The organism is Thioclava electrotropha, from assembly GCF_002085925.2.
GTDB lineage: Bacteria > Pseudomonadota > Alphaproteobacteria > Rhodobacterales > Rhodobacteraceae > Thioclava > Thioclava electrotropha.
Genome location: NZ_CP053562.1, coordinates 907,255 through 1,021,353, shown reverse-complemented (window position 1 = coordinate 1,021,353; position 114,099 = coordinate 907,255). Strand labels below are relative to the sequence as shown.

The 114,099-nt window shown below is 65.5% G+C and carries 103 protein-coding genes and 1 pseudogene (1 of these 104 only partly in view); 54 read left to right on the top strand and 50 right to left on the bottom strand.

All coding sequences use genetic code 11. The annotated features are described in order from the left end of the window. Window positions 1-73 precede the first annotated feature (73 nt). The 6 genes and pseudogenes from AKL02_RS05040 to AKL02_RS05015 all read right to left on the bottom strand — a co-directional run bounded on the left by AKL02_RS05040 (window position 74) and on the right by AKL02_RS05015 (window position 7,713). A complete protein-coding gene (locus AKL02_RS05040) occupies window positions 74-2,041 on the bottom strand; it encodes a bifunctional 2',3'-cyclic-nucleotide 2'-phosphodiesterase/3'-nucleotidase (RefSeq protein WP_083079650.1) in 1,968 nt (655 codons plus the stop codon). A 150-nt stretch (window positions 2,042-2,191) separates the two neighbouring features. Further along, entirely contained in the window at window positions 2,192-3,205 is a 1,014-nt protein-coding gene (locus AKL02_RS05035; protein WP_078539849.1) for an oligopeptide/dipeptide ABC transporter ATP-binding protein, read from the bottom strand. Next, window positions 3,202-4,178: pseudogene (locus AKL02_RS05030) on the bottom strand (oligopeptide/dipeptide ABC transporter ATP-binding protein). The gene AKL02_RS05035 and the pseudogene AKL02_RS05030 overlap by 4 nt, the downstream one beginning before the upstream one ends. A 1-nt stretch (window position 4,179) precedes the next feature. Beyond that, window positions 4,180-5,103, bottom strand: a complete 924-nt coding sequence (locus AKL02_RS05025; protein WP_078539851.1) for an ABC transporter permease — start codon at window positions 5,101-5,103, stop codon at window positions 4,180-4,182. Window position 5,104: 1 nt separating this feature from the next. Next, window positions 5,105-6,028 (bottom strand): oligopeptide ABC transporter permease OppB, encoded by a 924-nt coding sequence (oppB, locus tag AKL02_RS05020; RefSeq protein WP_083079647.1) that lies wholly within the window; start codon window positions 6,026-6,028, stop codon window positions 5,105-5,107. A gap of 65 nt (window positions 6,029-6,093) precedes the next feature. Beyond that, window positions 6,094-7,713 (bottom strand): peptide ABC transporter substrate-binding protein, encoded by a 1,620-nt coding sequence (locus AKL02_RS05015; protein ID WP_332836463.1) that lies wholly within the window; start codon window positions 7,711-7,713, stop codon window positions 6,094-6,096. Between the two features lie 424 nt (window positions 7,714-8,137). Between AKL02_RS05015 and AKL02_RS05010 the strand changes: the two genes are divergently transcribed. From AKL02_RS05010 to AKL02_RS04960, 11 genes are all read left to right on the top strand, one after another. Further along, on the top strand, window positions 8,138-9,580 hold the full coding sequence (locus AKL02_RS05010) for an MFS transporter (RefSeq protein ID WP_083079645.1): 1,443 nt from the start codon (window positions 8,138-8,140) through the stop codon (window positions 9,578-9,580). Window positions 9,581-9,744: 164 nt separating this feature from the next. After that, on the top strand, window positions 9,745-10,764 hold the full coding sequence (locus AKL02_RS05005) for an aldo/keto reductase (protein WP_083079643.1): 1,020 nt from the start codon (window positions 9,745-9,747) through the stop codon (window positions 10,762-10,764). 183 nt (window positions 10,765-10,947) lie between these two features. After that, complete coding sequence (locus tag AKL02_RS05000) at window positions 10,948-11,319, top strand: hypothetical protein (protein WP_083079641.1); 372 nt, start codon at window positions 10,948-10,950, stop codon at window positions 11,317-11,319. Continuing rightward, window positions 11,316-13,526, top strand: a complete 2,211-nt coding sequence (locus AKL02_RS04995) for a pyrroloquinoline quinone-dependent dehydrogenase (RefSeq protein ID WP_083079639.1) — start codon at window positions 11,316-11,318, stop codon at window positions 13,524-13,526. Before AKL02_RS05000 ends, AKL02_RS04995 begins: the two co-directional genes overlap by 4 nt. A 205-nt stretch (window positions 13,527-13,731) precedes the next feature. Next, a complete protein-coding gene (locus AKL02_RS04990) occupies window positions 13,732-14,241 on the top strand; it encodes a 2Fe-2S iron-sulfur cluster-binding protein (protein ID WP_083079636.1) in 510 nt (169 codons plus the stop codon). Further along, a complete protein-coding gene (locus AKL02_RS04985; RefSeq protein WP_083079634.1) occupies window positions 14,241-15,263 on the top strand; it encodes an FAD binding domain-containing protein in 1,023 nt (340 codons plus the stop codon). The genes AKL02_RS04990 and AKL02_RS04985 overlap by 1 nt, the downstream gene beginning before the upstream one ends. Beyond that, window positions 15,260-17,455 carry a xanthine dehydrogenase family protein molybdopterin-binding subunit gene (locus AKL02_RS04980; protein WP_083079632.1) on the top strand — a complete coding sequence of 732 codons (2,196 nt, stop codon included), beginning with the start codon at window positions 15,260-15,262 and terminating at the stop codon, window positions 17,453-17,455. The genes AKL02_RS04985 and AKL02_RS04980 overlap by 4 nt, the downstream gene beginning before the upstream one ends. A gap of 40 nt (window positions 17,456-17,495) precedes the next feature. Beyond that, window positions 17,496-18,362 (top strand): XdhC family protein, encoded by an 867-nt coding sequence (locus AKL02_RS04975; RefSeq protein WP_198453260.1) that lies wholly within the window; start codon window positions 17,496-17,498, stop codon window positions 18,360-18,362. 3 nt (window positions 18,363-18,365) lie between these two features. Next, window positions 18,366-18,938, top strand: coding sequence for a nucleotidyltransferase family protein (locus AKL02_RS04970; RefSeq protein WP_083079628.1), 573 nt, complete (start codon window positions 18,366-18,368; stop codon window positions 18,936-18,938). Window positions 18,939-18,984: 46 nt separating this feature from the next. After that, window positions 18,985-19,989, top strand: coding sequence for a DNA topoisomerase IB (locus tag AKL02_RS04965; protein WP_083079625.1), 1,005 nt, complete (start codon window positions 18,985-18,987; stop codon window positions 19,987-19,989). Window positions 19,990-20,122: 133 nt separating this feature from the next. Then, window positions 20,123-20,611: a fasciclin domain-containing protein gene (locus AKL02_RS04960; RefSeq protein WP_083079623.1), complete on the top strand. Its 489-nt coding sequence runs from the start codon at window positions 20,123-20,125 to the stop codon at window positions 20,609-20,611. Window positions 20,612-20,756: 145 nt separating this feature from the next. Here the strand turns inward: AKL02_RS04960 and AKL02_RS04955 are convergent, their stop codons facing one another. Together AKL02_RS04955 and AKL02_RS04950 are read right to left on the bottom strand one after the other, a co-directional pair. Next, window positions 20,757-21,263, bottom strand: coding sequence for a hypothetical protein (locus AKL02_RS04955; RefSeq protein WP_083079621.1), 507 nt, complete (start codon window positions 21,261-21,263; stop codon window positions 20,757-20,759). Window position 21,264: 1 nt separating this feature from the next. Continuing rightward, window positions 21,265-22,713: an alpha,alpha-trehalose-phosphate synthase (UDP-forming) gene (locus tag AKL02_RS04950; protein ID WP_083079619.1), complete on the bottom strand. Its 1,449-nt coding sequence runs from the start codon at window positions 22,711-22,713 to the stop codon at window positions 21,265-21,267. Between the two features lie 359 nt (window positions 22,714-23,072). Between AKL02_RS04950 and AKL02_RS04945 the strand changes: the two genes are divergently transcribed. Together AKL02_RS04945 and AKL02_RS04940 are read left to right on the top strand one after the other, a co-directional pair. Then, window positions 23,073-24,128, top strand: coding sequence for an AI-2E family transporter (locus AKL02_RS04945; RefSeq protein WP_083079617.1), 1,056 nt, complete (start codon window positions 23,073-23,075; stop codon window positions 24,126-24,128). 33 nt (window positions 24,129-24,161) lie between these two features. After that, the gene (locus AKL02_RS04940) at window positions 24,162-24,971 is read left to right on the top strand and encodes a hypothetical protein (RefSeq protein WP_083079615.1); all 810 of its coding nucleotides are present in this window, start codon (window positions 24,162-24,164) and stop codon (window positions 24,969-24,971) included. Window positions 24,972-25,007: 36 nt separating this feature from the next. Here AKL02_RS04940 and AKL02_RS04935 read toward each other — a convergent pair whose 3' ends face one another. Genes AKL02_RS04935 through AKL02_RS04925 form a run of 3 tightly spaced genes read right to left on the bottom strand, consistent with a single transcriptional unit; the run spans window position 25,008 to window position 27,557 of the window. Then, window positions 25,008-25,766 (bottom strand): LamB/YcsF family protein, encoded by a 759-nt coding sequence (locus AKL02_RS04935; protein ID WP_083079613.1) that lies wholly within the window; start codon window positions 25,764-25,766, stop codon window positions 25,008-25,010. Continuing rightward, the gene (locus AKL02_RS04930; RefSeq protein ID WP_083079611.1) at window positions 25,759-26,790 is read right to left on the bottom strand and encodes a 5-oxoprolinase subunit C family protein; all 1,032 of its coding nucleotides are present in this window, start codon (window positions 26,788-26,790) and stop codon (window positions 25,759-25,761) included. Before AKL02_RS04930 ends, AKL02_RS04935 begins: the two co-directional genes overlap by 8 nt. Further along, window positions 26,787-27,557, bottom strand: coding sequence for a 5-oxoprolinase subunit B family protein (locus AKL02_RS04925; RefSeq protein WP_108722441.1), 771 nt, complete (start codon window positions 27,555-27,557; stop codon window positions 26,787-26,789). The genes AKL02_RS04930 and AKL02_RS04925 overlap by 4 nt, the downstream gene beginning before the upstream one ends. A 135-nt stretch (window positions 27,558-27,692) precedes the next feature. Between AKL02_RS04925 and AKL02_RS04920 the strand changes: the two genes are divergently transcribed. From AKL02_RS04920 to AKL02_RS04910, 3 genes are all read left to right on the top strand, one after another. After that, window positions 27,693-28,658: a TRAP transporter substrate-binding protein gene (locus tag AKL02_RS04920; RefSeq protein ID WP_083079609.1), complete on the top strand. Its 966-nt coding sequence runs from the start codon at window positions 27,693-27,695 to the stop codon at window positions 28,656-28,658. A gap of 86 nt (window positions 28,659-28,744) precedes the next feature. Further along, window positions 28,745-29,269 (top strand): TRAP transporter small permease, encoded by a 525-nt coding sequence (locus AKL02_RS04915; RefSeq protein WP_083079607.1) that lies wholly within the window; start codon window positions 28,745-28,747, stop codon window positions 29,267-29,269. 3 nt (window positions 29,270-29,272) lie between these two features. Next, complete coding sequence (locus AKL02_RS04910; protein WP_083079605.1) at window positions 29,273-30,574, top strand: TRAP transporter large permease; 1,302 nt, start codon at window positions 29,273-29,275, stop codon at window positions 30,572-30,574. An 18-nt stretch (window positions 30,575-30,592) separates the two neighbouring features. On the opposite strand, the gene AKL02_RS04905 is transcribed toward AKL02_RS04910, so the two are convergent. Further along, window positions 30,593-31,102 carry a winged helix DNA-binding protein gene (locus tag AKL02_RS04905; RefSeq protein WP_075776310.1) on the bottom strand — a complete coding sequence of 170 codons (510 nt, stop codon included), beginning with the start codon at window positions 31,100-31,102 and terminating at the stop codon, window positions 30,593-30,595. Between the two features lie 59 nt (window positions 31,103-31,161). Then, window positions 31,162-31,965 carry a crotonase/enoyl-CoA hydratase family protein gene (locus tag AKL02_RS04900; protein ID WP_083079603.1) on the bottom strand — a complete coding sequence of 268 codons (804 nt, stop codon included), beginning with the start codon at window positions 31,963-31,965 and terminating at the stop codon, window positions 31,162-31,164. A 149-nt stretch (window positions 31,966-32,114) separates the two neighbouring features. Here AKL02_RS04900 and AKL02_RS04895 point away from each other — a divergent pair, with 149 nt between their 5' ends. Beyond that, window positions 32,115-33,119: an LLM class flavin-dependent oxidoreductase gene (locus AKL02_RS04895; RefSeq protein ID WP_083079601.1), complete on the top strand. Its 1,005-nt coding sequence runs from the start codon at window positions 32,115-32,117 to the stop codon at window positions 33,117-33,119. A gap of 75 nt (window positions 33,120-33,194) precedes the next feature. On the opposite strand, the gene AKL02_RS04890 is transcribed toward AKL02_RS04895, so the two are convergent. From AKL02_RS04890 to AKL02_RS04875, 4 genes are all read right to left on the bottom strand, one after another. Then, complete coding sequence (locus AKL02_RS04890; RefSeq protein ID WP_078539874.1) at window positions 33,195-34,520, bottom strand: TRAP transporter large permease; 1,326 nt, start codon at window positions 34,518-34,520, stop codon at window positions 33,195-33,197. Further along, a complete protein-coding gene (locus AKL02_RS04885; protein WP_083079599.1) occupies window positions 34,517-35,128 on the bottom strand; it encodes a TRAP transporter small permease subunit in 612 nt (203 codons plus the stop codon). The genes AKL02_RS04890 and AKL02_RS04885 overlap by 4 nt, the downstream gene beginning before the upstream one ends. Before the next feature lie 72 nt (window positions 35,129-35,200). Next, complete coding sequence (locus tag AKL02_RS04880) at window positions 35,201-36,220, bottom strand: TRAP transporter substrate-binding protein (RefSeq protein WP_083079597.1); 1,020 nt, start codon at window positions 36,218-36,220, stop codon at window positions 35,201-35,203. Window positions 36,221-36,244: 24 nt separating this feature from the next. Then, window positions 36,245-36,781 (bottom strand): gluconokinase, encoded by a 537-nt coding sequence (locus tag AKL02_RS04875; RefSeq protein ID WP_198453259.1) that lies wholly within the window; start codon window positions 36,779-36,781, stop codon window positions 36,245-36,247. Between the two features lie 108 nt (window positions 36,782-36,889). On the opposite strand from AKL02_RS04875, the gene AKL02_RS04870 reads away from it, so the two are divergent. The 3 genes from AKL02_RS04870 (at window position 36,890) to AKL02_RS04860 (ending at window position 39,870) form a co-directional block, all read left to right on the top strand. Further along, the gene (locus tag AKL02_RS04870) at window positions 36,890-37,912 is read left to right on the top strand and encodes a LacI family DNA-binding transcriptional regulator (RefSeq protein WP_083079595.1); all 1,023 of its coding nucleotides are present in this window, start codon (window positions 36,890-36,892) and stop codon (window positions 37,910-37,912) included. Between the two features lie 176 nt (window positions 37,913-38,088). After that, entirely contained in the window at window positions 38,089-39,129 is a 1,041-nt protein-coding gene (locus tag AKL02_RS04865) for a glycosyltransferase family 4 protein (protein WP_083079593.1), read from the top strand. Window positions 39,130-39,294: 165 nt separating this feature from the next. Beyond that, complete coding sequence (locus tag AKL02_RS04860) at window positions 39,295-39,870, top strand: YSC84-related protein (RefSeq protein WP_078519830.1); 576 nt, start codon at window positions 39,295-39,297, stop codon at window positions 39,868-39,870. A 103-nt stretch (window positions 39,871-39,973) separates the two neighbouring features. Here the strand turns inward: AKL02_RS04860 and AKL02_RS04855 are convergent, their stop codons facing one another. Genes AKL02_RS04855 through dsbD form a run of 3 tightly spaced genes read right to left on the bottom strand, consistent with a single transcriptional unit; the run spans window position 39,974 to window position 43,262 of the window. After that, window positions 39,974-40,588 (bottom strand): DsbA family protein, encoded by a 615-nt coding sequence (locus tag AKL02_RS04855; RefSeq protein WP_078545933.1) that lies wholly within the window; start codon window positions 40,586-40,588, stop codon window positions 39,974-39,976. Then, a complete protein-coding gene (locus tag AKL02_RS04850) occupies window positions 40,585-41,337 on the bottom strand; it encodes a L,D-transpeptidase (RefSeq protein ID WP_083079591.1) in 753 nt (250 codons plus the stop codon). Before AKL02_RS04850 ends, AKL02_RS04855 begins: the two co-directional genes overlap by 4 nt. Beyond that, complete coding sequence (gene dsbD / locus AKL02_RS04845) at window positions 41,334-43,262, bottom strand: protein-disulfide reductase DsbD (RefSeq protein WP_083079589.1); 1,929 nt, start codon at window positions 43,260-43,262, stop codon at window positions 41,334-41,336. Before dsbD ends, AKL02_RS04850 begins: the two co-directional genes overlap by 4 nt. 73 nt (window positions 43,263-43,335) lie before the next feature. On the opposite strand from dsbD, the gene AKL02_RS04840 reads away from it, so the two are divergent. Next, on the top strand, window positions 43,336-44,031 hold the full coding sequence (locus AKL02_RS04840) for a response regulator (protein ID WP_083079587.1): 696 nt from the start codon (window positions 43,336-43,338) through the stop codon (window positions 44,029-44,031). A gap of 38 nt (window positions 44,032-44,069) precedes the next feature. Further along, window positions 44,070-45,341 carry an ATP-binding protein gene (locus AKL02_RS04835; RefSeq protein WP_083079585.1) on the top strand — a complete coding sequence of 424 codons (1,272 nt, stop codon included), beginning with the start codon at window positions 44,070-44,072 and terminating at the stop codon, window positions 45,339-45,341. A gap of 9 nt (window positions 45,342-45,350) precedes the next feature. On the opposite strand, the gene AKL02_RS04830 is transcribed toward AKL02_RS04835, so the two are convergent. Genes AKL02_RS04830 through AKL02_RS04820 form a run of 3 tightly spaced genes read right to left on the bottom strand, consistent with a single transcriptional unit; the run spans window position 45,351 to window position 49,037 of the window. Continuing rightward, window positions 45,351-46,724, bottom strand: coding sequence for a cytochrome c (locus AKL02_RS04830; protein WP_083079584.1), 1,374 nt, complete (start codon window positions 46,722-46,724; stop codon window positions 45,351-45,353). 1 nt (window position 46,725) lies between these two features. Continuing rightward, window positions 46,726-48,321 (bottom strand): GMC family oxidoreductase, encoded by a 1,596-nt coding sequence (locus tag AKL02_RS04825; protein ID WP_083079583.1) that lies wholly within the window; start codon window positions 48,319-48,321, stop codon window positions 46,726-46,728. Next, window positions 48,321-49,037 (bottom strand): sugar dehydrogenase complex small subunit, encoded by a 717-nt coding sequence (locus tag AKL02_RS04820; RefSeq protein ID WP_083079581.1) that lies wholly within the window; start codon window positions 49,035-49,037, stop codon window positions 48,321-48,323. Before AKL02_RS04820 ends, AKL02_RS04825 begins: the two co-directional genes overlap by 1 nt. A gap of 376 nt (window positions 49,038-49,413) precedes the next feature. On the opposite strand from AKL02_RS04820, the gene AKL02_RS04815 reads away from it, so the two are divergent. Continuing rightward, window positions 49,414-50,274, top strand: a complete 861-nt coding sequence (locus AKL02_RS04815; RefSeq protein WP_083079578.1) for an NAD(P)-dependent oxidoreductase — start codon at window positions 49,414-49,416, stop codon at window positions 50,272-50,274. A 7-nt stretch (window positions 50,275-50,281) separates the two neighbouring features. On the opposite strand, the gene AKL02_RS04810 is transcribed toward AKL02_RS04815, so the two are convergent. Next, the gene (locus tag AKL02_RS04810; RefSeq protein WP_083079576.1) at window positions 50,282-52,165 is read right to left on the bottom strand and encodes an FAD-dependent monooxygenase; all 1,884 of its coding nucleotides are present in this window, start codon (window positions 52,163-52,165) and stop codon (window positions 50,282-50,284) included. Between the two features lie 109 nt (window positions 52,166-52,274). Here AKL02_RS04810 and AKL02_RS04805 point away from each other — a divergent pair, with 109 nt between their 5' ends. After that, window positions 52,275-52,706, top strand: a complete 432-nt coding sequence (locus AKL02_RS04805) for a MarR family winged helix-turn-helix transcriptional regulator (RefSeq protein WP_083079574.1) — start codon at window positions 52,275-52,277, stop codon at window positions 52,704-52,706. Window positions 52,707-52,757: 51 nt separating this feature from the next. On the opposite strand, the gene AKL02_RS04800 is transcribed toward AKL02_RS04805, so the two are convergent. The 3 genes from AKL02_RS04800 to AKL02_RS04790 form a co-directional block, all read right to left on the bottom strand. Next, window positions 52,758-55,025: a xanthine dehydrogenase family protein molybdopterin-binding subunit gene (locus AKL02_RS04800; protein WP_198453258.1), complete on the bottom strand. Its 2,268-nt coding sequence runs from the start codon at window positions 55,023-55,025 to the stop codon at window positions 52,758-52,760. Continuing rightward, window positions 55,022-55,495 (bottom strand): (2Fe-2S)-binding protein, encoded by a 474-nt coding sequence (locus AKL02_RS04795; protein WP_075776330.1) that lies wholly within the window; start codon window positions 55,493-55,495, stop codon window positions 55,022-55,024. The genes AKL02_RS04800 and AKL02_RS04795 overlap by 4 nt, the downstream gene beginning before the upstream one ends. A 229-nt stretch (window positions 55,496-55,724) precedes the next feature. Further along, window positions 55,725-56,261: a YcbK family protein gene (locus tag AKL02_RS04790; RefSeq protein WP_078519844.1), complete on the bottom strand. Its 537-nt coding sequence runs from the start codon at window positions 56,259-56,261 to the stop codon at window positions 55,725-55,727. Window positions 56,262-56,790: 529 nt separating this feature from the next. Here AKL02_RS04790 and AKL02_RS04785 point away from each other — a divergent pair. Further along, window positions 56,791-57,258, top strand: a complete 468-nt coding sequence (locus AKL02_RS04785; protein WP_165757042.1) for a nucleoside deaminase — start codon at window positions 56,791-56,793, stop codon at window positions 57,256-57,258. Window positions 57,259-57,339: 81 nt separating this feature from the next. Here the strand turns inward: AKL02_RS04785 and AKL02_RS04780 are convergent, their stop codons facing one another. Continuing rightward, window positions 57,340-58,854: a catalase gene (locus AKL02_RS04780; RefSeq protein ID WP_083079570.1), complete on the bottom strand. Its 1,515-nt coding sequence runs from the start codon at window positions 58,852-58,854 to the stop codon at window positions 57,340-57,342. A gap of 211 nt (window positions 58,855-59,065) precedes the next feature. Here AKL02_RS04780 and glgX point away from each other — a divergent pair, with 211 nt between their 5' ends. The 4 genes from glgX to AKL02_RS04760 all read left to right on the top strand — a co-directional run bounded on the left by glgX (window position 59,066) and on the right by AKL02_RS04760 (window position 66,493). Then, the gene (gene glgX, locus AKL02_RS04775) at window positions 59,066-61,156 is read left to right on the top strand and encodes a glycogen debranching protein GlgX (RefSeq protein ID WP_083079568.1); all 2,091 of its coding nucleotides are present in this window, start codon (window positions 59,066-59,068) and stop codon (window positions 61,154-61,156) included. After that, window positions 61,153-62,880, top strand: coding sequence for a malto-oligosyltrehalose trehalohydrolase (gene treZ, locus AKL02_RS04770; protein WP_083079566.1), 1,728 nt, complete (start codon window positions 61,153-61,155; stop codon window positions 62,878-62,880). Before glgX ends, treZ begins: the two co-directional genes overlap by 4 nt. Further along, complete coding sequence (gene treY / locus AKL02_RS04765) at window positions 62,880-65,159, top strand: malto-oligosyltrehalose synthase (RefSeq protein ID WP_083079564.1); 2,280 nt, start codon at window positions 62,880-62,882, stop codon at window positions 65,157-65,159. The genes treZ and treY overlap by 1 nt, the downstream gene beginning before the upstream one ends. A gap of 221 nt (window positions 65,160-65,380) precedes the next feature. After that, window positions 65,381-66,493 carry a sugar phosphate nucleotidyltransferase gene (locus AKL02_RS04760; RefSeq protein WP_165757041.1) on the top strand — a complete coding sequence of 371 codons (1,113 nt, stop codon included), beginning with the start codon at window positions 65,381-65,383 and terminating at the stop codon, window positions 66,491-66,493. A gap of 64 nt (window positions 66,494-66,557) precedes the next feature. Here the strand turns inward: AKL02_RS04760 and AKL02_RS04755 are convergent, their stop codons facing one another. The 5 genes from AKL02_RS04755 to efeU form a co-directional block, all read right to left on the bottom strand. After that, window positions 66,558-67,640, bottom strand: coding sequence for a glycosyltransferase (locus AKL02_RS04755; RefSeq protein WP_232621774.1), 1,083 nt, complete (start codon window positions 67,638-67,640; stop codon window positions 66,558-66,560). Window positions 67,641-67,878: 238 nt separating this feature from the next. Further along, on the bottom strand, window positions 67,879-68,823 hold the full coding sequence (locus tag AKL02_RS04750) for a sensor histidine kinase (RefSeq protein WP_083079558.1): 945 nt from the start codon (window positions 68,821-68,823) through the stop codon (window positions 67,879-67,881). Between the two features lie 233 nt (window positions 68,824-69,056). Beyond that, a complete protein-coding gene (locus AKL02_RS04745; protein WP_083079556.1) occupies window positions 69,057-70,313 on the bottom strand; it encodes a Dyp-type peroxidase in 1,257 nt (418 codons plus the stop codon). A gap of 17 nt (window positions 70,314-70,330) precedes the next feature. After that, window positions 70,331-71,530 (bottom strand): iron uptake system protein EfeO, encoded by a 1,200-nt coding sequence (efeO, locus tag AKL02_RS04740; RefSeq protein ID WP_198453257.1) that lies wholly within the window; start codon window positions 71,528-71,530, stop codon window positions 70,331-70,333. A 38-nt stretch (window positions 71,531-71,568) separates the two neighbouring features. Then, complete coding sequence (gene efeU / locus AKL02_RS04735; RefSeq protein ID WP_083079554.1) at window positions 71,569-73,113, bottom strand: iron uptake transporter permease EfeU; 1,545 nt, start codon at window positions 73,111-73,113, stop codon at window positions 71,569-71,571. 278 nt (window positions 73,114-73,391) lie between these two features. Here efeU and gndA point away from each other — a divergent pair, with 278 nt between their 5' ends. From gndA to AKL02_RS04635, 20 genes are all read left to right on the top strand, one after another. Next, window positions 73,392-74,801, top strand: coding sequence for an NADP-dependent phosphogluconate dehydrogenase (gndA, locus tag AKL02_RS04730; protein WP_083079552.1), 1,410 nt, complete (start codon window positions 73,392-73,394; stop codon window positions 74,799-74,801). A 212-nt stretch (window positions 74,802-75,013) separates the two neighbouring features. Further along, window positions 75,014-75,766 (top strand): SDR family NAD(P)-dependent oxidoreductase, encoded by a 753-nt coding sequence (locus AKL02_RS04725; RefSeq protein WP_083079550.1) that lies wholly within the window; start codon window positions 75,014-75,016, stop codon window positions 75,764-75,766. Further along, on the top strand, window positions 75,763-77,154 hold the full coding sequence (gene atpD / locus AKL02_RS04720) for a F0F1 ATP synthase subunit beta (RefSeq protein ID WP_083079549.1): 1,392 nt from the start codon (window positions 75,763-75,765) through the stop codon (window positions 77,152-77,154). The genes AKL02_RS04725 and atpD overlap by 4 nt, the downstream gene beginning before the upstream one ends. After that, window positions 77,151-77,561 (top strand): F0F1 ATP synthase subunit epsilon, encoded by a 411-nt coding sequence (locus AKL02_RS04715; protein ID WP_083079547.1) that lies wholly within the window; start codon window positions 77,151-77,153, stop codon window positions 77,559-77,561. Before atpD ends, AKL02_RS04715 begins: the two co-directional genes overlap by 4 nt. Continuing rightward, window positions 77,558-77,854 (top strand): AtpZ/AtpI family protein, encoded by a 297-nt coding sequence (locus AKL02_RS04710; protein ID WP_083079545.1) that lies wholly within the window; start codon window positions 77,558-77,560, stop codon window positions 77,852-77,854. Before AKL02_RS04715 ends, AKL02_RS04710 begins: the two co-directional genes overlap by 4 nt. After that, window positions 77,851-78,123: an N-ATPase subunit AtpR gene (locus tag AKL02_RS04705; protein WP_083079543.1), complete on the top strand. Its 273-nt coding sequence runs from the start codon at window positions 77,851-77,853 to the stop codon at window positions 78,121-78,123. Before AKL02_RS04710 ends, AKL02_RS04705 begins: the two co-directional genes overlap by 4 nt. Then, window positions 78,120-78,806, top strand: coding sequence for a F0F1 ATP synthase subunit A (locus AKL02_RS04700; protein ID WP_083079541.1), 687 nt, complete (start codon window positions 78,120-78,122; stop codon window positions 78,804-78,806). Before AKL02_RS04705 ends, AKL02_RS04700 begins: the two co-directional genes overlap by 4 nt. A gap of 2 nt (window positions 78,807-78,808) precedes the next feature. Continuing rightward, entirely contained in the window at window positions 78,809-79,054 is a 246-nt protein-coding gene (locus AKL02_RS04695) for a F0F1 ATP synthase subunit C (protein ID WP_078519861.1), read from the top strand. Window positions 79,055-79,056: 2 nt separating this feature from the next. Further along, window positions 79,057-79,791, top strand: a complete 735-nt coding sequence (locus AKL02_RS04690; protein ID WP_083079540.1) for a F0F1 ATP synthase subunit B — start codon at window positions 79,057-79,059, stop codon at window positions 79,789-79,791. Beyond that, on the top strand, window positions 79,778-81,280 hold the full coding sequence (locus AKL02_RS04685; RefSeq protein ID WP_083079538.1) for a F0F1 ATP synthase subunit alpha: 1,503 nt from the start codon (window positions 79,778-79,780) through the stop codon (window positions 81,278-81,280). The genes AKL02_RS04690 and AKL02_RS04685 overlap by 14 nt, the downstream gene beginning before the upstream one ends. After that, window positions 81,277-81,840, top strand: coding sequence for a F0F1 ATP synthase subunit gamma (locus AKL02_RS04680; protein ID WP_198453256.1), 564 nt, complete (start codon window positions 81,277-81,279; stop codon window positions 81,838-81,840). Before AKL02_RS04685 ends, AKL02_RS04680 begins: the two co-directional genes overlap by 4 nt. 65 nt (window positions 81,841-81,905) lie before the next feature. Beyond that, a complete protein-coding gene (locus AKL02_RS21045) occupies window positions 81,906-82,079 on the top strand; it encodes a hypothetical protein (protein ID WP_232621716.1) in 174 nt (57 codons plus the stop codon). 54 nt (window positions 82,080-82,133) lie between these two features. Further along, complete coding sequence (locus tag AKL02_RS04670; protein WP_083078834.1) at window positions 82,134-83,096, top strand: MurR/RpiR family transcriptional regulator; 963 nt, start codon at window positions 82,134-82,136, stop codon at window positions 83,094-83,096. Between the two features lie 115 nt (window positions 83,097-83,211). Further along, window positions 83,212-84,279: a substrate-binding domain-containing protein gene (locus AKL02_RS04665; protein ID WP_083078833.1), complete on the top strand. Its 1,068-nt coding sequence runs from the start codon at window positions 83,212-83,214 to the stop codon at window positions 84,277-84,279. 47 nt (window positions 84,280-84,326) lie between these two features. Then, the gene (locus tag AKL02_RS04660; RefSeq protein WP_083078844.1) at window positions 84,327-85,412 is read left to right on the top strand and encodes an ABC transporter ATP-binding protein; all 1,086 of its coding nucleotides are present in this window, start codon (window positions 84,327-84,329) and stop codon (window positions 85,410-85,412) included. Continuing rightward, window positions 85,409-86,260 carry an ABC transporter permease gene (locus AKL02_RS04655; protein WP_078539912.1) on the top strand — a complete coding sequence of 284 codons (852 nt, stop codon included), beginning with the start codon at window positions 85,409-85,411 and terminating at the stop codon, window positions 86,258-86,260. Before AKL02_RS04660 ends, AKL02_RS04655 begins: the two co-directional genes overlap by 4 nt. 1 nt (window position 86,261) lies before the next feature. Next, a complete protein-coding gene (locus AKL02_RS04650) occupies window positions 86,262-87,038 on the top strand; it encodes an ABC transporter permease (protein ID WP_075777097.1) in 777 nt (258 codons plus the stop codon). Between the two features lie 29 nt (window positions 87,039-87,067). After that, on the top strand, window positions 87,068-88,303 hold the full coding sequence (locus tag AKL02_RS04645; protein WP_083078843.1) for a diaminopropionate ammonia-lyase: 1,236 nt from the start codon (window positions 87,068-87,070) through the stop codon (window positions 88,301-88,303). Further along, entirely contained in the window at window positions 88,300-89,571 is a 1,272-nt protein-coding gene (locus AKL02_RS04640) for a Zn-dependent hydrolase (RefSeq protein ID WP_083078831.1), read from the top strand. Before AKL02_RS04645 ends, AKL02_RS04640 begins: the two co-directional genes overlap by 4 nt. Further along, window positions 89,568-90,482 (top strand): N-carbamoyl-D-amino-acid hydrolase, encoded by a 915-nt coding sequence (locus AKL02_RS04635; RefSeq protein ID WP_083078829.1) that lies wholly within the window; start codon window positions 89,568-89,570, stop codon window positions 90,480-90,482. The genes AKL02_RS04640 and AKL02_RS04635 overlap by 4 nt, the downstream gene beginning before the upstream one ends. A 28-nt stretch (window positions 90,483-90,510) precedes the next feature. On the opposite strand, the gene AKL02_RS04630 is transcribed toward AKL02_RS04635, so the two are convergent. After that, window positions 90,511-90,927 (bottom strand): hypothetical protein, encoded by a 417-nt coding sequence (locus tag AKL02_RS04630; protein WP_083078826.1) that lies wholly within the window; start codon window positions 90,925-90,927, stop codon window positions 90,511-90,513. A 372-nt stretch (window positions 90,928-91,299) separates the two neighbouring features. On the opposite strand from AKL02_RS04630, the gene AKL02_RS04625 reads away from it, so the two are divergent. Next, window positions 91,300-91,446, top strand: a complete 147-nt coding sequence (locus tag AKL02_RS04625) for a hypothetical protein (protein ID WP_165757007.1) — start codon at window positions 91,300-91,302, stop codon at window positions 91,444-91,446. Between the two features lie 37 nt (window positions 91,447-91,483). Here AKL02_RS04625 and AKL02_RS04620 read toward each other — a convergent pair whose 3' ends face one another. The 16 genes from AKL02_RS04620 to AKL02_RS04545 form a co-directional block, all read right to left on the bottom strand. Beyond that, complete coding sequence (locus AKL02_RS04620; RefSeq protein ID WP_083078823.1) at window positions 91,484-94,000, bottom strand: cation:proton antiporter; 2,517 nt, start codon at window positions 93,998-94,000, stop codon at window positions 91,484-91,486. Between the two features lie 125 nt (window positions 94,001-94,125). Next, window positions 94,126-94,719, bottom strand: a complete 594-nt coding sequence (gene wrbA / locus AKL02_RS04615; RefSeq protein ID WP_078599618.1) for an NAD(P)H:quinone oxidoreductase — start codon at window positions 94,717-94,719, stop codon at window positions 94,126-94,128. Between the two features lie 44 nt (window positions 94,720-94,763). Next, window positions 94,764-95,672 carry a pirin family protein gene (locus AKL02_RS04610; protein ID WP_083078821.1) on the bottom strand — a complete coding sequence of 303 codons (909 nt, stop codon included), beginning with the start codon at window positions 95,670-95,672 and terminating at the stop codon, window positions 94,764-94,766. Window positions 95,673-95,845: 173 nt separating this feature from the next. Beyond that, window positions 95,846-97,417: a GMC family oxidoreductase gene (locus tag AKL02_RS04605; protein WP_083078819.1), complete on the bottom strand. Its 1,572-nt coding sequence runs from the start codon at window positions 97,415-97,417 to the stop codon at window positions 95,846-95,848. 11 nt (window positions 97,418-97,428) lie between these two features. Further along, window positions 97,429-97,953 (bottom strand): Twin-arginine translocation pathway signal, encoded by a 525-nt coding sequence (locus tag AKL02_RS04600; protein WP_078599620.1) that lies wholly within the window; start codon window positions 97,951-97,953, stop codon window positions 97,429-97,431. A 36-nt stretch (window positions 97,954-97,989) separates the two neighbouring features. After that, a complete protein-coding gene (locus AKL02_RS04595) occupies window positions 97,990-98,385 on the bottom strand; it encodes a VOC family protein (protein WP_078545828.1) in 396 nt (131 codons plus the stop codon). Between the two features lie 114 nt (window positions 98,386-98,499). Then, entirely contained in the window at window positions 98,500-98,793 is a 294-nt protein-coding gene (locus AKL02_RS04590; protein ID WP_078530393.1) for a ribbon-helix-helix domain-containing protein, read from the bottom strand. Between the two features lie 120 nt (window positions 98,794-98,913). Continuing rightward, complete coding sequence (locus AKL02_RS04585) at window positions 98,914-99,978, bottom strand: flavin monoamine oxidase family protein (RefSeq protein WP_083078816.1); 1,065 nt, start codon at window positions 99,976-99,978, stop codon at window positions 98,914-98,916. A 33-nt stretch (window positions 99,979-100,011) separates the two neighbouring features. Continuing rightward, window positions 100,012-100,680 carry a cupin domain-containing protein gene (locus AKL02_RS04580; protein WP_083078815.1) on the bottom strand — a complete coding sequence of 223 codons (669 nt, stop codon included), beginning with the start codon at window positions 100,678-100,680 and terminating at the stop codon, window positions 100,012-100,014. 123 nt (window positions 100,681-100,803) lie between these two features. Further along, on the bottom strand, window positions 100,804-101,577 hold the full coding sequence (locus tag AKL02_RS04575; protein WP_083078814.1) for a carbon-nitrogen hydrolase family protein: 774 nt from the start codon (window positions 101,575-101,577) through the stop codon (window positions 100,804-100,806). Between the two features lie 145 nt (window positions 101,578-101,722). Beyond that, a complete protein-coding gene (locus AKL02_RS04570) occupies window positions 101,723-101,938 on the bottom strand; it encodes a hypothetical protein (protein ID WP_078539927.1) in 216 nt (71 codons plus the stop codon). A 379-nt stretch (window positions 101,939-102,317) separates the two neighbouring features. Next, the gene (locus AKL02_RS04565) at window positions 102,318-102,560 is read right to left on the bottom strand and encodes an acyl carrier protein (RefSeq protein WP_078539928.1); all 243 of its coding nucleotides are present in this window, start codon (window positions 102,558-102,560) and stop codon (window positions 102,318-102,320) included. After that, complete coding sequence (locus AKL02_RS04560; RefSeq protein WP_083078811.1) at window positions 102,557-103,738, bottom strand: dihydrolipoamide acetyltransferase family protein; 1,182 nt, start codon at window positions 103,736-103,738, stop codon at window positions 102,557-102,559. Before AKL02_RS04560 ends, AKL02_RS04565 begins: the two co-directional genes overlap by 4 nt. 4 nt (window positions 103,739-103,742) lie before the next feature. Further along, on the bottom strand, window positions 103,743-105,740 hold the full coding sequence (gene pdhA, locus AKL02_RS04555) for a pyruvate dehydrogenase (acetyl-transferring) E1 component subunit alpha (RefSeq protein WP_083078808.1): 1,998 nt from the start codon (window positions 105,738-105,740) through the stop codon (window positions 103,743-103,745). Then, window positions 105,737-107,476, bottom strand: a complete 1,740-nt coding sequence (acsA, locus tag AKL02_RS04550; protein WP_083078806.1) for an acetate--CoA ligase — start codon at window positions 107,474-107,476, stop codon at window positions 105,737-105,739. The genes pdhA and acsA overlap by 4 nt, the downstream gene beginning before the upstream one ends. 119 nt (window positions 107,477-107,595) lie before the next feature. Then, window positions 107,596-110,232, bottom strand: a complete 2,637-nt coding sequence (locus AKL02_RS04545) for a cation-translocating P-type ATPase (RefSeq protein WP_232621715.1) — start codon at window positions 110,230-110,232, stop codon at window positions 107,596-107,598. Between the two features lie 234 nt (window positions 110,233-110,466). Here AKL02_RS04545 and AKL02_RS04540 point away from each other — a divergent pair, with 234 nt between their 5' ends. The 4 genes in view from AKL02_RS04540 to AKL02_RS04525 are tightly spaced (at most 29 nt apart) and all read left to right on the top strand, a layout consistent with a single transcriptional unit that may run on beyond the window. Next, on the top strand, window positions 110,467-111,726 hold the full coding sequence (locus AKL02_RS04540) for an ABC transporter substrate-binding protein (protein WP_083078842.1): 1,260 nt from the start codon (window positions 110,467-110,469) through the stop codon (window positions 111,724-111,726). Window positions 111,727-111,755: 29 nt separating this feature from the next. After that, on the top strand, window positions 111,756-112,637 hold the full coding sequence (locus AKL02_RS04535; protein WP_083078800.1) for a carbohydrate ABC transporter permease: 882 nt from the start codon (window positions 111,756-111,758) through the stop codon (window positions 112,635-112,637). Then, window positions 112,634-113,527, top strand: a complete 894-nt coding sequence (locus AKL02_RS04530) for a carbohydrate ABC transporter permease (protein WP_083078797.1) — start codon at window positions 112,634-112,636, stop codon at window positions 113,525-113,527. The genes AKL02_RS04535 and AKL02_RS04530 overlap by 4 nt, the downstream gene beginning before the upstream one ends. Window positions 113,528-113,529: 2 nt before the next feature. Further along, a protein-coding gene (locus AKL02_RS04525; protein ID WP_083078795.1) for an ABC transporter ATP-binding protein crosses the window boundary here: on the top strand, window positions 113,530-114,099 show its 5' portion. 552 nt of this gene lie beyond the right edge of the window; only the first 570 of its 1,122 coding nucleotides appear in the window; it begins with the start codon at window positions 113,530-113,532; its stop codon lies off the right edge, out of view.

The window sequence follows — 114,099 nt, the reverse complement described above, 5'->3', positions numbered from 1 at the left end:
GAGAGCCTGTGTCATATGTTGAAAAGGGACGCCGAAGCGCCCCTTTTCCATCTCGGCCGGTCCGATCAGAACCTCACAGCGTGATGCGGTAGAGCGCGAAGCCCCCCTCGCCGTCGCCTGCGGGCTCGATATCCAGCCCGCGCGATTTGACGTCTTCGAGATAGTCCTGCGCTTTCGGCCCGGTCTCGAACAACACCGTGGCGCCCCCCGCAGGCGCGAAGGACCAGTTGGCGTCGGCCTTCGGGTTGATCGTGCCCTTGTCGTGGATGTAGCGCACGATCACGTCGCGGTTGGTGTCGGGCGCACGGTAGATCACCGTCGAGCCATCCGCACCGGGGAAGCTGCCGCCACCCGACGCGCGGTAGTTGTTCGTGGCGATCACGAACTCGGCCTTCGGGTCGATCGGCTTGCCGTCATATTTCAGTTCGACGATGCGGTTCGTATCGGCATTTACCACCGCGCCGTCCTTGTCGAACTTGGCGGGCTGGGTGATGTCGATCTGGTAGGTTACCCCGTCGATTACGTCGAAATTGTAGGACGGGAAATCGGGGTTCAGTAGCGTCGCATCCTTCGCGCCGGGCTCGACCTGATTGAACATGCCCGCCGAGCGCTCCAGCCAGTCCTTCACCTGCGCCCCGGTGACCTTCACCGCCTGCAGCGTGTTCGGATAGAGGTAGAGGTCGGAGACGTTCTTGATCGCCACCGGGCCTTTGGGAACATCGGTGAAGTAATCCGGGCCGCCGCGACCGCCCGCCTTGAACGGTGCCGCTGCCGAGAGAAGCGGCAGTTTGCCTTCGGGCGTGCCCTCCAGCAGCTTCTTCACATACCAAAGCTGCGCATTCGAGACGATCTGCACCGACGGATCGTCAGCCACCAGCGCGAAGTAGGAATAGAGCGGCGCCTCGGTCTCGCCCACCTTCGCGCGGACATATTTCAGCGTCTCTTCATGCACCTGATCGGTGGCGGCGAGGATCGGCTTGTAATCGGTGGTCAGCGGCGTGATCGAGCGATCCTCGCCGCGTGCGAAGATCGGGCGAATTTCCGAGGTATGAGTGTCGATCTTCCACTTGCCGCCGTCGCGGCTCAGCATCAGGTCGATCAGGCCCATATGGTTGCCCCAGAAGCCCGCCTGCACTGCCGGTTTGCCCTGCAGCGTGCCCTTGTCGTTATCGATGCCGGGGCCGGAGAAATCCTTGCCGGGGAAGTTCAGGTGCTGGTGCCCGGTGATCACCGCGTCGATCCCGTCCACTCCTGCGAGGTAGAAGGCCGCGTTCTCCATCCCGTCGCTTTGCGGGCCATTGTCGATGCCGGTATGGGCGAGCGCCACGATGAGGTCGGCGCCCTCTTCCTTGATCTGCGGCACCCAGGCTTTCGCGGCCTCGACGATGTCGCGGGTCTGGTAGTTGCCCTCGAGATGCGCGCGGTCCCATTGCATGATCTGCGGCGGGACGAAGCCGATCACGCCGATCCGGATCGGCATCTTGTTTCCCGCGCCGTCGGTCAGGTCGCGATCGAGGATCAGGTAGGGCGGCAGGTAGAGGTCATCCTCACGCGCGGACGCCCCGAGCTTATGGGCGAAGTTCGCGCAGACCATCGGGAAATTCGCGCGGTCGTTCACCTTCTTCAGGAAGTCCATCCCGTAGTTGAATTCGTGATTGCCCAGCGTGCCGCAATCATAGTCCAGCAGGTTCATACCCGCGATGACCGGGTGGGTGTCGCCCTCCTTCATCCCCTTGGAATAGGCGATGTAATCGGCCATCGGGTTGCCCTGCATGTAGTCTCCATTGTCGAACATCATCGTGTTGGCGGCCTCCGCGCGCACCCCTTGGATGAGCGTCGCGGTGCGCGACAGGCCGACCGTGTCGACGGGCTTGTCGGCGTAATAGTCATAGGGCCGGATGTGGCAGTGAATATCGGTGGTGCACAGAAGGCGCAGGTGGGCCTGCCCTTCGGCGGCGCGCGCGGTGAAGGGGTGGACCAGCGTGAGACCGCCCGCAGCGGTGGTGGTGATCAGGAATTGGCGACGCGAAATAAGCGACATAAGGGGGATCCTCCGAGACAATTGGCTCCTTGCCGGAGCGCTCTATCCGAGGATCGTAACAGTGCTTTGACCGTCCGGATAAATACCTTGACGTAAGCTCGCACAAATTGGCGTGAGCGGGCGAGGAAACCTCGCCCGCCGCACAAGAATTCAGCTCTCCGAAAGCACCGCCTGCACTTCCGCGGCAGGGCCGGGATGGTGGCAGAAGACCTGCCGCCCGGCGACCTCCTCGGTGGGCGGGGTCGTGGCGCAGATCTCGCTCGCACGCGGGCAGCGGGTGCGCAGCGGGCAGCCCGATGGCGGGTTGAGCGGGCTCGGCAGGTCACCTTCCAGCGCGATCAGCACCTTGTTGCGCTCGATCTCCGGATCGGGGATCGGCACCGCCGACAGAAGCGCCTGCGTATAGGGGTGCTGCGGCTCGGCAAAGAGCTTCTCGGTCGCGCCCGCCTCCATCATCTGCCCCAGATAGAGCACCATCACCTCGTCGCAGACATGGCGCACGACGCTCAGGTCATGGGCGATGAAGATGATCGTGAGACCGAGATCGCGGCGCAGGTCTTCGAGAAGCGCGATCACCTGCGCCTGAATCGAGACGTCGAGCGCCGAGACCGGCTCGTCGCAGATCAGCAGCTTCGGCTCCACCACCAGCGCGCGGGCGATGCCGATACGCTGACACTGGCCGCCCGAGAACTCATGCGGGTAGCGGTTGATCTGGTTCGGCAACAGGCCGACCTTCTCCATCACCTCGCGGACCTTCTCCTTGCGCTCCTTGCGGCCCATCTTCGGGCGGTGGGTGCGCAGCGGCTCGGCGATGATCTCGCCCACGGTCATGCGCGGGTCGAGCGAGGCCAGCGGGTCCTGAAAGATCATCTGGATGTCGGAGCGGTATTTCAGCATCTGGCGCGGCGAGAGCGGCAGAAGGTCCGTCTTGCCCTGCCAGATGATCTCGCCCTCGGCGGGCAGCATCTGGATCAGCGCGCGGGCCAGCGTGGACTTGCCACAGCCGGATTCGCCCACGATGCCGAGCGTCTTGCCCTGCTCCAGCTTGAAGCTCACGCCATTCACCGCGCGCAGCTTCGGCGGCTCGGTCCAAGGCAGGTCCGAGGCGCGGCGGATGTCGAAAGTGACCCGAACGTCGCGGGCCTCGATCAGCGGGGTCGTCATGCGGCGGCCTCCTCGATCGTTTCAATGGAACGGTGACAGGCGCGGGCGCGGCCCGGCGCAAACTCCGCCAGCGGCGGCATCACGTCGGCACAGGCCTCTTCAACGAAATCGCAGCGCGGGCAGAACGGACAGCCCTTCGGCGCGCCGGTCATGTTCGGCGGATTGCCCCGGATCGGGGTCATCGCGCGATCCGCATCCAGACGCGGCAACGCGGCCAGCAAGCCCTTGGTGTAGGGATGGGTCGGGTTGGCGAACAAGGGATCGACGGGCGACTGCTCCATCACCTGACCGCCATACATGACGATCGCGCGCTCGCAGAAGCCCGCGACCACGCCGAGGTCGTGGGTGATCAGCACGGTCGCCATCCCCAACTCGCGGCGCAGCTCGCCCAGCAGGTCCATGATCTGCGCCTGCACGGTTACGTCGAGCGCGGTGGTCGGCTCGTCCGCGATCAGCACGTCGGGTTTGCACAGAAGCGCCATCGCGATCATCACGCGCTGGCGCATCCCGCCCGAGAATTCATGCGGAAAGAGGCGCACGCGGTTTTTCGCGTCCGGGATCTTCACCAGTTCGAGCATTTGCGCAGCTTCGGCCACGGCGGCGCGCTTGCTCAGCCCCTTATGCAGCATCAGCACTTCGGCCATCTGGTCCGAGATGCGCATATAGGGGTTGAGCGCGGTCATCGGGTCCTGAAAGACCATCGAGATCCGGTCGGCGCGCAGCTTGTTCAGCTCGGGTTCGGGCAGGTTCAAAATCTCCCTCCCTCGAATTTCACCGAGCCCGAGGCTTTCCCATTCGCGGCCAGCAGCCCGAGGATCGAGAAGCTCAGCTGCGATTTGCCCGAACCGGACTCGCCCACGATGCCGAGCGCCTCGCCGCGTTCCAATGCGAAGCTGACGCCGTTGACGGCGTGGACCTCGCCCTCCTGCGTTGCGAACCGGACGTTGAGGTCGTTGACTTCCAACAATGGCATATCAGCGCTCCTTCGGGTCGAGTGCGTCACGCAGCCCGTCCCCTACGAAATAGAAACCGAACAGGGTGGTGACGAAGAAGAACAGCGGGAAGGCCAGCTGCCACAGCGTGCCGTAGCTCATCGTCCCCGCCCCTTCCGAGATCAGAGCCCCCAGAGAGGTCTGCGGCTCTTGCACGCCTAGCCCGAGGAAGGAGATGAAGCTCTCCGTCAGGATCATCAGCGGCACCAGCAGCGTCGCGAAGACCACCACCACGCCCACGAGGTTGGGCAGGATGTGACGGCGGATGATCGTCGGTGCAGGCACACCAATGGCACGCGCGGCTTCCACGTAATCGCGATTCTTCAGGGTCAATGTCTGCCCCCGCACGATCCGCGCCATCTCCAGCCACGAGATCAGCCCGACACCCACAAAGAGCATCCCGATGGAGCGGCCATACATGACCAGCAGCAGGATCAGCACGAACATGTAAGGGATCGCCAGAAGGATATCGACGAGGCGCATCATGAAGCCATCGACGCGGCCCCCGAAATAGCCCGAGATCGCGCCGTAGACCGTGCCCACGGAAACCGCGATCAGCGTGCCGATCACGCCCACCAGCAGCGAGATCTGCGTGCCCTGCACGGTGCGCGCGAACAGGTCGCGGCCCAGATCGTCGGCACCGAAATAGTGACCGTTGGCGAAGGACGGCGCAGAGGCCGTGGCATCGCCCATCACGTTGTAGTCGATGTCGGAATTGTTCCACGCTGCGATCAGGTTGCCGAACAGCGCGAACGCCACGACGAAGGCCAGCAGCCCAAGCCCGAAGATCGCGGCCTTGTTGTTGAAGAACCGCCGGCGCGCATCCGCCCAGAGCGAGCGGCCCGCCACGTCTTCGCGGCTCGTTGCCTCGGCGAGCGAGGTCATCTTGGATTCATCTATGACCATGTCAGTACCGGATTTTCGGGTCGATCCATCCGTAGACGATATCGACGACAAGGTTGAACAGGATGGTCAGCGTGCCCAGCAGGATGGTGATCCCCATCATCACCGCGTAGTCGCGGTTGAGCGCGCTATCCACGAAGCTTTTGCCGATCCCACCGGTGGTGAAATACACGTCCACGATCACCGAGCCAGTGATCATCGAAACGAACGCCGGACCGAGATAGGAGATCACCGGCAGCAGTGCAGGTTTCAGGGCGTGGCGCATGATGATCTTGCGCTTCGGCAGGCCCTTGGCGCGGGCGGTGCGGATGTGGTTCGAGCTCAGCGTCTCCAGCATCGACGAGCGCGTGATCCGCGCGATCGAGGCCATGTAGGAGGTCGAGAGCGCGATCACCGGCATGATCCAGAAGCGCGGATCGTCGAAGCTCCAGCCACCGCCGGGCAGCCAGTGCAGCGACAGCGTGAAGATCAATACGAGGATCGGCGCCATCACGAAGTTCGGCAGCACCTGCGCGCCGATGGAGATACCCACGGCGAGATAGTCGAGCCACGAGTTGCGCTTGATCGCGGCGGTGACGCCAAGGGTCACACCCACGACGACCGCGGCGATGAAGCTGAGGAAGCCATAGGTCAGCGTGACCGGGAAGCCCTGCGCGATGATGTCGTTCACCGAGCGGTCCTTATACGAGAACGAAGGCCCGAAATCGAAATGGGCGACCACGTTCCACAGATAGGTGGCGATCTGCTTCCATAGCGGCTGGTCGAGCCCGTATTTCGCGTTGAGATTGGCGAGCACCTCGGGCGGCACGGCCCGTTCCGACGAGAACGGCCCGCCAGGCGCCGTGTGCATCAAGAGGAAGCTCGCGATGATGAGCACCAGAAGCGTCGGGATCGCGATGGCGAGACGCTTGAGAATGTAGACGATCATAAGAATGTCCCGAAATAGGTCGGGCGGGCCGATTGCGCGGCCCGCCCGTTATCGTTTCAGCCGGCTTACTTCGCGACCTTGTACATGTTCTTCGCGTACCAGTTCAGCTGGACGTTATCGAACGGGTAGCCCTTGATCTGCGGGTTCAGCAGCATCGGCAGCGAGTAGGCGTAGATCGGCGCCAGCGGCATGTCCTCGGCGAGGATCTTCTCCGCCTTGGTGTAGTCCTCCTGCGGATCGGCCGCCGTCTTCGAGTCCTTCATCAGCTTGTCGTAGTCAGCGTTCTTCCACTGACCCGAGTTCTGATCCGACCACGAGGTGTTCACGTCGAGATAGGTCGAGGCCTCGTTGTAGTCGGCACACCATGCGGTGCGCGCCACGTCGAAGTCATGCTGACCGTTGAGCTTGTCGAGATAGACCTTCCACTCGAAGTTCTCGAGGGTCGATTGCACGCCGATCTGCTTCCAGAACTGCTGCACCGCGATCGCGATTTTCTTGTGGTCGGCCGAGGTGTTGTACATGATCCGCAGGTTCAGCGGATGATCGGGACCGTAGCCGGCTTCCTTCAGAAGCTCCTTGGCTTTGTCCATACGCTCCTGCTGCGTCATGTCGGCATACGCGACATCCGGCGCCTTGAAGTTCGCGGTCGCCCAGTGGGTCCAGGTATAGGCCGGTTTCTGGCCGCCCTTGAGGATCTTGTCGACGATGATGTCGCGGTTGATCGCATAGGAAAGCGCCTTGCGGACCTTCACGTCCTTGAGCGCCTCGGGGCCGTTCGGGCCGACGTTGAAGCGGTAGGCATAGACACAGGAGCGCGGCGGAGCGTGGGCCGCATCCGGGTATTCCTTCTTCAGGCGCGGATATTGACCGGCCGGGGTCTGCACGAAGTCCAGCTCGCCCGCCTCGTAGCGCGTCAGCGCCTGGTCGTTATCCTGCATCGGGATGAACTTCAGATCGGTCAGCGTGACGTTCGCGGCGTCGTAATAGGCGTCGTTCTTCGTCAGCTCGATCGAGTTGCCGATTTTCCAGCTTTTCAGCTTGTAGGGACCGTTGACGACCATGTTCTCGGGCTTGGTCCAGTCGGAACCGTATTCCTCGACGACCTTCTGCGGCACCGGGAAGGTCGAGGACAGCACCAGCATCTGGCGGAAATAGGGGATCGCGCTGTCGAGCGTCACCTGCAGCGTGTGGTCGTCGAGCGCCTTCACGCCCAGCTCGCTCGGCTTCTTGTCGCCCGCGATCACGTCATGGGCGTTCTTCACCTGCATCAGCTCGATATACCACGAGTATTGCGAGGCGGTCGCCGGATCGGCGAGACGGCGCCAGGCATAGACGAAGTCCTGCGCGGTGACGGGATCGCCGTTCGACCACTTCTCGTTGCGCAGGTGGAACGTGTAGGTCTTCTTGTCGTCGGACACCTCGTAGCTCGTCGCGAGCGCGGGCACGAGTTTACCGTGATCGTCCTGCTGGTAGAGACCTTCGAACATCTGCTGAAGAACGTCGTTGCCGTCCTTCGAGGTGCTCAGATCGGGATCGAGCGTCTTCAGATCGTCCTGCATCCAGTAGGTGAAGGTCTGGTCAGCGGCGAGCTTGGTGCCTTCGGGCACTTTGCTCGACTGAGCGAGAACGGGTGCGGCGCTGCCCAGCATCAGGGCAAAAGCGGAAATCGCGGCAATCGACTTCAAGGGATACCTCCAGTTTTCCGGGGTCCGGTCGCGCGCAACGCAGGGGTGAGCGCGGGGCCCCGATTTTTCGTTGATGGGGCATCAAGGGCAGGATCGGGGCGCGGCGCAAGTCTGACGTCACGGTGCTCACACCCATGTGAGAGCGCATTTCTCGGACCTCGGCGAAATCTTTCTGAAACTTGCGTGGCGCCCTTGAAATTTGCAACGAACGCCAAGCTCCGTCGCGTGAGCCAAAGCCCCATCCCGGCCCTCCGCGACCGAATCTCTGCGCCCGCGATACATCCGCTTGCGCGCCTTTCCCCCTATGTATTTTGACACATCCAGAAGTTGTTCCGCGCGGGCTCGCCTTCGGGCGTGCTATTGACCAGCCTCGCCCCCCTGCTAGCTACCCTTGGCGTTACAGCCCCGAGAGAACGGACCCCGAATGGCCGAGACCGACCAGAAGACCCCACTTTCGCCCGCACGCCGCTGGGCGGCTGCAGCCGTCCTGCTGCTGGCGAATTTCATGAACCTGATCGACATCACGATCGTCAATGTCGCCCTGCCTTCGATGAAGAACGAGCTGGCGGCCCCGCCGAACCTGATCGAATGGATCGTCGCGGGCTACACCTTCTCCTTCGCGATCTTGCTGCTGCCAGCGGGACGGATGGGCGACCTCTTGGGGCGGCGCAAGCTGTTCGTGTCGGGCATCGCGCTGTTCACCGCCGCCTCGCTGGTCTGCGGCATCGCGCCGGGGATCGGGACGCTGGTGACCGCGCGCATCGTGCAGGGCGTGGGCGCTGCGATCATGACGCCGCAGACGCTGGCGCTCGTGCCGCGGCTGTTCCCGCCGGAGCAACGCGGCGCGGCCTTCGGCCTGTTCGCACTGACCGCCGGGCTGGCCTCGGTCGCGGGGCCGATCGTGGGCGGGCTGCTGCTGACCGCCGATATCTACGGGTTGGGCTGGCGTCCGATCTTCCTCGTGAACATTCCGTTGGGCATCGCGGCCTTCATCGCGGCGCTGATGCTGGTGCCAAAGGGCGAGGGCAACCGCAAGCTGGGGATCGACAAGGTGGGCATCGCAATCGCCGCCGTGGCCACGCTGGCGCTTCTGTTCCCGCTGGTCGAAGCTCCGTCGATCGGCTGGCAGGGATGGATGTATCCGATGGTGATCGCCGCGCCGATCCTCGGCTGGGTCTTCATCCGCTGGCAGCGGCATCAGGAAGAACGCAACGCGCCCCAGCTTCTGCCAATGCGGCTGCTGCGCTCGGGCTCGTTCCTGTCGGGCAGCCTTCTGAACGCGGCGCTGTTCACCGCGGTGCCGAGTTATTTCTTCACCATGGCGCTTTATCTTCAGGCGGGCTACGGGCTCACGCCCCTGCAATCGGGGCTGACGACGACGCCCTTCCCGCTAGGCGTGCTGCTCGCCTCGGCCACGACCGGCTGGTTCGGGTCGCGCTGGGTCCGCTGGCGCGTGATGGGCGGCGGCATCCTCATCGCGACGGGCTTCGCAGGGCAGCTCTGGGCGATCTGGACGATGGGCGACACGATCAGCTGGTGGCGAATGGCACCTTGGTTCTTCTTTGGCGGCTTTGGTCTGGGCAACACCGTCTCGCCGCTGTTTCAGGTCTCGCTCTCGGCGGCCGATAGCAACGACAGCGGCTCGGCCTCGGGCGCGGTGCAGGCGATCCGGCAGGTCGGCATCTCCTTCGGCATCGCGATCATGGGCGGGATCTTTTTCGGCATGCTGGGCGGTGCGGAGCCGGGCGATCACGAGGCCTATCGCGGCGCGATGATGTCGGCCATCGGCTACGCAATGGTCATCGCGAGCGTGGTGATCCTCACACCGTGGTTCACGCCGATGAAGATCGAGCGCGCCAAAGACTGAGCGGGCGGCGCCCCTGCGCCGTCCCCTTCCTGCCTCGCACGCGATGACATGATCGTGCGCCACAACTGTCACGCGACCCTCGCCCCGAGCGCCGCGCGCCCCATCTACCCAACCCAGAGGGGCCGTCCGAACCTGGCCCCCGAAAGATGCGAAAGGAGCGATCCATGCGTTACAGACCTCTTGGCCCCAGCGGCCTCCTCGTCTCGGAACTTTGCCTCGGCACGATGACCTTCGGCGGCTCGGAGGGCATGTGGGGCCAGATCGGCCAGCTACGTCAGGATGATGCCGACGGCCTTGTGAAAACCGCGGTGGATGCGGGCATCAACTTCATCGACACCGCGAATGTCTATGCGGGCGGCGAGAGCGAGCGCATCCTCGGTCAGAGCTTGCGCAATCTCGGCATCGCGCGCGACGAGGTGGTCATCGCGACCAAGGTGCTCGGCCCGATGGGCGAGGGCATCAACCAGCGCGGCTCCTCGCGCTATCACATCATGGAGCAGTGCAAGCAGAGCCTCGAGCGGCTGCAGCTCGACCATATCGACCTCTATCAGATCCACGGCTTCGACCCGATGACGCCGATCTCGGAGACGCTCGAGGCGCTGACCACGCTCGTGCAGCACGGCCATGTCCGCTATATCGGCCTGTCGAACTGGGCCGCGTGGCAGGTGATGAAGGCGGTGGGTATCGCGGAAGCGCGCAAGCTCGCCCCGATCCTGTCGCTGCAGGCCTATTACACGATCGCCGGGCGCGATCTGGAGCGCGAAGTGGTGCCGATGCTGCGCGACACCGACATGGGCCTGATGGTCTGGAGCCCGCTGGCAGGTGGTCTGCTGTCCGGCAAATACGACCGTGACGGCAAGGGCTCCGACGGGCGGCGCGCCAATTTTGACTTCCCGCCCGTCGAGAAGGACCGCGCCCATGACGCGATCGACGCGATGCGCCCGATGGCCGAGAAGCGCGACGCGAGCGTGGCGCAGATCGCGCTGGCGTGGCTTCTGCATCAGGAAGTCGTCACCAGCGTCATCGTCGGTGCGAAGCGCAAGGACCAGCTGACCGACAATATCGCCGCGACCGAGATCACCCTCGACGCGGAAGAGCTGGAAACCCTCGACAAGGTCAGCGCCCTGCCCGCCGAATATCCGGGCTGGATGCTGGAGCGTCAGGGCGGCTACCGCCAGCGCTAAGCACGAAGCGAACCGATCGGCGCGCCCGGGCGGGTATGGCTATGCCTTACCGCTCGGGCGCGCCTTTTTTTGTGCCTGCAGCGTGCCCGCTTACGTCGCGGCCTCAAATCGGTTCACTTTTTCATGGACCTCAAAAGACATACCGCGCGTTGGGCGGGAAAGCACTTACCAAGGAGAGTTCCTTTGGCACATTCCCGCTCAGCATCACGGCCGCGCAGCATCCTGATTGTTCTGGGGGCGCTGGTCGGCTCCGCCATCGCGATCTGGAATTACATTACCCCCCTGACCGGCGTGACCGGCACATTCGGCGCGGGGCTGGTGATCGCCTCCTCCATTTTGATCGCCCTCGCAGGGATCGTGATCCAGCTGACCGAACCCGGAGCGATCCGCACGATTCTGCGCGTCCTCGTCGCGCTCGGCCTGCTCGGAACCGCAGCGGCCGCCTATTTCCTCCACGAATGGTGGCTGATCGCGGCGATGGGCGTCGTGCTGATCGGCCTCATCTACGACATCGCCTCGAGCCGGGGCGCGCGTTCGAAAGGAGCCTACGCATGAACCGCAAGACCGTCTCGCTCGCCTTCGCCCTCGCCTTCTTTGCTGCCGCCGGGTATGCGCAGGACACGACCGCGACCGACAGCACCGCAACCGACAACACGACCCAACCCGCAGCCGATAGCGGCACCGCGACCTCGACCGACAGCAGCTCGACCGATACCGGCAGCACCAGCGACACCGGCAACCAGTCGGACAGCCAGACCAGCACCGATCAGCAGACCGACAATCCGGCGGCCAACGAGGCCACGCCGCCCGGCCCCGACGCCAACGCCGAACAGCCCAAGCCCGTCGCCGATAGCGTCGCCCAGCCGATGATCGCCAGCGGCTCGCGCGAGCGCAACGGCACCCCGCTGGTGCCCGAGCAGCCCGTCTGGAACAGCTTCCACGGCCAGCTTTCCGCGCAGAAATATTCGCCGCTGACCCAGATCAATCCCGACAATGTGGGCGATCTGGAGAAGGTCTGGCAGGTCCATACCGGCGACGTCTCGGACGGTTCGGGCGACAAGCCCGCGACGGTCTGGTCAGCCACGCCGATCTTCGCCAATGACACGCTCTATATCGGCACGCCCTTCTACCGCGTGCTGGCGCTCGACCCGGCCACGGGCGAGCAGAAATGGGCCTTCGACACGAAATCCAAGCTGGAGGCGCTGACCCAGCCAGCGCTGAAGAACCGTGGCGTCGCCTATTGGCAGGCCGAGAACCCGGTCGCGGGCAAGGTGTGCCAGAAGATCGTCTATATCGGCACGATGGATGCGCAGCTCTTCGCGCTCGACGCCGATACCGGCAAGCCCTGCACCGATTTCGGCGATAATGGCGTGCTGAACGTGGACAAGTGGAACACGGTCAATGACAGCTTCCCGCTTTCCGTGCTGCAGCCGCCGACGGTTGCGGGCAATCACCTGATCCTCGGCTGGGCCGGTCAGGACTGGGAGTCGGCAGAGGCTCCTCCGGGCGCGGTCTTCTCGGTCGATGCGCAGACCGGGGAGCTGCAATGGTCCTTCGAGACCCTGCCCGAGAATATCCGCCGCAAGACCGGCACCGCGAACGTCTGGACCGCGATGTCCGTCGATCCGGGCCTGAACATGGTCTATCTGCCCGTGGCCTCGCCCTCGCCGAACTATTGGGGCGGCAACCGGACCGAGCAGATCCCCTACGCCACCTCGACCACCGCGCTCGATCTCGACACGGGCAAGGTCGTCTGGTCGCGCCAATGGGTGCATCACGACATCTGGGACTATGACATCAACTCCGCGCCGACGCTGATGGACATCACGGTCGACGGCAAGGAAATCCCGGCGCTGATGCAGGGCACGAAGATGGGCTTCCTGTTCGTCGTGAACCGCGAGACCGGCGAGGATGTCTGGCCGATCGAGGAACGCCCTGTTCCGCAGGGCGACGGCACGGTGAAAGGCGAGGTCTATGCCAAGACCCAACCCTTCCCGACCAAACCCGCGCCGCTTCTCGATCAGTCGAAGAAGCCAGAGGTCTGGGGCATCGCCGATCTCGTTTCGGGCGGCGCTTGCTCGGAGCTTTTCGACAACCTCACCTATGAGGGGATGTATACCCCGCCGACCACCAAGGGCGAAGGCACGCTGGCCTATCCCGACAGTGCGGGCGGCGTACAATGGGGCGGCGTGGCCTTCGATCCCAACGCGCAGATCGCGGTCGTGAACACGAGCCACATCGTTCAATACATCAAGCTCTGGGAGCGTCAGGACTACGAGAAGAACGCCGGTGGTTCGGGCAACGAGAACGGCTTCTACCCGCAGAAAGGCGCGCCCTACGGCATGAGCTTGGGCAACGCGCTGAACTCGCTCGGGATGCCGTGCTGGAAACCGCCGTTTGGCGAACTGGTCGCGATCGACATGCATACCGGCGACGTGAAATGGCGCAAGCCGCTCGGCAGCTCGCAGAAATACGGGTTCTTCATGCCCGAGAGCATGGGCTCGCCCACAATCGGCGGTCCGGCGGTGACCAAGTCGGGGCTGATCTTCATCGGCGCGACGATGGATGCCAAGGCGCGCGCCTATGACATCCAGACAGGCAAGGAGCTGTGGTCCTCGCAGCTTGAAGCCCCGGTCGTCGCGAACCCGGCGATCTACGAGTACAAAGGGCGCGAATACGTGGCCTTCATCTCGGGTGGCAACTCGATCCTGAAGCCCACCGTGGGCGATCTGGTGGCCGTCTACGCGCTGCCGGAGAACTGATCGCCGCGTAAACACATCGCGGGGGCGTGGCACGAACCACGCCCCCCTGCCCCGACGCAAGGAGCGTCCGCAAAGCCCTCACCGCAACGTGAGGGCTTTCTCGCAGGAACCGTTCCGCGCGCGCGGTGTTCCCCATTAAGCTGGTTTGAACGTCTGCCTCCCCAGACGGCTGCGCCAAACCTGAATTCCGGACAAGGGGGACCCCATGAAGGTTTCATTTCACGTCAATGGCGAGGCCCGCGCGCTTGACCTCGACCCGCGGGTGACGCTGCTCGACGCACTGCGCGACCATCTCCAACTCACCGGCTCGAAAAAGGGCTGCGATCATGGCCAATGCGGCGCCTGCACGGTGCTCGTCGACGGGCGGCGGGTGAACTCCTGCCTCAGCCTCGCGGTGATGCATGAAGGCTCCGAGATCACCACCATCGAAGGGCTCGGCACGCCCGAAAATCTCAACCCGCTGCAACAGCAATTCGTCTCCTGCGACGGCTACCAGTGCGGCTATTGCACGCCGGGGCAGATCATGTCGGCTACCGGGATGCTGGCAGAAGCCGCCGACGGGGCGCCCAGCCATGTCAGCGACAGCCTCACCGGCAAGCCCGAACTGAGCGACGCCGAAATCGCCGAGCGGATGAGCGGCAATCTCTGCCGCTGCTCCGCCTACCCGTTCATCCGCGAGGCCATCTCGCGCGTGGCCGAAGCGGAGGAGAAGTAATGAGACCTTTCGACTATCTTCGCGCAAACGCACTCGATGACGCGGCCTCCAAGGCGGGTGACGGCGCGCAGTTCATCGCGGGCGGGACCAACCTGCTGGACCTGATGAAACTGCAGGTGATGACCCCCGAGACGGTCATCGACATCAACAATATCGACGGGCTGGACAAGATCGAGCCGCATGAGGGCGGACTGAAGATCGGCACGCTGGTGCGCAATGCCGATCTGGCAGCAGATGCGCAGGTGCGCCGCGCCTATCCGGTTCTGTCGCGCGCCCTGCTGGCGGGCGCATCGGGCCAGATCCGCAACAAGGCGACCACGGGCGGCAACCTGCTGCAACGCACGCGCTGCCCCTATTTCTACGACCCGGCGATGGCCTGCAACAAGCGCGACCCCGGCGCGGGCTGTGCCGCCAAGGGCGGCGTAAGCCGCATGCTCGCGATCCTAGGCACTTCGGCTGCCTGCCGCGCCGCACATCCCTCCGATATGGCGGTGGCGATGCGCGCGCTCGATGCGCAGGTGAAAATCCGTGGCACCGATGGAGCAACCCGCACCGTGGCGATGGACGAACTCTATCAGCTGCCCGGCGAGACGCCCGAGATCGAGACGAGCCTGAAGCCGGGCGAGATCATCACCGCGGTGGTCCTCCCTGCCCCGCAACCGAACGCCACGCAGAGCTATCGCAAGATCCGCGACCGGGCGTCTTACGCCTTCGCGCTCGTCTCAGTCGCTACCGTGGTCGAGATGGAGGGCGAGACGATCAAGACCGCCTCGCTCGCCTTCGGTGGCATCGGCGCGCGCCCTTGGGCGGATGCGCAAGTCAATGCGATGCTCGAAGGCGAGACCCCGTCGGAGGAACTGTTCGGCAAGGCCGCCGATACGCTTCTGGCCGAAGCGGTCACCGATGAGGGCAACGATTTCAAACGCGAAATGACCCGCCGCGCACTGATCGCGGTGATGCGCGAGGCGACGGGCATGGCCCCGGCCTCGACCGGAACGGACAAGGTGGAGGCGCTGGCATGAGCGACACGTTCACGATGGATGAAGCGCAGCCGCGGCTGCTCGACGAAACCAAACAGGGGTTGGTGGGCGCTCCGCTCGACCGCCCCGAGGGCAAGCTGAAAGTGACCGGCACCGCGACCTATGCGGCCGAATTCAAGCCCGACGGCATGGTGCATGGCGTGATGCTGCGCGCCACGATCACGCGCGGCAAGGTCACCGGCTTTGATGAGACGGAGGCGAAGAAGCTCCCCGGCTATCTGGGCCTGTTCCACGGCCCGGAATTCGTGCGCAACCCGGCGCAGGGCATGGCAGGCGCCGCGCCGGTGCAGCCCGGTGACCGCGTCGATTATCACGGCCAGCCCATCGGTCTCGTGGTCGCGGAAAGCTTCGAGACCGCGCGCGACGCCGCCGCCCGGATCAAGATCAACTACGAGCAGAACCCCGGCGCGCCGGTCGATCCGGCGGGCGTGGAGCTCGAGCTGAACGAGAAGCGCGAAAGCATCCAGGGCGATCTCGACGCCGCGATGGAGAAGGCCGCGCAATCGGTCGATCTCGAATACACCACCGCCGGCCACGTCGCTGCCGCGATGGAGCCGCATGCGGGTATCGCCGAGTGGAAGGACGGTCGCCTCGTTCTACATGGCTCGCTGCAAATGGTCCGTTTCAACAAAGAGGAGTTGGCCGGTGCGGTTGGCATCGAGTCCGACAAGGTCCACATTCTCGCGCCCTATGTGGGCGGCGGGTTCGGCTCCAAGCTGGGCATCTCCTCCGAGCATGTCGCGGCGGCGCTTGCCGCGCGCGAACTCGACCGTCCGGTGCGTATCGTGCTGAGCCGTCAGACCGTCTTCGATGCCGTGCTGCGCCGCACCGAGACGTGGCAGCGCCTGCGCCTTTCGGCGGACGCGAGCGGCAAGCTGACCGGGATCGGGCACGAAGATCGTGTCTCCAATCTCGAAGAGGAAGCCTTCTCCGAACCGGTCAACGCCGCGAGCCGCTTCATGTATGGCGCGCCCAACCGGGTCATGCGTCAACATATCTCGCGCAATCACCGCACGCCTACGGGCTCGGTCCGCGCGCCGGGCGAGGCGGTTGGCACCTTCGCGCTGGAAACCGCGATGGATGAGCTGGCCGAGAAGCTGGGTCTCTGCCCGGTGGAACTGCGCCTTCGCAACATCCCCGAAAAACACCCCGACACCGGTCAGGCGTACTCGGCGCGCGCGCTGGAAGACAGCCTGCGCGAAGGCGCGAAGCGCTTCGGCTGGGATCAGCGCCCCGAGACCGGAACGCGTCGCGAAGGCGAATGGCTGATCGGCATGGGCGTCGCGGCTGCGGGGCGGGCAAACTTCCTCGTGCCCTCGGCGGCGCGCGTGACGCTCAGCGCAGACGGTGCGCTGGTCGAGACCGACATGACCGATATCGGCACCGGCAGCTACGCCATCCTCGGACAGATCGCGGGCGAGATGCTGGGCCTGCCGATCGACAAGGTCTCGGTCCATCTGGCCGATAGCGACCTTCCGGGGGCCTCCGGGTCGGGCGGCTCCTTCGGGGCGTCGTCGTCGGGCTCCTCGGTGTTCCTCGCCGCACGCAAAATCCGCGAGCAGCTTGCGGACAAGCTCGGCTGCAAGTTCGAAGAGTTGAGCCTTGGCAATGGCGAGGTTTCGGGCGGTGGCAAAACCGCGAAACTGGTCGATCTGCTAAGCGATCCGATCAGCGCCGAGGGCAAGATCGAAGGCGGCAAGACCGCCAAGAGCCACTTCTCGGCAGGCTTCGGCGCACATTTCGCCGAAGTCGCGGTGAACGAGGTCTCGGGCGAGGTGCGCGTGCGCCGGATGCTCGGCGTTCTCGGCATCGGTCGCGTGCTCAACGAGAAGACCGCGCGCAGTCAGGCCGTCGGCGGCATGGTCTGGGGCGTCGGTTCGGCTCTGCACGAGGAGCTTGGCCACGATCCGCGCACCGGCCATATCGTCACCCGCGATCTGGCGAATTATCACGTCCCGTCGCACGCGGATATCCCGCGCCAGATGGAGGTGGTGTTCCTGCCCGAGCGCGATGACGAGGCGAACCCGATCCAGTCCAAAGGCGTGGGGGAGCTTGGCATTTCGGGCGCAGGGGCCGCGGTGATCAACGCGATCCACAATGCGACGGGCGTGCGGCTGCGCCACTACCCGGCCACGCCCGACAAGGTACTCGAGGGGTTTGCCAATGGACGGTAGTCCGCTCCGCCAGCGTGCGCGCACAGAGACCCGGTTGGGCATGGCGGAAATGCCACTGCCCGCGCCGGGACGGCTCGCCGCGCTGGCTATTCTGACACGGATCGAGGGGGCGGGGTACCGCCCCCTCGGTGCTGCGATGAGCCTCGACGATCGGGGCGATATTCGCGGCCATCTCTCGGCGGGCTGCATCGATGCCGATATCGAACACCATCTGAACAAGGTCGCGCAGGACGGCTGTACGCGGCATCTGCGCTACGGCGAGGGCTCGCCCTTCATCGACCTCGTGCTGCCCTGTGGCGGGGCGCTCGACATCACGGTGATCCCGGCCCCGCCCGTAGCCGATCAGGAGCGCGTGGCCGAAGCGATCGACGCTCGGATGCCGCTGTCGCTGCACCTGTCGGGCACGCAGGGCACCCTGACACTCGAGCCCCAACCCGAGACCGATCTGAGCCTGCACCTCGTGCCCGAGCCGCGTTTCGTGATCTTCGGCACCGGCGTCGAGGCGGAAACCTTTGCGCAGCTCGCCGCGGGCGCAGGCTATCAGGCCGATCTCATAATGCCTGATCCCGTGAGCTTGCCCGGCGTGACGAGCCACGAATTCCGGCGCAGCAATCCGCTTGGGGACATCCAAACTGATCCGCGCATGGCGGCGCTTTTGTTCGTCCACGATCACGATCGGGAAATCCCGATCCTCGCCCAGCTTCTGGAGAGCGACGCCTTCTTCATCGGCGCGCAGGGCAGCCGCCGCACGGCGCGCCAGCGCGCGGTGGCGCTGCGTCGCAAGGGCCTCTCGGAGGCCGCGATTTCGCGGCTGCGCGGTCCGGTCGGCCTGATCGAACAGGCACGCGAGCCGCGGCTGTTGGCGGTGTCGGTGCTGGCCGAAGTGCTGCAACTGGCGCGGGTCTGAGACTTGACGCGCAAGATCATGGGCGTGGTCCTCGCGGCGGGCGCGTCGCGGCGCTTCGGTGCGCGGGATAAGCTGGCCACGCGCGCGGGCGGAGAGGCTGCGCTTGTGCTGCGGTCCGCGCGGAAGCTCCAAGGGCTTGGCCTCCATCGACGCGCTGCGATCACCCGCAGCCCCCGGCTGCCGAAAGAGCTACGCGGCGCGGAGCTCGACCTTCTCTGCATCGGACCGGGTCGCGTCCAGAGCGCGAGCCTGCACCGCGCGATCCGCGCCGCTCAAGCCAGTGGCGCGAGCCATCTGCTGATCGTCCTCGGCGATATGCCCGAGGTCTCTCGCGCGCATTTGCGCCAGCTTCTCAAGACACCCGGTCCCCACCCAGCGATGGCCACTTCGGACGGTCGCTTCGCGCCGCCAGCGCTGATCCCGCGCAGGCTGTTCGGCGCGGCTTTGCGGCTGACGGGCGACCGGGGCGCCGGGGCGTTGCTGCGCCGCGCCCCTGACCTGCGACGCGTTGCGCTACCGCCCGGCACGCTCCGCGATATCGACCGGCCTGAAGATCTTCGCAACGCCACAGAATAGGCGCGCGGAACGGGAACTGCGCCGCTGCGCCCGGCGTTTTCGCTCCATGAAAGACCTGCCCGATCTCGTCTATTATCCCGATGACCGGCCCGGCATAACGCGCAGGCGCTGCGGGCGCGGGTTTTCCTATATGGCCCCTGACGGGACGACCATCGCGCGCGGCACCGAGCGCAAACGGATCGAGGCACTGGCCGTGCCGCCCGCCTATGAAGATGTCTGGATTTGCCCGCGGCAGAACGGCCATCTGCAGGCGACGGGCCGCGACGCGCGGGCGCGCAAGCAATATCGCTATCACCCGGACTGGACCGAGTTTCGGTCGCAGAGGAAGTTCAACCGGCTCGCGGAATTCGGCACCGTCCTGCCGCGTCTGCGCCGGGCAATCCTGAGCGATCTGCGCGGCCATGACCCCGGGGATCGGGCCTTCGCGCTGGCCGCAGTTCTCGCTCTGCTGGACCGCGCCGCGATCCGCGTCGGAAATGCCGATTACGCGCGCGAGAACCGCAGCTTCGGCGCGACCACGCTGCGCGGCGCGCATATGACACTCGACGGCGGTACGCTGCGGCTGGCCTTCACCGGCAAGGGCGGCACGAAGATCGAAAGCGAGCTGCGCGACAGGACGTTGGAGCGCGCGCTGACGCAGCTCGACGATCTGCCCGGGGCCGAGCTGATCACCTGGATCGACGAGGATGGCGACCCCCATTCGGTGCGCTCGGACGAGGTGAACGCTTTCCTCGCCGACCGTACCGGGGCCGAGGGGCTGACCGCAAAGACCTTCCGTACGTGGAACGGCTCGGCGGCGGCGCTGGAGGCCGCACTGCGTCAGGCGGATGGCGGGCGGGTGACGATCAAGGCGATGGCAGAGGCCGCCTCTGAGCGACTGCACAACACGCCCACGATCGCGCGCAACTCCTACATCCATCCGAAGGTGATCGCGCTGACCGAGGCGGAGCCGGAGGCGCTTGTCGCTCTTGCGCAAACCGCGCCCGCGGTCGACGGGCTGCGCAAGGCCGAGGCGCAGCTACTGCATCTTCTCGACCGCGGCACGCGCTGAGCGCGCCGTTCACGCCACCTCACGCCTCAGTGCAAAATCGCGAGCGCCGCGTGATCCATATCACGGCATTCCCCGTATCCCCTGCACGATCCACCACCGGATCTGCCCACGATCCAACACAGGGAGAAAGAGAATGCTGAGAAGAACCTTCATGGCCGCAGTCCTCGCCGGTACCGCGCTCGTTTCCGCCCCCGCCCATGCCGACAATCATGGCGGAATGGATATCGTCGACACCGCCGTGAACGCTGGCAGCTTCGAGACGCTCGTGGCCGCGGTGCAGGCCGCCGGTCTGGTCGAGACGCTCAAGGGCGAAGGCCCCTTCACCGTCTTCGCACCCACGGACGAGGCCTTTGCAGCCCTGCCCGAAGGCACCGTCGACGACCTGCTCAAACCCGAGAACAAGGACAAGCTGACGTCGATCCTCACCTATCACGTCGTGCCCGGCAAAGTGATGTCCGGCGATCTGAGCGACGGGATGATGGCCGCGACCGTGCAGGGCTCGGAAGTCACGGTGAAAACCGACCCCGCCGTGATGGTCGATGAAGCCAGCGTGACCCAGGCCGATATCGAGGCCAGCAACGGCGTGATCCATGTGATCGACAAGGTGATCATGCCCAAGTGACGGGCTTGAGTAAAAGCCCCAAGTGACGGGGAGGTTTGCCGGAAGGTCCCCCTCACGGCAGACCGCTCCCGGGCCGTTCGCGCAGCTTCGGATGCGCGGGCGGTTTCTTTTTTGAGGTGCCCGCGAGGCCACAAATCTGGGCCGGTCAGGCGTAGGCGCTCAGAAGTGTGCCGCTCCCGCTCGGATCGCCGCCGCCGGGTACGATCTCGCTCTGGCTCGGCAGGTCCTCCTCGTGAATGACCGGTGCATCGGTCATCCGCGACAGGTTCTGCGCGATCGCCTCGATTGCGCTGTGGCACGCGTGATCTCCATTGTGCTTGGGCACGAAAATCCGCGTCAGATTATGCGCCTGCATGATGTAGGACAGCACATGCGCGATCGAACCATGCTCCTCAGGATCGGAAAGCGCCCCATCTTCATAGGTCAGGAAAGACGCACAGATCGGCGTCGCGCCACAGGCACCGAGCCGGGCGATCAGCGCGCCACGCCCGCCGCCCTCCTGAGACAGGCAAACGATATGGGCACGGTCGCCCTTAAGTGCTTCGATGAAGGCCCCGTGGCAATCGAGATCGCAATTTCCGGGGTGGAGCATCAGAACGAGCGCGCCCTCCTCCGACGCGGTCGGCTCCATATTTCGTGACATCATGGTCATATCAGACCTCCTCCTTTGAAATAGAGCGATGCGCGCCGGGGTCGAATTCCCGGCCCTCTTCTCCGCGCAGCCATTCGGCGGCGCGTCCGGTAATGCGCAAAGCGGGTGTGCAGGCGGCGAGCTGATCGAGGAAACTCCGCGCCCAGGCGCCGGTATCGGTCGCGTGGACCACTTCCATGCAGGCGGCATGGCGCGCCTGACGTTCCTTCAGCGGCATCGTCAGAGCGCGGCGGATCGCGGTGGCGGTCTCATCCACGTCATGCGGATTGACCAGCAGGGCCTCGGTCATGTCCTCGGCGGCGCCCGCGAAGCGCGACAGCACCAACACGCCCGGATCCTCCGGATCCTGCGCTGCGACATATTCCTTCGCTACGAGGTTCATCCCGTCGGCGAGCGGGGTCACAAGTGCCGCCCGTGCGCCGCGCAGCAGCCCCGCGATCTCGTCGCGCGGCACCGGGCGGTGCAGGAAGCGGATCGGCGCCCAATGGACCTCGCCGAAGCGCCCATTCACCTGCCCCGCGATCTGCTGAAGGTCGGCGGTGATCTCCTGATAGGCCCGCACGCTTTCGCGCGACGGCGGCGCGATCTGCACCAGCGAGGCGCGCGGCCCCGTGTCGTAGGTCTCCAGATAGCGCTCGAACGCGCGGAAGCGTTGCGGCAACCCCTTGGAGTAGTCGAGCCGGTCGACGCCGATGACATAGGCGTCTCCGAACAATTCGTGCGCGGGCGGCGGCGCGCAGTCCTGCGCCGCCCGGGCGAAGCTCTCAGCTGAAATGCCAATCGGGAAAGACCGGACGGACACCTCCTGCGCGCCGAATTTGATCGCGCCGTTGGGCAGCATTTCTGCCCGTGGGTCGGCGCGGAACATCTCGAGGCATCGCGCCACGTCAGCCCGCGTCTGCAGGCCGACCAGATCGTAATGCGCCAGCCAGCGCGCGAAGGCGGGCGGGTCGGGCAACACATCGAGATCGGTGATGTTGGGGAAAGGAATATGCAGGAAGAAGCCGATGCGGTTGGTCACACCCAACCTGCGCAGCTCCTCCGCCAGCGGGAAGAAATGGTAGTCGTGAATCCAGATGTGATCCTCGGGCGAGATCACCTCGGCCATCTGCTCCGCGATCCGGCGGTTCACGCGCAGGTAGCCTTCGTCGAAGCTGCGATTGATCTCGACCAGATCGGTGCGGTGATGCGCGATCGGCCAGAGCACGGAATTCGCGAAGCCCAGGTAATAGGCCGCGCGGTCTTCCTCGGTCAGACGGAAGGCGAGCTTGTCATATTGCGTCCCGCCCATATCGATGAGGGTGGGCTCTTCCGGGCCCGTTTCGGGATGCGCCCCGATCCAGATGCCGCCTTTCTCACGCAGCGCCTCATGCAGCGCCACCACGAGCCCGCCCGAGGGCGTGGCCTCGGAAGGGATACGGTTGGACACGACGATGAGGCGGGCGGACATGACGAAAGAGACCTCCGAAATTGGGCGGCTGAATGGGTTTGTCCCTGTTGGGATGTTTCGCCCGAGCAACTCCTCCTTACGCATGGCAGTTCCTCTCTCTGAGGGCGAAAACAGCCCCTCAGCCGAAAAAAGTTCATATCTTTAACATAAGACAATAAACCGACTCACCGGGATGCATTTTTTTACACATTTTCAATCCCTTCCGCGATGTTTTGTGACATCTTTCCCAGCTCGCGCGCATGCGGCGCCGGACACATGGCGGGTGACAATTTCTCCGCCGCGACGCGCTTTGGGTACGGAACCACGGCGCGGGCGACAGGTTGGCCTGTCACACGACACAAGCCGCGACGGAGAGCACCATGTCAGACCCCGGACCGCATCGCGCCGACCATGCGGACCCCAAGCCGGCCGGACTGCGCGCGCGAGCCTCGCGCGAGCGGGTTGCCTTCTGGCTGCCGATCGCGATCTTCGCGCTTCTGGTGCTGGTTGCGCCAGATATCTTGCTGCTGGTCTTCGCGGGACTTCTGGTCGCGGTCTTCCTGCGGATGGGCGGCAACGCCATCGCGCGCAGGCTGCACATCCGCGAAGGCTGGGGGCTCGCGCTCTATTCGATCATCTTGGTCTGCCTCGCGGTTCTGTTCTTTCTCTATGCCGCGCAGGGCCTGTCCGATCAGCTCGACCAACTTACGACCGCCCTGCCCAAAGCGATGAAACAGGTGCAGGACTTTATCGACTCGCATGGCTGGCTGCATTCGATCACGCGCTCGATCGACCTCGGCTCGATCGCGCCATCGAGCAAGGGGGCCGCCACGACCGTGATGATGTCCATCGGCGTGATCGGGAACGCGATGCTGATCCTGTTCATCGGCGTCTACGGCGCGGTGGAGCCGCAATTGTACCGGCGCGGGATCGCCGCGCTCTTCCCCTCCTCCAAGCGTGACTGGGTCGTCGCGAGCTTCGCGACCGGCTGGGCGGCGCTGTCGGGCTGGCTGTTTGCGCAGCTGATCTCGATGACGGTGATCGGCCTGCTGACCTTTGTCGGGCTGTGGCTGCTGAACGTGCCGCTGGCGGCGATCCTTGCGATCCTCGCGGGGCTTCTGACCTTCATCCCCAATATCGGCCCGGTCCTGTCGGCGATCCCCGCACTCGCGATGGCCCTGACGGTCAGCCCGATGACGATGCTTTGGGTCGTGGTCCTCTACCTCGCGGTACAGGCACTCGAGAGCAACCTGATCACGCCGCAGATTCAGGAAAAGGCGATGTCGCTGCCCCCGGCCCTGATTATCGCCTTCCAGCTTTTGATGGGGAGCTTCTTCGGCCTGCTCGGCCTTGCGCTGGCAACCCCGCTGCTGGCCGTTCTGATGATGATGACCCGGCGCCACTACCTGCCGCTGGTCAGGCCCGAGACCGCCTGACCTGACCCTCCTTTCAACCTTCCGGAGCCCGTTTTGACGACTTTCCTGATCCTCCTCGGCGCCGCCATCGTTGCGATCTCGCTTTGGGACATTCTGCTCTGCGCGCTTGGTGCGGGCCAGTCCGGCGCAATCTCGCTGGCCATCGCGCGGTTCGGCTTCAAGCGCATCCGCAGCTTCGGGCACACACGGCTCGCGCATCGCATCTGCGGCCCGGTGACGATGGCATGGCTCGGCGGCGTCTGGATCATCATGGTCGCCTTCGGCTGGAGCCTGATCTTCTTCGCCGCGACCCGGTCTCTGGAGACGACCAAGGGGCTGCCCGCGGCGAGCTTCGGTGACAGCCTCTCTTATGCGGGGCATCTGCTCTCGACGCTGGGTGGCGGCTACGCGACGCCCGCAGGCACCGGCTGGTCGCTGATCTCGGTCATCACAGGGGTGACAGGGATGCTGGTGCTAACGCTCGCGGTAAGCTTCGTCTTCTCCACGACGCAGGCGGCGGCGCAAGGGCGTGCGGTCATGGCGCTGGCCGAGGTCTTCCCGCCCGGCTCCGACGAATTCACCGGGCAGTTCCTGCCGCAATTATCAAGCTACGTGGCGCAGGTGAAATCTATCCCCTTCGCGCTGTTCTATAGCACCGCGAGACCCGAGCGCCGCCTGCCGCGCGGCATCTATCGGCTCTGGCACGACGACCGGCTCACCGAGGATCAGCGCCGCGCACTGCGGATCATTCTGCATGAATTTCCCGGGCTCGAAGGCGTCCCGCCCGAGCAGTTCGACGACACGCTCCTGCACTGGGCCAAGCGGCATGATCTCTGTCCGCAGGACATGACGGGCCGCGCGTGATGCGATGCGCGCGGATGATGTGACTGCAGACCAGCCTTAGCCGAAACGCGCGATCTCGAACCCGGCCCCGGTCAGATGCCCGCGCAGCGCGCGCGCCATCGCCAGCGCCTCCGCCCCGTCGCCATGCAGGCAGACCGTGTCGATCTTGCAGGGGATTTCCTTGCCGGACGCGGTCACGATCGCACCTTTGCGCAGCATCGTCTCGATCCGCGCACCGACCTCTTCGGCGTCGTGCAGAACCGCACCGGGTTTCGAGCGCGCCACGAGCGAGGCGTCGTCCTCATAGGCGCGGTCGGCGAAAATCTCGCCCGCCCAATTGGCCTGTAGGTCCCGCGCAACCGGTTCCATCGCGGTTTGCGGCAGCACGACGAGGATGATGTCGGGCTGCACCCTCAGCGCCGCGGCATAGCAGGCGCGGGCGATCTCGGCATTCTCCGAGGCCATGTTCGACAGCGCCCCGTGCAGCTTGAAATGCCGCACCGCGCCGCCCGCCGCGCGGGCCATCGCCTGCGCCGCGCCCAGCTGATAGGTCACCAGATTGGTCAGTTCCTCGGCGCTGAGGCTAAGCCGCCGACGGCCGAAGCCTTGCAGATCGGCAAAGCCCGGATGCGCGCCGATGCCGACATCATTGGCCACCGCCCTCCGCATCGTCTGCGCCATCACATCCGGATCGCCCGCGTGAAAGCCACAGGCGACATTGGCCGAGGAGATCACCTCCATCAGCGCCGCGTCGTTGCCCATCACCCACGGGCCGAAGCTCTCGCCGATATCGGCGTTCAGGTCGATCTTAGCCATTCTCTTCCTCCAACTCGCGCCCTGCCGTCACGCCGCTGATCAATTGGTAGCCGAGCAGGTCATGAATGTCGTGCGGATCGCGGATCAGTGGCCGCAGCTTGGCCCGTTGCGCCTGCAGCTGCGCCTCCCAGCGCGGCGCCAAGGCGTCGGCCTCGTCCAGCGTCACGGCCTTGAACCGCAGCTTCGTTCCCGGCGCGGCCTGGGCCACGCGCGGCAGATCGCAGGGCAGCACGGTGCCGATCCGAGGGTAGCCGCCGATGGTCTGGCATTCGGCGAGCAGCACATAGGGCGTGCCCGCGCCGGTCATCTGGATATCGCCCTCGAAGATCACGTCCGAGGCGAGCCCCTTGGCCTTGTCCGAGGTCAGCGCAGGCGCATCGCTCTCGAGAGCCACGCCCTGACGGTTGCCCTGCCGCGCGCGGGTGAATTCGGTCGTGGTGAGCCGCTCGTAAGTGGCCTCGTCGAACAGGCCCGTCTGCGGTCCCGGGATGATCCGCAGCGTGCCACCCGAGAAACGGTCGTCTTGCGTGAGAACCAGCGCGGGCGCATCGGGCTCGGGGTCCACGCCCAGCGGCAGGCGCGCGCCCGATTCCAGCGCCGAGCCGATCCCGGCGGCGAGATGGGCCGAGCGACTGCCCAGAACCTCGGGTGTCTCGATCCCGCCCGCGAAGGTGAGATAGCCGAACGTGCCTGCGCGCGCGGCACCGATCGACAGCACTTCGCCCGGTTCCATTTTGTGGCTCGCGCTCCAGCGCAGGGGGCGTCCGTCAAGCTCCGCCTGCATCGGTGCCCCGGTCAGCGCGATCCGCGTCGGGGCTGTGACCTCGAACCGCCCGCCACTCACCGCCATTTCCAGCGCGGGAAGCGGTTTGCGCGATCCCAGAAGCGCCGCCGCCTCGACCAGCGCGAGCGGATCGACCGCGCCCCCGCGCGAGATACCTTGCGCCATGCGGCCAGGGCGGCCCATGTCTTGCACGCTCACGCTTGGCCCGAGGGCGCGCAGGATCACCGATCCGCCGCTCATGACCGCACCTCGCAGCGCGCGCCGCCCATCGGATCGTCCGCTTTCAAAAGCGCGTCCATCTCGGTACCGGAGACTGGCGCGAGGCGAACCTCGTCGCCCGCATGCAGCGGCACGGGGTCGGATTGGTCGGGGCGGAAAACGTCGAAGGCGGTCCGCGCGATCTGATGCCAGCCGGTGGGCGAGGCATTCGCGAACAGGACCAGTTGGCGCACCGCCACGCAGAGCGCGCCTTTCGGAACGCGCGGGTTCAGCTCGGAGCGGCGCGCGAGATTCCAATGCTCGGGCAGCAGGCCGAGATAGGGCTGACCGGGCGCGAAGCCGATGGCGAGGACACTCAGCGGGGTCGCGGTAATCTCGTCGATGGCCGCTTGCGGAGAAAGCCCCGCGAGCTTCGCCGCTTCTTCCAGATCGGGACCGTGGTCTCCTCCGAACGCCACGGGCAAATGCCAGACGCGCTGCGCGGGATGCGGCGCCGCACTCTGCCAATCGGCCTCGGACAGCAGGGTCTCCAGCCGCTGGGCCATCTCGGCCCGCGTTACCGCCTCCGGATCGAAACGCAGAAGAACTGACACGAGGCTGGGGACGACCTCGCGCAAACCGGGCAGATCGCTTTCCGTCACGCGTTGATGAAAGCTCTGCGCCGCCGCGATCGCACGCGGCTCCGCAACCAGCGCGAACCGCACGAGCAGCCCGTTCCCGCCAGCCGGCAAAATCTGCGGCCGATGCGCTTGGGCCGTTCCGGGCCGCAATGCTTCTTCAAGCATCATGTCAGGGCATCTCCACTGGCTCAGACCGCGATTTTGAAACTTATCGTTGACTTTGATTTCATTTTACTGACAATTTGTCAACATTATGAAAAGGAGGCGGACACGAATTCCGCCGCGACCCGACAGGAGAGAGATATGATCAGATTTGCTGCAAGCTTCGCGGTTGCGCTGGGGCTGGGCACGGCCGTTCAGGCGCAGAGCTGGGACATGCCGACGCCGTATGGCGACACCACCTTCCACACCGTGAACATCCGCGACTTCGCCGAGGACGTGTCGAAAGCGACCGACGGCAAGCTGGAGATCAAGGTGCATTCGGCGGGCTCGCTGTTTCCGCATTCCGAGATCAAAAACGCCGTGCGCTCGGGTCAGGTGCCGCTCGGGGAGTTCTTCCTCTCGACGCTCTCGAACGAGGATCTGGCTTTCGGCGTCGACAGCCAGCCCTTCCTCGCCACCAGCTACGATCAGGCCGAAAAGCTGTGGGAGGCGCAAAAGCCCGTCATCACCAAGCTTCTCGACAAGCAGGGCCTGATGCCGCTGTTCTCGGTGCCGTGGCCGGCGCAGGGCCTCTATACCAATGGCGAGATCAAATCCGTGGACGACCTCGCGGGGCTGCGTTTCCGTGCCTATAACCCGGCGCTGGAAGAATTTGCGACGCTCGCCAAGGCCGCGCCTGTGCAGGTCGAAGCGGTCGACATCCCGCAAGCCTTCTCGACCGGTCAACTGCAGGCGATGATCACCTCGCCCTCGACTGGCGCGAATTCGAAGGCGTGGGACTTCGTCGACACCTACACCAAGATCGACGCCTGGCTGCCCAAGAACATCGTCGTGGTGAACAAGCGCGCCTTCGACCGTCTGAGCGAAGACGAGCAGAAGGCCGTGATGGATGCCGCCGCGACCGCGCAGACCCGCGGTTGGGAGATGTCTGAGAAAGAGGCCGCCGAGAAGACTGCCGTGATGAAGGAAAACGGTATGGCGATCGTCGATCCGAGCCCCGAGCTGGAAGCCGGGCTGAAGAAGATCGGCGACGAGATGCTGGCGAACTGGAAAGAGAAAGCCAGCCCCGACGCGCTTGAGGTGCTCAAGGCCTATCAGGGCAACTGAGCCCGCCCGATCCGGCCCTTCCGCGTCCCGCGCGGGAGGGCCTTTTTCGATGCTCATCCCCATTTCAAGCGTTCGGAGCTTTCGCCATGCGTCGCCTGCTCGATCAGGTATATCTTCTGTCCGGAGGGATCGCGGCCGTCTCGATCCTCGCGATCTGCCTGCTGGTCACGGCACAGGTCGGGCTGAACGTGCTCGCCCGTCTGGGCGGGCCCGCCCTCTCCTACACGATCCCGTCCTATGCCGATTTCGCGGGCTATTTCCTCGCGACGGCAAGCTTCATGGCGCTGGCCCATACGCTGCGCCACGGCAGCCATATCCGCGTCAATCTCGTGCTGACCCGCCTGCCCGCGCGCGGCCAATGGGTCGCCGAGATCGTGGCGCTCGCGCTTGGCTTCGTGGCCAGCGTCTACGCTGTGTGGTTCGCGACCTCGCTGATGCTCGAGAGCCTGCATTACGGCGATATGTCCACCGGCATCGTCGCGATCCCGATCTGGATCCCGCAATGCGCGATGGTGGTGGGGCTGGGTCTTCTGGCGCTCGCCTTCCTCGACACGCTGATCGAGAGCATCCGCGCCAAGCGCCCGGTGCTCGTCGACGATGTTTCGGAGTAAACCATGTCCGATCCAATGACCTTCGCAATTCTTCTGGGGCTGCTTCTGGTGCTGCTTGCGGGCGGCGTCTGGGTGGCGCTGTCGCTGCTGATCGTGGCGCTGGCGGGGCTGGCCTTCTTCTCCGGCGCGCCGACCGGGCTGGTGATGGCGACCACGCTTTGGGGCCACAGCCATAGCTGGCCGCTCGCGGCTCTGCCCCTGTTCATCCTGATGGGAGAAATCCTGCTGCGCTCACGGCTGTCCGAAGATATGTTCTCCGGCCTCGCCCCGTGGCTTGGGCGCGCGCCGGGCCGCTTGCTGCATGTGAACGTGCTGGGCTGCGCGATCTTCGCCGCCGTTTCGGGCTCGTCCGCGGCAACCGCGGCCACGATCGGGCGGATGTCGGTGCCCGAGCTCACCCGCCGCGGCTATCCCGAGAGCCTCATCCTCGGCACGCTGGCGGGCTCGGCCACGCTGGGCTTCCTGATCCCGCCCTCGGTGATCCTGATCGTCTATGGCGTCGCGACCGAGCAATCCATCGCGCGCCTCTTCATCGCGGGCATCCTGCCGGGGCTGATGCTGGTGAGCCTGTTCGGCGGCTATGTCGCGCTGCGCGCCTGGATGAACCCTGCGTCGATCCCGCGCGAGGACATCAGCCTGAACCTGCGCGAGAAGCTGCGGGCCTCGCGCCGCCTCATCCCGATCGTGATCCTGATCGGCGGCGTGATCGGTTCGATCTATACTGGCGTCGCCTCGCCCACCGATGCTGCGGCAGTGGGCGTGGTCTTCTCGGTGATCCTTGCGATGGCGACGGGCAGCTTCCGCTGGCGCGACTTCAAGGACGCGCTGTTCTCGGCCACCCGAACCAGCGCGATGATCGCCTTCATTCTGCTGGCGGCCTCGGTGCTGTCGGTCTCGATGGGCTTCACCGGCATCCCGCGCAACCTCGCGGCGTGGATCGGCACCTTTGGGCTGTCGCCCACCGCGCTCTTGGCGGTGCTGACGGTGTTCTTCATCCTGCTGGGCTGTTTTCTCGACGGGATTTCGGTCGTGGTGCTGACCACTTCGATCATTCTGCCGATGGTGGAGGCCGCGGGGATCGATCCGCTCTGGTTCGGCATCTACCTCGTGCTGGTCGTCGAGATGAGCCAGATCACCCCGCCCGTGGGCTTCAACCTCTTCGTGATACAGGGGCTGACCGGCTACAACATCCTCAAGGTCGCCCGCGCGGCATTGCCCTTCTTCGGGCTACTGTTGCTGGCGGTTCTGCTGATTACGCTGGTACCGGGGATCGTGACCTACCTGCCCTCACTGATGGGCAACTGACCGAACTAGCGCGCGGCCTCACAGCGAGGAGGCCGCGCGGCTCGCCTGATCGTAATAGCCCGACAGCACGCGCAGAGCCGAGGCGATCTCGCGCAGATCCTCGCCCGCCATCCCGCCTTTCTGGATCGGCTCGAGCAGGCATTCCTCGCGCACTTTGCGATAGCGTTCGCACAGCTCGCGCCCGCTTTCCGAGGTGCGGTAGAACACTTCCTTGCCGCGCTTCTCGGAATCCAGCAGCCCCAGCTTCAACAGCTTGCGCAGCGCATAATTGACCGTATGCGTGTCCTCGATATTCAGGAGAAAGGTGATGTCGTTGAGCCGCTTTTCGCGGTCGCGGTGATTGGTGTTGTGCAGCACGAGGATTTCGAGCGGCGACAGCTCCATCCCCGAAGCCGCCATGCAGCGCTGCATCCATCGCGCGAAGGAGTTGTAGGCGATGATCATCCCGTATTCGAATTCCGAGGCTTCCCAGCCCGGCCCTTCGGCCAGATGGCGGGACGAGACGATGCGGCGTTCTCCTGCGGGCATGAGCGGCACTCTCCTTTCGTGCGTTTACGCCCTCACCTTATAGACATTTCGCTGACATTCTATCCTTGAGAGAAATTCGGCGGGCGCTTTTGCAGGTTCGCCATCACCATTTCCATCTGCGCGGGACCGCCGATGATCTCGGCCTGCAACTCGGCCTCCAGCGCCAACCCGTCGCCGGGCGGCATCGTCCATGCCTGCTCCACCAGCGCCTTGCTCGCCGCCAGCGCCTCGGGGGAGCGCAGGGTGAATTCGGCGGCCATGTCGCGCGCCGCCTGCAGCGGGCTCTCGGTCACCCGCGTGATCAGCCCCAGCGCTTGCGCCTCCTCGGCCTCCAGCACCCGGCCGGTCATCATCAGCTCTTTCGCGACATCCGCGCGGGTCAGTTTCGGCAGGCTCTGCGAGATGCCCATATCGGGGATCAGCCCCCATTTCGCCTCCATGATCGACAGCCGCGCATCGGGCGCCGCGATCCGGAAGTCCGCGCCCAGAGCCAGCTGCATCCCCGCCCCGAAGGCCACGCCCTCGATCGCGGCGATCACCGGCACGGGCAGCCCCGCCCATCGCGTCACCGGGCGCTGAAAGCGGTTCGCGCCCTGCGCATCGCGTTCGGCCATCTGCGCCTTCACCCCCGCTAAATCAGCGGCGAAGCTCTGCATAACGGTCAGGTCGAGCCCGGCCGAGAAACAGCCGCCCGCGCCGCTCACGATCACCGCGCGCAGACCCTTTTGCTGCGACAGGCTCTGCGCCGCCTCGGCCAGCGCATCGAACATCTCCAAGGTCCAGGCGTTCTTCTTTTCGGGGCGATTGAGGGCCACCTCCGCCACGCCTTGCGCGCTCACCGAAATCTGCACCGGGTCGGCCATGTCCATCCTCCTCGCTTGGGTCTGCGCACTATGCAGACCCGCCGCCCCCTCGCAAAGCGGAACGCGGGGTCATAAGTCAGGGATCAACTGCCGCGCGGCGTTGGACAGCTCTGCGCGGCGCGCTAGCTCTGCCCCGACGGAGGTTCCCCATGCAGCAATTCTCACTTCTCGATCTGTCGCCAGTGCCCGAAGGCAAGACCGCAGCCGATGCGCTGGCGGGAACGGCCGATCTGGCCCGGATGGCCGAAGACGCGGGCTATCACCGCTTCTGGCTGGCCGAGCATCACAACATGCCCGGCATCGCCAGCGCCGCGACCTCGGTTCTCATTGGCCATGTCGCCTCGGTGACCAAGACGATGCGCGTCGGCGCGGGCGGCATCATGCTGCCCAACCACGCGCCGCTGGTGATCGCCGAGCAGTTCGGCACGCTCGCCACGCTCTATCCCGACCGGATCGACCTCGGTCTCGGCCGCGCGCCCGGCACCGATGGCGGCACTGCCCGCGCCCTGCGCCGCAACATGTCGCCCGAGGACACCTTCCCCGCGGACGTACAGGAGCTGCTCGCCTATTTCAGCGACGAGGCAGAGACTTTCCGGGTGCGCGCCATTCCGGGCGCGGGCACGCATGTGCCGATCTGGATCCTTGGCTCGAGCCTCTACGGCGCGCAGCTCGCCGCCTATCTCGGCCTGCCCTATGCCTTCGCGTCGCATTTCGCGCCCGACATGCTGGGCGACGCGCTCGACATCTATCGCCGGAGCTTCCGCCCCTCGGCCTATCTCGACAAACCCTATGCGATGATGGCCGCCGGGGTGTTTGCCGCCGACACGGATGAGGAGGCGCAATATCTGCGCTCGTCTCAGGTGCTGGCCTTCGCGCGGCTGCGTTCGGGCAAACCCGGCAAGCTGCCGCACCCGACCGACGATCTGTCCGAAGTACCGCCGCAGATGATGGTTCAGGTGCAGCGCGCGCTGTCCTGCTCGGCCACGGGATCCAAGGACAAGGTGCGCGATGATCTGGCGCGCCTGATCGCGCAATACGAGCCCGACGAGCTGATGGTGACCGGGATGATCCACGACGCGGATGCGCGTCAGAAGTCCTTCAAGATCGCCGCCGAGGTCCTGAGCGAGTTTCGCGAGCAACCCGCGGCGGCCTGAGGCACGGTTCGACACTTAGACATGCAAAGAGGCGGGCCCGAAAGCCCGCCTCTTTTCGTTTCAATCCTTTTCGCTTCAGTGCCCGGTGATCGCCGGGAAGGCCACCAACAGCCCCACTGCAAAGATCTGGATCGCGATGAAGGGCAGCAGCGAGCGGAAGATCTCGCCCAGAGAGATGTCCTTCGGTGCGACCGATTTCAGGTAGAACGCGGCTGGCCCGAAGGGCGGCGACAGGAAGCTCACCTGCATGTTCATCGCGAACACCACGCCGAACCAGACCGGATCGTAGCCGAGGTCTTTCACGATCGGCACGAAGATCGGCATCGTCAGCAGCGCGATCCCCACCCAGTCGAGGAACATGCCGAGGAAGAACAGGATCGCCATCATCGTCAGGATCACGATGATCGGGGTGTCCGAAACGCCTTTCAGCAGCGACGAGACAAAGTCGATCCCGCCCATCAGGTTGAACACGCCGACCAGAGCCGATGCCCCGATACCGATCCAGACGATCATCCCGCAGGTCGCGAGCGTCTGCAGCGCGGCCCCTTTGAGCATCGAGAGCGTCAGCTCGCCCCGGATGATCGTCGAGAGCATCACGCCCGCCACACCGAGCGCCGAGGCCTCGGTCACCGAGGCGATCCCGCCATAGATCGAGCCCAGCACGAAACCGATCACCAGCACAGGCAGGACGAGTCCCTTGAGCAGCTTGATCTTCTCGGACCACGGACGGTCGTCGGGCTCCGGCATAGGGGCCAGATCGGGGTTCAGCTTCACCCGGATGATCACGAAGATCACGTAGAAGGCCGCGAGCATGAAGCCCGGGATGAAGGCCGAGGTGAACAGATCCCCGATCGAGACATTCGCGGTCAGGCCGTAGATGATCAGAACGATCGACGGCGGCACCATCGTGCCCAGCGAGCCGCCCGCGCAGATCACACCGATGGCGAGCTTTCGGTCGTAGCCCTGGCGGATCATCTGCGGCAGAGCCAGAAGACCCAGCAGGACGATCTCGCCACCGATGATGCCCGACATCGCCGCGAGGATGACCGAGACGAAGATCGTCTGCACCGCCACCGCGCCGCGCATCCGGCCGCCAACGAGTTTCATCGCCTCGAACAGATCGCGCGCGATGCCCGATCGGTCCAGCAACGCCGCCATCATCACGAACATCGGCACCGAGACGAAGACGAAGCTTGAGACGAAGGAATAGACGCGGCTGGTGATCAGCGGCACCGCCATCGGCCCGAACCAGCCAAGCGCGAAGATCAGCGCGACGAGCAGCGTCACGAAGGCCAACGGCATGCCGGTTAGCAGAAGACCGATCAGCAGCGCGAAAAGAAGAACCGTGCCATAGCCGATGCCCAGCGCGGAGAGGTCGAAACTCAGAAGATGTTCGATCATTTACCCACCTCCGATGCGAAGGCGCCGCGCAGGTAGTTCACCGCCATGATGATGAATTGCACAACCATGAGACAGAGCACCACGAGAAGGAAAATCTTGAGATAGGCCGGGAATGGCGGATCCCAGGCGCTGCCCGAGGTCTCGAAATGGACATCGCCACCGGGGCGGAACGTCGCCTTCATCACCATGCCGTAGGCGGCCCAGGCGAAGAAGCCGGCCGCGAAAAGGCAGATCAGCGAGATGATCGCGTCGAGGATGCGCTTCGCCCGGCCGGTGACCATGTCGTAGATCAGCACGACGCGGATATGGCTGTTGCGCACGACGCAGTAGAGCCCGCCATAGACGAAGGCCATCGCGCAGAGGAAGATCGTCGTCTCATGCGCCCAGATCGTCGGGCTGTCGAAGCCGTAGCGCAGCACGACCTCGTTCAGGAGGATCAGCGCGGAGGCGATGATGCCGAGCGCGAAGACGATGCCCACCGCGTTGATCGCGCGGCCGAGGATGCCCGCCTCGGGGATGGTCGCCGCCTCGTCCTCGTTTTGCACCGGTTCCGGCGTGTGCGGATCATGTGCGGGGTGATCCACCCCGTTATTCTCGGGTTGTGACATTGCAAAAACCGCTGCTGTCAGGAAACTGGAAAAGATGCGGGGCCGCGATCGCAGCCCCGCACCGATAGGATATCAGAGAAGGTTGTTCTTCTTCAGGTAGGCGGTCAGGACGTCATAGACGTGCTGCGCCTTGTCCGACTTCTTGGCAACCTTTTCCCACTGGGTGATCGCGATGCGGCGGAACTTGGCGCGCTCTTCGGCCGACCAGTCGTGGACGTGGATCTTGCCGCCTTCTTCAGCCTTGGCCACGGCCTTCTTGTCGGCCTCTGCGAGGTCGCTGACTTCCTTGTCCGCGAATTGCTTCACCGACTCTTCGAAGGCTTTCTGCAGATCGGGCGAGAGCGACTCCCATTCCTTCTTGTTCATCGCGACGCCCACGAGCGGCATCGAGTGGAAGCCCGGATAGACCGGGTTCGGCGCGATGTCGTTGAGGCCCTGCGCCTGGTTGGTCGAGAACACGGTGTAGTCGGCCGCATCGATCACGCCCTTGTCGAGCGCGGTGTAGACTTCCGAACCCGGCAGGTTCACCGGAGCAGCACCCGCCGCTGCGAAGACGTCCTGCACGAGGCCTTCCGGCGCGCGCATCTTCAGACCCTTCAGGTCCGCCACGCCGTCGAGCGGCACTTTCGAGACGAGCGACTCGAGGCCCGTCGTGGTCGAGCCGACGTAGTGCAGGCCATAGGGCTGGAACAGGTCGTTCGCGAGTTGCTGTCCACCGCCATTGTTCATGAAGTCCAGCAGCTGATCAGTGCTCGACCATGCGCCGACCGGGTTACCCAGCAGCGAGAAGGCCGGGTCTTTCCCCGCGAAATAGGAGATGTCGGTGACGATGCCGTCGATGATGCCGGCGCCGGTGGCGTCCAGCGTTTCGTTATGCTCGACGACGGAGCCCACGGGCATCATCTCGATCTGAATCTGGTCGTCGGTGCGCTCTGCGAGGTCCTTCGCCCAGTTCTGCTGAAGTTCGAAGTTCGGGTTACCCGCCGGGTCCGAGCTCTGGAACTTGTACTTGTGGGTTTCGGCATTCGCAGCGCTGGCCAGCGCCACGACGGCGACGCTCGCGAGGGCGATTTTACGGATCGGTTTCGTCATGGTGTCCTCCCTTAAAAGACGAAATCAAACTTGAGGAGCCGTGAGGCCCCAGGCGTTCAATATCTGCGCACAAAGCGCCTCGGGCGCTTCGCGGATATCGCAGCTCAGCGGGGCCTCGTCGGGCCCCGGCATTTCCAGATCGGCCAGCTGACTGTCGAGCAGCGCGATCGGCATATAGTGGTTTTCCCGCGCGGCCATCCGCTCGGCGATCAGGTCGCGCGGCCCGGTGAGATGCGCAAGATGCATCACGCCGAGACTTTGGCGCAGGCGATCCCGGTATGAGTGCTTGAGCGCCGAACAGGCGAAAACGACCGTCCTGCCGTCGCACCCCGCCTCGATCACACCCTTCGCGACAAGGTCGAGCCAGTCCCAGCGCATCTCGTCGTTGAGCGGCAGACCGGCGGCCATATGCGCGACATTCTCAGGCGGGTGAAAATCGTCAGCATCGAGGAACACGCCGTCCACGGCCTCTGCCACGAGCCGCGCCACCGTCGTCTTGCCGGTGCCGCAAACGCCCATCACAAGGACCGGTGTCGCGTTCGCATTGCTGCTGTTTACCATCTTGCCTTACCGGGTTCGCAGGTGTTTCTTGGACACAGAGGCGTAATGTAAGCGGTTACATTCGTCAATCGCCCTTTCAAAAAAGGGGTGCGACCACGGGGAGGGGCAATGAATAAAAACAATGTAAACAAATCAGTTACGATGCGCGACGTCGCCGATCATGTCGGTGTAAGCGTTGCCACTGTTTCGCGCACCCTGCGCAATCCCGAGGTCGTCTCGCCGGCGGTGCGGGACAAAATCGCCGCCGCAATCGAATCGCTCGGCTACCTGCCGGACCCTGCGGCCCGCGCCCTCGCCTCGACGCGGTCGGACATTATCGGGGTGATCCTGCCCTCGGTGTCGAACAACGTCTTTGCCGATGTGATGGACGGGATCTATTCGGCGGTCGAGGGCACGCATCATTCGGTCCAGCTCGGCTATTCGCGCTACGCGCCGCTGTCGGAAGAGAACCTGATCCGCGTCTTCCTGCGCCAGCGCCCCGCCGGGCTGATCGTGGCCGGGATCGATCAGACCGAGGCCGCGCAGGCGCTGTTGCGCGAGGCGGGCTGTCCGGTGGTGCAGATCATGGAGACCGGCAGCAACCCCTATGACCGGATGATCGGGTTCTCGCATTACGATGCCGCCCGCGCCGCCACCGCGCATCTGATCGCGCAGGGCTATCGCCGCCCCGGTTTCTTGGGCGCGCGAATGGATCCGCGCACGCAGCGCCGCCTGCACGGGTTCCGCGACGAGCTGCGTGCCCATGGCATCGAAGAAGGCAAGCGCATCCAGACGACCACCCGCCCCTCCTCTGTGACGCTGGGCAGTCATCTGCTCGCGCAGCTGATGGATCTCGCCCCCGAGACCGACGCGATCTTCTGCATCAATGACGACCTCGCTCTGGGGGCGATGTTCGAAGCGCAGCGCCGCAATCTGCGGATCCCGGACGATCTGGGCATCTGCGGGTTCAACGACATGGAGATGATGGCCGCCGCGGAGCCCTCGATTTCCTCGGTGCGCACGTTCCGCCGCGAGATGGGCGAAGGCGCGGTGCAACTGATCCTCGATGCGCTATCGGGCAGCGCCACGCAGGAAAAGATCGTCGACCTCGGCTTTCAGATCATCCAGCGTCGATCCACGCGCGGGCACTGAGCGCGCTGAAGGCGCTGACCGCCGCGACCTCTGATTAAGGAATGCTCTGGAGTTCGGTTGTCCCCCTCGCCCTCGTGGCGGTCGCGGCCTATCTCGCAATTGAGCGGGTCGAACGCGCCGTGCTGCGCCGCTACGGGGCCGAGCAACGCGCCAGATAAGATCGGGAGAGACATGACATGACGCCAGCCGTTTTCGCCATTCCGGGGGATATCACGCAACTGACCGGCGGCTTCATCTACGAGCGCAAGCTGCTCGAAGCTCTGCGGGCCGAGGGTCGCCGCGTGGAGCATCTGGAACTGCCGCCCGGCTTCCCCGATGCAACGCCCGAGGAGACCAAGACCGCGCGACGTCAACTGACCGCCATTCCCGCGGAGGTGCCGGTGATCATCGACGGGCTGGCCTTTGGCTCGATCGACCCGGAGGTGCTCGACGCGATGTCCGCGCCCGTGGTGGCGATGCTGCACCATCCGCTGGGACTCGAGACCGGGCTGACCGAGGACCGCGCGCAGAACTTGCTGACACGGGAGGCAGAGAACCTGCGCCGCGCCGCCCATGTCGTCGTGCCGAGCCCGCATACCAGCGCCATTCTGCAAAAGGAGTTCGGCGTCGCCCCGGAGCGGATTTCGATCGCGCTGCCGGGCTTCGACCGTCCGCCGGTGGTCGAAGGCGCGAAACCCACTCCGCCGCTGATCCTCGCGGTCGGGCTATTGGCGCCGCGCAAGGGCCATGACGTGCTGATCGACGCGTTGGCGGAAATCGCCGATCTGGACTGGCGCGCGCAGATCGTGGGCAGCGCGCAGGACCCGGAGGTCGCCGACGCGCTCGCGGCAAGGATCGCACGGCTCGGCCTGAGCGAGCGGGTGCAGCTTGCCGGACGGATGGAGCGCGACGCTCTGAATGCAGCCTATCGCGCGGCCTCGATCTTCGCGCTGGCGACGCGCTACGAGGGCTACGGGATCGTCTTCGGCGAGGCGATGCTGCACGGGCTCCCCATCGTGACCTGCCGCACGGGCGCGGTGCCCGACACGGTGCCGCCCGATGCCGGGATTCTCGTGCCTGTGGACGCGCATCTCGACTTCGCCGAGGTACTGCGACAGCTTCTCCAAGACGCGGATCTGCGGCAGCGAATGGGCGCGGCCTCGGCGGTGGCGGGCACCGCCCTGCCGGATTGGCGCGACACAGCGGCGATCATGGGATCAGTGCTCGACAGCCTCTGAGCTGCACCGAAAATCGGGCCATTTTGCCTCTACCCTCCGGGCGCGCGAATTCACGGATCGCGCCTTCGGTTCCGACACGATTTTTTGCCCTATGTGATTGATCCGAAAAGGAACGTTAAGCGTGCGGGGCCGTTTCATTTTCGTAATTTCAAAAGGAGGCATCTCATGAAATCCAAGACCCGCACCCTCACCGCAGGTATCGCCGCAACCCTGATGGGCACGATGGCGCTCGCAGGCTCGCCCGCCAATGCGATGGACCACGCGAAAGGCGTCAAGCCGCGTCCGGATCTCGACAAGCACGTGGCCGCTGCGCTTCAGCAATGCGCCAGCCTCCAGGAGACCTGCCAGCAGGTCGCGACCAATTCCGCGGCCGTTCTGGTCTTCCCCGAAGTGACGACGGTCGACCTCGGCATCGGCGGTTCGGGCGGCTCCGGCGCGCTGATCGAGAACGGTAAGGTTCAGGGCTATTACGACATCGGCAAGGCGTCGGTCGGTCTCCAGCTCGGCGCCAAGCAGGCGAGCCAGATCTACGTCTTCCCGACGAAGAAATCGGTCAGCGAAGTCGAAAACGGCGGCGAATGGCATGTCGGCGCGGGCGCGGGCATCACCGTCGTCAACGCCAATGCGACCGCGAATGTCGAGACCGGCAAGCCGCGCGTCTATGTCTTCGACAGCTCGGGCCTGAACGGCGGCGCGAAGGTCAGCACCCTGCGCATCTGGAAAGACGGCGACAACAGCTGATCGCAGGCGTTTTCCCCGTCTGGGGGAGGCCCGCGATGAGAATGGCCCCGGGGTTCGCTTCACCCCCGGGGCCTTTTGTTTTTCCGGCGAAGTAGCGCGCGGCTCAGGCCTGGCGCGCGTCGCTGATCGCCTTGCGCAGGGTGTCGGCATCGACCGCGCCGGGATAGACGTCGCGCCCAACGATATAGGCGGGGGTGCCGCGCAGCCCGATCGCCACCGCCTGCGCATCATTGCGCGACAGCAGCGCGTCGATCTCCTTGCGGTTGGCCTTGTAGCCCGCCATCGCCTTGTCCGGATCGACACCGGCCTCGGAGAGCGTCTTCTCGATCAAGTCGTTCGACAGCTTTCCTTGCGTCGCCATCAGCGCCTCGAGACCCGCTTCGTATTTGCCCATGCTCTGCGCGCCCAGCACGAGTTGCGAGGCGTAGACGGACGGCGCACCGAAGATCGGCCAGTCCTTCATCACGACGCGCAGATTGCCGTCTTCCTTCGTCACCTTCTCGACCACCGGGTGGTTCGATTTGCAGTAGGGGCACTGGTAGTCGAAATATTCGACCAGCGTGATGTCCCCATCCGGGTTACCGAGCGCGGGCGCTTTGGGATCGTGGAACACGGCTTCGGGCGAAATGTCGGCCTGCGCGAGGCTCGCCGTCGGCAGGATCAGCGTGGAGCCCGCAGCAACGCCTGCGAGGGTGAGGAAATTCCGGCGATCGATCATGTGTCGTCTCCTGTGGTTTGGGGGAAATCTTTGGGTGTGTAGGGAACGGGCGGCAGCGGCTGGCCCGGCGGCACCGTGCCCTTGCCGCTCTCGGCACGGGTCAGCACGACGACATGCGTGCCGGAGCGGACGCGGTCGGCGAGGTCGATGATGTCCTGATTGAACAGCCGGATGCAGCCCGCCGAGGTCGCCTTGCCGATTGAACTGTCATCCATCGTTCCGTGAATGCGGTAGAGCGTGTCCTTGTTCCCGCGATGCAGGTAAAGCGCCCGCGCGCCGAGCGGATTGTCGAGGCCACCTTCAAGCCCGTCCTTCACCGGCCCATAAAGCTCGGGGTCTTCCTTGATCATGCTTCGCGTCGGCGTCCAGCTCGGCCAGTCGCGCTGATAGGGGATATGCCCCTCGCCGGAAAAGCCGCGCCCGTCCTCGCCCACGGCGACCGTGTAGCGCAGCGCGCGGTTGTTCTTCTGCACGAGGTAGAGCTTGCGCGCCCAAGGGTCGACGACGATCGTGCCGGGCGGCTCGTCGGTCCAGTAATCGACCTCCTGACGGGCTTTCTCCTCGCTCAGCAGTTTCGGGTCCACCGCCGGGATCGTGCGGCCGTCATCCTCCATCTGGCTGTAAATAGCCTTCACCCGCGCACTCAGCTGCGGCGCTTGCGGCGCGGGTTGCGGGGCCGGGCTAGGAGGCTCGGGCGCGCAGGCTGCGAGGGCGATCAGCGCGAGAGGGGCGAAGCGGATAGGGTTCATTGAGCGATCTCCGAAAGCGAGGTCGTGAGTTTCGGCGCGGTTACATCCCCGATCAGCCGGGTGCCCTGCGCCTCCGAATGGTCGGGGCTGAGGAAGATCAGCGTCGGCGGGCCGATCACGCCCAACTGCTTGAGGAGCGCCTGCTGCGGCGCGCCGGTCTTGGTCACATCGACCGCGATGGGCGTGACGTGGCGCAACGCCGCCTGCACCTGAGGGTCGGGGATCACCTCGCGCGCGATGGTGGCGCATTCGGTGCACCATTCGGCCGTGGTGATCAGCATCACCGGCGCGCCCTTTGCCGCGGCAAGCGCCGCATCGAGCGCTTCGGGCGTCTCGACATGGGCGAAGTCATCCTCCGTCAGCACGTCCGGCGTGGCGGCCATGACAGTCTGGCCTGCGGTGAAGGGCGCGAGGGGGCGCAGCGGATCGGCAGCCCCACTCGCCGCGCCAATACCTTCGAGCGCACCGGCCAGCAGCGCCGCGACACCCAGCGCGCCGCCCACGCGGCGCAGGCCCGAGCTTTCCGGTCCGAACCGGTCGCGACCGCCCAGGGCCACGCCTGCGCCGATCAGCAGCAGCGCCCAAAGCGCGAGGATCGCAGGCCCCGCGACGACGCGGCTCAAGAGCCAGATCGCGACGCCAAGGAAGACGAAACCGAAGGCGCGGTTCACGCCGACCATCCATTCGCCCATGCGCGGTAGGATCGCCGAGCCGAAGAGGCCCACGGCCATCAGCAACACGCCCTGCCCCAGCCCCAGCGCAAACAGCGCCGAAGCTCCGAGCCCCGCATCGCCCGTCTGCGCGATATAGAGGAAGGCACCGGCCAGCGGAGCGGTCACACACGGCCCGACGATCAGCGTCGATGTGAAGCCGAGGATCGCCGCTCCCGCCAGCGTGCCGCGCGGCCCCTGCACGGAGCTCACCTTGTTGGTCAGCGCCTGCGGCAGGCGCAGCTCGAACAGGCCGAAGGAGGACAGCGCGAGGACGGCGAACAGCAGCGCCAGCGCGATCACCGTCGCAGGGGCCTGCATCAGGAATTGCAGGTTCTGCCCCGACCACGCCGCCACGATGCCGAGAAGCCCGAAGGCCACGGCCATCGCCAGCACATAGGTCCCGGTCAGCGCCAATCCGCGCGCGGGCGTCAGGTCTTTGCCTTGCGCGCCAAGCATCCCGGCGACGATCGGCACCATCGGCAGCACGCAAGGCGTGAAAGCCAGAAGCAGACCGAAGCCGAAGAAGGACGCCACGACCAGAGCCCAACCGCCCTTCGCCGCGATCCCCGCGACGAGGCCGTCATCCGAGGAGAGGCTCAGGCTGTTTCCGTCGCCCTTGGAGGCGGATGCGGGAGGCGTGGGAGTATCAGCCTCGGAAGTCGCGGCAGGCTCGGACGGCGCGGCGCTCTGCGCATAATCCGGCACCCCGGCGGCCTGGTTCGATTGCGTCGCGCCGGATGCAGACGCAGTCGCAGCCCCACCCGGCGGCACGATCTCGCGGCTTTGCGGCGGGTAGCACAGCCCCTTTTCCTCGCAGCCCTGCCAGTGCAGCGTGAAGGGCCCGGTAATGTCGCTCACCACCGCCTCGGTATGATCGTGCCAGACCTCGACCGTGCCGAAATTCGGATCGTCCTTCATCTCGCCCGGCTGCGTCTCGATGACGGGCGCATGGCCACCCTCGGCGCTGACCGTCAAGTGCTCGCGATAGAGGTAATAGCCCGGCGCGATGTCGAAGGAGACCGCGAGCGTTCCGTCATCCTGCCACTCGGTCTCGACCTGAAATGCCTCTTCGGGCGACAGCGGACCGCTGCCTCCCTTGGGCTTCAGAAGATCAAAGCTTTGCGCCGCAGCGAGGCCGGGCAGTAGCAACGAGATCAGAAACACGCCCCAGAGGGCGCGCAGCGATAGACGGGAAAGAGCCTTTGCGTTCATGTTGGCCGGATCGCGGGCGAAGCTTAAGTCAGTCTTAAGATTCGTGCGGTGTATCCGCCGCGAAGGAGAAAAGATGCGCATACTCGTCGTCGAAGATGACAGCATATTGGCGGACGGCCTGCGGGTCGGGCTCGGCATGGCCGGGTTCACCGCCGATGTCGTGTCCTGCCTCGAAGATGCGCGCGCGGCGCTGGCGGGGGCGGAATATCGCGCGCTCGTGCTGGACCTGATGCTGCCCGATGGCTCCGGGCTCGATCTGCTGCGCGAATTGCGCGCGGGCCGCGCCGGGCTGCCGGTCCTGCTGCTGACCGCGCGCGATCAGGTCGAGGACCGGGTCGCGGGGCTGGATGCAGGCGCGGATGACTATCTCGGCAAGCCCTTCGATCTGGACGAGCTGGCCGCCCGGCTGCGCGCCCTTTCGCGTCGGTCGGACGGGCGGGCGGCGGCGCAGATTTCCCATGCCGGGCTCGAGCTCGACCCCGGCACCCGCAGCGCGGCCTTCAACGGCCAGCCGCTGAAACTCTCGCGCCGCGAATTCGCGGTGTTGCAGGCGCTGGCCGAACGCCCCGGACGGGTGCTCGCGAAATCGGACCTCGAAGACCGGCTCTACGGCTGGGATGAGGAAGTCGAGAGCAACGCCGTCGAAGTCCATATCCACCATCTGCGCGCCAAGCTCGGGCGCGATTTCATCGAAACCCTGCGCGGCATCGGCTACCGCCTGCGCCCAGAGGAGACCTCGCCATCTCGCTCCGCCTCCGCCTCTTCCTGATCCTCACCGGCGCGACGCTGGCCGTCTGGCTGTCCGCCATGTTCTGGATCGAGAATTCCACCCGCGCCGAGGTGACGCGGGTGCTCGATGCGCGACTGGTGGAGGCGGCGCGGATGGTCTCGTCGCTGGTCTCGAAAAACCAGATTGCGCTGAACCGGGACGGTCCCGCACAGATCACGCTGTCGCATGACGAGAGTTACGAACATCAGCAATTCTGCCAGATTTGGTCTTTCACTCAAGGGCTCGTCGGACGCTCGAACGGGGCGCCGCGCGCGCAGCTGGTGCCCGCCGATGCGACCGGCTTCCGCGATGTGACACGCGACGGCAAGGACCTGCGGGTCTACACGATCATCGATCCCGATCTGGGCGGGCAGGTCACGGTGGGCGACAGTCTCGCGATGCGCAACCGGCTGGTGCGCGATGTGATAGAGGGGTTCCTCTGGCCCGCGCTGGTGATCCTCCCGGTGATGTGGGGGCTGATCTGGTTTGCGATCTCGCGCGGTCTGGCACCGCTCGATCGGTTCGCCCGCGATCTGGACGCGCGGCCGAGCGAGGATCTACGCGCCCTGCCCGGCACCGCGCGACAGCCGCGCGAAATCCGCCCGCTCGCAGGCGCGCTCGACGACCTTCTGGCGCGTCTGGCTGCGGCGCGCGGACGCGAAAGGGAATTCATCGCCTATGCCGCGCATGAGATGAAAACGCCGCTCGCCGGGCTGAAGACGCAGGCCCATATCGCGCGCCACGCGCCCGATACCGACACGCGCGAACACGCGCTCGCCGCGATCTCGACCTCGGTGGACCGGACCGACCGGATGGTGCGCCAACTTCTCGATCTGGCGCAGGTGGACAGTCGCGAGGCGCGTGCCACGTCGGTGGAGCTGAACGGGCTCCTGCGGCAGGTGCTCGGCGATCTGGCGGGGCTGGCCACGCGGCGCGGCGTGACGCTGGAACTCTATAGCGCGCCGGACGCGCCGACGGTGGAAGACGACCCGCTGCTTCTGTCGCTCGCCCTGCGCAACCTGATCGAGAACGCGGTGCAGGCGAGCCCGGACGGCGCGGCGATCAAGGTCAGCGTGACCACCTCCGGCGCTGCGCTTTTGGTCGACATACACGACCACGGGCCGGGCCTGCCGCCCGAAATCGCGCAGCAGGCGGGGCAGAAATTCGTCAAGGGCAAGGGCGCGGATGCGAATGGCTCTGGCCTCGGCCTTTCGATTGCGCACGACGCGCTGACCCGTCTGAGCGGCACGCTCAGCTTCGAGATGCGCGCGGACGGACATCATACGCGGGTCGATCTGCCTGCCGCGTGAGGTGCGGCGTCAGGCCCTGCGCCGCGTCCGCATCACGGCCCAACCGATCAGCGCCAGTACCAGAAGCACCGCCACGGCGATCGCCGCCCAAGCCAGCTGCGCGGCGTTCGCGATGATCCAACTGACCTGCTGCTTGCCGCTCAGGATAGTGGCGACGCTGCCTTTGGTCACCTCGCCGTCGACGCCGCCGAAATTGGTGCGGACATAGCTCGCAACCGAAGCGATCTGCGCGTCGCTCATCGTGCGCTGGAACCCCGGCATGGCGACGTGGCGCGCATCGCCCGGCATGTTGATCCCATGCGCGATCACCTGCACGACATTTGCCGCATTCGCCGCGCGCACGTCGGAGATCTCGGACAGCGGTGGCGCGGCGGTCCCCTGCCCATTCATCCCGTGGCAGGTCGCACAAGCACCTTGATAGAGCGTCGCCCCGTCTGTCGTGTCGTGGCCGACCACGGATTGCCAATCGCCGTTGGGCACCTCGAGCGCGGCAAGGTCGAGCGTCGCCTGACCGTCGGGTCCGCTGGCCTCGGGCTGCGTGTCGACCGGCTTCACAGCCTTCAGGTATTTCGCAATCGCCGTGAGGTCGTCGCTCGACAGCTTCGAGGTGGAGCGCGAGACCACGAGCCCCATCTCGCCGCCCGCGACGGCGTGCGCATTTCGGCCCTTGCTGAGATAGGCCACGATATCGGCCTCGCTCCAGTCGCCCAGACCGCCTTTGTCAGACGGCGTGAGGTTCGGCGCATACCAACCGTTCAGCATCCCCCCGGCGAGGTGTTTGCTGGTATCCTCCTGCATCAGCGTCCCGCGCGGGCTGTGGCAGGAGGAGCAATGCTCCAGCGTCTCCACCAGATAGCGCCCGCGCTGAAGCTGATCGCCCGCGACATCCACCGCGCCGGGCGGATGGCCCTTGTCGAGGAACAGCGTGTTCCAGCCCATCATCGCCGGACGCACGAAGGGAAAGCCCAGATCGGTCTCGGGCACCTCGTTCTCGACGGGTTTGACCTGCTTGAAATAGGCCCAGAGCGCTTTCACATCGGCATCGGTCAGGCCGGTGTAATGGGTGTAAGGCATCGCGGGATAAAGCCACGTGTCGGACTTGCCGCGACGCAGGGCGCCTTCGAATTCGGTCTCGGTCATGTCGCCGATCCCGGTCTTCTGGTCGGGCGTGATGTTGGGCGCATAGATCGCGCCGATAGGGCTTTCGATCTTCTCGCCGCCCGAGAAATTCTCCGCGTGACAGGAGGAGCAATCCCCCGCGATGGCGAGGTATTTGCCGCGCTTCACGAGCTCGCCTGCCGAAGCATCGGAGCCCGATTGCGCATTCGCCGCAAGCGGGGAGATCGCGGCGAAGGCGGCGGTGGCCAGGATCAGAACACGCATCTCAAAGCTCCTTCGCGATGGTCTGGCCCGCACGGATCGCAAGCGCCATGCCGGTCAGCGTCGGGTTCACCCCGCCCGCCGTCGGCATCACGCCGGTCGTCACAAGGAACAGGTTCTCGTGGTCGAAACAGCGCAGATCGGCGTCGCAGACCGCCTCTTCGGCCTTGCTGCCCATGACTGTCGTGCCCATCACGTGCTGCTGGCAAATAAACTTCTCGGGCGCGGAGACGCGGGTGCCGCCGGTCGCCTGCAGAAAGCGCGCGTAATCCTCCATCAGCCGCGGCAGGTTCGCCTTGGTGTAATCCGAGAGCTTGTAGGTCAGTTTGATGCCGGGCAGCCCCACGGCGTCGGTCCACGAGGGATTCACCTCGATCCGGTTCGCGGGATCGGGAAGGTCTTCGGTCAGCGCCTCGGCGGTGAAAACGCGGGCCGAGTGGTCGCGGATCTTCGCGTCGAGCTCGGGGCCGAGCGTGCCGTCCTTCAACAGCCCCTGGGCGATGCCTTCCTCGGGTGGCGCATTGAGCAGGTCGTAGCGCGTCGATGGCACTTTGTCGCGGTCGGGAAGCGCGCGGCGCTGCATGATCGCACCGTGAATATTCTGGCCGCGCCCGGTCCAGTAGGGCTCGGGCGAAAGCCATGTCATGTCGATCGTCGGGTGGATCATCAGCCGCCGCCCGACCATGTCGGAGCTGTTCGCGAGATCGTTCATCAACAGGAGCTTCGGCGTCTCATAGCCATGCGCGGCGATCACGAACATCTTCGCGGTCAGTCGCGTGCGGTCGCCTTCGGGATTGATATAGGAGAGCGCCGTGATCTTGCCGTTGTCGCCGGTCTCGATCTTGTCGACGATGGCCTGCGTGCGGATCTCGACGCCCAGATCGCGGATCTTCTGAACCACGTGATAGCCCGAATGCTTCGCACCGATCGGGCAGTTCCAGTTGCAGATATTGTTGCCGATACAGGCGGGCCGGTTATCGTAGGGTTGCGACAGCCGTGACGAGGGCGCGATATCGACGCGGAACCCCATCGACGCCACCTGCTGCTGCAACCTCTGGGTCGCATAGGGTTTCGCCTCGGGCGGCAGCGGATAGGGTTTCGAGCGCGGCGGATAGGTCTCGCCCTTGCCCAGACCGCTCTCGTCGAAGCCTTTCTGGCCGTTCACGCCGATCTCGTATTCGGCCTGCGTGTAGAAGGGCTCCAGATCGTCGTAGCTGATCGGCCAGTCCTCGGCGATGCCATAGGTCGAGTGCATTGCCATGTCCTCGGGCAAGAGCCGCCACGTCGCCGCCGTCCAGTGCCGCGACGTACCGCCCAACACCCGCAGCGTGCCGGGAAACACATCCAGCCCGCCGGTCAGATGCGGATCGACATAGCCCGGCGTGAAGCTGTTGGGCGCATAGGGCACATCGCCGAAGGGATCGTTGAAGTTGTTCTTGCGCGGCGAGTTGCGCCAGTTCTCGGTGACTTTCCAATCGGGGATGTCGGGGCCTGCCTCCAGCACGATCACCGAATGGCCCGCCTGTGCGATCTGCTGCGCGGCCAGACCGCCGAGCGAGCCCGACCCGACCACAATCACGTCTGCATCGAAATCAGCCATTACTGTGCCTCCTGCTGGGAGTCGGAATTGGATGCGGGGTTCGGCGAGCCACTGGCACCTCGGGAGCCGTCTCCGCTGTCCGCGCCTTGCGCTTTGCGGGCGGCGTCGACGCTGTCGGCCTCGCCCTTGGCATAGGCCAGCCATGCCGGATCGGGAACTTGCAGCTCGTAGCTGGATTTCGGCTGGTACTCCCAGCTCGTGGCCTCCTCGGGAAGGTCCGAGGCATCGACACCTTCGGGCACCGCTTCCCACCAGCCTGCCCCGCCGGAGGGGTAAGTCTGCAGGGGTACGATGTCGCTCACCTTCGTCAGGGCCTGCGCCTCGAGGAAGGTCGCGAATTCAGCATCGTCTTTCAGGATGCGCGCGGAGGGGGAGCCGGTGAACCCGAGATACCACGGCTTCGCGATGTTCAGCGCGAAGGTGGTCTGGTCGTCGCTCAGCCCGTCGATCGCGGCGGCGCGGTCCTTGCCGTCGAACGCTTTTGCGAGGCCGTCCAGCTTGCCGGCAAAGCCTGCATCGGCGCCGGCCAGAAGCTTCTCGATCCGCGCGGCGGTTTCCTTCGAGAGGCTGTCATTGCCGCAGATCGCGCGGCTCACGGAAAGAAAGGCATCGCTGGGCGCGGCGCTATCGGCGGCGCGGGCGAAACCGGGTGTCAAACTTGCAAGTGGCACGGTGCCTGCCAGGGCGATCAGGAAATGTCTGCGGTCGAGGCTCATGGCATCCTCCTCCCGGGGCTAAAAACGGAGCGTAAGCAACAGCCATGCGCAGTGACCCTCAATCCCCGCGCAATCGCGCGGATGGAGCGGTCGGGTCGTGGCTGCCTTCGTCATAATCGTGACGCTTTCACGCATTCGGGGTGGCGTAGGTTGACGGTAGGGCCGCAGTCGGGGCCAGCAACCGCCCGCTACCGCACGTTATCGTCAAGGAACAAAGGCCGCGGGATGCGCGTTCAATATCCCCTCACGTTTTCTCGCAAACGAACGCGGCCGCGTCTGAAATCGGCCCGGTCACCGGGATGTGCGCACCACGCCCGGAACTTCGCGAAGGCACCTCGCATTCGGCCAGCAACACCCTCACAAACAGGAGCAGAGCATGGCAAAGATCGCATTTCTAGGCATGGGCGCGATGGGCTCGCGGATGGCGCGGACCCTTATGGATGCGGGCCACGATCTGATCGTCTGGAACCGGACGCCGGAGCGCTGCGCGCCGCTCGTCGAGGCCGGGGCCACGCAGGCCGACACCCCGCGCGACGCCGCAGCACAGGCCGAGTTCACGATCTCGATGCTGCGCGACACCGAGGTCTCGCGCGAGGTCTGGTGCGACCCCGAGACCGGTGCCTTCGCCGGGCTGCCCGAAGAGGCCATTGCGATCGAAAGCTCGACCATCACGCCCGAGGGGGCGGCAGAGCTCGCCAGCTATGCCACCGCGCAGCAGCGACGCTTTCTCGAAGCGCCGGTCTCGGGCACCCTGCCGCAAGCCGAGAACGGTGTGCTGGTCTATTTCCTCGGCGGTGAGGCCGAGACCGCAGGCCGTGTGCATGACGTGCTGGACCCGCTCGCCAAGGCGCAGCACCATGTCGGCACCTGGGGCATGGGCGCGCGGATGAAGCTTGCGACGAATGCGATGCTGGGCGTTCAGGTCGCCGCTTGGGCCGAGATCATTCCGATGCTGGAGCGCGGCGGCATGGATATCGATCTCGCGCTGGAGGCGCTGTCCTCCACCCCGATCTGGACGCAGAACGCGCCCTATATCACCGGCACGATGGAGCGCTCGGATTTCACGCCGCAATTCCCGGTCGATCTGATCTCGAAGGACTTCCGCTATGCCATCGCCGAGGGCGGGGACGCACGGATGCCGATGACCGAGGCCGCGAAACGCCTCTTCGCGCGGGCCAGCGAGGCCGGTCATGGCGCAGAGAACATGACCGGCGTCGTGCAGGTGAACCGCGACTGACGCGCCCTCAGCCTGCCGATTGCGGGATCAGGATGCGGTCGAAGAAATCCGCGACCGCATCCACCGCATCGAGCGGCAAGACCTGCGCAACATATTGATCGGGCCGCAGCACCAGCAAGGCGCCCTGCGCCCGGTTGATGCCGCGCAGATCGAATATGTCCGGGCCGGTGACGGCGGGACAGAAGGCCTTCTCGTAATCGACCAGCCCGTAGCGCCCCTTCTTGGGACGCAGGAGCGCGGGCAGTGCCTCGATGCGCATCTCGCGATGGGGCGTCTGGAAGACCGCGCGCAGGTCGATGACGCTGTCGATATCCGTGCCCTCCGGCGTGAAGCGATGAAGCAGCTCCTCCGGCCCATCGAGCCGGTCGCATAGCTGCGCGATCGCCCCGCCCGCCTCGCCGGTGTCTTCCGTCGGCGCAAACGCCAGAAGCCGCCAGCGCCCATCCGCCTTGAACGCATGTCCCAGCTGAACCGGCTTCGCATCCGCCAAACGCACCACCGGCGCGGAGTGGAAGCGCTTGCCCACGATCTGCCCGGCGGCCAGCGCCTGATGCGCCGCGTCGCCGATCAGAAGCCCCGGCGCGTATTGCGTCTCGACCCCGGCGGTATAGCGCCCGTGCTTCTGGAAATAGGCCTGAAACTGCGCCTCTTCCTCCTTGGTCTGCGGCTTCGCGCTGAACAGCCGCGCCATGTCGCGGTCGAAATCGATCAATTCCTGCGCCTTGGCCTGCCGCTCCTCCGAATAGCTCTGCAGAAGCTCGGGCCGCGCCTGTCCGCGCAGCACGGCGGCCACTTTCCAGCCGAGGTTGAACGTGTCGGCCATCGAGACGTTCATCCCCTGCCCCGCCTTCGGGCTATGGGTGTGGCAGGCGTCACCCGCGATGAAGATACGCGGCTCGGACGCGCCGTTCCCGCCCCTGTCGCTGTCGTCGAACCCGTCGCACACACGCTGGCCGATCTCATAGGCCGACCACCACGCGACCTCCTTAACCTCCAGCGTATAGGGGGCAAGGATGGCCTGCGCCTTCTCGATCAGCATCTCGGCGCTGACATTGCGATCCGCGGCGCGCTCGTCGCCATGCAGCGCGTCGAGCTCGATATAGAGCCGCACCAGATAGCCGCCCTCGCGCGGGATGATCAGGATGCTGCCCTCGGTTGCCGACTGGATCGCCGCCTTGAGCCGGATATCGGGAAAATCGGTGACCGGCAGCACATCCATCACGCCCCAAAGCTGGCGCGCGGATTCGCCGTGCAATTCGTGCCCGATGGATTTGCGCACCGTGCTGCGCGCACCGTCGCAGCCGACGACATAGCGCGCGCGGATCGTCTCGGTCTCGCCCGGCGCATCGAGGCAGTCGAATGTCGCGACGAGCGGGTAATCGGGATCGTCGGTGCGGGTGAGCGTGGTCAGCGCGCGATCGTAATCCGGGGTCAGACGGCGTGCACCGTTTTGCATCTTCTCGAGGTAGAAATCATGGACCCGCGCCTGATTGAGGATGACATGCGGCATCTCTGAGAGATCATCGGCCACGTCCTGAATCCGGTCGGCCCGTTGCAGCCCCTCGCCTTGCGCACCGGGCCGCCAGAAGGCGACCTCGTTCACCCAATAACCCTCTTTCATCACCTTCTCGGCGAACCCGAAGGCCTCGAACATCTCGACCGAGCGGCAGGCGATGCCATCCGCCTGCCCGACTTCGAGCGGGCCGGGTTTGCGCTCGGTGATGCGCACGGAAATCTCGGGGAAGGCTGCAAGCTGCGCCGCAAGGGTCAGCCCTGCCGGGCCGCAGCCGACGATCAGCACATCGACCGTGTCGAGCGTCTCCCCCGCCTGCGGATGACGCGGCGCGATGGCCGGATCGCCGGTAGTGAACCCGTTCAGATGAAACTGCATAGCGCGCCCTCCCAATTGATATGTATACTTATCATTAGCGGAAAGGCTGGCGCGGCGTCAATATAGTAAGTACACTTACCTAAATCACAGAAGACCCGGAGCGCATCCCATGCCGAACGAATTTGAGACCATGCCCGGCCACCTGATCCGGCGGCTGAACCAGCGTTCGACGGCGGTGTTCCAGAAGCGGATCAAGGACGCCCCGGTGGAACTGACCTCGGTGCAATTCGCGGCGCTCGACGCTCTGTCGCGTGAGCCGGGAATGGATCAGGCGCAGCTGGCCGCGCGCATCGCCTATGACCGCGCGACGATCGGCGACGTGGTGAAGCGGCTGGTGCAGAAGGGGCTTGTCGCGCGGGCCGTCAGCGAGACGGATCGGCGCGCGCGCAGCCTGCATCTGACGCCCGAGGGGGCAGCCGCACTGGAGGGCGCGCGGCCCGTGGTGACGCGGCTGCAGGCGGAAATCCTGGAAGGGTTGAGCGAGGAGGAGGCCGCGCAGTTCATCGCGCTTGCCCGCAAGGCGGTCGCCCCGCAGGACTGAAAAGGGAGGCGGATCGCGCCGCCTCCCCCAATTCTCTCCGTCTGGACGGGCTCAGCCCTTCTTCAGGTCGAGCTTGTCCATCGGCATCGAACGCACGCGCTGCCCGGTCAGCACCGAGACCGCATTCGCGATCGCCGGCGGCACGGCGGGCAGCGGCGGCTCGCCCACGCCGCCCATCTTCGCGCCGCTCTCGATCACCTTCGCATGGATGCGCGGCGCCCGCGCCCCACCAAGGATCGGGTAGTAGTCGAAGTTGCGCGCGGTCGGCTCGCCGTTCTTGTAGGCGACCTCTTCGATCAGCGCCTCGGAGGTGCCGAGCGTCGCGGCCCCCATGATCTGCGCCTTGATGATCGCCGGGTTCACGATGCTGCCCGGATCGAGCACGTCCCAGATGTCATGCACGACGATCTGACCGTCCTGAATCGAGACTTCGGCAATCGCCGCCGCCTCGCTGCCGAAGGGCGACGCCATCGCGACACCACGGGCGCGGCGAGTGCCGTCCTCGGCATCGAAGGGACCGCGCTTCCAGCCGCCCGACAGATCGCCCACGGCTTTGAGCAGATTGGTCAGACGCTCGTTCCCTTCGAGCAGCTTCATGCGCAGCTCATAGGGGTCCTGACCGCCCGCATCGGCCATCTCATCGAGGAAGGCTTCATAGAAGAAGTCGTTCATCGAATGGCCGACCGAACGCCAATAGGCGAGCGAGGTCGGGTTCTCGACAAAGTTCTGCGCAATGCGGCGGTTCGGGATCGCGTAGCTCTTGCCGGTCAGCCCTTCGACGGCCATCGCGTCGACCTTGTCGGGGTTGTGGCCGTTGAGCGCCTCGGTCGGGCCTTCACAGGCAGAGATCGCCTCCAGCGCCACCGGCATGCCCTGCTCGTCCAGCGCACCACGGAAGCGCACCGCTGCCATCGGGCGCAGCGGATCGCGCAGGAACTCCTGCTCGCGCGTCCAGATCACCTTGATCGGCTTGCCGACCTCTTTCGCAAGCTGGACCGCCTGCGGGAAGGGGTTCGCCGCCGGATAGAGGAAGTGCCGCCCGAAGAAGCCACCGAGCATCGGCGAGTTGACCTTCACCTGCTCAGGCTTGATCCCGGCCGCATCCGCGATCTGAGCCTGGAACTGCTCGGGCGCCTGATTGGGCAGCCAGATGTCGAGCGTGCCATCCTCGTTGAACCGCGCCAGCGTCGAGGCAGGCTCGATCTGGGCGTGGTGCAGATATTGGCTCTGATAGGTCGCATCGACCGTCTTGGCCGCGCCCTCGAAGCCCGAGGTGATGTCGCCCTCGCTCTCGGCCTCGGTGCCGTCGCCCTTGGTATTGGCCAGTTGCTTGGCGAACTCCTCGGTCGAGAAATCGGCGGGCATGTAGCGGATCTTGGACTTCTCGTCCTCGCTCGGCTCCTGCCAGTCGACCTTGGCAGCTTCGACCGCCGTTTTCGCATCCCAGAAGCGCTCGGCCACGACAGCCACCGCCCCGTCGAGCTTGTGCACCGACATGACGCCGGCCATGCCCTTCACCTTATCGAGGTTGCTGATGTCGCCGGGCTTCAGGCCCAGACGCGGCGCGTGCTGGACGGCGGCGTGGAGCATGCCGTCGACCTTGGCATCCATCGCATAGATCGCCTTGCCGGTCGATTTCTCGTAGACATCGACGCGTTTCACCGGCTCGCCGATCCACTTGAAGTCTTTCGGGTCTTTCAGCGTCACGGAGTCGGGGCTCGGCACCTCCTGGTCGAGCGCATCGCCCGCCAGTTCGCCATAGCCCAGCGACTTGCCGGAGGCCTTGTGGACCACCTTGCCCGGCTCGGTCGAGAGGTCAGAGACCGGCGCGTCAAGCTTCTTCGCCGCCGCTTCGAGCATCATCTGCCGTGCCGCCGCACCGAGCTTGCGCATCGTGTCGTAGCTGGTGCGCACCGACATCGAGCCGCCGGTGATCCGCATCTTGCCATAGACCACGAGGTAATCGCTGCCCGCAGGCGCGTTCTCGACAATGAAGCTATCGGGGGCCACGTCCATTTCCTCGCCCACGATCTGCGCCATCGCGGTGAAGACACCTTGGCCGCCCTCGTTGAACGGGCTCAGCAGGCGGACCTTGCCGTCTTTGCGCAGCTCGAGGAAGGCCGGAACGTTCGAGCCGGGCGGCATGTCCTTCGCGGCGGCGGCCGCGGCTTTGTTGGGCGCGACGCTCAGGCCGAAGCCCAGCACGAGCGAACCCGCGGTGATGCCAGCCGAGGCCAGCAGGAAGCGGCGGCGCGAGACGTTCTCGGGCGCGCCGGTCGGGTAGCCGGGATCGGAGATTTTGGGATCGTGGTCGTTCATTGCGCGTCCCCCGCTTTCGCTGCATCGGTACCGGCAATCGAGGCGATCGTGTCGTTGATCGCGTTATAGGTGCCGCAGCGGCACAGGTTGGTCATAGCTGCCGTGATGTCATCTTCGGTGGGCTTGTCGTTCGACTTCAGCAGCGAGGTCGCCGCCATCACCTGTCCCGACTGGCAATAGCCGCATTGCGGCACTTCCTTGTCGACCCAGGCCTCGACGACACGCTTGCCGACGGGGTCGTTCTCGATCTCTTCGATGGTGGTCACTTCGCTGTCGCCGACGGCACTGACGGGCAGGACACAGCTGCGCTGAACCGTGCCATCAAGCAGCACCGAACAGGCGCCGCATTGTGCGATCCCGCAGCCGAATTTCGTGCCGGTCATGCCAAGCTCATCGCGGATCACCCAAAGGAGCGGGGTGTCCGGGCCGGACTGCACGTCGACGGACTTGCCGTTGATTTTCAATTTCATGAATTCCTCCTCGCCGTTTCATCGGTGAGCGCTCGCGCGGCGCTGGTTGGCCGCTCTCCACCTAGGGCACGAGTGGCGCGAGGCACTAATTTTTCGTGAAAACTTCGCGAGGAGATGGAACCGCCGGGGGTGCCGGCGCGTCAGCGCGGCGCGGCGCCCTGCCCTCGTTTCGATCCCGTGAAGGCAGGGAAACCGCGCGCCGCGCCGATGGTCTTTCGAAGGTCTGCGTTCAGCCGCGCCAGGTGCGGACCGGGCCGCAATCGACATGCACGAAATGCTCGCTCGGATAGTAGCCGACACCGCCGCCACGGATGCGCAGAGCCACTTTGTGCAGCGTGCTGGTCGAGACATGCGGATGCGTCAGATCGAGCGCCTCGCCCCGCATGTGGTAGCTATGCGTCGCGCCATGCACGAGACGGTTCGTCTTGGGCGTGCGATAGCCCGACACCAGCATCAGCGGCGTGCTCTGCTCGAGCATGTTCTGCATGTTGTAGGCGATGTTGACCGTGCGGTTGTCGATCTTCACCTCTTTTTCCTGACGCCAATCGCGGGCGATCCGGTAGAACTCGCGCATCGCGTCGTCGTCATACTGCCCCTTCGCGAAATAGACCGCGTCGAAATTCTCGTTGGTATGCGGATTGTGGAAGCGCAGGCGACGCTCGTCCGTCTGGCCTGCCTGTGCCGGGGTGACGATGTAGGGGGTTGCGAGGGCGCCCGCCGCGCCCAGGAGAAACTCGCGACGGAGCAGTCCTGTTGCCTTTGCCATGATAGATGTCCCTTCGAATGCGTGTCGAAGGGCGCAAATTCGAAATTTCGGGGACGAACAAAAGGGCCGCACGCGGTTCCATCGATGGAACCGGCAGCCAAATGCCGAGAGCTCAGCAGGGAGTTGCCGACAGACGCCCTCACCTCAAGGTCATCTGAACGGATGTTACCTCTTGAAACCCCGCGAAGCCCTTGCAGGTCACGCAGGCGCGAGGGAGCGCGAGGACAGCCTCACACGGGGGAGAGGCCGGATTTTGGCTTCCGGACACGTGACCGCACCTGAAACCACCACCCGATTCGCCCCGTGGAGACTTGGACCCCACGAAGACGCAGCAGCTTCGCGGCGCGCCTTTCGGTCACCTGTAAGTCTCGTCCAACGCCGAATGTCGACATGGGTTCCCGAAAAAACCGGCGCGCGTGTGGGATTGGTCGCAACCGCAAGCGGGGAACAGCGCGCAGCCGTGGGCGTTCGTCCCTGCGCGCCCGCCGCGCCCGCCCCTCTTTCTCAGACCGCCGAAAGGATCGCATCCATGCCCGAGCACCCCACGCCGACCGAACGCGAGGCGATGGCCCGCTTGATCGCCAAAGCGAAAGAGGCCGCACAGGAGCCGGGCAAGGCGGGGATCGCCGCCGCGATCCTGCGCGACGGGGAGATCATCGCCGAGGGGGAGAATGAGGTGCATCTGAACTGCGACCCGACCCGCCATGCCGAGATCGTGGCGATCGCGAAGGCGACACGGGCGCAGGACGATCCGTCGCTCGCGGGCTGCGTGCTGCTGACGACCCTGCAGCCCTGCGAGATGTGCCTCTCGGCGGCGCGGTTCTCCGGGATCAAGCGGATCGTCTTTGGGGCGCAAAAGGAAAACGTCGCCGGGAAGTATTTCGTGTTCCCCGATCTGACCCTGTCCGAGTTCCGCGACGCAGGCGAAGCCTTCGAAGCGATCGGCGGCGTGTTGGAGGAGGATGTCGTCGCGCTCTATGTCGATGGCGAGGAGTGACGCCTCTCTAAGCTAAGCGGATAGCAAAAAGGCGGAGCCGCGGCCCCGCCTTTTCCTTTGGTGGCATGTCTAACGATCAGGTCAGCCGCCGATGCTCTTGGCCGAGGCCATGCCCGGCGCTTTCGATTCACCGCCCAGCTTGTCGCGGACCGCTTTCTCGATGCGCGCGCCGATATCGCCGTCGATGTTGCGCCAGTACTCGAACGCACGCTGCAAAATCTTCTCGCTCACACCGTCGCAGAGGTGACCGGTGACGTTGTTCACGAGACGCTCGCGCGCCGCGTCGTCCATCACGTCCCGCACGAGCGAACCTGCCTGGCTCCAGTCGTCGTCATCCTCACGCAGCGTGTAGGCCTGCCGGACCATCTCGCCATCGGAGTACCACAGACCGGCTTCGGATTTCTGCGGATGCGCTTCCGGGCCGCCATAGGAGTTCGGGAAATAGACCGGGTCTTCGGACTTGTTGACCCGCAGCGCGCCGTCCTTGGTGTAGGCGTTGGTTTCGGCCTGCGGCTTGTTCACCGGGATCTGCTTGTAGTTCACCCCGAGCCGCGCGCGGTGCGCATCGGCATAGGAGAAGCCACGTGCCAACAGCATCTTGTCGGGCGAGAGGCCGACGCCGGGGACCATGTTGTTGGGCTCGAAGGCCGCCTGCTCGATTTCGGTGTGGAAATCGGTCGGGTTGCGGTCGAGCACCATCTTGCCGACCTCGATCAGCGGATAGTCCTTATGCGGCCAGACCTTCGTCAGGTCGAACGGGTTGATGCGATAGGTCTTGGCATCCTCGAAGGGCATGATCTGGAAATAGAGCGTCCAGCTCGGAGCGTTGCCCTCGGCGATCGCGTTGAACAGGTCGCGGCGGTGATAGTCGCTATCGGCCCCCGCCATCTCGTCCGCTTCTTCCTGCGTGAAATGCGCGTTGCCGTCGCCCTGATCGGTCTTGAAGTGGAACTTCACCCAGAACATCTCGCCCGCTTCGTTGACGAGCGAATAGGTGTGGCTCGAATAGCCGTTCATCTCACGCCAGGTCCGCGGGATGCCGCGATCGCCCATCAGATAGGTGACCTGATGCGCGCTCTCGGGCGAGAGGGTCCAGAAGTCCCACTGCATGTCGTGGTCGCGCAGACCGTTATCGGCGCGGCGCTTCTGGCTGCGGATGAAGCTCTGGAATTTCAACGGGTCGCGCACGAAGAAGACGGGGGTGTTGTTGCCCACCATGTCGAAGTTGCCTTCTTCGGTATACATCTTCACCGAGAAGCCGCGCGGGTCGCGCCATGTGTCGGGGCTGCCGCGTTCGCCTGCCACGGTCGAGAAGCGCGCCACGATGTCGGTCTTCGCGCCCGGCTGGAACACCTTCGCCTTGGTGTATTTCGAGACGTCGCCCGTCACTTGGAAATGGCCGAAGGCGCCCGAGCCTTTGGCGTGGGGCTGGCGCTCCGGGATGCGCTCGCGGTTGAAATTCGCCATCTGCTCAATGAGGTAGTGATCGTTCAGAACGATCGGACCGTCGGAACCGACCGTGAGCGAATGTTCGAGACTTTGGACGGGGGCGCCCCCGTCTGTGGTGGCGGGGCGTCCGCGCTTGTCGTTCGTCATGTCGGAACCTCAGATTTTGGAAAATATCGGTTCAGAAACGCAGGGGGCGTGGCGCAGTTCCTTGAAGTTTCCACGACTGAATTCACGGCTCCGATATGTTGGTCGAAGTGTGTGCGGCCCTTCCCCGAACCATTTCTTTGCACCGCATGCCCGGGAACCGTTTACGTTACGGCGCATTGAACCCGTTGGCGCGTCACCGTTTCTTCCGCACATGGAGCCTCCCCCTATGACCCCCAGTTCGCTGCGTTTCGATCCGTATGCGGGGCGACCCGATACTCTTGGCGCGCGCGTCACCGGAGACGGTGTGAATTTCGCGATTTTCTCCGAAGAGGCCGAGAAGGTGGAGCTGTGCCTTTTCGATGATGAGGGCCAGGAGGAACTCGCGCGGCTGGAGATGCCGCAGCAGGAGGGCGGGATCTGGTTCGGCCATTTGCCCGGCGCGCAGGAGGGCCTCGCCTATGGTTACCGCGTTCACGGGCGGTTTGCGCCCGAAGAAGGTCTGCGCTTCAACCCGAACAAACTGCTTCTCGACCCTTACGCGATGGCGATGCGGGGCTATCTGAAATGGGATGACGCGCTATTCGGCTATCCCATTGGTGGCTCCGATCTGAAGCAGGACACCCGCGACTCCGCCCCGTTCATGCCGAAAGCCATCGTCGTCGACACGCAGTTCGACTGGGATCAGGATCAGGTGCTGCACCGCCCGTGGTCCGAAACGGTGATCTACGAGGCCCATGTGAAGGGCCTGACGATGCGCCATCCCGGCGTCGTTCAGGCCGATCGCGGAACCTTCCGCGCGCTCGCCTCGCCGCAGATCATCGACCACCTGCTGACGCTCGGCGTGACCACGATCGAGCTTTTGCCGATCCATGCCATCGTGCAGGATCGCCACTTGGTCGAGAACGGCCTGTCGAACTACTGGGGCTACAACTCCATCGGGTTCTTCGCGCCCAATCGCAGCTATCTCGCCGGCGAGGACGTGCGCGAGGTGCGCGCCGCAGTGAAACGCTTCCACGAGGCCGGGATCGAGGTGATCCTCGACGTGGTCTACAACCACACAGCCGAGGGTAACGAGCTTGGCCCGACGCTCAGCTTCAAGGGCATCGACAATCGCAGCTACTACCTGCTGTCGCCGGAAAACAAACGCCACGGCTTCGACACGACCGGCACCGGGAACACGCTCAACGTCGCCCATCCGATGGTGCTGCGCCTCGTGATGGATAGCCTGCGCTACTGGGTGGAGGCGGTGCATGTCGACGGCTTCCGCTTCGACCTCGCCTCGACGCTGGGCCGCGAACCCGCCGGCTTCGAACGCGAGGGGGCTTTCTTCAACGCAATCCGGCAGGATCCGGTGCTGTCCGGCGTGAAGCTGATCGCCGAGCCGTGGGATATCGGCGAAGGCGGTTATCAGGTGGGCGGCTTTCCCTGGCCCTTCCGCGAGTGGAACGACAAGTTCCGCGATGACACCCGCGCGTTCTGGCGGCGCGATCCGGGGCTCTTGCCGAAGATTTCCCAGCGGCTGATGGGCTCGCCGGTGCAGTTCGACCACACGCATCGCCCCGCGACCTCCTCGATCAATTTCCTTGCCGCTCATGACGGGTTCACGCTCTGGGATACGCTCAGCTACAACCACAAGCACAACGAGGCCAATGGCGAGGGCAATCGCGACGGCCACGACCATAACCTGTCCGACAATATGGGCGTAGAAGGGCCGAGCGACGATCCCGAGATCAACGCCGCCCGCCTGCGTAGGGCGCGCGCGATGCTGGGCTCGCTGCTGGTCAGCCACGGCGTGCCAATGATCCTCGCAGGCGACGAGATGGGCCAGAGCCAGAACGGCAACAACAACGCCTATTGTCAGGACAACGAGACGACATGGATCGACTGGGAGGGCGCGCGGACCGATCTGCGCGACAGTTTCAGCGCGATGGTCGCTTTCCGGCAGGACTGGCGCTATCACCTCGCACCGCCCGCCTTTGCGCCCAACGCCGCGACCCCGGTCAGCGATTGGTGGCACGCGTCGGGGCGGCAGATGGAGGATGGCGACTGGCAGGAAGCGGGGCAGTGCTGCGTCGGATCGCGGCACCGGTTGGCAGGCTACCCCGAGTTGCTGATCGTCGCCAATGCGGGCGATGCATGCGAGTTCACCCTGCCCGGCGACGGCTGGCACCATATCCTCGACACGACCCGGGACGATCCGCGCTGCGACGAGGCAGTCGACGGAGTGCAGTCGCTGCCGTGGCAATCGCTGCACGCGTTTTGCCGTGAGGGTGAAGCTGCGAGCGACGAGGGCGACGCGTGACGGCGGCAGGCGATCGGCGGCCCCTTCGCTGGGGTGCGCATCCGGGGGCGGAGGGTAACTGGGACTTCGCCATCTGGGCCCCTGCCGCGAAGCGCGCAGAGCTGGTGCTGGACGGATCGGTGCACGAGATGGCGCCAATGGGCAACGGCGGCTGGCAGGTCTCAGTCGCGGCCCGCGACGGACTGCCCTACGCATTCCGCCTCGACGGCACCGACTACCCCGATCCCGCCGCACGCCGCCAGCAAGGCGATGTGCACGGCCCCTCCCTGACCGCTGATCCGGCCACTTTCGATTGGGGCGCGACGTGGCAAGGGCGGCCATGGGACGAGGCGGTGATCCTCGAAATCCACATCGGCACCTTCACCCCCGAGGGCACGTTCGCTGCTGCTTCGGAACGCTTGCCCGAACTGGCAGAGCTCGGCATCACGGCCATCGAGATTATGCCGGTCTCGCAATTCCACGGCGCTCATGGCTGGGGCTATGACGGGGTTTTGCTGCGCGCGCCGCATCCCGACTATGGCAGCCCCGACGAGATGCGCGCCTTCATTCGCACAGCGCAGGGCCACGGGATCATGGTGATCCTCGATCTGGTGCTGAACCATTTCGGCCCCTTCGGGAACTACCTGCACGCCTATGCGCCCCAGACCTTCGGCGGGGAGGCCACGCCTTGGGGCGATGCGATCGACTTCACACGGCCCGAGCTGCGCGCCCTGCTGCGCGACACGGCGACAGGATGGATCGACGAATACCGTCTCGACGGGCTGCGGCTCGATGCGGTCCATGCAATCCGCGATCCGTCCGAGCCGCATTTCCTGATCGAGCTTCTGCAAACGATCCGCGCGCAGGATCGAGGCCGTCCGATCCATCTGATCCTTGAAGACGAGCGCAACCTCCCCGATCTGCGTCACGCCGGGTACGACGCGCAGTGGAACGACGATTGGCATAACGCGCTGCATGTTGCGCTGACCCGCGAGACACAGGGTTATTACGCGGGCCATGCCGCCGACCCGTTCGGCGATCTAGCGCGGGCGATGGCGCAGGGCCAAGTCGAGGAAGGCCAGACGCGGGCCGACGGGACGAAAGCGCGCGGCGCGCCCGCCGCCCATTTGCCATGGTCCGCTTTCGTGAACGCCAATCTCACCCATGACCAAGCGGGCAACCGCCCCGAGGGCAAGCGCCTCCTGAGGCTGATCGGGGATGAGGCGGGTGCGGTGATCCATGCGCTGTTGTTGCTGATGCCCTTCACGCCGATGCTATTCATGGGCGAAGAGGTCGGCTCGACCGCGCCCTTCCCCTTCTTCGCAGACCCGCCGGACGACGCCATCGCCGCGCTGCGCGCGGGCCGGACGAAAGAGCTGCAAGGCATCGGCTACGACACGGGGGCGATGATCGACCCCGCCTCTCCCGACACGCCGCGCCTGTGCTACCCTTACGGTGACACCGGGCCCCGCGCGCAGGAGTGGCTGCAGCTGACGCGCCAGCTTCTGAGCCTGCGCCGGGCGCATCTGCTGCCGCTTTTGCGCAGCGGCAAGACCGGGCCCGGCGAGGTCACGCGCCACGGGGCGAAGGCCTTCCACGCGCGCTGGCCTTTCGCGGCGGGGACGCTCGATAGTCTCGTCAGCCTCGGGGCACCCGCATCCAATGCGCCGCGCCGGGAGCCTGCGCTATTCTCGATAAGCGACCCGCGCCGGGACGCCTTCGCCATCGACATGAGGATTGAGTGATGCCGTCCGATCTGCCCGCTGCCACCGCCCGCCCCATGATCGCGACCTACCGGCTGCAATTGCGAAACGGCATCGACTTCGCGGCTGCGAAAACCTTCCTGCCCTATCTCGCCGATCTGGGCGTGAGCCATCTCTACCTGTCGCCGATCTTCACTGCGACAGAAGGTTCGACCCACGGATACGACGTGGCCAATCCGCAGGAGATCGACCCGGCGCTTGGCGGCGAGGACGGGTTTCGTGCGCTGTCGGATGCCGCGCAGGCGGTGGGGCTCGGCATCGTGCTCGACCTCGTGCCGAACCACACCGCACTCTCGCTCGACAATCCGTGGATGCGCGACGCGATGCGCCATGGCCCCGACAGCGCCTATGCCGATTACTTCGCGATCGACTGGTCGCAAAAACTGATCCTGCCTTTCCTGCCGGAGCCGCTCGACGACATGCTGGCGAAGGGTGAGCTGCGACTGACTGAGGTTCACGGTGGCGCGGTGGAATGGGAGGGCGGCTGGCTTCCGCTCGCGCCCGGCACGGCGGCGCTGGGAGACATCGCTACGGTCCTGACGCACCAGCACTGGCAACTGCGCGACTGGACGCGCGAACGCGGCGCGCTCTCGCATCGGCGCTTCTTCAACGTCACCGGGCTGATCGGGATGCGCATCGAGGATCCGGCGGTATTCGCCGCGATGACCGAACTGCCTGCGCGACTGGTGCGCGAGGGGCTCGCCCACGCGCTACGGATCGATCACATCGACGGGCTCGCCGATCCCGCCACCTATCTGGAGCGGCTGCGCCACACGGTCGGCGATGCAGTCCCGATCTGGGTCGAGAAGATCCTGACCGGCGACGAGGCGATGCCCGCCGAGTGGCAGACCGACGGCACCACGGGCTACGAGGCGGGACGCCAGATTTGTCGCCTGCTCACCGAACCCGAAGGCTTCGCGCGGCTCGACGCACTTTGGCGCGACCGCACCGGCGGCTGCGACGATTACGAGACGATGTGCCGCGAGGCGCGCGCGCAGGTGATCCCCGAAGACCTCGCGGCCGAGTTGCACCAACTGATCGACCTCGCGCAGGCGGCACTCGTGGTGGATCGGCTCGACCCGCCCGATGCCGAGACGCTGCGCGAGGCGATGCTGGCGCTGCTGATCTTTTTCCCGCGCTATCGCAGCTACATCACCACACCGCCCGCAACGCCCGAAGACCGCGCCATCATCGAAGAGACGGTGGAAGCGGCGGCAGAGACCTTGCCGCAGCGCGAGGCGCTCGATCTGCTTGCCGGGCTGCTGCTCGACGGGAAGGACAAGCCGAGCCTCAAGTTCCGCATCCGGTTCCAGCAGGTCACGGGGGCGGTGGTGGCGAAGGCGCAGGAGGACACGGCCTTCTTCCGCCACACCCGTTACCTCGCCGCGAACGAGGTCGGCGCGGAACCCGATACGCCGCTGCTGGATGCAGAAGGGTTGAACGCGTGGTTCTCCAGCGCGCAGGGCCAGCGAGATACGGCGCTGACGCTCACCTCGAGCCACGACACGAAACGCGCTGAGGACACACGGATGCGGATCGCCGCGATCTCGTATCACCCCGAGACCTTTGCCGCTTTGTTCGATGGGGCGATGCAGGACGCCGCAATCTCGGATGCCGGTTTCGTCTGGTATGCCACGCAAAGCCTTCTGGGCATCTGGGACGACCCAGCGCCCGGTCCGGACGTGTGCGAGCGCCTGACCGAGCATCTTCGCAAAGCGCTACGCGAGGGAGGGGAGATCACGCGCTGGTCCTTCCCCGACATCGAAGCCGAGGACGCCGCACTGGACACCGCGCGGCGCATCTGCGCGGCATGGGAGGCGCAGCCGCCGGCCGAGCTCGCGCCCCTGATCGCGACGGGACAACGGATGTCGCTGCTGCAACTGGCACTGAAGATGATGCTGCCCGGCATACCCGACATCTACCAGCGCGGGGAGCGCGCCCTCTACGAATTGACCGACCCCGACAACCGCCGCCCTTTCGCTTTGCCGGAAACCCTGACGTCCTTCGAGCAGGCGAAATCGGACACAACGCGACACCTCCTGAAGCTGCGACGACAGGCGGAGGACGTGTTCCGCGCAGGCACCGCCGAGGCGGCAGAGCGTGACGGTATCTTTACGCTCACCCGTCGCGCGGACGGGCGCGAAATCACCCTGCGCTTCCGGCGTGACCTGCGCGATCTGAGCGATGGCGCGCTCTTCGAGATTCGCGATTCGGCAGCAGAGGACACTGCCACCCGCCTCGCATTTCCGCCGCCTGCCTAATTGATCGGCGGATCAGCGCGACCTGCTTTTTGACACATCGTCCGAGACCGTCCCCTAGACTCAAAGGGTTATCGGGAAGCTCTCGAAATGGTCAAAAAACATACGCGAAAATCTTACCGCGAACCGGCGGAAATCCGGGAACCACGGACCCGTTTCATGGCTTTCATTTTTGAAAAGCGTTAAGCTTATTCATGTCGCAGCGTCACGGTGGAGGAGCTCTGATGCTGACTCAGAAAAGACCCAATTTATTGAACGGCTGTCTTCCCATGGTCTTGGCCGGCGGGCGCGGAAAGCGTCTGTACGAGCTGACCGAGGAGAGTTGCAAACCTGCCCTGCCCTTCGGCGCTGGCGGCCAGCGATTGGTGGATTTCACTCTTGCTTCGCTGCGTGCTGCCGGGTTCACGCGGGCGATAATCGCGACGCAATATCGTCCCGCGCCGCTGATCCGGCATCTGCGCGACAAATGGGCGGATGCCTTCCCAGACGGGCTGCTCATCCGCGATGCGACACGGCTCTCGCGCGGCGGCTATCGCGGCACGGCCCATGCGCTTCTCGCCAATCTCAACCTGCTCGAGCGCGAAGGCGTTAACGATGTTCTGGTGATGCCCGCCGATCAGATTTGCGACATCGATCTGCGTCCGTTCATCCAGCACCATCGCCTGAGTGACGCGCCCGCGACGCTGGTCGCCGCAACGCTCTCATCGTCAGATGCGGAGCATCATTCGGTGCTGGAAGTCGCGCGAGATGGGCATGTCAGCGCGCTCACCCATCGCCCGAACGCGCCCGCCGAGATCGGCGAAAACTCGGGGCGCAGTTTGGTCGCGACGGGGATCTACCTTTTCAAGACCGCGTGGCTGCGCAAGGAACTGCCGGACCTATCGCTGGGCCGGTTCGATATTTCGATCGAGGCCGACCTGCTGGAAGCCGCGCTGCGCGAGAAGGCCCTGCAAGCCTACCGCCTGCCGCGCAGCGACGCCGGGCGCGAAGCCTATTGGCGCGATATCGACACGCTCGACGACTATCGCTCTGCCCTTCTGGATTTCGCGGCACCACAGGGCGGCACGGCACGGGGAAGCCCGCCGCTGAGCTGCCTTCATCTCGAGGCGCAGCCGGGCGTCATCGGGGTCGGTCGGCGTTCCGCGTTGACGGCGAAAGGCGCCGTCTCGCGCGATTGCCACCTGACCGATACGCTGCTGGCGCCCGATGTCTCATTGCCAGCCGGAACTATAGTCGAAGGTATCGGACGCACGAATATGCGCTGGTTCCGCCGCAGCGGCGACACCAACCTGATCACGCAGGCGATGGTCGATCGCTCCAGAGAGCGGCTGCACTAGCTGCCAATTCCGAGACGCTTTCGGGCGCGGACCTTCAGCGGTCCGCGCCTTTTTCGTTCCAGCGCTATTCCACCGCCAGCCTGACACCGACCTCTGCCGGCGGCAGATCGTCCGGCGCGAAATCGACCTCGGGCGCGGGCTCCGAAAGCCCCGCCATGCACATGCGATAGAGCTCTTCGTAGCGGTCGACCATCCGCTCCACCCCGAAGCGGGCAACCGCCCGGTCGCGCACGAATTGTCGGTCGCAGGTCATCGCCTTGCGTGCAGCACTCGCAAGCGCGGACACATCGCCTGTGGGAACAATCACGCCCGCCTCGCCCACGACCTCGCGCACCGCGCCGGAATCGAAGGCAGCGACGGGCACCCCGCAGGACATCGCCTCGGCTGCGGCGAGCCCGAAAGGTTCATCCCAGACCGGCGTGAAAAAGCAGACCGACGCCCTGGCGACCTCGGCGCTCAGGTCCTCCGCCGTCAGATTGCCACCGTAGGTGATCTGCGCCCCGAGATAGGGGGCGATGGTGTCGTCGAAATACGCACGATCCTCGATTGGCCCGTAAATCCGCAGCGGCAGCTCCGCGATCCGCGCGGCCTGCACCGCTTCGGCGGTGCCCTTGTTGGGAGTGATGCGCCCGAACCAGACCGCCGAGCCATCGGCATGAGGGCAGAAGCCCCAGACGCCGGTATCGATCCCGTTCGGCACGACATGGAAGGACAGATCGCAGTCGGGCTTGGCCCAACGCTCGCGTTGCGCCCCCGTGCAGACGGTGAAACGACACCATGGCGCGCGGGCATCGTGGACGGCGTCGCGCAGCGTCTCAAGGGGCGGCACATGCAGGGACGTCAGCATCGCGATCCGCTCCCGCCGCGCCAGCCGCGGCGGATAGCGGTGCAGCGAATTGTTGTGAATGATGTCGAAGCCTCCCATCTCCAACTTTTGCAGGATGCCCGCGAAGGCGCTGTCGAGATGGGTATCGGGCACATCGGACTCGCGGCCGCCTTTCGACGGATAGGCACTGTCGACATGGTGCTCCGTGACCGGATACAGTTCCACCCCTTCAGGCGGCTGACTGTCGCCCGACGCAAACAGTGTCACCTCATGCCCTCGCGCGACGAGGGCGCCTGCGAGCGCGTAGGAATGAGCCTCCATCCCACCCATGAAGGGCGCCGAAATGGGGTGACGAATTGGGGAAATGATAGCGATGCGCATGTGCCTCCCTTCCCGGAAACGCATGGGCTCCGGGCGATGAACGGGCTGTTTCGGTAATGGGACTTCAATCGTATCGTGTAGGGGAACCAATGGGTGCGACGCTTGTTCCTGCATCGCGGAGCCGATCGTGCAGAAAGTCTCGGCTGTTGCCCGATTTCCCCCCCGGGGGTCTCGCGCGTCAGTACCCGTCGAGCGGCAGCTTCATGTCGATGATGAGCCAGCCATCCTCATAGCGGCGCTCTTTCTCCGCGCGCAGTTGCATCGCAGAGGCGAGGATCAGGCGTGAGCCGAAGCCCTGTTCGGCAGCCGCGTCGTAATCCGGGACCTGCTCTTTCCAGGTGAGGTGAACGCCGTTCTCATAGGGCTCCCATGTCACATTGATCTGGCCGTCCACAGATCGCAGCGCGCCGTATTTGGCGGAGTTTGTCACCCATTCATGCAAGATCAAGGCCAGCGAGGTCAGCGCCCGCGCGGGGATCATCACCTCTGCGCCAGACAGCAGAATGGTTTGCTCGGCGCGTGCAGGCGCAAGCACCCGCTCCAACAGCCCGCCGAGCGCAACCGGTTGGGTGCTGTCCGTTCGCAGCATCATGGAGTGCGCGCGATCGAGGGCAGTCACGCGACCGCGCAACTCGTCCAGCATTTCCTCCTTGGTTTCGCTCGCGCGGGCCGCGCTGGAAATCATTGCGGAGACGAGCGCAAAGAGGTTCTTGATGCGGTGGTTCATCTCGGCGAGGTGCAGCTCGCGCTCGGCCAGCAACTCCTGCTCGGAGGTGATGTCGAAGCTGACACCGATGACTTTGCGCTGGCCCGCCTGCGCGCGGTATTTTCCAACGCCACGGATCCAGCGCTGCTCGCCCGAGGGAAGGGTGATCCGGAAGACCTCGTCATAGATGTCGCCATCGCTCACGGCACTGTCGAGCGCCTCGAAAACGCGCTCGCGATCTTCCTCGATCACCCGGGTCCGCACTGCGTCCTGCAAGTCCATCTCTCCCTCGGAGATGTCGAAGAGCAGACGACACGGCTCGTCGATTACCAAGCGGCGCGCCTCGACCGAGAATTCCCAGCGGCCGATCCCGGCAATGCCGAATGCGTCCTCGAGGCCGATGGGGGGAAGCGACATGCTGGGGAAACCTCGGTACTGACGATGTGCGGGGGAGGATGAGCGGGGCGCGGAGCCAAATGGCCCGGCCCGACACAGTGACCTTTCCCCCGACCGAGTCAACTGCTGTAAACCGCCAGCCCCCGTCACCTATGCCCCCGGCACAGCTCAGACTTCCTGAGGTTTCTGATGCTTCTTGGTCTCTCCGCGACGACGGCGCGCAACGGCCTCAACTCAGGCTCAGCCCCGGAGGCTTAGACCGCCGCGAAAAGCGGTGCTCCGATATAGGACCCTTTCGGCGCGGCAGGCGGCACCCAGAACAGTCCCGACCCGGTGTGGGAGATGTATTCATTCAGCAGATCCGACGCGCCGAGCCGCCGTTGCAGCGCCTCGAAATGCGCGGGATCGTTCTGGTAGCTGATAAAGAACAGCCCCGCATCGAGCCGTCCGACCGCATTCAGCCCGCCGGTGAAGTTGTAGCCGCGCCGCAGGATGCGGATGCCGTCATTGGTTTCATGCGCTGACAGACGGATATGCGCATGCGTCGGGATGACCGGCTCGCCTTCCGCGTTCTTCGCCTTGAAATCGGGTGTGTCGAATTCGTTCTCTCCGGTCAGCGGCGCGCCGGTGAGCTTGTGCCGCCCGAAGACGTCATTCTGGTGGCTGACCTGCGCGTTGTCCCAGTTCTCGATATGCATCTCGATCCGGCGCATCACCTGATAGGTGCCGCCATGCTGCCATTCGGGACCGTCATTGACCCAGACATGCTGCGCGAACTGCCCGGGCGTGGTGATGTTGCGGGTGCCGTCGCGATAGCCAAAGAGGTTGCGCGGCGTCTCCTGCCCGGCCCCAGCCGAGGCGCGCCCGAAGCCAAGCTGGGTCCAGCGCACGGTCGCGGCGCCGGTGCGTTTCGCGATCCGCGCGAGGATGCGCACCGCGTGATAGGCGACCTGCGGATCGTCGGCGCAGGCCTGCAGCGAGAGATCGCCGCCGCTGATCTCGGGGCGCAACGCGTCCGAGGGCAGATCGACCAGCGGACGCAGATGCGGCGGGGCTTTCGCCGCCAGCCCCATCTCCTTGGAGAAAACCCGCGGGCCAAGACCCACGGTCACGGTCAGACCCGCCGGGCCAAGCCCAAGCGCCTCGCCGGTCTCGAGCGCGGTGGCCGTGTCGCGGTCGGGCTCTGCCGGACCGACCGGCTGCCCTTCCATCATCAGCCCGATCGAGGCCGACCAGCGCGCGAGCAGCACTTGCAGCGCGCGCGGATCGGTCCCGGTCAGGTCGAAGGCCATGGCCATCAGATGCTGCTGCGGCGGCGTGGCGATCCCGGCCTGCGGCCCGGTGCCGTAAAAGGCGTAGCGCCTCTGGTCCGGGTCGGGCATGGCGTCGGGCGCAACCTTGCCGGTCTCCGCCGCCTGCCCCGCCGCGGCGATGGTGCCGCCAAGCGCTGCCGCGCCCAGAAACAGCCCACGCCGCGACAGTCCTGCCGGTTTATCGTCTTGCCCGCGCATCATGGCCTCCTTCGTCTTCAGCTTGCCGTGGCGACTTTTTCGGCGATCCGCGACAGCGGCTCCTGCAGCATCTGGATCGCGCGGCTCAGCTTCACCGCGTCGGATTTGCGCAGCTCGGCATCGTAGATCTTGTAGCCGCCCAGAGCGTCGGGATCGCGGTAGTCTTCGAGCATCGTCTGCACATCCGCGAAGCGCTGCGCGATGGTCTCGGCCACGTCCGGGTCGATCCGCTTCAGCCCCGGCTCGAGGAAGGCGAAGGCCTGATGCGCGCCTTCGATATTGGCCGCGAAGTCCACAAGGTCGATATGGCTGTAGGCCTCTTCCTCGCCGCTGATCTTGCCGCTTTGCACCTCTTCCAGAAGGGCTGCAGCGCCGTTCGCGAGATCTTCAGGGCGATACTCGATCCCGCCCGACAGATCAGCGAGCATCTTGACGTTCTTCACCAGCTCCGCCGCATAGGCCTTGGTCTCGTCGGTGATTTCTCCACTCTCGAACAGGTCGCGCTCCACCGCGTGGAAGCCGTGCCAGCCGACCGCCGGGTCGAGGTTCGAGGCGCGCATGTCGATCAGGTAATCGAGGTTGCCCGAGTTGTCGGTCGGGTCGGTGCCGGGCAGGACGAAGCCTTCAACGTCGGGTTCGATCCGCTCGTAGAACGGACGGGCTTGCGCATAGGCCGCCTTCGCGCCCTCCACGTCGCCTTCGTCCACTTTCGCGGCGAGGCGTTCGCTTGCCGTGACCATCGCGCCAACCATGCCTTCGACGTAGTTGGCGTAGCCTGCGGTGCCTTCGTCCAAGAGATCGCCGATCGCGCTTTGCGCGCGCTGCTTGCTCTCACCGGTCACGGTGAAGGCCACGGTGTCTTCGGCCGCGCCCGGGCAATATATGCGATAGTCGCCACCGTCGAGCGTGACGGTGAAGCTCGACGCGGGCAGACCGGGGGCGAGGTTCTCTTTCTCGCCGAGAATGCGGCTGTCCGACAGCAGCTCCAGCTCGGAGATCGCCGGGGCGGATTCATTGGTCACAGTGAAGGTGATCGGCCCGGCCGCCGCGCTGTCGTGATCGAGTACGCATGCGCCGCCGTTATCGCCGGTCAGCGTGATCGCGACCTGCGCGGCGCCGTTATTCGTGGGCGCATCGGCCAGTGCGGGCTGCGCGAAGAACGCGGACGCGGCGAGAAGGGGAATGGCGCGGCGGCGCGCGCGGGACGACATGTTCATTGTCAGGCTCCTGTATTTGCTCTGCGGTTTTGGCTTGGTCAGAGGGACCTGGCGGGGAAAAACGGTGCGGGGCGCGCACGGGCGAGCGCGGAGGCCGCCAGTGCGAGCGCGATGAGGAAGAGGATCACGGGCAACTCTCGGGCCCAGAACTGATGCTCGATACGGGCACGGCGCACGGAACGCAGCGCATCGGCAGCGCCTTGCGCGGCGGCGGGGGCCATGACCCAGGCGCCGGTCGCCATGCCACCGGGGGCCATATCGACGCGCAACGTGCGCGGCGTCGTCAGCCCACCACCCGAGAGGCGCAGCGTCACCGCGCTACGGCCCTGCGCGTCGAGAAGCGCATCGCCTGCGGTCCAGACGGTCACCTGCTCCAGCCGCGTCCATTCGGCGACGAAAGGCCCGGGATTGCGCGCCGGGCTGACGCCCACCGGCAGCCGCCCACCCGCGAGCTGCGCAAGCGTTGCGAGATCGATCTGACCCGGGGCGCCCGCAATTTCGGTTTGGGTCTGCACTTCGCGATGCAGGCTTGGCAGGCCCAGATGCCGCTCCGGCGTGGCCTCGGCGCCCGTCAGATCGACGCGGGTCGCGCCCATCTCGAGCACCTGTCCCTGCAAGCGCAGGTCAGGCCCGGCGGAGGTGTCGACATCGCTTTCCAGCACACGCGGCGCATGATCGGGCAGCGTCACCTGCGGCTGAGGCCAAAGCGCCGCGATACCGACGGCCAATGCCGCGAAGGCGACCGCCAGCCCACCGCGCAGCCATTGCGCCGTGCGGGAATCGGGACGCAGTGCACGCGGCCAATAGGTCAGCGCCGCAACCGGGATCAGATAGGCGATCCAGCCCAACACCTCGATCAGGCGCGGATCGGCGGGAATGCCCAAAACGCCGGTGATCAGCGCCGAGCGCACTGTGCCGGGAGCCACGAGCCAGCTCAGATCGGCGATGCGCTGCTGACCCGCCAGCAACCAGCCCGCCTCATGGGCGGAGCGCAGCGTCTGCAACACCAGCCCCGCCGCGACGAGGATCAGGAACACGCCGGTCCAGCGGAAGAAGCGCCCCAGATTGAGCCGCATCCCGCCCTGCGCGATCGCCCAGCCAAGCACGACCGATGCCGCGAGGCCAAATGCTGCACCAAGCCCCGCCCAATGCCCGGTCTGCGCGCCGGAGATCGTGGCAAGCAGGAAGACGGCGGTCTCGAACCCCTCGCGCAGCACGGCGAGGAAAGCCATCGCCGCCAGTGCGACCCGGCTCCCCCGCCCCAGCGCCGCATCGGCGTCGCGCTCGATCTGGCCCTTCAGGCCCGCCGCGTGGCGCGTCATCCAGAGCACCATCAGCGTCACGAAGACGACCGCGACGGCTGCGATCACGCATTCGAGCTTTTCCTGCGCGCTATGCGGAAGCGCGGCCTCGACCAGCGCGAGCCCCGCGCCGACGCCGACGGCCAGCGCCACGGCGGCAGCGACGCCAAGCCACATCTCGGTCAAACGCTCGCCCCGGGCGCGAAGGAAGGCCGCGATGATCCCGACGATCAGCGCCGCCTCGAGCCCTTCGCGCAGGCCGATGATGAATGTTGCCAACATGCTGTGGGCACCCCGTCGATTCCCGAGTAAATTGATTGGGTATTCGTTAGTGGCGCAGATCGGCGGGCGCAACCCCTTTTCCGAGTAAATTGCTCAGAAACTCGTTATCGCATTTCTTCGCCCCTGCCGTTGCGGGCGATTTGCAACTTCCGCCATCTTGGGGCAATTCGTGCAGGTCGCCCTCGCAGCGCCGCGCAATCAGGCGGTCCGGCGCAGCGAAAGAGACACGATCCGGGCGCCTGAAGTGGCCCGCATGCAACAGTTTCGGAGGCCGTATCTTGGCACAATCGCAAATCGGGCTGATCGGCCTTGGCACCATGGGCGGCATGCTCGCCCTTAATATCGCGGAAAAAGGCTTTGACATTTCGGTGTTCAACCGCACCACCAGCGTCACCAAGTCCTTCCATGAAAACGCGGGCGAACTGGCGTCGAAGATCACGCCCTGCGAAAATCTCGAAGACCTCGTGGCCTCGATCGCGAAACCCCGCGCGATCATCCTGATGGTCCCCGCAGGCGACCCGGTCGATCAGCAGATCGCGGCGCTGCGCGCCCATCTCGACGCGGACGATCTGATCATCGACGCGGGCAATGCGAATTTCCACGACACCGAGCGCCGCGCGGAAGAAGCAGCGAAGGCAGGGCCCCGTTTCCTCGGCATCGGCGTCTCCGGCGGTGAAGAAGGCGCGCGCCACGGACCCGCGATCATGGGCGGCGGCGAGCAGCAGGACTGGGACCGCGTGGCTCCGATCCTCAATGCGATCGCGGCGAAATTCGACGGCACGCCCTGCGCAGGCTTCATGGGTAAGGGCGGCTCGGGGCATTTTGTCAAAGCCGTGCATAACGGCATCGAATATGCCGATATGCAGATGATCGCCGAGACCTACGGCGTGATGCGCGACGGCATGGGGCTGAATTCGCAGGCCTGCGGCGATATCTTCGCGAAATGGGACGAAGGCGCGCTGAAATCCTATCTGATCGAGATTTCCGGCAAGGTCGCCCGCGCCACCGATCCCGAGAGCGGGGAGCCGATGCTCGACATCATCCTCGACCGCGCAGGCCAGAAAGGCACCGGCCGCTGGACCGTGATCGAGGCGCAGCATCTGGCCGCCCCCGTGCCGGTGATCGAAGCGGCGGTGATGGCGCGCAACCTGTCGTCGCGGCTCGACGCGCGCAAGCAGGGCGAGGATATGTTCGGCGCGGCCCCCGAGGCGCTGCCCGAGGGCGCACTGAGCGCGGAGGATCTGGAGAACGCGCTGATCGCGGGCAAGATCCTGTGCTATGCGCAAGGCTTCGAGCTGCTGCGCTCGGCCAATGCGCCCTTCGACTGGGATCTGCCGCTGCCCGACATCGCGCTGGTCTGGCGCGACGGCTGCATCATCCGCTCGGCGATGCTCGACGATATGGCGAGCGCGCTGAGCGAGTCGCCCGATCGCAACCTGATGTATGCGCCCTATTTCGCGGATCTGCTGAAGGCGCATCACGGCGCGCTGCGCAAGGTCGTCAGCATCGCCGCAGCCCACGGGCTGGCGGTTCCGGCCCTGTCGATGGCGCTGAGCTATTTCGACACGATGCGCACCGCGCGTGGCACCGCGAACATGATCCAGGGCCAGCGCGATTTCTTCGGTGCGCATGGGTTCGAGCGCACCGACCGCGAGGGCACCGACTTCCACGGCCCCTGGGCGATGTAAGCGCGCCCTCTACGCTGAAAGATCACCGCCCGCGGCTCGAGCAGAGTCGCGGGCGGTTTCAGTTTCGCTGGTCTTCAGACGCCACGAACCATGCACCGCAATCACGAGTTCGTGTGCATCTCAACCGGGCCCGCCCCGCTTGATCCCCGTCAAAGTCTCAACGCATCGAGATCGTTACCCTTCCTGCATCCAAAACGGAGGCCGGGACTGCTATGACACGGGATTTCGAAGGTAAATCAGCTATCGTTACGGGCGCGGGATCGGGGATCGGCGCGGCAATCGCCAAGGAATTGGCGGCGCGCGGGGCCTCGGTCTTGTTGGCCGATCAGAACGCGGACGCGGCCAAGTCCGTGACCGAGGAAATCCGCAAGGCCGGCGGCACCGCCGAGCCGATGGCGGTCGATGTCACCTCGGCCACGGAGGTCGAAGCGATGGTCGAGAAGGCCGTCGCGACCTTCGGCAAGCTGGATCTTGCCGTGAACAATGCGGGCATCGGCGGACCGCAGGTGCCGTTCGGGGAGTATCCGCTCGACGGCTGGAAACAGGTGATCGACGTCAACCTGAACGGGGTGTTCTACGGGATGCGCTTCGCGATCGCCGCGATGCTGAAATCGGGCGGCGGCGCGATCGTGAACATGTCCTCGATCCTCGGCTCGGTCGCGTTCCCGAGCGCCTGCGCCTATGTCGCGGCGAAACATGCGCTTCTGGGGCTGACGCGGGCGGCGGCGATCGATCACGCAGCACAGGGCATCCGCGTCAATGCGGTCGGCCCCGCCTTCATCGAGACGCCGCTTCTGTCGGGGCTGGCGCCCGAGGTGAAGGACTCGCTGGTCGCGCTGCATCCCGCCGGACGGCTCGGCACGCCCGAGGAGGTCGCGGCGCTGACCTGCTTCCTGCTGTCGGATGCCGCGAGTTTCGTGAATGGCAGCTATCACCTCGTCGACGGCGGATATACCTCGCGATGAGCACGACGGAAGGGCGGATCATCGCGGTGCGCGGGCCGGTCATCGACGCAAGTTTCGATGGCCCGCTGCCGCCGATCCATTCGATCCTGACGCTGACGGACGACGACATGCCGGGCAGCTTCGAGGTGCATGGTCATCTCGACGCGCATCGGGTGCGCGCCATCGCGCTGCAATCGACGCTCGGGCTGTCGCGCGGGCGCAAGCTGCGCGCCACGGGCAAGCCGCTGGAAGTGCCGGTCGGCGAGGCCGTTCTGGGGCGGCTGATGGATGTGACGGGGGCGATGCGCGACGGCGGCGATCCCCTGCCCAAGAGCACACCTCGCCGCCCGATCCACGGCACGCCGCCGCGCCTGTCGGGCAGCGGCGCGGTCACTGCCTTCGAGACCGGGATCAAGGTAATCGACCTGATGCTGCCGCTGGCGCGCGGCGGCAAGGCCGCGATGTTCGGCGGTGCGGGCGTGGGCAAGACGGTGCTGGTGATGGAGCTCATCAACACGATGGTCGAGAAATATCAGGGCATCGCGATCTTCGCGGGCGTGGGGGAGCGCTCGCGCGAGGGCCATGAGATGCTCGCCGACATGACCGAGTCCGGGGTGCTCGCGCGCACCGCGCTGGTCTATGGCCAGATGAACGAGCCGCCCGGCGCGCGTTGGCGGGTGCCGCTGACCGCCGTCTCCATCGCCGAGGATTTCCGCGACCGCGATCACCGCAATGTCCTTCTGATGATGGATAACGTCTTCCGCTTCGTGCAGGCGGGCAGCGAGGTCTCGGGGCTTCTGGGTCGCCTGCCCTCGCGCGTGGGCTATCAGCCCACCCTCGCGTCTGAAGTCGCCGAACTGGAGGAGCGCATCGCCTCCGCCGCCGGGGCGTCGGTCACGGCAATTCAGGCGGTCTACGTCCCGGCGGATGATTTCACCGATCCGGCAGTCACCGCGATTTCGGGGCATATGGACAGCTCCATCGTGCTGTCGCGTCAGCTGGCCTCTGAGGGGATTTACCCCGCGATCGACCCGCTCGCCTCGTCCTCGCAACTGCTCGACCCCGAGATCGTCGGGGCGGACCATTTCCAGCTGGCGGGCGAAGCGCGGGCGCTGTTGGCGCGGTTCCGCGAATTGCAGGACATCATCGCGCTTCTCGGCGTCGAGGAGCTCGGCGCGGCCGACCGGCTGGCGGTGCGCCGCGCGCGCAAGCTGCAACGCTTCCTCACCCAGCCCTTTGTCGTGACCGAGGCCTTTACCGGCCAGACCGGGCGCTCGGTGCCGCTGGCCGATACGCTAGAGGGCTGCCGCGCGATCCTCGCAGGCGAGGCGGACGACTGGTCGGATCAGTCGCTCTACATGATCGGCGGGATCGACGAGGCCCGCCAGCGAGAGGAGGCCGCGGCATGAGGCTCACCATCGCCACGCCCCTCGAAATCGTCGTCGATGCCAAGGACGTCACCGCGATCCGCGCCGAGGACGAGAGCGGCGGCTTCGGCATCCTGCCCGGCCATGCCGAGTTCCTCACCAGCCTCAGCATCTCGGTCATCTCCTGGGTGGTCGAGGGCCAACGGCACTATTGCGCGGTGAAGGGCGGTGTTCTTATGGTCGAGAATGGAAGCGATGTCTCGGTCTCGACCCGCGCCGCAGTGACCGGCGACCTGCCCGAGCTGGGCGACACGATCCTGAAGCGGTTTCAGGCCGAGGATGACGCCGCGAAGACCAAACAGGCCGACTCCACCCGGCTGCATCTGCTCGCGATCCGGCAGCTGGTGGCGAGCCTCGACGGCGCGCAGGCTCGGAAGGATTGGATATGACCCACCCGCCGGAAGACCGGGAACAGACGGAGGAGCCGATGGAGAGCGCCGCGCGCCGCCACGCCGCCCGGATCGAGAAAGCCCGAGAGGAGGGTGACATCCCACTGGCAAGACGGCTGGGCCAAATCGGTGTGCTCGGATGGATCGTCGTGCTGCCGATGCTCGCGGGGGCTGCGGGCGGCAGATGGATCGACCGGAGCGCCCAGTCGGGCATCTTCTGGACCGCCGCGCTGATGATGGTGGGGCTTGTCGTGGGGTGCTGGCTGGGCTGGCGCTGGGTGCAGCAGCAATGAGTGGGGTTGAGTTTCTTTTTGGCGCAGGCGCGCTGATCCTCGGCATCGGCGTCGGCCTCGTGCATTTCGCCCTGCTGCGGGCGGGCACGGATGCGATGCTCCTCGAAAGCAAGGCGCTGAAGGCGATCGTGCTGACCGTGCTGCGTTTCGGGCTGACGATCGGGATTCTCGTGGGCTGCGCGCGTCTTGGTGCCGTGCCGCTGCTGGCGGCGGCGCTCGGGATCGGCATCGGGCGGATGCTCACCCTGCGCCGCGCGAGGTCTGCATGAATTCGCCGCTGGAGACCACCGTCCTGTTCTGGATCGGCCCCGTGCCGATCACGCAACCCGTCGTCACGACATGGGTGCTGATGGTGGTGATCGTGGCCGGATGCTACGCGCTGACCCGGAACCTGAGCCTCAAGCCCGGGCGACGCCAAGCGGCGCTGGAACTGCTGGTGACGGTGCTCGACACCCAGATCCGCGAGACGATGAGCGTCGCGCCCGACCGCTACCGCACCTTCCTCGGCGGGCTGTTCCTGTTCATCCTGATCGCGAACTGGTCCTCGCTGATCCCGGGCGTTGAGCCGCCGACCGCCAACCTCGAAACCGACGCGGCCCTTGCGCTGCTCGTCTTCGTAGCGGTGATCGTCTACGGCATCCGCGCGGGCGGCGTGCGTGGCTACCTGCGCAGCTTTGCGATGCCGACGCCGCTGATGATCCCGCTGAACCTCGTCGAGACGCTGACGCGCAGCTTTTCGCTGCTGATCCGCCTGTTCGGCAATATCATGAGCGGGGTCTTCGTGATCGGGATCGTGCTCTCGCTTGCGGGGCTGTTCGTGCCGATCCCCTTCATGGCGCTCGATCTGCTGACCGGCCTTGTCCAAGCCTACATCTTTACCGTCCTCGCCATGGTCTTCATCGCGGCGGCAGTGGCGGAATCCCAAACCTCCCACGGATCCGGAAAGGACTGACTATGGAATATATTGAAGTGGCGAGCGTCATCTCGGCCGCCGCGGCGGTTGCCTTCGGGGCGCTTGGTCCCGCGCTTGGCGAGGGGCGCTCGGTCGCGGCTGCAATGGACGCGATCGCCCGTCAGCCCGAGGCCGCGAACGCGATCTCGCGCACGCTCTTCGTCGGGCTCGCGATGATCGAGACGACGGCGATCTACTGCCTCGTGATCGCGCTTCTGCTGCTGTTCGCCAACCCGTTCATCGGCTGATCATGACACTGGACTGGTGGACGCTCGGGCTGCAGACGCTCAATGCGGCGGTGCTGATCTGGCTTCTGAGCCGGGTGCTTTGGCGCCCGATCGTGAGTGCCATTCAGGCGCGTCAGGCCGAAGCGGACAAGCAATTGAGCGACGCGAGCGAGACCGCGCGCAAGGCCGATGAGGCGAAGGCGCAGGCCGAGGCGGCGCTGGACCAGGTCGGCACGCGTAAGTCCGAGATGCTCGCGCAGGCCCAGACCGAGGCCGAAGCCGCGCGCAAGGCGCTTCTGGACCATGCCCGCGCAGAGGCCGCCGATATGGCCCGCACCGCAGAGGCCGAACGCGCTGCCCGCGCAGAGGAGGCCGAGAAGCGCTATGCCGCGCGCGCCGCCGATCTGGCGCAGCGCATGGCCGAGCGCATCGGCGCGCGCCTGTCGCGGCCCGCATTGCTCGAAGCCTATGCGACGGATCTTCTGGCGCAGGTCGCGGCCCTCGACACGGAGGATCGCGCGGCACTCGGCTCGGAGAAACTCATGCTGCGGATCAGCGAGGCGACAGAGGCCGGTTACGGAGAGGCCTTCGCCGACCGCCTCGGGAAGACCTTGGGCGAAGAGATCCGCCCCGCGATCAAAACGGATGCGGAGCTGATCTGCGGCCTCGCGCTGGAGACCAAGCACCTGCACCTCGAAAGCTCATGGGCCGCCGATCTCGCCCGGATGCGCAAGGAGGTGGCCAATGACACCCAATGATCCCGACGAGTGGCTGGACCGCAGCCTCGAGGCCATCGCGCGTGCGCCGCTCGGCCCCGTCGTGCGCCGCAGCGGGCGGGTGGAGCGCGTGTCCGACGGCGTCGCGATGGTGTCGGGCCTGCCCGAGGCCCGCGCCGGCGAACGGCTGGTCTTCGAGGGCGGGCAATCGGGCTTCGTACATGTGCTCGACGAAGAGACCCTCGCGGCGGTGCTGCTCGACGATATCGCGGGCGTCGCGCAGGGCGATGCGGTCACTGGCACGGGCGACGTGATGCGGGTGCCGGTCGGGCCGGAACTGCTGGGCCGGATCGTCGATCCGCTCGGGCGGCCCCTCGACGGGCTCGGCCCAATCACGACCAGTGCAAAACACCCGGTCGAACGCCCCGCCCCGGCGATCATCGACCGTGCCGCGGTGGTGGAGCCGATGCAGACCGGCACGCTGGTCGTGGATGCCCTCTTCGCGCTTGGCCGCGGCCAGCGCGAATTGATCGTGGGCGACCGCGCGACCGGCAAGACGACGATCGCGCTCGACACGATCCTGAACCAGAAGGACGGCGACGTGACCTCGGTCTATGTCGCCATCGGGCAGAAGACCTCCTCGGTGGAGCGCGTGATCGAGACCCTTCGGCGCAACGGGGCGCTGGCGCGCACCATCGTCGTGGTGGCCGGGCCGTCGACACCACCGGGGATGCAATGGCTCGCGCCCTTCGCAGGCATGACGATGGCCGAGGAGCTGCGCGACACCGGCGGCCACGCGCTGATCGTGCTCGACGACCTCACGCGCCACGCCGCCTCGCATCGCGAGCTTGCGCTGCTGACCCGCCAGACGCCGGGGCGCGAGGCCTATCCAGGCGATATCTTCTATCTGCACGCCCGGCTTCTGGAACGCGCCGCGCGGCTGTCGGATGCATTGGGCAGCGGCACGCTGACCGCGCTGCCGATTGCGGAGACCGATGCAGGCAACCTCGCAGCCTTCATACCAACCAACCTGATCTCGATCACCGACGGGCAGATCGCGCTGGACGCCAAGCTGTTCAACCGCGGCCAGAAACCTGCCGTGGATGTCGGCACTTCGGTCAGCCGGGTGGGCGGCAAGACGCAGGCGCGCAGTCTGCGCGACGCCGCGGAGTCGATGCGGCTCGATTATGCGCAGTTCCTCGAACTGGAGATCTTCACGCGCTTCGGGGGGATGCCGGACACGCGGGTGAAGGCGCAGCTTGCGCGCGGGCGGGCGGTGCGCGCGGTGCTGGCCCAGATCCAGCACGCGCCGCTGCGCCTCGCCGATGAGGTGGCGCTGGTTCTGGCGGTGCAGACGGGGCTTCTCGACGGGTTGGAGCCTGCGCAGATCGACGCCCTGCGCGCGGCGCTGCCCGATGCGCTCGATGCGGCGGGGCTGTCGGGCGCGGATTTCTCCGCCACGCTCAGCGAGGGGCTGCACGATCAGATCGTGCAATGCCTGAAGGGGCTTTTGCCGGAGCCTGAGAAATGAGCGAGCAGCTTGCCGAGATCGAAGCGCGGATCGGCAGCATCCGCACGCTCGCCTCGGTGATCCGGGCGATGCGCGCCATCGCGGGCGCGCGCGTGCGTCAGACAGAGGGAGAGCTTGCCTCGGTGGATCTGCATGCGGCGACGGTGAGCCGTGCGCTCGACCGGGTTCTGTCGCTCGCGCCCATACCGCCCAAACCCGAAGGGCCGCCGCTCACCGTTCTGTTTCTCGCCGAACAAGGCTTTGCGGGATCGTTCAACGCCCGGCTTCTGAGCGAGCTGGGCACGCCGCCCGGCGGTCTCGTCGTAATCGGCACGCGCGGCGCGGCGCTGGCCGCCGAGCAAGGCCTGAATGCGCTTGCGCAGTTCCCCCTGCCCTCGCATGGCCCGGCGGTTCCGCCCTTCGCCGACCGGCTGGCCGAGACGCTGCTGCAACTGGCCGGGCGCGCCCCGATCGACGCCTTCTACGCCCAGACGGAGGATGGCAGCTGGAAGGCCCGCCGCCGCCGCATCTTCCCCGCCCGACCCGGTCGACCCCGCCGCCAAGCCAGCCGCCCCTGCTGACGCTACCGCCCGCGCAGCTTTGCGCGTCGCTCTTTGCCGAGCTGCTGCACGCGGAGCTGTGCCGCGTGGCGTTGCATGCCACGGCGGCGGAAAACACCGCCCGGATGCTCGCCATGGCCTCCGCTCAGGGAATGACCGAACGCAAGCTCGACGCGTTGCAACAGACCGCGCGGATTTCGCGGCAGGAGTCGGTGACGACGGAAATTCTGGAGCTGTCGGCGGGTGTCACGTCCAGCTGAGATGTGCCCCCACAGCCCCGCCGTACACAGGCATCGCTTGAAAAGCGCGCCCGCATGCAACAAGACTTGGGCTCGAGCAGAAACGAGGCCGATGTGACGCAAGAGATGTCCCCCGAGGCGCAACCCGGGTCGGGAGATGATCCGATCGACATGCGGATCATGGCGATTTTTCCCGAGTTGACCCCCAGCGAGAAACGCCTTGCCGAGGTCGTGCTCGAAGCGCAGTCGACCCTGTCGAGCTATACGGCTGCGGAGCTGGCCGAGAGCGCGGGGATTTCCTCGGCCACGGCGGCGCGCTTCTTCAAGCGGCTGGGCTATCGCAATTACAACGAGGCGCGGCTGCATTCACGGCGCAATGGAAGCTGGGGCTCGCCGCTGAGCGAGTTGAGCGACGGTACCGAGCCGGGACAGCTGGCCGATCATTTCGCGCAGGATATGCAGAACCTGACCCGCAGCACCGAGATCCTCTCGGAAGAGGCGGTCGCCGACGCGGTCGAGCACCTCGCCTCGGCGCGCCGGATCTGGGTGCTGGGCTATCGGAACTCGCGGGCGCTTGCGATCTATGCCCGCGCCTTGCTGCTCAATCTGAAATCAGACGTGCAGCTTCTGCCCTATGAGGGCGCCTCGCTCGCCGAGGATGTCGCGGGGTTCGCACCGGGCGATGTGCTGCTGGCGATCGGGCTGCGGCGCAGGCCGCGCGCGCTGGGAGAGGTGATGACGGTCGCGCGCGAGGCGGGCATCCCGACGATCCTGATCGGCGACCCCACCGTGGCGCAGACCGCGCGGCACGCGACGATCACCCTGCGCTGCCACAATCGCGGCCAAGGCATCTTCGACAGCACGGTCGTCGCGATGAGCCTGATCAACTTCCTCTGCTCGAGCCTGGTGGACTCGCTTGGCCCCGAAGCGCGCGCCCGACTCGCCCGGATCGAGGACCTTCATGCGCGGTTCGACGACCTCGGACCGCCCCCGGAGAGCCTTGAGGCGCTCACCAAGGCTGCAAAACAGGAGAAATAGCGCCTAAAAACTGCGCATAGCCCGAATGAAAGTGTATTTTCATTTTTAGGATTTTGTGAAATAATTCTTTCCTGCGAAGGTGACCTCGCCATCTCATGCAGCGAAAGGATATGCCATGGATCGCCGACTATTCCTGAAATCTGCGCTTGCGGGCACCGCTCTCGGGGCGTTCGGCCCAGCGGGACGAGCGCTGGCCGCGACCGATCTTCTGTGGATGACCTGGGAGAACCTCGCGAAGGACGACTATCTCGCGCCCTTCCTCGACAGCCATGACGTCGACCTGACGAAGACCTTCATCGGCACCGATGACGAGCAATTCGCGAAACTGCGCGCCGGCGGGGCCTCCTCGGTCGACCTGATCACGCCCGGTCTCGACAAGGTTTCCTACTACACCGCCTCGGACCTTCTGCAGCCGATCGACTTCGACAAGGTGCCGAACGCGAAGCTCCTCTACGACACGTTCAAGAAGACCGAACTGGGCAAGACGGACGGACAGACCTACGGCATCCCCTTCTATTGGGGCATCAACCCGATCGTCTACCGCGCCGACCTGATGGATGAAGAGCCCGACTGGTCGGTCTTCTTCGAGGGCGACAAGTACAACGGCAAGCTCGCGATGCGCGACTACGCGCTCGAAGGGATCATGATCGCCGCGATGTATCTGGGCATCCCGCGCGACGAAATGTTCACGATGGACGACAAGCAGCTCGCCGAAGTGAAAAAGGTGCTGATGATCCAGAAGAGCAAGCTGCGCACCTACTGGAATTCCATCGGCGACCTGACCAACCTCTTCGCGACCGGCGAAGTGGTCTGCGCCTTCTCCTGGGTGCCGCCCTATTACGACCTGAAGGAAAAGGGTCTCGAAATGGGCATGGCCAAACCCAAGCAGGGCGTCATCGGCTGGTGCGACACGATCGCCGTACCCAAGGGCGTCGAGGGCGCGCGCCGGGACTCGGTCTTCGAACTGGTCAACTACCTGCTCGGCCCAACCTACGGCAAAATGCTCGCCTATGGCGGCCCCTATGCGCAATCGACCTCCGCCGCGCGCGACGAGATCGACGAAGCCCAGCAGGAAAAGATCTTCATCAAGGATCTGTCGGTGATGGACAACTTCGTCTGGAAGCAAAATCCGCCGCGCTACAACGACTGGGTCGCACTCTGGAACGAAGTGAAGGCCAGCTAAGAATGACCGAGGCAGGTTCCGGGCCGACGGGTGGGCAGGGGCAGACAATGCCCCTGCTCCGCGCGCGTGCCCTGTGTAAGACATATGGCACCGTGCAGGCCGTGCGCGGTGTGAATTTCCGGCTCGACGAGAATTCCTACGTCACGCTGCTGGGGCCTTCGGGCTGCGGCAAGACCTCGATCCTGCGCATGATCGGCGGGTTCGAGGAGGTGAGCGAGGGGATGCTCGAGCTCGACGGCAAAAAGATCAACGACGTGTCCGCAAGCGCCCGCCCGATCAACACCGTCTTCCAGAGCTATGCCCTCTTCCCGCATCTGAGCGTGCTGGAAAACGTGGGCTTCGGCCTGCGCTACAAGGGGCTGAGCCGCAAGGAAGAGCGCGAGAAGGCCCGCGCCGCACTGGAAACCGTGCAGATGACCGCGATGGCCGACCGTCGCCCGCGCCAGCTCTCGGGCGGGCAGCAACAGCGCGTGGCGCTGGCCCGCGCGATCGCCAACGAGCCGCGCCTTCTGCTGCTGGACGAGCCGCTTTCCGCGCTCGACCGGCGGATGCGCAAGGACATGCAGATCGAGCTGAAAGACCTGCAGCGTCGGCTGAAAATGACCTTTCTCCATGTCACCCACGATCAGGAAGAGGCCTTCGCGCTCTCGGACTGGATCATCGTGATGCGTGACGGGATCATTGAACAACAAGGCGCGCCGGATACGATCTATCGCCGCCCCGAGACCGCTTATGTGGCCGATTTCATCGGCGGCGCGGCCTGCGTGCCGGGCAAGATCATCGACACCGCCATCGGCGCCTACGAGATCGAGACCCCCTTGGGCCCCTTCGCGACACCCGGCGTGCGCGACCTCAAAGCCGGCTCTCCCGCCGTGCTCTGCCTGCGCCCCGAGCAACTGTTCCTCGACCCGCAAGGCCGAATCTCAGCCCGCGTGACCCATGCCGTCTATCGCGGCGCGGAGTGGCTGGTGGAAGCCGAGGCCGCGGGCATCACGCTGGCGCTGACCGTAGGCCATGACGACGTGCCCGAGATCGGTGCGGAGATCCGCATCGGTTTCGACCCCGCGCAGGTCTGGATCGCGCGGACCGAGGCCGAACAGAGGGCGGACCGGGCCACGGAGGCCAAGCCATGAGCCTGCGAGTCGGCACGCTCCTCGCCGCCCCGGTGACGGCCTTCCTGCTGGCGCTTTGCGTGGCGCCGCTGCTGATCCTGTTCGCCTACAGTTTCTTCCGCGTCGATTTCGTCGCGATCTCCTACGACCCGTCCTTCGCCAATTACGCAAAGATCGCGGGCTCTGCGACCTATCGCGGGCTGATCCTGAAAGCCTTCGGCTCGGGCGCGCTCGTCGTCGCGATCACCGCCGTGATCGGCTACCCGGTCGCGTGGTTCCTCGCCAAACGCGCGGGCGCGATGAAATCCGCGCTGCTGACGCTGTTGCTCGTGCCGCTTTATTCGGGCGACTTGGTGCGCGTGTTCGCTTGGCGCGTGCTTCTGGGCGCCGAGGGGGTGATCAATCGTTCGCTGATCTGGGCAGGTGTCACCGACGCGCCCATTCAGGGGCTGCTGTTCTCGCCCCTCGCGACCCATATCGCGCTGACCTACAACTATCTGCCCTTCATGGTGATCGGGCTGTGGCTCGCCTTCGAGAGCCTCGATGACGCGTGGCTGGAAGCCGCCGCCGATCTGGGCGCGCGCAGCCCCAGCCGCTTCGCCCGCGTAACCCTGCCGCTGACCTTCCCCGGCCTCGTGGCGGGCGGGCTGATGGTCTTCGTGATGGTGGTGGGCGATTACCTCACGCCGCAGCTTCTGGGCGGAGCCTCGGGGATCACCGTGATCTCGGCGATCAACGACCTCTTCGGCACCGCCTTCGACTGGCCGCTGGGCTCGGCCATCGCCTGGACGATGCTCGCGATCCTGATGGCTTTCTTTGCCGTGGGCGCGATGCTGATCCGCCGCTCGAGCCTTGTGGGAGGGTCCTGACATGTCGCGCCTCTCCACCCTTTGGGTCTGGGCGGTCTTCGCCTTCATGTATCTGCCAATCGCGATGATCGCGCTGTTTTCGGTCAACGATTCCAAGATCATGTCCCTGCCCTTCTCGGGCTTCACGCTGAAATGGTATGCCGAGGTGATGGGCGATGGGCGTCTGGGCGGGGGCTTCCTGACCACGCTGAGTGTCGCCTTCCCCGTCGCGATCTGCGCGACGCTTCTGGGCGGGCTCGCCGCTTTGGCGATCAGCTTCTACCCGATGCGCGGACGCGGCATCTTCGCGGTGCTGTTGCTCGCGCCCTTCCTGATCCCGAAGCTGATCCTCGCGGTCGCGCAGCTGATCATGTTCAACGAGACCGGGGTGGCGCGCAGCCTGCTCACGGTGATCGCCGCGCAGACGGTGATCGTGCTGCCCTTCTCGACGCTGGTGATCGCCTCGGTGCTGATCCGGATCGACCGCGGGCTGCTGGAAGCCGCCGCCGATCTGGGCGCCTCGGGCCTCTCGGCCTTCCGCCGGGTGGTGCTGCCACTGATGGCCAACGGGCTGATGGCGTCGTGGGTCGTGGCCTTCGTGCTGTCCTCGGCCGAATACGTCCTGACCGCTTTCGTCTCGGGCCGCGCGCAACCGCTTTCGGTGCTCGTCGCCTCCGACTTCCGCTTCGCGCTCTCTCCCTCACTCAACGCGCTCGCCGTGATGATCGTCTTCGGCAACATCGCCCTCGTGGCGCTGGCCGAGCTGATCCGCCGCCGTGCCTCCAAGACGGGGGCCTGAGCGCGATGACCAACCACAAGGACCCCACCATGATTTTCGAAAATGCCCTCGGAGAGGGGCAATCCAACGAGCTCATTCTGAACCCGCATTACGACACCGCGAAAGGCTATGGGCCCAAGCAGGAGGCCGTTCTGAACGACGCCGCCTTCGATCTGGCCAAGCGCACGATTTCTTCGTGGGAAGGCTATGCGCCGACGCCCCTCGTCTCGCTGCCCGCAATGGCGGAAAAGGCGGGCGTGGCCGAGATCCAGTTCAAGGACGAGGGCGGGCGCTTCGGCCTCGGCAGCTTCAAGGCGCTTGGCGGCGCCTATGCGGTGCTGCGCCTTCTGGCCCGCGAGATCGCGAAGGCCAAGAACATCCCCGAACCCAGCGCAGAAGACATCGTGGCGGGCAAATATGCCGATATCGCCTCGCAACTGACCGTCTGCTGCGCCACCGACGGCAATCACGGGCGCTCGGTCGCATGGGGCGCGCAACGCTTCGGCTGCCGCTGCGTGATCTTCATCCACGCCACCGTCTCCGAAGGCCGCAAGGAAGCGATCGAGGCCTATGGCGCCGAAGTTCGCCGCTGCGCAGGCAATTACGATGACAGCGTCCGCGAGGCGCAGGAGACCGCAACGCGCGAGGGTTGGTTCGTCGTCTCCGACACCTCCTATCCGGGCTACACCGAGATCCCGAAAGACGTGATGCAGGGCTACGAGCTCATGGCGGCGGAGGCGGCCGATACGCTTGGCACACCGCCCACCCATATCTTCATCCAGACCGGCGTCGGCGGGCTGGCGGCGGCGGTCGCGGCGCAATTCGCGCGCCGTTACGGCCCCGAGGCGCCGCGCGTGATCCTCGCCGATCCCGACCAATCGGCCTGCTGGCTCGAGACGATCCGCGAAAGCAAACCCACCGCCGTCGAGGGCGATCTGGACACGCTGATGGCAGGTCTGGCCTGTGGCGAGGTCTCGCTGCTGGCGTGGGACGTGCTGGAGCCACTGACCTTCGCGGTGATGTCCGTCGCCGACCCCGATGCCGTTGCGGTGATGCGCGCGCTGGCCAAACCCGAGGGGGGCGATCCGCCGGTGGCCGCCGGGGAATCCGCCGTGGCGGGGCTCGCAGCCTTCCTCGCCGCCGCCGAGAATGATGAGGCGCGCGCAGCCCTCGGGATCGACGCGAATTCCCGCATCCTGTGTTTCGGCACGGAAGGCGACACCGACGCCGCGCTGTTCAAAACCCTCGTCGGCCGCAGCGCTGCTGAAGTGCGGGGCGCGGCATGAGTATCGCGATCGACATCGAGCGTCTGATGGCGCGATTGGAGCGGCTGGCACAGATCGGCGCCCTGCCCGGCGGCGGCGTGAAGCGCCTCGCCCTTTCCCCTGAAGACGCCGAAGGCCGCGCCCTCGTGATGCGCTGGATGCGCGAGCTGGGCCTCGAGATCACCACGGACGTCATCGGCAATTGCTGGGGCATCCGCGTGGGCGAGGAAGACGGCCCGCCGGTTCTGATGGGCTCGCATATCGATACGGTCGCGACGGGCGGTCTCTATGACGGCAGCCTCGGTGTATTGGCCGGGCTGGAAGTGATCGAGGCGCTCAATGCGGCTGGCGCGCGCACCCGCCGCCCCGTTGCGGTCGCGTTCTTCACCAATGAGGAAGGCGCGCGCTTCGCCCCGGACATGATGGGCTCGGGCGTGGCGCAAGGCGCGCTGCCGCTCGACGAGATGCTGGAGGTGGAAGGCATCGACGGGGTGCGCCTGCGCGATGCGCTCGCCGCCATCGATGCCGCAGGCCGCGCCCCGGTCGGCGCGCTGAAACCCCATAGCTATCTGGAGCTGCATATCGAGCAGGGCCCGGTGCTGGAGACCGAGGAGCTGCAGATCGGCGTCGTCACCGGCGTGCAGGGCATTTCCTGGACCGAGATCACCGTCACGGGCGCCTCGGCCCATGCGGGCACGACGCCGATGGCGCTGCGCCATGATGCAGGCGCGGTGGCGGCACGGATCTCGGTCGAGGCGCAGCAGATCGCCGCCGATCACGGCCCGCCGCAGGTCGCGACCGTGGGGCGCCTACGCGTCTCGCCCGATCTGGTGAACGTGGTGCCGCAGGAAGCGGTGATGACCGTCGATCTGCGCCATACCGACGAGGCCACGCTGCAAAAGGCCGAGACCCGGCTCTGGCGCGCCGCGCAGGATTTCGCACGCACGGGGGGCTGCGCGATCACGCGCCGGACACTGGCCCGCTTCGAGCCGGTGGAGTTCGACCCGGCGCTGGTCGACAGCGTCGAGGCCGCCGCCCATGCGCGCGGGCTGGGCCATCGCCGGATGCCCTCGGGCGCGGGCCATGACGCGCAGATGTTCGCGCCGAATTGCCCCTCGGCCATGATCTTCGTGCCCTCGCAGGACGGGGTCAGCCACAACATTCACGAATATACCGCCCCCTCGGACATCGCGGGCGGGGCACAGGTGCTGATGGATGTCGTCTGCCAGCAGGCGGAGCTTCAGAACGCGCCCGAATTTCAAACGACCGAGACAGGACAATTGCCATGACCCGCAAATTCATTGCCGCCGCCGCACAGCTTGGACCGATTGCGCGTGACGAGCCGCGCGCCTCCGCCGTGGCGCGGATGCAGAAGCTTTTGATCGACGCCCATCGGCGCGGCGCGGAACTGGTCGTCTTTCCCGAACTGGCGCTAACCACCTTCTTTCCGCGCTGGCTGATCGAGGACGAGGCCGAGCTCGACGCATTCTACGAGACCGAGATGCCGAACGCGGAGGTGCAGCCGCTGTTCGATACCGCCCGCGAGCTCGGTGTCGGCTTCTATCTCGGCTATGCGGAGATCGCCTACGAGAACGGCCAGAAGCGCCGGTTCAACACGTCGATCACCGTCGAGAAGACCGGCCAGATCATCGGCAAATATCGCAAGATCCACCTGCCCGGCCATCCCGAATACGAAGACTGGCGCCCCTTCCAGCATCTGGAGAAGCGCTATTTCGAGCATGGCAATCTGGGCTTTGGCGTCTTCGACGGGTTCGGCGGCAAGCTGGGCATGTGCCTGTGCAACGACCGCCGCTGGCCCGAGACGTTCCGCGTGCTCGGTCTGCGCGGGGCGGAGCTGGTGATGCTGGGCTACAATACGCCGGTGCACTACCCGCTCGCGCCCGAGCATGATCACCTGCAGGACTTCCACAACCACCTGTCGATGCAGGCGGGGGCTTACGCGAATGGGTGCTGGGTGATCGGCACCGCGAAAGCGGGGCGCGAAGAGGGTTGTGATCTGATCGGCGGCACGTGCATCATCGCGCCCACCGGCGAGATCATCGCCAAGACCCAAGGGTTCGGCGATGAGTTGGCGATGGCCGAAATCGACCTCGACCGCTGCCGCGAGCTGCGCGAGAACGTCTTCAACTTCGCGCTTCACCGCGAGCCGGACGACTACCGCGACATCTGTGCGGGATAAGAAAGTCGATGAGGGTGAGGGCTACCGATCAGTGCAGCGGCGCATTCGAGGCCGCGAGCTGTTCCGCATACGCGCCCCGAACCTTGAGCGACGAGAGCATCGGTTGGGACTGCATGATGTATTCCTCGAGGAAGGTGACAAGGGCGATGCGCCAACGGCGTTCGATCTCGATATACGGATCGGAGGTGGCGAAGGAACTCACGTTGACGGAGACCGAGAATTTCTGCGGATCGAAAGTCGCGCGTTGGTCGAGCAATTCGGTGCGCAGGGCCGCGGTGAAGACCTTTTCCGGCTGCGCCAGCGTCGCCAGACCTTTCAAGTTGATCGAGTCCCCAAGAGCGTCACGGGTGTCGTCCTGGAAATTAAGGGAGAATTTGCCCACTTCAGCCACACCGCGCTCATCAAGCTTAACCAACAATTCAAGCGACACGTTTTTAACATTCATAATCAATACCTCCGTTGGGCGCGAGTGGCTCCGAATGGACCTGTGCGGCTCGCCTACGACGGCTGGATCACATGCAAGAGCGGCGATGTTGTGACTTGAATTGGGCAAACATGTCAAAGTTAGTTTCTGACGCTGCGTGACCTTTCGAGCTGACGATTAGGCCTCCATCTGCGGGGCCTTCCATCGAGAAATACCCTTGCGGCAATCTCCCGCTCATGTGCGCCGGGAAATCCTCTGCGTGGCGCCGCTGCGTCAGTGAGGCTAAATACATCCACAGCAACAGAAAAATCTTGCCGAGGCCACGGTGCGCCTCAAATAGTTGAACTGGTCCGTTCACTTTGAGGACCCGAGTCGTTTTGAAAGGAACCCGACATGCAAAGCCCGATGAAGAAAAAAGCCGTACTCGCTCTGGTCGCATGCTGCGCCATGGGCATTCTGGCCGCCTGCAGCCAAACCGAAGGCACGGCGACCGCTGCAAACGTTCCGAACATGAAGGCGAACATCGAAAACCCGATGTAAGCGATCGGAGCCGTTTCGCAGCTCCGAAGCCGACCCGCTACTGACGCGCCCTCTCGACATCCGCGAGGAGCGCGTCAGGAGCGATCCCGCGTTTCTCCGCACTGGCGCGGACGGCTTGCTGCAGTGACTTGCTACGGCTCAGCAGGCGACGGAACCGGGCTTCGTCCAATTCCAGAAGGGTCGATGGGGTAATCGCGCGCACTTCGGTCCTGCGCGTCCGTCTCATCAGGATCGACAGCTGACCGAACATCTCGCCGCGACCCAGCCGCCACGTCTGGTTGGCAGCCTCAACCTCGACCGCCCCGGAGGCGATGAAAAACACGCTTTTCGCGACGCTGTCGCGGCCGAGAATGACCTCCCCCGCGTTGGCGTGCCGCGCCTTGAGCAACCGGCTCAAGCGTTTCTGGTCCCGAGCATCGAGACCGGAGAACAGCGGAAACTGCCGAACGAGCTCGATGCGCCGCAGCGCGATATCGAGCTTGGGGCGATCCTCCGCGCGTGACCGCTTCTGGGCAAGGGCGGCCCGGAGCTTGGTGTAGACCTCATCGCCGATCAGGCCGTCTTCGCGCATCGTCTCGTATTCGCGCTCCTCCAGCCGCAGCGCGGTCCGGCGAATGATGCGCCGTTCGAGCTCTTCGGCGTAGCCGGGATATTGCAGACGCAGCCCCTGCAGCGCGGTTTCGACGATTTCGATGCGGCGCGACAGCAGGTCAGAGAGCAGGTCGCTCACGCGCTTGCCATGAATGCGGCGGATGCGGCCGCTGATGAAGCCGCCGAGATCGCGCAGTACCAGCCGCTGCGACAGGAGCATCTCGAACCGGTCCGCCGTCATCCGCGCGAGGGGGCGCGACAGGTGGAGGCGGCGATGCAGGATATTCGCGACGCGGAAGCCGAAGCCATATTTGACGCTGCGCCGCGCGATCCGGTTATAGCCGTGCCGCCCGTCCGCGCGTGCGCCCTCGATCAGACGGTCGGCATTCGACAGAACCTGTTCGGCGATGCGAGAGGCGATCGTCCGCTCCCGCACCCGCATCAGGATGGTGTCGCGTTCATGGCCGGCGAGCGCGATAAGCCCCAGGGTGATGCGGTCGCGGTCGTGGATGTCCTGACTGTCGTCGGCGGCCTTGACCGCGCCCTCCAGCCGCTCCCCGAACCGCTTGGCTTCGGAGCGGACGACGTCTCGGCTGAGTTCATAATTCTCGGTGGTCCGCGCGAGGTCTTCGCGCACTTTCTGCAGCGAGACGGCGACCACCTGACGCGACAGCGCATCGTCGATCGGCGACAGCCGGTCGAGCCCCAGCCGACCGATGATCCAGCGCAGCGTGGTGCCCTGCCCGATCAGTGTGAATAGCGTAAAGCCGGTGGCGAGGATGCCGACCATGCGCTGAACCTCGTCGGGGACGCGGAAACTCTCGGTCACGGCCAGCGCCAGCGCGAGCGTCACCGCCCCACGCAATCCGCCCCAGAGGATGGCGACCCGATAGGGCCGCTCGACCGTGGGTGAGACCCGCAGCGCCGTGAGAAGTGGCAGAAGCCCGAACAGGATCACCGCGCGCGCGAAAATGGACGCAACGACCACGACACCGACGAGGGCGATATCCCCGATCCGGATTTCCTCCAGAAGTCGCGGGATCAACAGTGCTGCCAGAACGAAGATGAGGGCTCCCGCCCAATGCGCCAGGACGCCCCAGAGCTCGCGCAGATTGATCCATGTCTGCGGTTGCAGACGTCCGGGCCCGGTCAGGTTCAGCGTCAGACCGGCGGCGACCACCGCGATGACGCCCGAAGCGCCGATGCTTTGCTCCGCGCCGATATAGGCCAGGTAAGGCAGTGCCACCGAGATCGAGAGCTGGGCGAGCTCATGGCGCCGGAAGAACGACATCATCCCGACGGCGATACGCGCGACCAGCCAGCCCGTGAACGCGCCGCCGAGGATGAGATACGGAAACCGGGCGAGCGCGTCGCCCAGCTTCGGATCGGGCACGCCCATCATGACGAAGCCCATGAAAAGCCCGAACAGCGCGATGGCCGCGGCATCGTTGAGCAGGCTTTCCCCTTCGATGATCCGCGACAGCCGGCGCGGGGCAGAGATCGAGCGGAAGATCGAGACGACGGCGGACGGATCGGTCGTGGACACGATCGCGCCGATGAGCAGGCACGCGGTGAGCGGGATCGAACTGACCCAGGACAGCGCGTAACCGACGCTGAGGGTGGCCGCGACGACCGCCACCACCGCAAGCATCAGGATGGGAACCCAGTCGTCCAGCATCCTGCGCAGGTCCATCCCCAACGTCGCCTGAAACAGCAGCGTGGGCAGGAACACGTAGAGAAACACGTTCGAGCGGATCGGAAGGTTCAGGATCGCTTCCGCCACCGGATTGAGCGCGTCGGTCAGCTCGGTCCGGAGGAAAAACACAGCCGCCACACCGATGAGAATACCGATGCCCGCAAGGATCACGCTGAACGGAAGGCGGAGGCGCGCTGCCAATGGCTCCGCCACCCCGATGACGAGGAAAAGCGACGCGACAATCGTGGTGATGACGACGATATCCATTCAGTCGAAATACCACGCTGATCGGCGGACGCACGGGGAATTGAAAGGTTTGGACACTTTGCGATCGGGAGACAAGCACGCCCCCGCCGAGAGAGGTGGGGGCGCTTAATGGACGTTAAGTCAGATCAGGCGACGAGTTTCGCCGTCATCTCGACGAGGCGTTTCGCCTGATGGGCGATCGCGGCCTTGCCAGCCTCGTCGACGCCCCCGGCATTGGTCGAGAAGCCGTAGGGGTTGCCGCCCGCATTGAAGATCGCCTCGTCGGTATAGCCCGGCGGAACGATGACGCAGCCCCAATGCATGGCCGTGGTGTAGAGGCCGAGGATGGTCGCCTCCTGCCCGCCATGCGCGTTCTGCGCGCTGGTCGTCGCGGTGAAGGTCTTGTTGGCGAGCTTGCCCGCGCCCCAGAGACCGCCCAGCGTGTCGATGAAGGCGCGCATCTGGCTCGCGGAGACGCCGTAGCGGGTCGGCCCGGAGAAGAAATAGCCCTCGGCCCACTCCATGTCGTCGGCGGTCACTTCCGGAATATCGCTCATCTTCTCGAGCTGGTTCTTCCAGGCGTCCTGCCCCTCGACGACGGCTTTCGGGGCCGTCTCGGGAATGCGGCGCAGGCGCACCTCGGCCCCGGCTGCCTCGGCGGCTTCCGCTGCCGCCAGCGCGACAGCGTGGTTCGTGCCATAGGTGGAATAAAAGACGATTGCGATCTTCGGTTGTGCCATTTCTAACTCCTGTGTTGGGAAGGGACTGAGGGGCAACGGCGCCCTCAGCCGTGTTTGATGAACGTGCCGTTGTTGAGTTCAGTCAGCGCCTGACGCAGTTCGTCTTGCGTGTTCATGACGATGGGGCCGTGCCATGCGACGGGCTCCTGGATCGGGCGACCGGTCATCAGCAGGAAGCGGAGACCTTCGTCCCCGGCCTGCACCGTGATCTCATCGCCCGCGCCGAAGCGGACCAGCGTGCGGTTGCCGGTCATGTCGCGGATATTCAGCTCCTGACCGCGATATTCCTTCTCGACCTTGATGCCGACCGGATCGCTGGCGTCGCGGAAGGTGCCGGAACCTGCAAACACATAGGCGAGCGCGTTCGAGCGCGTATCGACCGGCAGCACCTTGCGGCGCCCCGCGGGGATCGACACGTCGAGCAGCATCGGATTGGCGGCGATCCCGTCGACCGGGCCGGTCTTGCCCCAGAACGAACCGATGATGACCTTGACGGTGGTACCGTCCTCGTCGCCCTCGATCGGAATGTCGCTGCCGGTAATGTCTTGATAGCGCGGCGCCGTCATCTTGAGCGCGCCGGGCAGGTTCGCCCAAAGCTGAAACCCGTGCATCTGCCCCTTGGCATTGCCCGAGGGCATCTCCTGATGGACGATGCCGGAGCCGGCCGTCATCCATTGCACACTGCCCGCGCCGAGAAGACCGCGATTGCCGAGCGAATCCGCGTGCTCCACCTGGCCGTCGAGCACATAGGTAATCGTCTCGATGCCCCGATGCGGGTGCCACGGGAAGCCCTTGGAATAGAGCCGCGGATCGTCGTTGCGGAAGTCGTCCATCATCAGGAACGGATCGGTCAGCGACGGGTCGCCGAAGCCGAAGACACGGTGCAGGTGCACGCCAGCGCCTTCGAGCGCGGGTTGCGCTTGGCTGGTGGCCGAGACAGGTCGAAAGGTCATGGGAGCCTCCAAATATCGTTGGTGATAGTGTGGGGCTTCCCGTGGAAATTTGAACTAGCGAAGGTCCCGCATGTCCTGTGCGCAAGCGCGCAGACGGGCAAAGGTTCCGCAAAAAGAACCGGGCCACCCTTCGGCAGCCCGGTCTTCTTTTGCCTTAGCTGACCCTCTCGGGATCAGATGTTACCCTTGGACAATTCCCCGGCGATGAAATCCGCCTGCCGGATCGCGAGCGCGACGATGGTCAGCGTCGGGTTCTCCGCAGCGCCGGTCGTGAATTGCGAGCCGTCCGAGATGAACAGGTTCGGCACATCATGGGTCTGGCCGTGCTTGTTCACCACCCCGTCGCGCGGGTTCTCGGACATCCGGTTGGTGCCGAGGTTATGCGTCGACGGATAGGGCGGCGTCGGCAGCGTCCGGGTCGCGCCCACCGCCTCGTAGATCGCCTTCCCGCGAGCATAAGCGTGATCGCGCATCGCCCGGTCGTTCGGGTGATCGGTGTAGTTCACGTTGGCCACCGGCAGCCCGTAGGCGTCCTCGACCTTGTGGTTGAGCGTGATGCGGTTGGTCTCCTGCGGCATGTCCTCGCCGACGATCCACATCCCGGCCATGTTCTCGTAGCTGTCGAGCGCCGAGGTGAACTCGCGCCCCCAGCCGCCCGGATCGAGGAAGGCCGCCATGAAGGGCAGACCGAGGCTGAGCGTCTCCAGCTCATACCCGCCCACGAACCCGCGCGAGGGATCGTGGCGCGCCTCGTCGCGGACGATGCCCGCCATCGTCGTGCCACGCCACATCTTCACCGGCTTGTCGAACACGCCATAGACCGAGCCCGTGGTGTGACGCATGTAGTTGCGCCCCACCTGCCCCGAGGAGTTCGCAAGCCCGTCGGGGAACATCGCCGAATGCGAATTCAGGAGCACGCGCGGGCTCTCGATCGAGTTGCCCGCGACGCAGACGATCTTGGCCTTCTGCATCTGCAGATTGCCGTCCTTGTCGAAATACTCGACGCCGGAGGCCATGCCCTGATCGTTATGCAGGATGCGGGCGACGTGGCAATGATCGCGCACCTCCAGATTGCCCGTCGCCTCGCCGCGCGGGATGTCCGTGTAGGCCGACGACCACTTGGCGCCCCATTTGCAGCCCTGGAAACAGAAGCCCGTCTGCTGGCACGACATCCGGTCGTCATAGTCGATCGAGTTGATCGCCATATGACCGGTATTCACTTCCTCGTAGCCAAGCGACTTCGCGCCTTTCTCCAGAACCTTGAAGTTGTTGTTGCCCGGCAGGCCCGGACGGTCGCCGGTGCGGGTCACGCCCAGCTTGGCCTCGGCCTTGTCGTAATAGGGCGCAAGCTCGGCCGGATCGATCGGCCAGTCGAGCAGGTTCGCCCCGTCGACATTGCCGTAATGGGTCTTCGTCTTGAACTCGTGGTCCTGAAAGCGAAGGCTCGCCCCGGCCCAGTGGATCGAGGTGCCGCCGACCGCTTTCACGATCCACGCGGGCAGACCCGAGAAGTCCTTCGCTACGCGCCAGTCGCCGCTCGTCGTGCGTGGCTCGGTCCAGGCGAGCTGGCCGAAGCTTTCCCATTCGTCGTTGATGTAATCCTCGGGCAGATAGCGACCGCCCGCTTCGAGCGCCACGACCTTGACGCCCTTTTGCGCCAGTTCGTTTGCCAGCACGCCGCCGCCCGCGCCAGTACCGATGATGACGACGACGCTGTCGTCGCTCAGATCAAATTTCGCAACCATGTCTGCCTCCCTCACAGCCAGTCGATGTCGTCAAAACCGCGGTTGATGTAGCCGCCCTTGGAATAGGACTCGCCCTCGTAGCCGAAGATCGGCCAGACCGCTTTCTGGTTGTAGAGGCCGGTCACCAGACCACCCCGGATCTTCTGGAAGAAGGGGCTCTCCTCCATGCCCCGCAGGATCGCGACGCGATCCTTCTCCCAGCCCGTCTCGAGGTAATTCGCGAAGCCTTTGCCGCGTGCCGCCGCATCGAGCGCGGCAATCCCCGCTTCGATTTCGTCAGCTGTATCGGCAGTGTCGTAGCCCTTCACCGCGATGACATAATACTGGTCGTCGATCTTGTCGTGCGGATAGATATCGCGCGCCATCTGCACGAGCGTCGCGAAAGTGGTGGGCTTGAGCGCCGAGAGCTCGGTGGCCCAGGCGGCATTGCGCGCCGCCATGAACCCCGAACCCACGACGAAGCTCGCCCCCGCCACGGTTGCCCGCGCCAGCAGCTGCCGTCTGGTCAGCCCTTTCGAGCTTGCCTTGGTTGCCATTGTCGTCTCCTCCCTGATGTCTCCCTTAGGAAAATCTCACTTGAAGCGGCCTTCGCGCGCGAGCACCTCGATCTGGTATCCGTCCGGATCGGCCACGAAAAAGAACTTCGCGACGACCTCCCCTGCCGGCGCGAATTCCACGAGTTTGCGAGGCGCGAGGCCCTCCGCCTCGAAGCGCTTGTGTTCGGCTTCGAGATCATCGACCGAGACCGCGAAATGGCCATAGCCATCGCCGAGGTCATAGGGCTCGGTCCGGCCCTTGTTGACGGTGAGTTCCAGTTCGAACTCGCTTTCGGGATTGCTCAGATAGACGAGCGTGAAATCCGGAAAGTCGAGACGGTCGGCGACCTTGAGGCCGAAAGCCTTGTCGTAAAACGCGACCGAGCGGTCCTCGTCGAGGACACGGATCATGGAATGAATGGATTTTGCCACCGGTTGCTCCCGCTGTAGTGCTGTCAGTTGTCCTGAGAGCCTAGCAGCGGGCCGCGGTGGGGCGGGTAGTAGGTCTATACTACCCCTGAAGAATGTTTGACGTCAGGCTTGCGCTTACTCTGCGGCGACCGCGAGCGGGGCACGATCGGTCGAGATTTCCATGAATTTCAGGCACGCACAGCGCAGCAGCGACGTGAAGTTCGACGGCTCCCCGCGCAGCTCCAGCACTTCCGCATGCAGCGTCGAGATAAAGGTCGGCGTGGACACCCCATCGCGCGCGGCGATCTCGTCGAGAATGTCCCAGAATGCGTTCTCGAGCCGGATGCTCGTGCTCTGGCCGTTGAGCCGCAGCCTGCGCGTCTCGCTGGAATAGCGCTCCGGGTCCTGACCCGCAAAAACATGGCACATATCGTCTCTCCTCCCTCAGATCCGATTGCCGAGGCGAACCAAGATTCACCCGAGACTCAAGAATATGGTCAATCCGGGGCGGGTCAATCGTGTTGTGACAGGGGGGCTGGGCGCGTCGGGCTATGGGGTCGCCCCGAACCCTCCCACGAGGTCACGCACCACGCGCTCCGCCGCCGCCAGCGCGCCTTCCATGTAGCCGCCCATCTCGGGCGCGGTTTCCGAAGACGCGAAATGCACACGGCCCTCACGGAGCCCGCGCAGCACCGACGGCAGGCCGTAATCGGGGTGGAACCTGAGCGGTTCGAGATCGGCCTCCGTCGCCGTTTCGGGCGCGACGGCCCAGTCTTCGAGCGCATAGGTCAGCGGGTTGGCCGCCTCGGGCCCAAATATCCGGCCAAGCTGCTCGAGGGCCGCAGCTTTGACCACCTCCTCCTGCCCGATCCGTGCCCGCGCCGGCACGCCCAGAAAGCCGAACAGAGCGGCGGGCGTGCCGTCCGGCCCGGACGCATCGTGGATTTCCGCCAGAGGCCCGCGCTGACTCATCGCATCGCCCGACAGCCCGGCTTCGCGCCAGAACGGTCGCTCGTAGAGGGCTACGAATTTCGCGTGCCCCGCCATCCAAGTAGGGATCGCGCGGAGCACCTGCCTCTGCGCATCGCTCAGCTCCGGTTCAAAGGTCATCTGCTCTGCGACGCGCGGCGGCACGGCAAGCACGACATTCTCGGCCTCGCAGGCCTGGCCGTCCTCGAGTGTGACCGAGGGCCCTGCCCCGATCCCGACGACGCGCGCCCCGGGATGAAGCTGCGCGGGGGGAAGCTCAGCGGCAAGCGCATTCGTCAGCGCGACCATGCCGCCTTCGAGACGCCACGACCCCGCCATGCTGGCAAAGCCCATATTGCGGTGAACGTCGCCGCTCGCATCTTCCAGCGACACCGCGCCGCGCGCGAACTGCTCGAACTTGCGCAGGTTCAGCGCCTCGGTGAGCGCGGCGATCCGGGGCTGGCCGGGCCAGAACCATGACGGGCCGAGATCGACCCTGCCCGTTGCGGTCTCAAGCGCCTTGATCCGACCGCCAAAGCGCGGCCGCGCCTCGAACAATTCGAAAGAGACACCGCGCGCGTGCAGATGCCGCGCGAGCGCCAAGCCCGCGAGCCCGCCGCCCACGATCGCGACCTGCGTTTTCATGGAAGCCTCGTCATTGTGAGAGATCGTTTCCCGTCACTGATCCGGCGCGGCAACAAAGCGCAGATGCCCCGTCTTGATCCAGAACTCGGCGCCGCCCGACCCGGCCTGAACCTGCAGCGGCTGCCCGTCAGGCAAGCGCAGCCACGATCCCTCGCGCAGGTCATCGCCGCCTTCGGACAGCGTTCCGCCTAGCACGAGCAACTCCATCCCGCCCGGATCATCTAGCGACAGGGTCGCATCCGGCGCGAGCCGGAAATAGCGGACGATCTCCCGCGCGTCGCGATGAAGTTCAGCGCACTCCACGCCCTCGCCGGTCTGGGTCAGATCGGCCCGCATATCCTTGTGAAACTGGTTGCGGTCGTCCGGGTCGAACTGCCAGAGCTTCACGAAGATCGTGCAGCCACCTTCCGATCCCGGCCGGTGCCGGGTCTGCGGCGGATTGCGCACATAAGTCCCCGCCGGATAATCGCCGCTCTCGTCCTGGAACACGCCTTCGAGCACGAGATATTCCTCGCCGCCGCCATGCGTGTGCGCCGAGAAACTGTGCCCCGGGGCGAAGCGCACGATGCTCGTCGCCCGCGCCACCTCGTCGCCGATCCGGTCGAGCATCCGCCGCTCGACACCCGCCGACGGCGAGCCGTGCCAGTCGAGCGTGTCGGAATGAACGAGCACGCGCTCCGAGAATTCCGCGTTGATTTCCATGTGCCCTCCGAAATATCTGCCCCAACCTAGGTTGGACTGTCGCCCCGCCCTAAGCCGCGCCTAATCCGGAGCTATGCTCGGAAGGCAGAATTTCAAATGCTGCGGAGCCGCGAAGCCCCTCGGCTATTCGACGCTGCGCAGATCATCGAGCTGAACCGAGATGACCTCGCTTGGATATTCCGCGGATTTCGGCAGCTCGGCAATCAACGTCGTCGGCCCGCTTCCTGCCTGCGCCACCGCCTGCCCGTCTGGGCCCGCGATGATGGACTTGCCACCGAAGTCGATATCGCGATCAGGACCGGCGTAATTCGCATAGACCACGACGGCCGCGTTCTCATTCGCGCGCGCCCGCACGAGCAGATCGGGGACGTGATCGTAGCCAACCGGGTTCGCCGTCGGCACGAGGATCAACTCCGCCTTCGCTCTCGCCAAGGTCCGTGCGTGTTCCGGGAACTCGATGTCGTAGCAGATCAGCAGGCCGGTCCGGACGCCATTCAACTCGAAGACGGGCGGCGTTTCCGTCCCGAAGGCGAAGCTCGCGCGCTCCATCTCGCCAAAAAGCTGGATCTTGCGATAGTGCCCGACCCGCGCGCCTGTCTTTTCTAGCACAGACGCCGCGTTGAACACGTCATCGCCCAGCCGTTCGGCCCAGCCATAGCAGATCGCGCATTCGTATTTGCGCGCGATATCGCCCATCGTGGCGCACCACTCTCCCCCGAGCGGCTGCGCCTGCGCGCGATGATCCTCGGGCCGGTTGTAGCCGGGCAAGATCAGCTCGGGCAGCACGACGAGATCGGCTCCGAGCGACGACAGGCCGCTCACCCAGGTCTCGATATGCGCAAAAATCTGCGCCGGGTCAGAGGGAAGCGGCAGCGGCTGGACGAGCGCGATTCTCATGTTTGTCTCCATTCTCGACAAACAAGCGTATCGCTTGCGTCGCAGCCCGTCACCCTGAGCAAAGCCGGAAAACTCTGCCTACGGGCGATAGACGTCTGGAGAACGGGTCAGGACGAAGGCAGCCGCGACAGCCTGTCCAGTTCAATCAAGACAGGAGTTTCGCCTTGGCCTCCCGCAGGGCATGCGCGAGTTCGAGATAGCCGGCATTGCCATTATTGAGATGCATCAGCTCATAGTGGTCTGCCCAGTGGTCGATCCGCGCACGCGGCACACGGTCCGACCACGCACCTCTGCGTACCCGGATGGCCCCGTCTTCCAAGCACTCTACTTCGATACGCGTTTCGATCATAACGATCTCCATCTCTAACTCGTCAAGGGCGCAAGAGGCTCGTGATACAGCCGGGGCCCTCCCGAAAATAACATTTTTGCTAATAGACAATTGTTGCGAATAACCCACTGTTAACAAAGGAATGCGACTCCGCGCATTGCGGATTTCCTCAGTTTTTTCCGCGGTAACAGCGAATTGACTCACGGCGTGCCGAAATCCCCTCTGAGTTGAATGCTCAGCGGGTGGTCCGGCAGGGTCAGTTTGGAGTGGCTGGCCTCCGGGCGAGAAGCGAAGCCCCCCGATTTGTGCCCCGACTTAGAGCGATACGTGCGGCGGTGCTCCCCATCAGCATCAGCCCGGTTCGACCGCCATCAGACATCGGATGCCGCAACTGACCGCCTAAGCCGATCCTTCAAACCCGCTTGGCTAGAAACGCCGCAGCAAGATCCGGTGTGGCGATCTGGGGATAATCCGCCTCTGCAATCGCGACGCCGAAGCGCTGGTTGAGCGCGATCACCAGGTTCAGGATATCCATCGAGTCGAGCTCGAGATCGTCCTGAAGATGGTCCGATCCCGCGATTTCGGCGGGATCGAGATCGGGGGCGACGCGCACGAGTTCCTCGATATAGGCGCTGCGGATTTCGTCTTCGGTCATAGCTCCTCCGGGGTTTGCAGCTTCGCGTCGATCGCGGCCAGGAATTTCGAGCCCAGCCGCCCATCGCTCACGCGGTGATCGGCGGCGAGGGTCAGCGTGACGGCCTGCGCGGCGATCACCTTGCCTTCGCGCACCAACGCTTGCAGGCCGGGCGCACCGGCCGTCACGATGGCGACCTGCGGCGGCACGATGATACCGGCCATCGCCTCGACCCCGCTTTCGCCGAGCGCCGAGAAGGTCAGCGTCGCCATGCTCATCTCCGAGCTTTTGAGCCGCCCGGCACGCGCGCGCATCGTGAGGTCGCGCATCGCCTCCATCAAATCCTGCAGGCTCTTCTTGTCGGCATCGAGGATAGCAGGCGCGACAAGCCCACCGCCCCTGAGCGCAATGGCCAGCCCGAGATGGATCGCCGCGGAGGGCGTGAACCCGTCTTCCCCGAAATGCCCGTTCACCGCCTTTTCCTCACGCGCGGCCAGCGCCATCGCCTTCATCAGGAGCGCGCCCATCAGGATGCGCTCTTCGGGTGGGCGGTCCGCATTGGCGGCGCTCAGCCAATCGCTCGCGGCGCTGAGGTCGATCGTGTGGGTGACGTAGTAATGCGGGATCTCGCGTTTCGACCGGGCCATCGCGGCGGCGATCGCCTTGCGCATCTCGGCGAGATAGGCACCGCGATCTTGCGCCGGGGACGTTGCCGCGGCGGGTTTCGTCGCCTCGACATCGGCGAGGACGATTGCGCCTCCCGGCCCGCTGCCGGTGAGGCTCTCCAGCGCGATCCCCAATTCCGCCGCGCGCGCCTTGGCGGCAGGTGATGCGGCGATCCCTGATGGGGTTGCTGCGGGCGGAGCGGTTGGCGGCGCTGCTTCCGCCGCAGGCGCGGCAGGTTCGGCGGGGGCCTGCGGCGCAACTGGCGGCGCGGTCTGCGTTGGGGCCTCCGCAGCCTCCCCCGGTGCCTGAATAATGGCGAGCGGCGCGCCGACGGGCAAGTCTTGCCCAAGCTCTGCCATCAGCTTTTCGACCACGCCGTCCTCGAAAACCTCGATCTCGATCGCGCCCTTCTGGGTCTCGACCACCGCGACGATATCGCCGTGCTTGACCGTATCGCCGGGCTTCACCAGCCATTCGACCAGCTTGCCCGCCTCCATATCCGCGCCGAGCGAGGGCATCTTGAAAACGGCCATCGCGTCACCCTTTCCCGAGCGCCGCCTTCACGGCGGCGGCAATGGCGGGCACCTGCGGAATGGCGGCGTCCTCGAGATGTTTGGGATAGGGGATCGGCACCTCGGCCGAGCCAACCCGCCCCACCGGCGCATCGAGATGCCAGAAGGATTTCTCGCCGATCCGGGCCGCGATCTCGGCCGAAAGCGAGCCCGACCGCCAGCCCTCATCCACGATCACCGCGCGGCGCGTGCGCGCGAGCGAGGCCATGATCGTCTCGTCATCGAGCGGCCGCAGGGACCGCAGGTCGATCACTTCCGCCTCGATCCCCTCGCCTGCCAGCACCTCGGCCGCCTCCAGCGTCTTCCACAGCGATCCGCCATAGGTGATCAGGCTGATATCCTTGCCCGCGCGCCGGATCGCGGCCCTGTCGATATCGACCGGCCCGGCATTCGCCGCGATCTGGCCCGTCATGTTGTAGAGCATGACGTTCTCGAAGATCAGCACCGGATCGGGATCCTCAATAGCGGTCCAGAGCATCCCGCGCGCGTCCTCCAGCGTGGCAGGCGCCAAGACCCGCAGCCCAGGAATATGCGCGTACCACCCTTCGAGCGAATGGGAATGCTGCGCCGCCAGCTGCTTGCCCGCGCCGGTCGCGAGGCGGATCACTACGGGCGCGCCGAACTGCCCGCCCGACATATGCCGGATCGTGGCGGCGGTGTTCATGATCTGGTCGAGCGCGAGCAGCGAGAAATTCACCGTCATCACCTCGACGATGGGTCGCATCCCCGCCGCCGCAGCGCCAATTCCAGCCCCGGTGAAGCCGGACTCCGACAGCGGCGTGTCGCGTATGCGATCTTCGCCAAACTCGTCCATCAACCCTTTCGAGACCGCGTAGCAGCCACCGTATGCGCCCACATCCTCGCCCATCAGGAAGACCCGCTCGTCACGGCTCATCGCGTCGCGAATGCCCTGCTTGACCGCCTCGCGATAGGTCATCTCGACGGTCTCGGTGCTTGGCTCTGGCGGCGCGGGCGGCGCGGGGCGATCCTCGGCCATGACATGACGGGTGAGCGTCTCGAGCGGCTCCCACTCGCTCGCCTCGGCATAGGCCACGGCGGCGGCGATCTCGTCTTCGACGTCCGCCTCGATCTGCGCGACCTCCTCGGGATGCATAAGCCCGCTCTTGTAGAGCCATGACTGGAACCGCACGATCGGCCCTTTCTCGCGCCACGCGGCCACCTCGTCCTTGTCGCGATAGAGCTGGGCGTCGAACATCGAATGCGCCCGGAACCGATAGGTCAGGCATTCAAGGAAATAGGGCTTGCCGGTCTCGCGGATCGCGGCGAGCGCGCGGCGGGTGGCGGCTTCGACCGCGACCACGTCCATCCCGTCCACCTGTTCCGTCACCGTGCCATAGGCGGCCGCCTTGCGCCGGATGTCGGTCACAGCCTCGGTGCGCGCCAGGGCCGAGCCCATCGCGTAGCCGTTATTCTCGCAGACGAAGAGCACCGGCAGCGACCAGAGCTGCGCGAGGTTCATCGACTCGTGGAACTCGCCCTCGGCTACCGCGCCTTCGCCGAAGAAGCAGGCGGTGACATTGGGCGCACCCATCATCCGGTCGCGCAGCGCGAGCCCCACGGCCAGCGGCAGCCCGCCCCCCACGATCGCGTTGCCGCCGTAGAAATTTCGCTCAGCGTCGAAGATATGCATCGAGCCGCCCCGCCCGCCCGAGGCACCGGTGGCCTTGCCATACATCTCGGCCATCACGCGCTCCATCGGCACGCCGCGCACCAACGCATGGCCGTGCTCGCGATAGGTCGCCACAACGCGATCCTCGGGGCCAAGCCGCGGGATCACGCCAGAGGCCACCGCCTCCTCGCCATCGTAGAGATGGAGGAAGCCGCGGATTTTCTCCTGCGTGTAGAGCTCGGCGCATTTATCCTCGAAATGGCGCACACGGATCATCGCCGTGAGCAATTCGCGGATGTAGTCATGGGTCAGATGCGGTTTATCGGCAGTCATGTCTCGTCACTCTCCAGCGTCGAAATATCGCCTTCCGGCAGGCCCAGCTCGCGCGCCTTCAGCAGACGGCGCATGATCTTGCCCGAACGGGTCTTTGGCAGGGTTTTGCGGAACACCACCTCGCGCGGGGCGACCGCCGCGCCGAGCTTTTTGCGCGCGAGGCCCCGGATGTCGCGTTCGAGGTCCTCGGAGGGCTCGAACCCCGGATTGAGCGCGACATAGGCCTTCACGACCTCGCCTGCGGTCTCGTCGGGCAGGCCGATCACGGCGGCCTCGGCCACCGCCGGGTGCTCGATCAGCGCGCTTTCGACCTCGAAGGGGCCGATCAGGTGACCGGAAGATTTGATGAGGTCATCGGCCCGGCCGACGAACCAGAAATACCCCTCCGCGTCGCGCATCGCGAGATCGCCCGAGAGATACCAGCCACCCACGAAACACTTCTTGTAGCGCGCCTCTTCGTGCAGATAGGCACGCATCATCGAGGGCCAGCCGGGGCGCAGCGCCAGTTCGCCGATCTCACCGGGCTTGCAGTCGCGCAGCCCATCATCGACACGCTCCACGATCCCCGCCTCGATCCCGGGCAACGGCTTGCCCATCGAGCCGGGATGCACATCCATCGCGCGGGTATTGGCGATCATGATCCCGCCGGTCTCGGTCTGCCACCAATTGTCGTGGAAGGGTTTGCCGAAGACCTCGTTGCCCCAGACCACGGCCTCGGGGTTGAGCGGCTCGCCCACCGAGGCCATGAACCGCAGCTTCGAGAAATCGTAAGGCTCGGCCGCCTCTTTCCCTGCGCGCATCATCATCCGGATCGCGGTGGGCGCGGTGTACCAGACCTCGATCTGCTCTCGCTCGAGAATGCCATACCAGCGGTCGAGATCGAAATCGGCCTCGTCGATGACCATCCGCACCCGGTTCACCAGCGGCGAGATGATCCCGAAGGAGGTGCCCGTCACCCAGCCCGGATCGGCGGTGCACCAGTAGCGCGTGCCCGGCGTCAGCTCGAGCGCGTAGCGCCCCGCGGCGGCATGCATCACTACTGCATTATGCACATGCACCGCGCCTTTCGGGCGGCCCGTGGTGCCGGAGGTGAAATGGATCAGCGCGGGGTCTTCGGGGGCCGTGTGGACCGTCTCGAACTCCTCCGAGGCCGCCGCCATCGCAGGGCCGAGTGCGACGCAATCGTCGGGCGCTTCGTCGCCGATGATCAGCACCAGTTTCAGGGAGGGAATCTCGTCGCGCCACGCCGCGATCTTACGGCGATAGATCGAGACGGTGGTGATCAGCGCATTGGCCTCGCCGATCTCGAGCCGGGTGCGCAAGGGTTCAGGCCCGAAGGCGGAAAAGAGCGGCGAGAAGATCATCCCCGCCTTCAGCGTGCCCAGCGCCGCGACATAGAGATCGGGCACGCGCCCTGCGAGACCGAAGAGCCGATCGCCCGGTTTCAGCCCGTGGCTTGTCAGCACATTGGCGAAGCGTGCGGTCCGGGCAGCGAGATCGCCATAGCTCAGGCTTTCTCGCGCGCCGTCCTTGCCCAGCCACAGGATCGCCTCGTCACCGCCGTGCCCCGAGGCGACATGCCGATCCACCGCCTCGTAGGCGATGTTCAACCCGCCATCGGGAAAGCCGTCGAGCATCGCCCGCGCGGTGTCCCATGTGAACGCCTCGCGGACCTCATCGGTCAGCGTGGCGGCTGCCCGTTCGGCATCCGACTTCTGGATAATCGCCCAAGTCATCACGCCTCCTCCCAAGGTGATGCCAGTCGATGGGCCGCCCCTGTCACGAACGGCCATGAACTTCCCTAGGCGAAGACAGGAGGCAGTTTCATTGATGTGGCTCAACGCGGGAGCGGAAATTATCTGCGGGTTGCGCGCGATACGACCAGATGCCCCAGCAGCGGCGGAAGCAGGCTCATCGCCCCGGCGAGCGTCAGCCCCGCGATACCGGGCGACGGTAGCTGCAGCACATCGGAGAGCCCCGGCAGCCACAGCGCCCCGGCGATCAGCACGAGACACAGGACAAGCGCCCCCCAGACATAGGGGTTGCGCGTCACATCGTTGCGCAGGGCGTGGGTGTCGGCCTCGCGCATGTTGAACACATTCCACAGCTGGCCCAGCGCGAGTGTGACGAAGGCCACGGTGACGGCAGCGGCGGGCGCAAGCTGCAAACCATAGAGCGCCCCCCCGAAAGCCAGCATCGTCGCCAGCGTGACGATCGCCCCGAGCGCAATGATGCGCCCCCATTCCCTGCGCGCGAGGATCGGCTCGGCGCGGTCACGGGGCGGACGGCGCATCTCATGACCGTCCCCATGCCCCAAGCCGAGCGCCAGCGCGGGGAAGACATCGGTGACGAGATTGAGAAAGAGGATCTGCAGCGGCAGGAGCGGTGAAGGAAGCCCCACTCCCACGGCGATCCCGACCACAAGGATCTCCGAGAGATTGCACGACATCAGGTAGACGATGAACTTGCGGATATTGCCGAAGATCACCCTGCCCTGTCGCACCGCCTCGACGATGGTCGCGAAATCGTCGTCCTTGAGCACCATATGCGCGGCCTCGCGGGCGACTTGGGTGCCGCGTTGGCCCATCGCGATGCCGATATCGGCTTTCTTCAGCGCCGGCGCGTCATTCACCCCGTCGCCGGTCATCGCGACAGTCTCCCCCTCGCGCTGATAGAAGCTGACGAGGTCCAGCTTCGTCGCCGGAGCCACGCGGGCAAAGACGCTGGCCTTGCGCAGGCGGTCGAGCGTTTCCTCCGGGGCGTTTTCCAGATCGAGCCCGGTGAGGTCTCGCCCCTCGATCGCCACCGCACAATTTCCGCTGATCCCGGCATCTTTCGCGATGCGCGCGGCGGTCTCGGCATGATCGCCTGTCAGCATGATCACCCGGACCCCCGCGCTCTGGCAGGCCGCGATCGCGGGGGGCACATCCTCGCGCAACGGATCGGCAAGGCAGGCAATCGCGACAAGCGTCAGCCCCTCATAGGGCGCGTCCTCCGTCCCGTCCGTCCGCTTCATCGCGAGGCCGATCCCACGCAGCCCCTCGCTCGCGGCGTCCGCGTTCCGCGCGATCCAGTCGGCCTTGTCTTCGGCGCTCAGATGGCGCGGGCCTTCCGCCCCCAGAACCTCGGAGCAAGAGGCGATCACCGCCTCGGGCGCGCCCTTCACCGCATAGAGCGCGCGCCCGTCCGGCAACGCATGGACCGTCGCCATCATCAGGCTGTCGCTCTCGAAAGCATGTTGGAGCAGGCGTGGCTCCGCTTCGTCCTCTGTCACCCCCGCCTGTCTTGCCGCACTCAGCAAGGCCAGTTCGGTCGGGTCGCCGATCCGGCCCTCATCGCCATCGCCCAACTCGGCATTGTTGCACAGCATGCCGATCTTCAACGCGGCGCGCAGACGGTCCTCCGCGATACCGGTCTCCGGCCCATCCAGATCCACGCTCCCCCCATCGAGCAAGACCTGCACCACGCTCATCCGGTTCTCGGTCAGTGTCCCGGTCTTGTCCGTCAGGATCAGCGTCGTCGCCCCGAGCGTCTCGACCGAGGACAGGCGACTGATCAGGGCATTGCGCTGCACCATGCGCCACATCCCGCGCGCAAGCGACAAGGTGGCCACGACGGGGATGCCTTCGGGGATCGCGGCCACGGCAAGCGCGACCCCGGTCTGGATCATACTGGTGAGCGGGTGGCCCTGCGCCAGCCCCGTCACGATGATCGCGACGGCAAGAACGATCGTCAGCCAGACCAGTCGCTGCCCGAGCCGCGTCAATTGGTGTTCGAGCGGTGTGGGTTCCGTACTGGCCGCCATCGCAAGCTGGCTGATCTTGCCGATCTCGGTCTCCATGCCGGTCCGCACCACCACGCCGGTTCCGGCCCCCCGTGTGACGGCCGCGCCCTTGAACCCCATATTGGTGCGATCCCCCAGCACCGCATCGGATGGCAGCGGTTTGGTGGTCTTGAGCACCGGAAGGGACTCGCCGGTCAGCACGGATTCGTCACAATGAAGCCCCGACGCCTCGACGAGCCGCAGATCGGCGGTCACCACATCGCCCGCTTCGAGCATCACGAGATCGCCCGGCACGAGATCGCGGGCATCCACCTCGATCAGCATCCCGTCCCGACGGACGCGGGTGCGGACCTCGGCGACGCTGAACAGCGCCTCCATCGAGCGGGTGGCGCGCAACTCCGTGAAAAACCCGATCGCGCCGTTCAAGAGCAGCACGACGAGGATCGCCAGCGCCTCGACGATATCGTTGATGACCAGCGAGAATATCGTTGCCAGAACGAGAAGCGCGACGATCACCCCCTGAAACTGATGCAGCAGGATGCGCAATGCACTTCGGGGCTTGGGACGACGCAGAGCGTTCGGGCCGTGGCGCGCGAGGCGCGTGGCGGCCTCCTCAGCGCTCAGCCCGTTCGGAAAAGGGACGGACAGACGCGCGATCACCGCCTCGGCGGTTTCGGCAAAAGCTGGCGCGGCGTCGGTATCCTGCATCACGAGGCCTTCAGTCATCCCGCGGCGATGGTAAGCCTTTCGGCAGGCAGCGCAATCGCCCGGACCTGTGTAGGGATGCCACGGGTCACACTCGCCTCTGCCCCCGTCCGCCTCACCCGTGATTCACAAATCGTTGATCGAGATCAATGACGTTCTGCGCCTGTCGTCTCAGCCTAAATCTCGTGTCGGGCTGCGATCATGGACCGCGAACTCGACCGGGAGGAGGAGGAAAACATGCACATTTGTAAAGCCATGATGGCGGTCGTGAGTGTCGCCGGCGCGCTCTCAGCGAGCGCGGCACGGGCGGATGGCACGGTCGAGGTCCTGCACTGGTGGACTTCGGGCGGCGAGGCCAAGGCCGTCGGAGAACTGAAGAAAGCCTTCGAGGCCGAGGGCGGCGAATGGATCGACTCGCCGATCGCGGGCGGTGGCGGCGATGCCGCGATGACGGCGCTGCGCGCCCGCGTCGTGGCCGGCAATCCGCCGACGGCCGTGCAGCTCAAAGGGCCGGGTATCCAGGAATGGGCCGAGCAAGGCGCGCTGAACGACGTTCAGTCCGTCGCGGACGAAGGCAACTGGGACTCGGTGCTGCCGCCGGCGCTGGCCGAGATCATGAAATATCAGGGCAAATACGTCGCAGCCCCGGTCAACATCCACCGCGTCGACTGGATGTGGGCCAACCCCGAGGCGCTCAAGAAAGCGGGCGTCGAGGAGATGCCCACGACATGGGACGAGTTCAACGCCGCCGCCGACAAGCTGCAGGCGGCGGGCATCGTACCGCTCGCCCATGGCGGTCAGCCGTGGCAGGACGCGACGCTGTTCGAAGACGTGGTGCTTGGCATCGGCGGCGCCGATTTCTTCCGCAAGGCGCTGGTGGAGCTCGATCCGGAGGCTCTGACCTCGGACATGATGGTCAAGTCCTTCGACCAGCTGCGCAAGCTGCGCGGCTATGTCGATCCGAACTTCTCGGGACGCGACTGGAACCTCGCGACCGCGATGGTAATGCGCGGCGAGGCCGGTTTCCAGATCATGGGCGACTGGGCGAAGGGCGAATTCCTTGCCGCCGGCAAAGTACCGGAACAGGATTTCCTGTGCTGGCCCACGCCGGGCAAGGGCTTCGTGCTGAACTCGGACAGCTTCACCTTCTTCAAGGTGGAGGGCGAGGACCGTATCGAGGGTCAGAAAGTGCTTGCACGACTGATCATGTCGCCCGAGTTCCAGAAGGTGTTCAACCTCGCCAAGGGGTCGATCCCGGCGCGCACGGACGTGCCGCTCGACGATTTCGACGCCTGCGCCAAACGCTCGCATGAAGACCTGCTGGCGGCGATCGAGAACGACACGCTGGTGCCTTCGATGGCGCATGAGATGGCGGTGCCGCGCTCGGTGCGGGGCGAGTTCCTCGATCTCGTGACCGCTTTCTTCAACTCTGACATGAGTTCCGAGGACGCGGTCAAGCAACTTGCGGCCGCGATCAAGCGCGCGCAGGAAAACTAGGGCCTGCAATGCCCGGAGGCACGGGGCCCATGGCAAGGTTCGGGCGGGCGCTGGAACGGCGCCTGCCCGCGATCGTGGTCTCGCCGCTTTTCGCGGCGAGCCTGTTCTTCGTTTACGGCTTCATCCTCTGGACGGCCTATATCTCGCTGACCCGGTCAGGAGTGATGCCCAACTACCAGTTCGACGGGCTGAGCCAATATGTCCGGCTCTGGGAGACGCCACGCTGGTATGTGGCGATCCGCAATCTCTTCGTCTTCTCGGGCCTGTTCATCTCGATCTCGATGGCGATCGGCATCCTTCTGGCGATCCTGCTAGATCAGAAGGTGCGCATCGAGGGGGTGATCCGCACGATCTACCTCTACCCGATGGCGCTCAGTTTCATCGTCACCGGCACGGTCTGGAAATGGATGCTGAACCCCGGCCTCGGGCTGGAGCGGCTGATGCATCAGGCCGGGTTCGAGAATTTCAGTTTCGACTGGTTGGTGAACTCTCATTACGCGATCTACACGGTTGTGATCGCAGCCGTCTGGCAAAGCTCCGGCTACGCGATGGCGCTGTTTCTGGCGGGGCTCCGCTCGGTCGATGACGAGGTCCTGAAAGCGGCGGCGATCGACGGCGCGGGGCTGTGGCGCACCTATACCGGGATCGTGCTGCCGATGCTGCGGCCGGTGTTCCTGTCCACCGTCATCATCCTCGCCCATCTCGCGATCAAGAGCTTCGATCTGGTGATCGCGCTGACCGGCGGGGGGCCGGGCTATGCCACCGACATGCCCGCCACCTTCATGTATTCCTTCGCCTTCCAGCGCAGCGAGCTGGGCGTCGCGGCGGCGAGCGCCACGATGATGCTGATGACGGTCATCGCGATCATCGTGCCCTATCTCTACTCGGAACTGAGGAAGACCGGCGGATGAGCGGGCGCAACACAAGCGGGATCGTTCAGCGCAGGGGGCTGCATCACAGCCTGATGCGCGCCGTGCTGTTCGCCGTGCTCGGGGTGTTCTGCGTCTACTACCTGATCCCGCTTCTGGTGATGATCTCGACCTCGCTGAAATCGCTGGCCGAGATCCGGGAAGGCTCGCTGATCAGCCTGCCGAAAGAGTTCGACTTCAGCGCCTGGGAGAAGGCGTGGAACAGCGCCTGCGTGGGCGTGCGCTGCAACGGGCTGGCACCCTATATGTGGAACTCGGTGATGATGACCGTGCCGGCGGTGGCGATCTCGACGATACTCGGCGCGCTCAACGGCTATGCGCTAACCAAGTGGCGCTTTCGCGGCGCCGACACGATCTTCGCGCTGATGCTGTTCGGCGCCTTCATCCCGTTTCAGGTGATCTTGCTGCCGATGGCGCGGGTGCTGGGCCAGCTTGGCCTTGCGGGCACAATCCCGGGGCTGATCCTCGTACACACGGTCTATGGCCTCGCCTTCACCACGCTGTTCTTCCGCAATTTCTTCATCGGGGTCTCCAGCGGCATCATTCAGGCGGCGAAGGTCGACGGGGCGGGCTTCTTCGGCATCTTCTTCCGGCTCGTGCTGCCAATGTCGCTGCCCGCCATCGTGGTGACCGTGATCTGGCAGTTCACCCAGATCTGGAACGATTTCCTGTTCGGCGTGGCCTTCACCATCGGCGACAGCAACCCGGTGACGGTGGCGCTCAACAACGTGGTGAACACCTCGACCGGGGTGAAGGAATACAATGTCGACATGGCCGCGGCGATCATCGCGGCGCTGCCGACGCTGGCGGTTTATGTCGTCGCCGGAGCTTGGTTCGTGCGCGGGCTCTCGGCCGGAGCGGTGAAAGGGTAGCAATGGCAGCGGGAATTTCCCTTCAGGGCGTGCGCAAACGCTTCGGAACGAACGAGGTGATCAAGGGTATCGACCTCGAGATCGAAGCGGGCGAGTTCATCGTCCTCGTCGGGCCTTCGGGCTGCGGCAAGTCCACCCTGCTCAACCTGATCGCCGGGCTCGAGACGCTGAGCGACGGCCATATCGAGATCGCCGGGCGGCTGGTCGACGACACCCCGCCGCGCGACCGCGACATCGCGATGGTGTTCCAGTCCTACGCGCTCTACCCGACCAAGACGGTGCGCGAGAACATCACCTTCGGGATGCAGACCCGCCACGTCCCGCGCGCCGAACAGGCCACCGCAGTCGAGGAGTTCAGCACGCTTCTGCAGATCCACCCCTATCTGGACCGCAAGCCCGGTCAGCTTTCGGGCGGCCAGCGCCAACGCGTCGCGATGGGCCGGGCGCTGGTGCGCAAGCCCGAAGTGTTCCTGTTCGACGAGCCCTTGTCGAACCTCGACGCCAAGCTGCGGATCGAGATGCGCACCGAGATCAAGAAGCTGCACCAGCGGCTGGGCAAGACCGTTGTCTAT

Bases quoted from the DNA above. Each gene is read 5' to 3' on its own strand.
- AKL02_RS04760 (WP_165757041.1), top strand. From the start codon at position 65,381: ATGCTGACTCAGAAAAGACCCAATTTATTGAACGGCTGTCTTCCCATG.
- AKL02_RS04860 (WP_078519830.1), top strand. From the start codon at position 39,295: ATGAAATCCAAGACCCGCACCCTCACCGCAGGTATCGCCGCAACCCTG.
- AKL02_RS05005 (WP_083079643.1), top strand. From the start codon at position 9,745: ATGCGTTACAGACCTCTTGGCCCCAGCGGCCTCCTCGTCTCGGAACTT.
- AKL02_RS04650 (WP_075777097.1), top strand. From the start codon at position 86,262: ATGTCGCGCCTCTCCACCCTTTGGGTCTGGGCGGTCTTCGCCTTCATG.
- AKL02_RS04750 (WP_083079558.1), bottom strand. From the start codon at position 68,823: ATGTCGCTTCCCCCCATCGGCCTCGAGGACGCATTCGGCATTGCCGGG.
- AKL02_RS04745 (WP_083079556.1), bottom strand. From the start codon at position 70,313: ATGCGCGGGCAAGACGATAAACCGGCAGGACTGTCGCGGCGTGGGCTG.
- efeO (WP_198453257.1), bottom strand. From the start codon at position 71,530: ATGAACATGTCGTCCCGCGCGCGCCGCCGCGCCATTCCCCTTCTCGCC.
- AKL02_RS04695 (WP_078519861.1), top strand. From the start codon at position 78,809: ATGGAATATATTGAAGTGGCGAGCGTCATCTCGGCCGCCGCGGCGGTT.
- AKL02_RS04815 (WP_083079578.1), top strand. From the start codon at position 49,414: ATGGCAAAGATCGCATTTCTAGGCATGGGCGCGATGGGCTCGCGGATG.
- pdhA (WP_083078808.1), bottom strand. From the start codon at position 105,740: ATGACTGCCGATAAACCGCATCTGACCCATGACTACATCCGCGAATTG.
- AKL02_RS04835 (WP_083079585.1), top strand. From the start codon at position 44,070: ATGTTCTGGATCGAGAATTCCACCCGCGCCGAGGTGACGCGGGTGCTC.
- AKL02_RS04995 (WP_083079639.1), top strand. From the start codon at position 11,316: ATGAACCGCAAGACCGTCTCGCTCGCCTTCGCCCTCGCCTTCTTTGCT.
- AKL02_RS04830 (WP_083079584.1), bottom strand. From the start codon at position 46,724: ATGCGTGTTCTGATCCTGGCCACCGCCGCCTTCGCCGCGATCTCCCCG.
- wrbA (WP_078599618.1), bottom strand. From the start codon at position 94,719: ATGGCACAACCGAAGATCGCAATCGTCTTTTATTCCACCTATGGCACG.
- AKL02_RS04820 (WP_083079581.1), bottom strand. From the start codon at position 49,037: ATGAGCCTCGACCGCAGACATTTCCTGATCGCCCTGGCAGGCACCGTG.
- acsA (WP_083078806.1), bottom strand. From the start codon at position 107,476: ATGACTTGGGCGATTATCCAGAAGTCGGATGCCGAACGGGCAGCCGCC.
- AKL02_RS04825 (WP_083079583.1), bottom strand. From the start codon at position 48,321: ATGGCTGATTTCGATGCAGACGTGATTGTGGTCGGGTCGGGCTCGCTC.
- treY (WP_083079564.1), top strand. From the start codon at position 62,880: ATGCCGTCCGATCTGCCCGCTGCCACCGCCCGCCCCATGATCGCGACC.
- AKL02_RS04640 (WP_083078831.1), top strand. From the start codon at position 88,300: ATGAGTATCGCGATCGACATCGAGCGTCTGATGGCGCGATTGGAGCGG.
- AKL02_RS04885 (WP_083079599.1), bottom strand. From the start codon at position 35,128: ATGTCACAACCCGAGAATAACGGGGTGGATCACCCCGCACATGATCCG.
- AKL02_RS05035 (WP_078539849.1), bottom strand. From the start codon at position 3,205: ATGACGACCCCGCTGATCGAGGCCCGCGACGTTCGGGTCACTTTCGAC.
- AKL02_RS04600 (WP_078599620.1), bottom strand. From the start codon at position 97,953: ATGGCAACCAAGGCAAGCTCGAAAGGGCTGACCAGACGGCAGCTGCTG.
- AKL02_RS04975 (WP_198453260.1), top strand. From the start codon at position 17,496: ATGGCGGAAATGCCACTGCCCGCGCCGGGACGGCTCGCCGCGCTGGCT.
- glgX (WP_083079568.1), top strand. From the start codon at position 59,066: ATGGAGCCTCCCCCTATGACCCCCAGTTCGCTGCGTTTCGATCCGTAT.
- AKL02_RS04705 (WP_083079543.1), top strand. From the start codon at position 77,851: ATGAGTGGGGTTGAGTTTCTTTTTGGCGCAGGCGCGCTGATCCTCGGC.
- AKL02_RS04925 (WP_108722441.1), bottom strand. From the start codon at position 27,557: ATGATGCTTGAAGAAGCATTGCGGCCCGGAACGGCCCAAGCGCATCGG.
- AKL02_RS04935 (WP_083079613.1), bottom strand. From the start codon at position 25,766: ATGGCTAAGATCGACCTGAACGCCGATATCGGCGAGAGCTTCGGCCCG.
- AKL02_RS04955 (WP_083079621.1), bottom strand. From the start codon at position 21,263: ATGACCATGATGTCACGAAATATGGAGCCGACCGCGTCGGAGGAGGGC.
- AKL02_RS04870 (WP_083079595.1), top strand. From the start codon at position 36,890: ATGAATAAAAACAATGTAAACAAATCAGTTACGATGCGCGACGTCGCC.
- AKL02_RS04660 (WP_083078844.1), top strand. From the start codon at position 84,327: ATGCCCCTGCTCCGCGCGCGTGCCCTGTGTAAGACATATGGCACCGTG.
- AKL02_RS04920 (WP_083079609.1), top strand. From the start codon at position 27,693: ATGATCAGATTTGCTGCAAGCTTCGCGGTTGCGCTGGGGCTGGGCACG.
- AKL02_RS04530 (WP_083078797.1), top strand. From the start codon at position 112,634: ATGAGCGGGCGCAACACAAGCGGGATCGTTCAGCGCAGGGGGCTGCAT.
- AKL02_RS04805 (WP_083079574.1), top strand. From the start codon at position 52,275: ATGCCGAACGAATTTGAGACCATGCCCGGCCACCTGATCCGGCGGCTG.
- AKL02_RS04680 (WP_198453256.1), top strand. From the start codon at position 81,277: ATGAGCGAGCAGCTTGCCGAGATCGAAGCGCGGATCGGCAGCATCCGC.
- AKL02_RS04715 (WP_083079547.1), top strand. From the start codon at position 77,151: ATGAGGCTCACCATCGCCACGCCCCTCGAAATCGTCGTCGATGCCAAG.
- AKL02_RS04630 (WP_083078826.1), bottom strand. From the start codon at position 90,927: ATGAATGTTAAAAACGTGTCGCTTGAATTGTTGGTTAAGCTTGATGAG.
- AKL02_RS04865 (WP_083079593.1), top strand. From the start codon at position 38,089: ATGACGCCAGCCGTTTTCGCCATTCCGGGGGATATCACGCAACTGACC.
- oppB (WP_083079647.1), bottom strand. From the start codon at position 6,028: ATGATCGTCTACATTCTCAAGCGTCTCGCCATCGCGATCCCGACGCTT.
- AKL02_RS04635 (WP_083078829.1), top strand. From the start codon at position 89,568: ATGACCCGCAAATTCATTGCCGCCGCCGCACAGCTTGGACCGATTGCG.
- AKL02_RS04670 (WP_083078834.1), top strand. From the start codon at position 82,134: ATGCAACAAGACTTGGGCTCGAGCAGAAACGAGGCCGATGTGACGCAA.
- AKL02_RS04655 (WP_078539912.1), top strand. From the start codon at position 85,409: ATGAGCCTGCGAGTCGGCACGCTCCTCGCCGCCCCGGTGACGGCCTTC.
- AKL02_RS04755 (WP_232621774.1), bottom strand. From the start codon at position 67,640: ATGGAGGCTCATTCCTACGCGCTCGCAGGCGCCCTCGTCGCGCGAGGG.
- AKL02_RS04685 (WP_083079538.1), top strand. From the start codon at position 79,778: ATGACACCCAATGATCCCGACGAGTGGCTGGACCGCAGCCTCGAGGCC.
- AKL02_RS05010 (WP_083079645.1), top strand. From the start codon at position 8,138: ATGGCCGAGACCGACCAGAAGACCCCACTTTCGCCCGCACGCCGCTGG.
- AKL02_RS04540 (WP_083078842.1), top strand. From the start codon at position 110,467: ATGCACATTTGTAAAGCCATGATGGCGGTCGTGAGTGTCGCCGGCGCG.
- AKL02_RS04880 (WP_083079597.1), bottom strand. From the start codon at position 36,220: ATGACGAAACCGATCCGTAAAATCGCCCTCGCGAGCGTCGCCGTCGTG.
- AKL02_RS04855 (WP_078545933.1), bottom strand. From the start codon at position 40,588: ATGATCGATCGCCGGAATTTCCTCACCCTCGCAGGCGTTGCTGCGGGC.
- AKL02_RS05025 (WP_078539851.1), bottom strand. From the start codon at position 5,103: ATGGTCATAGATGAATCCAAGATGACCTCGCTCGCCGAGGCAACGAGC.
- AKL02_RS04905 (WP_075776310.1), bottom strand. From the start codon at position 31,102: ATGCCCGCAGGAGAACGCCGCATCGTCTCGTCCCGCCATCTGGCCGAA.
- AKL02_RS04665 (WP_083078833.1), top strand. From the start codon at position 83,212: ATGGATCGCCGACTATTCCTGAAATCTGCGCTTGCGGGCACCGCTCTC.
- AKL02_RS04950 (WP_083079619.1), bottom strand. From the start codon at position 22,713: ATGTCCGCCCGCCTCATCGTCGTGTCCAACCGTATCCCTTCCGAGGCC.
- AKL02_RS04545 (WP_232621715.1), bottom strand. From the start codon at position 110,232: ATGCAGGATACCGACGCCGCGCCAGCTTTTGCCGAAACCGCCGAGGCG.
- AKL02_RS04590 (WP_078530393.1), bottom strand. From the start codon at position 98,793: ATGTGCCATGTTTTTGCGGGTCAGGACCCGGAGCGCTATTCCAGCGAG.
- AKL02_RS04960 (WP_083079623.1), top strand. From the start codon at position 20,123: ATGCTGAGAAGAACCTTCATGGCCGCAGTCCTCGCCGGTACCGCGCTC.
- AKL02_RS04625 (WP_165757007.1), top strand. From the start codon at position 91,300: ATGCAAAGCCCGATGAAGAAAAAAGCCGTACTCGCTCTGGTCGCATGC.
- AKL02_RS04875 (WP_198453259.1), bottom strand. From the start codon at position 36,781: ATGGTAAACAGCAGCAATGCGAACGCGACACCGGTCCTTGTGATGGGC.
- AKL02_RS04890 (WP_078539874.1), bottom strand. From the start codon at position 34,520: ATGATCGAACATCTTCTGAGTTTCGACCTCTCCGCGCTGGGCATCGGC.
- AKL02_RS04850 (WP_083079591.1), bottom strand. From the start codon at position 41,337: ATGAACCCTATCCGCTTCGCCCCTCTCGCGCTGATCGCCCTCGCAGCC.
- AKL02_RS04810 (WP_083079576.1), bottom strand. From the start codon at position 52,165: ATGCAGTTTCATCTGAACGGGTTCACTACCGGCGATCCGGCCATCGCG.
- AKL02_RS04800 (WP_198453258.1), bottom strand. From the start codon at position 55,025: ATGAACGACCACGATCCCAAAATCTCCGATCCCGGCTACCCGACCGGC.
- AKL02_RS04780 (WP_083079570.1), bottom strand. From the start codon at position 58,854: ATGACGAACGACAAGCGCGGACGCCCCGCCACCACAGACGGGGGCGCC.
- AKL02_RS04930 (WP_083079611.1), bottom strand. From the start codon at position 26,790: ATGAGCGGCGGATCGGTGATCCTGCGCGCCCTCGGGCCAAGCGTGAGC.
- AKL02_RS04945 (WP_083079617.1), top strand. From the start codon at position 23,073: ATGTCAGACCCCGGACCGCATCGCGCCGACCATGCGGACCCCAAGCCG.
- AKL02_RS04580 (WP_083078815.1), bottom strand. From the start codon at position 100,680: ATGGAAATCAACGCGGAATTCTCGGAGCGCGTGCTCGTTCATTCCGAC.
- AKL02_RS04725 (WP_083079550.1), top strand. From the start codon at position 75,014: ATGACACGGGATTTCGAAGGTAAATCAGCTATCGTTACGGGCGCGGGA.
- AKL02_RS04785 (WP_165757042.1), top strand. From the start codon at position 56,791: ATGCCCGAGCACCCCACGCCGACCGAACGCGAGGCGATGGCCCGCTTG.
- AKL02_RS04795 (WP_075776330.1), bottom strand. From the start codon at position 55,495: ATGAAATTGAAAATCAACGGCAAGTCCGTCGACGTGCAGTCCGGCCCG.
- AKL02_RS04575 (WP_083078814.1), bottom strand. From the start codon at position 101,577: ATGAGAATCGCGCTCGTCCAGCCGCTGCCGCTTCCCTCTGACCCGGCG.
- AKL02_RS05040 (WP_083079650.1), bottom strand. From the start codon at position 2,041: ATGTCGCTTATTTCGCGTCGCCAATTCCTGATCACCACCACCGCTGCG.
- AKL02_RS04900 (WP_083079603.1), bottom strand. From the start codon at position 31,965: ATGGCCGACCCGGTGCAGATTTCGGTGAGCGCGCAAGGCGTGGCGGAG.
- AKL02_RS04565 (WP_078539928.1), bottom strand. From the start codon at position 102,560: ATGACCGAAGACGAAATCCGCAGCGCCTATATCGAGGAACTCGTGCGC.
- AKL02_RS04910 (WP_083079605.1), top strand. From the start codon at position 29,273: ATGTCCGATCCAATGACCTTCGCAATTCTTCTGGGGCTGCTTCTGGTG.
- AKL02_RS04560 (WP_083078811.1), bottom strand. From the start codon at position 103,738: ATGGCCGTTTTCAAGATGCCCTCGCTCGGCGCGGATATGGAGGCGGGC.
- AKL02_RS04915 (WP_083079607.1), top strand. From the start codon at position 28,745: ATGCGTCGCCTGCTCGATCAGGTATATCTTCTGTCCGGAGGGATCGCG.
- AKL02_RS04645 (WP_083078843.1), top strand. From the start codon at position 87,068: ATGATTTTCGAAAATGCCCTCGGAGAGGGGCAATCCAACGAGCTCATT.
- AKL02_RS04965 (WP_083079625.1), top strand. From the start codon at position 18,985: ATGAAAGACCTGCCCGATCTCGTCTATTATCCCGATGACCGGCCCGGC.
- AKL02_RS04790 (WP_078519844.1), bottom strand. From the start codon at position 56,261: ATGGCAAAGGCAACAGGACTGCTCCGTCGCGAGTTTCTCCTGGGCGCG.
- AKL02_RS04985 (WP_083079634.1), top strand. From the start codon at position 14,241: ATGAGACCTTTCGACTATCTTCGCGCAAACGCACTCGATGACGCGGCC.
- AKL02_RS04980 (WP_083079632.1), top strand. From the start codon at position 15,260: ATGAGCGACACGTTCACGATGGATGAAGCGCAGCCGCGGCTGCTCGAC.
- AKL02_RS04605 (WP_083078819.1), bottom strand. From the start codon at position 97,417: ATGGTTGCGAAATTTGATCTGAGCGACGACAGCGTCGTCGTCATCATC.
- AKL02_RS04840 (WP_083079587.1), top strand. From the start codon at position 43,336: ATGCGCATACTCGTCGTCGAAGATGACAGCATATTGGCGGACGGCCTG.
- AKL02_RS04990 (WP_083079636.1), top strand. From the start codon at position 13,732: ATGAAGGTTTCATTTCACGTCAATGGCGAGGCCCGCGCGCTTGACCTC.
- AKL02_RS04585 (WP_083078816.1), bottom strand. From the start codon at position 99,978: ATGAAAACGCAGGTCGCGATCGTGGGCGGCGGGCTCGCGGGCTTGGCG.
- atpD (WP_083079549.1), top strand. From the start codon at position 75,763: ATGAGCACGACGGAAGGGCGGATCATCGCGGTGCGCGGGCCGGTCATC.
- AKL02_RS04710 (WP_083079545.1), top strand. From the start codon at position 77,558: ATGACCCACCCGCCGGAAGACCGGGAACAGACGGAGGAGCCGATGGAG.
- AKL02_RS04610 (WP_083078821.1), bottom strand. From the start codon at position 95,672: ATGACCTTTCGACCTGTCTCGGCCACCAGCCAAGCGCAACCCGCGCTC.
- AKL02_RS04535 (WP_083078800.1), top strand. From the start codon at position 111,756: ATGGCAAGGTTCGGGCGGGCGCTGGAACGGCGCCTGCCCGCGATCGTG.
- efeU (WP_083079554.1), bottom strand. From the start codon at position 73,113: ATGTTGGCAACATTCATCATCGGCCTGCGCGAAGGGCTCGAGGCGGCG.
- AKL02_RS04895 (WP_083079601.1), top strand. From the start codon at position 32,115: ATGCAGCAATTCTCACTTCTCGATCTGTCGCCAGTGCCCGAAGGCAAG.
- dsbD (WP_083079589.1), bottom strand. From the start codon at position 43,262: ATGAACGCAAAGGCTCTTTCCCGTCTATCGCTGCGCGCCCTCTGGGGC.
- AKL02_RS04620 (WP_083078823.1), bottom strand. From the start codon at position 94,000: ATGGATATCGTCGTCATCACCACGATTGTCGCGTCGCTTTTCCTCGTC.
- AKL02_RS04570 (WP_078539927.1), bottom strand. From the start codon at position 101,938: ATGGAGATCGTTATGATCGAAACGCGTATCGAAGTAGAGTGCTTGGAA.
- AKL02_RS04690 (WP_083079540.1), top strand. From the start codon at position 79,057: ATGACACTGGACTGGTGGACGCTCGGGCTGCAGACGCTCAATGCGGCG.
- AKL02_RS04700 (WP_083079541.1), top strand. From the start codon at position 78,120: ATGAATTCGCCGCTGGAGACCACCGTCCTGTTCTGGATCGGCCCCGTG.